Below are 111,891 nucleotides of genomic sequence, written 5' to 3'. Positions count from 1 at the left end.
GAAGGCACCTATTTCTGGGAGGGCAACCCGCGCTACGCGCAGGAAGACCAGACCAGCCATGACAAGATGTTCCGCGAGGCCGTGGGGGTCGATGCAAACGGTGCGTCGGTGTCGGACCCCAAGGACGTATCGACCTATGCCCATATGTTCGGCTGTTGGGAAACCCTGCACATCATCAAGGCCGGGATGGAAGCCGCCGATTACCAGGGGCCCGCAGACCGCGCGAAGCTGATCGAGGCGGTCGAGGCGATGACCGATATGCCCGAAGGCGATGCACACCCGCAGGGGCCAAAGCGCTTTAACGGCAAGACGCACCAGGTCTTTGGAGTGCAGTACATCTCGAAGGTCGAGGACGGCAAACTGGTCAAGGTGCACACGACTTCGATCGAGGATACGCTTTATCCCGATGAAGTCGATTACACGACCATGTCCTTTTAAGGGCCAGGCGCCGGGGTTTAACATCCCGGCGCAATATGCTGATATTTATGGATTTCGGACCTCACCTTCTACTTGCCATGCTGGAAGGCGCCGTTGGCGCTGCGGTGCTGGCCCTCACGGCGCTTGGCCTTAGCCTGGTGTTCGGCGTGATGCGCGTTGTGAACGTGGCACATGGCGAATTCTTCATGCTGGGGGCGGTGATCGCGTGGTTTGTCGCCACCTCCATCGGCGGACATCCGGCGGTAGGCTTTGTTGCCGCGCTGGCGCTGGCTCCGGTGATTGCCGGGCTGGTGGCGGTGCTGGTGGATCGTCTGATCCTGAAGCCGGTGAAATACGACCCCGAAGCGACCATCGTCGGCACCATCGGGGTGCTCTACATCCTGCAACAGACCGCGCTGATGACCTATGGCCCGGAGGCGCGGCCCGTTGAGCCACCCTTCAGCCACCGCATCGCGCTGCCCTGGTTCGAATGGGGCGAAAACGGCCTTGCCATGTTCTACCCCTGGGGGCTGAGCACCAACAGCTACAAGCTTTTTGTGATCGGGGCGGCGATCGCGATCCTGCTGGCGTTCTGGCTGATCATGACCCGCAGCAAGGCGGGGCTGATCATGCGCGCCACGCAGTTGGACCGCGAAACCGCACTGGCATTTGGCATCCCGGTGTCGCGGGTCTATTCCATTGTCTTTGGCCTTGGGGCCGGGCTGGCCGCCCTTGCCGCCGTGCTGATCGTGCCGATCCAGCAGGCGCATTACCTGATGGGCCATGACCCGCTGCTGCTGAGCTTTATCGTGGTGATCATCGGCGGGCTGGGATCGGTGCGCGGCACGGTGGTCGCGGCGGTGCTGATCGGCATGTCGGACGGCATCATCTCGGTCTTTCTCAGCCCGACACTGGCCAAGATCATCGCAACCTTGCTGGTGGCGCTGGTACTGGTGTTCCGCCCACAGGGCCTGTTCGGAAAGAAACCGGCATGAGCATCGGCACCCGTTCCACCCTGCTGCATCTGGGATTGATCGCGCTGCTGTTTGTGCTGGCCTTCGTGCTGCCCAGCTATCATCAGGGCAACCTTGCGCGGATCATGGTGCTGGCGACATACGCCATCGGCTATAACGTGCTGTTTGGCTATACCGGGCTGCTGAGCCTGGGGCACGCGATGTTCTTTGGCGCGGGCATGTACGGGCTGGGGCTGGCGATGCAATATGGCGGGCTGGGGGTGATCCCGGCCTTTGTGGTCGCGCTGATCTGCGCGGCTGTCCTGTCTGCGGTGGTTGCCATGCTGGCGCTGCGCACCATCGGGGTCGCCTTCATGATCGTGACGCTGATGTTTGCGCAGGCGGGCTATCTGACGGTGCTCTACTTCGGAGCCTGGACGCGTGGCGACGAGGGGTTTGTCATCGCCCAGTCGGCGCGCCAGATCGCGGGACTGGACCTGACGCAGCCGACAACGCGCTACCTTGCCGCCCTGGTGCTGTTTTCCGCCGCCTTGCTGATCACCGCGCGGATGATGCAGGTGAGCTTTGGCAGCGTGCTGATCGGCGTGCGCGAGAACGAGGAACGCACCCGGATGCTGGGCTATGACGTGTTCCGGCACAAGCTGGCGGCGGTCATCATCTCCGGCACCATCTCGGGGGCCGCAGGGGCGGGCTATGCGGTGCTGTTCGGCTATGTCGGGGCGACGTTCACTTCGGTCCAATATTCGATCTTTCCGCTGCTCTGGGTGCTGCTGGGCGGGGCGGGCACCACCATCGGGCCATTGGTCGGCACGCTCTTCATGTTCTATCTGATCGACTATTCCAGCGGGCTGACCAATGCCTATATGCTTATTGCGGGGGTGGTTCTGGTCCTGCTGACGCTGTTTGCGCGGCTGGGGCTGGTCGGTGAGATCCGCAAACGCTGGGTGGCGTGGCTGCCATGATCCTGCTTGAGACAAAGGGGCTGACGCGGATTTACGGCGGGCTGACTGCGGTCGACGGGGTCGATTTCGCCCTGCCGCAGGGCGAGGTCCACGCGCTGATCGGGCCAAACGGCGCGGGCAAAAGCACCTTTGTCGGCATGATTTCGGGCCGGATCCCCGCCAGCGCGGGCGAGGTCTGGTTTGACGGGCAGAATGTCACCGCGCTGGCCGCCCATGCGCGCATCCGGCGCGGCATGGCCTATACCTTCCAGATCACGGCGGTCTATGCGCGGCTCTCGCTTGCCGACAATCTTGCGCTGGCCCTGCGCAGCCGGGACCGGGCGGCGGCGCTGGCCGCCCTCGACCGGGTCGGATTGGCCGACCGCGCCGACCAGATGACCGGCGATCTGGCCTATGGCCACCAGCGGCTGCTGGAAATCGCCATGGGCGTGGCGCAGAAGCCCCGGCTGCTGATCCTGGATGAACCGACCCAGGGGTTGGCGGAAAGCGAGATTGAAGGCTTCAACGCCCTGATCCGCGAACTTGCCGGGGAAACCACCATCCTGTTGATCGAGCACAACATGAATGTGGTGATGGCGCTGGCGGACCGGATCACGGTGCTGGACATGGGCGCGATCCTGGCCTCCGGCACGCCGGTCGAAATCCACGCCAACCGCGCGGTGCAAGACGCCTACCTGGGGACCGGATGATGCTGAAGCTCGACCAGATATCCACCGGTTATGGCCCGATCCAGGTCCTGTTTGACTTCAGCCTTGAGGTCCGCGCCGGTGAGGTCCTGTGCCTGATGGGGCGCAATGGCGCGGGCAAATCCACGGCGATGAAGGCGATCATGGGCCTGCTGCCGCTGAGCGGCGGGGCCATCACATTGGAAGGCGCGTCGATCAGCACGCTGCCCGCACATGAGGTGCCGCGCCAGGGCATCGGATATATCCCGCAGGGCAGGCGGCTGTTCACTGAAATGACGGTGGCCGAGAATATCCAGATCGGGTTGATGACAAGGGGCCGCGGGGCCGAGACCCGCGAACGGGTGCTGGACATGTTCCCGCGCCTGCGCGAACGGCTGGACCAGCGGGCCGAAACCCTGTCGGGCGGTGAGCAGCAGATGCTGGCCACGGCACGCGCGCTCTGCCTGGAGCCGCAGGTGCTGTTGCTGGACGAGCCGACAGAGGGCTTGCAGCCGTCGATGATCCAGCTGATCCGCGAAACGGTGGAAAAGCTGCGCGCGGCGGGGGTGGCGATCATACTGGTGGAGCAGCGGATCGAAGCGGTGCTGTCGATTGCCGACCGGGTCGCCTTTATCGAGAATGGCCATGGCCGCGACGTGGTGGAAACCGACCTGCTGCGCGGTGACCGGCGGTTGTTCGAGAAATACGTGGGGGTGTAGAAGCCGGAATTTTCAAAAATTCCGGACCGTTTTCTTCAAAGAAAACGATGTGCAGCCAGGACCGCGACGTGGTGGACACCGGGTTGCTGCGTGGCGACTGGCCGGTGTTCGTGAAATAAGCGGGGTATAGAAGGCGGAATTTTCAAAAATTCCGAGCCGTTTTCTTCAAAGAAAACGATGTCTTGCAGCCTTTGTGACCGTTTGGGTCGAGATGCAGCATAGCGGCGACTGAAAGGTTAAACCAGTTTGGCCAGCAGCGCTTCGAACAAGGCCGCTTCCGCGGCGCTCAGGGGGGCTATGGTCTCGGCCCGTGCGGCCAGCGCCTGTGCCTCGGCGCGTTCGAACTGCGCCTTGCCTTCGGCGGTCAGCTCCACCAGCCGCAGCCGCTGATCGTTCAGGTCCGGCCGCGAGGTCACGAGGCCCTTTGCCTTCAGCCGCCCCACCACGCCCTTGATGGTGGCGCTGTCCATCGCAGTCTCCCGGCCCAGCCTGTTCTGCGACAGCGGGCCCTGTTCGAACAGCCGCGCCAGGGTGGCGAATTGCGTTGGCGTCAACCCATCCACATGGCGCGCAAAGATCGCCACATGCCGCTGGTTTGCCCGGCGCAGGTTGAATCCAACCTGTGTGGACAGTTGATAGGCCTGATCCGTGATCTCTGTTTCACCCATAGGGAAATTATTGACAGTTTGCGCGGGCTCCCGCAACATCTGCTTGTACACCAACAATCGGGACTGCCATGACCGATACCGCCCGCTATCACCGCCCGCACACTTTGGAAGGTGCCCTTGCCCTTCTGGCGCAGGGCGATTGCCGTATTGCGGCGGGCTGTACTGATCTGTTTCCGACAACCCGGCACAAGGCGCTTGGCGGGTCCATCCTGGACATCACCGGCATTCGCGACCTGCGTGGAATCACCTGGACAGATGCGGGCCTGCGAATCGGTGCGGTGACCACCTGGTCCGATCTGATCTGCGCCGATCTGCCGCCTGCCTGCGACGGGCTACGGCTGGCGGCGCGCGAGGTGGGCGCGAAGCAAATCCAGAACCGGGGCACGATTGCGGGCAATCTGTGCAATGCCTCGCCTGCGGCGGATGGGGTGCCGCCCTTGCTGACGCTGGATGCGGTGGTCGAGGTGGCCTCGGCCAGTGGCACTCGCCTCCTTGCGCTGGCCGATTTCATCACGGGGCCGCGCCAGACGGCACTTGGCCCGGGTGAAATGGTGACCGCCGTTCTGATCCCCGAGGCGGCGCTGGCAGGGCAGGGACATTTCCTGAAACTGGGCGCGCGGCATTACCTGGTGATTTCCATCGCGATGACCGCCACGCGGATCGTTGTGCGTGAGGGGGTCATCACCCATGTCGCACTGGCCGTCGGGTCCTGCGGGCCGGTCGCCACGCGCCTGCCAGAGGTGGAGGCGGCGCTGATCGGCAAACCATTGGACCCCGCATTGATCGCAGACCGCGATGTCGCCACCGCGCTGCGCCCGATGGACGACATGCGCGCCACCGCTGGCTATCGCAGCATCGGGGCCGCCGAACTGCTGCGCCGCACCCTGGCGGCGCTGCGACTGGAGGAACCGGCATGAATATCCACAGGACCAAGGGCCAGAAGATCACCCTGAACATCAGCGGCAAGCCCCGTACTGTCGATACCGCGCCGGGCCGCCGCCTGTCGGAAGTGCTGCGCGAGGACCTGAACCTGAAAAGCGTCAAGATCGGCTGTGATGCGGGCGATTGCGGGGCCTGCACGGTGTTGATCGACGGGCGACAGGAATGTGCCTGCCTTGTCCCCGCGATACAGGCCGATGGCCGCGTGGTCGAAACCCTGGAAACGGCGGAACCGGTGCTGCGGGCGCAGCTTCAGCAGGCGTTTCTTGCCAAGGGGGCCGCGCAATGTGGCATCTGCACGCCCGGTCTGATGATGGCGGCAATGGAATTGCTGCGCGAAACGCCCGCACCCGACGAGGCGCAGGTCGAGGATGCGCTTGCCGGGGTGCTGTGCCGTTGCACCGGCTATCGCAAGATCATCTCGGCGGTCATGGCTGCCACGACGCCTGCGCAGGTGCAGACCTCTCCGCTGGCAGGCGCTGCCGTGGGCCAAGCGATTCCCCGCCTCGACGGACAGCGCAAGGTGGACGGGACAGAGGTTTTTGGCGCGGATTATGCACCCGAGGGCGCGCTTTTGGTCCGCGCAGTGCGCAGCCCGCATTATCACGCGGCCTTTACGTTGGGCGACGCCGAAAGCTGGGCCGCGCAGAGGCCCGGCATCGCCTGCGTGATCACCGCCGCCGACATCAGGGGCGAGAACCGCTATGGCGTGATCCCGCCGCTGGCCGATCAGCCGGCCCTTGCCGAAAAGGTCGCCCGCTACCGGGGCGAGGCTGTGGCACTGGTGGTCGGCGCGGCAGAGGTGGTCGAACCGCTTGATCTGGACAGCTTTCCCGTGACCTGGTCGCCGCTGCCCCATGCCCTGACAGCGGAGGAAGGGGCCGCCGTGGATGCACCGCTGCTGCATGGCGACCGGCCTGAAAACACCCTGATCCGGGGCCGCGTGGCCTGTGGCACACCGGATGCCGCGCTGGCGGCGTCGGCCCATGTGGTGACGGGGCGGTTCGAAACATCCTATGTCGAACACGCCTATATCGAGCCCGAGGCCGGGGCGGCCTGGATGGAGGGCGATACGCTGGTGATACAGGCCTGCACCCAGGCCCCGGTGATGGATCTGGAAGATACGGCGCGGGTGCTGGGCCTGTCACATGACCGGCTGCGCATCATCCCTTCGGCGGCGGGGGGCGGGTTCGGTGCCAAGCTGGACGTAACTCTGCAACCGCTGCTGGGGCTGGCGGTGCTGAAAACCGGCAGGCCCTGCCGCATGGTGTTCAGCCGCACGGAATCCATGCAGGCCAGCACCAAACGCCATCCCGGCACGATGGAGGCGACCATCGGGGCCGATGCCGGGGGCCAGATCACCGGCATGACCTTTCACGGCGACTTCAACACCGGGGCCTATGCCAGCTGGGGTCCGACTGTGGCCGTGCGGGTGCCGGTCCATGCCTCCGGCCCCTACTTCACGCCGCATTACCGCGCCACCAGCCGCGCGGTGCATAGCCATGGTCCGACCTCGGGTGCCTTTCGCGGTTTTGGCGTGCCGCAGGCCGCCATCGCCCAGGAAATGCTTTATGACGAACTGGCACTGGCCTGCGGGATGGACCGTCTGGCCTTTCGGCTGCGCAATGCGCTGCGCGATGGGGACACGTCACCTTGCGGGCAGGTGATGCAATCCGTTGGGCTGGTGGAATGCCTTGAGGCACTGCAGCCACATTGGGAACAGGCGCAGCGCGAGGTCGCAGCGTTCAACGCCACCTCCGCGACGCGCAAACGCGGCATCGGGCTGGCCTCTTGCTGGTATGGCTGCGGCAATACGGGGTTGTCCAACCCCTCGACCATTCGCATTGGCATTACCCGCGACGGGCGGTTGAAGCTGCATCAGGGGGCCACGGACATCGGGCAGGGCTCGAACACCGTCATCACCCAGATTGCGGCGGATGCCATCGGCATCGCCATCGACGCCATCGACATCATCGGCCCGGACACCGCCCTGACGCCTGATTGTGGCAAGACCTCGGCCTCGCGCCAGACCTTCATCACCGGGCGTGCGGCTGTGGCGGCGGGGCATGCGCTGCGCGCCGCGATCCTGCGCCTGACCAATCTGGCCGGGGCAGACCGGATGACCCTGCACGAGGGCCGCTTGACCGTGACCCATGGCACACAGACCCGCGAGATCGGCCTGTCGGACATGGACCCGGACGCAAACGGCTATGTCATCGCTGCCGAGGAAACCTATGATCCGCATACCACCGGGCTGGATGCGGAGGGGCAGGGCACGCCCTATGCGCTTTATGGCTACGGCGCGCAGATGGCCGAGGTCGAGGTGGATATGGCCCTTGGCACCGTGAAAACCCGCCACATCGTTGCCGCCCACGACCTGGGCCGTGCCATCAACCCGCTGCTGGCCGAAGGCCAGATCGAGGGCGGCATCGCCCAGGGTCTTGGGCTGGCGCTGATGGAGGAATACCTGCCGGGGCAGACCGAGAACCTGCACAATTACCTGATCCCCACCATCGGGGACATGCCGCCCGTGACTTCGATCCTGATCGAAAAGCCGGACCCGGAGGGGCCGATGGGGGCCAAGGGGCTGGGCGAACATGTGCTGATCCCGACTGCACCCGCGATCCTGAATGCGATCCGCGATGCCTCGGGGGCGAAAATCACCAAAGTGCCGGCATTGCCCCATCGCGTGCTGGCCGCGATCAAGGCGTCACGCCAATGACCAAGCCAGAGAAGATCCGCTGCGATGCCTGCCCGGTCATGTGTTACATCGCCGAAGGCCGCGCCGGGGCCTGCGACCGCTATGCCAACGAGAACGGGCAGATCATCCGCTGCGATCCCCTGACCATCCTGGACCGGCGCATCGCCAAGGGCGACGCGGTCAAACCCTTTCTCGCCGCAGACTGGGACGGGGCATCGGCCTCGGGCGATGATGTGATTGTCTCTGCCATCGGGGCAGGGACCACATACCCCGATTACAAACCGGCCCCCTTCATCGTCAGCCGTGACATAGAGGGGGTGGATTTTGTCACCGTGGTGACGGAGGCGATCTTTTCCTATTGCGGGGTCAAGGTAAAGATCGACACGGATCGGCACCTGGGACCGGAGGCCGCAACCGTGCGCGCAAAGAGCGAGGCGGTGGGTCATGTGATGACCTCTGAATACGGCTCGCAAATGCTGTCTCTTGGCGGGGTCGATCACCTGACGGGCGGGGAAAAGGCCGAAGGGCGCGTGACCTGCGACACGCTGCTGCGCCTGTGCAACGGAGAGGCGGTTGAACTGACCATCGACGGCGGATCGCATGTGGTGGTGCAGGCAGGTGCGGCCCCCATCGTGGATGGCAAGCAGGAAAGCCGGATGCGGGTTGGCTGCGGCTCGGCCACCATCGGCATGTTCGCGGTGCAGTGGCAGGGGCTGGTGGACGAGGTGGTCGTGGTGGATGACCACATCACCGGAGTCGTGTCGGAACATCAGGCGGGCAAGGTGATCGACTGGCCCGAGACCGGGATCAAGATCAACGGCAGACGCTCCACGCCGGGGCGGTATTTCAAGGTGGCAGAACCGGGCATGGGCTGGGGCGGCACCGACATCGACGATCCGCTGCACATCCTCGGCCCCTGGCGCGCGGCCAAGGGCGCGCGGCCGGGGCTCAGCCTGCTGATGGTGTCGACCACCGGCGAACACGCGGCCTATTTCGTGTTGGATGACAATCTGGAACCGCAACCGCAGCCGATGCCCGCCGCGCTGCAACCCTCTGTCGATCTGATTGCGGAAAATTGCGAGCCTGCCCTTTGTACCGTGTTGTTCATGGGGGGCGCGGGCGGTTCGCTGCGCTCGGGCGTCACGCGCAACCCGATCCACCTGACCAATTCGGTGAAGCAGGACCGCACCCGCGTCACCATCGGCGGCGCGCCGACCTATCGCTGGCCGGGCGGCGGGATCACAGTGATGGTGGATGTCACCCAGGTGCCTGCGGGGGCCTTCGGCTATGTGCCGACACCGGCGCTGGTGGCCCCGCTGGAATTCACCGTGCGGCGCGCAGACTACGAGGCGCTTGGCGGGCATGGCGCGTCAGTGCGCGACCTTGAGGACGTGCTGGCACGGGGTGGTGAATACGGGCGCGCCTCGCGGGTGCTGGGGGACGGGGCGTGAGCACGGACCCACAGGCGCATATCCTGCCGGACGGGCGGCGGTTGCACCTGAACCATGGCCCCATCGACCTGATCATCGAGGTGCTCGGCGGCGATGCCACGGCCTGCTATGCAACGGCACAGGCGCGGTTTCAGACCCTGCTTTCGGGGCTGGTGGCGGAATTGCCTATTTTGCGCAGACCGATTGACCCGGGAACAAGGGTCAAGGACCCGGTTGCGCGGCGCATGGTGCAGGCGGTCCGGCCCTATGACGATACCTTTGTCACGCCGATGGCGGCGGTGGCGGGCTCGGTGGCGGACGAGGTTCTGGCGGCCATTCTTGCCCGCCACCCCGCCGAGAAGATCTATGTCAACAATGGCGGCGACGTGGCGTTTCACCTGGAATCGGGGCAGGACATTTCGGCAGAGGGGCCTGCCGGCGCGATCCGCATCACCGCCGAGGATACGTCACGCGGGCTTGCGACCTCCGGCTGGCGCGGGCGCAGCCATTCGCTGGGCATTGCCGATGCGGTCACCGTGGCCGCCAGAACCGCCGCCGCCGCAGATGTGGCCGCGACACTGATCGCCAATGCCGTGGATCTGCCGGATCACCCCGCAATCAGACGGGTCCCGGCCCGTGCGCTCAACCCCGACAGCGACCTTGGCGACAGGCTTGTCACCACCGATGTCGGCGCGCTGGACACGGCGGAAATCATCGCAGCCCTCGCGCGTGGACAGGCCCTGGCCGATAGCCTGTGCGCGCGCGGATTGATTCATCAGGCGGTGCTGTGCCTCGCGGGCCGGACCGCCCATGTCACCCATCCCCAAGGAGCCCTGAAAAATGCCTGACTTTCCCATCCGCAAGATGCAACTGATCCTGGAAGAGGTGCATCACGACGGCGGTCCGCTGCCCGAAACCCCGCGCAAGCTGGGTGCCATCGTCGCCTGCGTCAAGAACCCCTTTGCCGGGCGCTATGAGCCGGACTTGCAACCGGCCATGGAGGATCTTAAGCCCTTGGGGGCGGAGATGAGCGAACGCCTGATCGCAGCCCTTGGCGGCAAGGAGGGCATCGACGGCTATGGCAAGGGGGCCATCGTCGGCGAGAACGGCGAGTTGGAGCATGCCGCGCTTTGGCATGTGCCGGGCGGCTATGCCATGCGCGGGTTGCTGGGCCAGTCGAACGCCATTGTGCCGTCCTGCATGAAACGCGGTGGCGTGGGCAGCAGGCTGGACCTGCCGCTGGGCCATATCAACGCGGCCTATGTCCGCAGCCATTTCGACGGGATCGAGGTGGGCCTGCCCGACGGGCCACGCGCGGACGAGATTGTCTTTGCGCTTGGCATGTCCTGCGGCGGGCGGGTGCATTCGCGCATGGGCGGGCTGGAGGTCTGGCAGGTGACGGGTGATGACGGATTGCGGTAGCGGCTGAAAGGCGCGGTGCGCGGTTGGCAAGGGTCCGATGGGGCCGGATGCACCTGCGCCGGGCTAAACACCTGTCAAAGAAGACATGTCATTTTTGACATGTCTTCATGTGTCGGAGGGTTTTCCCGGCGCGCCATAAGGTGATGCCGCGAGACCGTCTGCCGTGCAGAGGGGCGACTACAAGAGAGGTCCACTTGCTGATAGAGGGCCACCCGTCTTCGATGGCGTCTCAGGCCTTCTTCTGACGCCCGAACCAGCCTTTCCTGACCGGCTCTTCCGATGCCGGTTCGACGGTTTCCGGGCCACCCAGAGCCTGCTGGAAGTTGGAAAAGAACTGATCGGCCATCTTCTTGGCAAAGCCGTCGATGATCCGGCTGCCCAATTGCGCCAGCTTGCCGCCCACCTTGGCATCCACTTCGTAATGCAGGATGGTCTGGTCACCCTGAGCCTCAAGACGCACCTGTGCGCCGCCCTTGGCAAACCCGGCCGCACCCCCCTTGCCTTCGCCGCTGATCGTCAGGCTTTCGGGGGCGGTCACCTTGCTGAGGTGGACAACCCCTTTGAACGTCGCCTTCACCGGCCCCACCTTTTGCACAACCGTGGCCTCAAAGCCCTGTTCGGCAGAGCCTGTCATCTCCTGGCAGCCGGGAACACATGCCATCAGCACATCGGAATCAAGAAGGGCCGCGAAAACACTGTCACGGTCGGCATCAATGGTCTTTTGATCGCTCAGGTTCATCTGGTATCTCCGTTGTTTCGCCGTGTTTTTCCCAAGCAGGTGAGGGCCGGGGCACCGCGCTGGCCTTGGCAGGAGTGTTAGGGCTGAACGCCCCGGTGCGGTATTGGACTTTGGTTGGAGGCAAGGGCCGCGCCCGCCGGATCGACGTGACGGGCGCCCCTGTCCTAGGCTCTGGACCCATTAATCTTACATGCTCAGCGGCGATTTCGCGCAATTTCAAGGGTTTGGGGCGTGCCGCCAATCCCCTCTCGTGACATTTGCCATGCAAATGCACTGCCGGGCAGTGGTAGGTTCTATTGGCAAGCGACCCAAGACGTTGAAATGAAGTGAAATCGCCGCCCGTCGCTCCGAAGGAGCGCCGTGTTATGCTGGCACGCCTTCGGCGTGACGGGTTTGACGGATTTTCCCGCAGCCCATTGCCCGGCAGGGCATTGCGCAGCAATGTCCCGAGAGGAGGCGTCACATCTGCTTGGAATAGAACCACTATTCCTGCGCAGATGTTCCTGGTCTGAGAAAAAATCTGGCAAACTGTGAATATAGAATTAATGGGTCCAGAGCCTAAGACCTTTTGGCTAGATACCTGACCGGGAAATGCTGCTAGCCTTTGACCATGACAGCAGATGAATTGCCGATGGCTGAAACCGTCACCTCCGAGACTTCAGGCAAATGGGCCCTGATCGTGGATGATCATCCGCTTTTCTGTGATGCGCTGGACCTGACGCTCAGGTCCGTCGCCGATTATACCGATATACGCACGACGCACTCGTTGTCTTCTGCGCTTGAGGAACTGGGGCGGGCTGGACCACCGGACCTTGTGCTGCTTGACCTCAACCTGCCGGATGTCAGCGGGCTGGACGGTTTGCTGCGGCTCAGGCGGCAGGTCAAGGATGCGCATGTGATCATCGTGACCTCGGTGACCGACAATGCCGTGATCAACGGGGCAATCGCGGCCGGGGCTTCGGGATTTGTGCCAAAGCACAGCAGCCGGGGCACCTTCAAGCAGGCGATCGACGTCATCCGCGCGGGCCAGGTCTTTACCCCCAGCGGCTTTGTCGCCGGTGAGGGCACAACGGAAGAGAACGTGAACCTGCGCCGGTTGGCGTCGCTGACCAATCAACAGGCCCGCATCCTTGAACTGATATGCGCGGGCAAGCTGAACAAGCAGATCGCCTTTGAGCTGTCGATCGCGGAAACCACCGTCAAGGCGCATGTGACCGCGATCATGCGCAAACTTGGCGTGCAGAACCGGACTCAGGCGGTTCTGGTCGCCCACGAAGCCCAATTCACATCCCAGTTGCCAAGTGAGGAAGAGCGCCGCTAGTCTGCTTTGAGGGAGGCTCGATTTGGCAATTCTGCAAGACTTTGAACCGCTGGCGGGGTCGCGGCATGCCTTGTGCCGGGGGCAGGTCGATGCGGGCCATCCCGACCCGATCACAGAGTTGAGCCGCGCCATGGGTGCCGCACCGCTGGCAGTGGTGGCGCTGTTCATCTCGCCCGCCGCCGATTTCGAAAAACTTGTGCGCGATGCAGATGCCGCCTTTGGGGGGGCCGACGTCATGGCCTGCACGACCGCCGGTGAAATCGGGGCGGGCGGCTATGCCGAGGGCACGATCATCGCCATCGGATTCCCGCGCGCGCATTTCGCCTCCACCTCGATCCTGATCGAGGATCTGGATGACCGGTCCTCTCAGGCTTTGCAGGACCGTATCGCCCTGGAACGCGTCGCATTGCAGGACGCACATCGCGACAAACGCCATGGCTTTGCCTTTCTGCTGGTGGACGGGCTGTCGCTGCGCGAGGACATGTTGAGCGTGGCCATCGCACCGGCGCTGCGCGACATGGCGCTGTTCGGCGGGTCGGCGGGGGATGGCGTGGATTTCGGGCATACCCGTGTGGCGCTGAATGGCCGTGCCTGCGAAAATGCCGCCGTGCTGACCCTGATCCAAAGCGCGTTGCAGGTGAAGGTTTTCAGCATCGACCACCTGGTCCCGACCGACAGGCAGATGGTTGTGACCGGCGCCGATCCGGCCCGGCGCATCGTCAAGTCGATCAACGCGGAACCCGCCGCGATGGAATACGCACGCCTTGTGGGCAAGGACCCCGAACAGTTGGACCAGTTCACCTTTGCCTCGCATCCGGTGGTGGTGCGCATTGGCGGCGACCATCACGTCCGGGCGATCCAGCAGGTCAAGGAGGGCGGCGAGCTGTTGTTCTTTTCCGCCATCGACGAGGGGATGGTGCTGACCCTGGCCGATCCTCTGGACATCGCCGATCACCTGCGGCGCAAGCTGGATGAACTGGCAGCTGCGGGCCAACTGACCGACATTGTCGGATGTGATTGCCTGTTGCGCCGGATCGAGGCGGAACAGAAGCAGACCACCCGCGCGGTGTCGTCTGTACTGTCCGAGCACCGGGTCATCGGCTTTTCCACCTATGGTGAGCAGATCGGCGCGCTGCATGTCAATCATACGATGACCGGCGTTGCGATCTATGCCCCCGAGGCGGATGCGGAGTGATCCGGTGTCGGTGATCAATCCCGCAGATTCGCTGGAGCGGCAGAACGAGAAACTGTTGCAGATCACCCAGGCATTGATGCGCCGGGTGGAACAGAAGAACGAGCAATCCGGCGTCGCCTATGCCCAGTTCGAACGCGCGGCACTGCTGGAGGTCCAGGTGCGTGAACGGACCATCGACCTGGAACGCACGCTTGACCTGCTGCAAGATTCAAATGCCCGGCTGGAGGTGGCCAACCGCGAAACCGCCATCGCGCGGGAAAACCTGACCGAAGCCATTGAAACCATCAGCGAAGGGTTTGCGCTGTTCGATCCCAATGACCGGCTGGCGCTGTTCAACAGCCGGTTCTGCCGCGATCTGCCCGATATTGAACCGCAGCTTTCCGAAGCGCTGTCGTTTGAGGCCTATGTCGGCCTGATTTCGGGCAGCAGATACCTGTCGCTGCCAGCGGGGGTGACGCCGCAGAAATGGGCGCAACTACGCACCCGACGGCACCGTGACGACCATGTCGTGTTCAACGTCAGCCTGATCCATGACCGCTGGTTGCAGGTCAGCGAACACCGGACCGCGCGCGGCGGCACCGTGATCCTGCAAACGGATGTGACCAATATCATCCGGCTTGAGCGCAAGGAACGCGAGAAACTGCGCGACGAACAGGCCCAGATCCTGCGCGCCACGCTGGATCACCTTGACCAGGGCGTTTGCATCTTTGACCGGCACCGCAAGCTGATCGGCTGGAACCGGCGCATGGATTACCTTCTGGACCTGCCGCCACAGGACGCGGACCTTGGCCGCAACTTTGTGGTTCTGCTGGAACGTCTCAACCGGCAACTGACCTTTCAGGACAGTTTCAACAGCCAGATGCTGATCGACTGGGCCGGGCAGGAAAGCGGCCGCAGCCCCATCGCCTTTGAGGTGACCGGCGACAACGACAAGGTGCTGAGCATCTTTGCGCAGGAGATGCCGGACCGGGGATTCGTGATCAGCTTTACCGATGTCACCGCCGAACGGGGTGCCGCGCGGGCGCTGTCCGAGATGAACGAGATGCTCGAACGCCGGGTGCAAAGCCGGACCCGGGCATTGGGGATCGCCCTTTCAGAAGCGGAAAGGGCCAACGCCTCCAAGTCCCGCTTTGTCGCGGCAGCCAGCCACGATCTGCTGCAACCCCTGTCGGCGGCCAAGCTCTTTGTCTCGGCTCTGTCCGAACAGATCGAGGCACCGGACCAGCGCGGGATCGTCGAAAAGGCGGAAACCGCGCTGGCCTCGGTCGAGCAGATCATCGAAGCGCTGCTGGACATCTCAAGGCTGGATGCAGAACGTCCGACCTTTGATATCCAGCCGGTGCAACTGGGCGCGATCATGGCCCCTTTGCGCGATGAGCTGACCCCGGTGGCGCAGGCCAAGGGGATCGACCTGCGTGTGGTCAATTGCGGGCTGTCGGTGCGCAGCGACCCCGGCTACTTGCGCCGGATCGTGCAGAACCTTGTCTCCAACGCGGTGCGCTATACTGAAACCGGCCGGGTGCTTGTGGGGGTGCGTCGGCGCGGCGGGATGGCCCAGCTTCAGGTCTGGGACACCGGGCCCGGCATTGCCGAGGAGGAACAGGAAGCGATCTTTCAGGAGTTCCAGCGCCTGTCGGCACATCAAAAGGAACATAGCCTGGGGTTGGGGCTGGCGATTGTGGAGCGGGCCTGCAAATCGCTGGGCCACGGGCTGCGGCTGACCTCGACACTGGGCCGGGGCAGCCTGTTCTGCGTGGATGTGCCGGTTGTCGAAGGGCGGCAGGACCCGATGTTGCTGGCCCGAGAGCGGCCTGAAACTCCGGATCTGGAACGCAAGGGCGACATCGTGTTTCTGGTGGAAAATGACGACAATCTTGCCAATGCGCTGGTCCTGATGATGGAGGGTTGGGGGGCAGAGGTGATCCATACCCGCACCGGCGAGGACGCGTTGAAACTGCTGGCGGACATCGACCTCAGACCCGACGCGCTGGTGCTGGATCATCAGCTTGGCGAGGGCATGTCGGGCCTGGATCTGCTGTGCCAAATCCGGGCATTGCATGGCGAGGTTCCGGCCCGGTTGATTTCGGCCGACCGGGGCAAGGAGCTGGAGCGCGCCTGCCGCGATTTTAACGTGAACTTGCTTCTTAAACCAATTGATAAAAATAAACTTTTTGCGTTTCTGAATGGTTAGGGCCCTGCCGCCATATATGCCGCTTGGCTGGTTTAATAAATGTTACCCTGTGCGTGGCCGTATTTCTGTGCCCTTCGATGAAAGCGGCCACTTCGCCCACGGGCCCGCGGCCTGATAACCGGCCGCGCCCACATTCGGTTCGGAGATGCTGCCGTTTCAGCGGTTTTCCTGTCGGGTTAAAGGGCTGTTCATGATCTGCGGTCATAGAAGAGGGGTGGCCCCGCCGGGGACGCGCGCAGGGTTTCGTTAACTTTCCAGCGGGAATTGGTCATGAGTTGTGTCTTTGTGGAAAATTTGCGGTGACGGCTGCACCGCCCTCCACGGGGATGGACCCTGCGCGCCTTCAACAGCGCAAAACTGTCGTGATTGTTGACGATTCACCCTTGTTACGGCGGTGGTTGCGCGTGGTGTTGGAGGGTAATCGCCGGCTGGTGGTCGTGGGCGAGGCCAGCGATGCGCAAGAGGCGCGCGCGGTGATCAAGGCGACGCGCCCGGACGTGATCACCCTTGATATTGAAATGCCGGGGATGAACGGGTTGGTCTTCCTGGAAAAACTGATGCGGCTCAATCCCTTGCCGGTCGTCGTGTTTTCCGGCGTGACGCGCGACAATTGCGAGACAACAGTACGGGCGCTGATGCTGGGGGCGGTGGATTGCCTGAAAAAACCCGAGAACGGGACCAACCAGCGCCTGCGCGACAACATCTCGCGGCGGGTCTTTTCCGCCGCCTGCAGCAGGCTTCAGTTGGCGCCGCGCCCCCGCGTCGCCAACGCCTCAGTCCCCGCTGTCCGGCATCAGGGCCATGAACCGATCCTGTTGATCGGGGCGTCGACGGGCGGCGTTGCAGCCCTTGACACGCTTCTTGGCGGGCTTGATCCTGCCGGCCCGCCGGTTGTGATCGTGCAGCACATGCCGGGTATCTATCTGGTCAGTTTCTCGCAACTTCTGGATCGCAGGTTCGATCAGGACGTGCTGCTTGCAAGGCCTGGCATGGTCCTGGCACCCGGCCAGATCGTGCTGGCTCCCGCCCTTGGTCAGCATACGGCGCTGGTACGCCGTCGCGGGCAATGGGAAACCCGGCTGCACGCCGATGAAGAAGGGGCCAAGCACTGCCCATCAATAGATCAATTGTTCCATTCGGCAGTCCCATACGCCCGCGACGTCATCGCGACGATCCTGACCGGCCTTGGCCAGGACGGCGCGCGTGGCCTCAAGGCCCTGCGCGATGCCGGTGCGACGACCTTTGGTCAGGACAAGGACAGCAGCACGGTCTACGGCATGCCCCGCGCTGCCTGGGATATCGGTGCCGTCGAACGCCAGTATCCTTTGGCAGAAATGCCCCAAGCCATCAATCAAGCGGCGGCAAAACACCGGGCACGATTGGTGAGGACAAGGCAATGACCGCGAAGACCACCGTAATCACCCAGGGTGAATACGCCGTTTCCGGTGATCCCAATGTTGTCATTTCGACCCTGCTGGGATCTTGTGTGGCTTGCTGCCTGCACGACCCATTGGCGGGTGTCGGCGGGATGAACCATATCCTGATCGCGGCAAATGCCCGGATGTCCACCCGTTTCGACCCTGAAGGGTTGAATGCGATGGAACTGGTGATCAACGACATGCTCAAGCTGGGGGCCCAGAAATCGCGCATGCAGGCAAAGCTTTTTGGCGGGGCAAAAATGGTGACGGGCTTGTCCGACATCGGCGGGGCGAATGCGGCTTTTGTTCTGGATTTCCTCGAAAGAGAGAATATTCCCTGCCTGTCCCAGTCCGTCGGCGGCGATGCCGCGCGGCATCTGATCTATCTGCCTGCACGCGGGATCGCCCGGCAAAAGACCAAACCTCGCGCCGCCGTCACCGAAGCCTTGCCCGCAGCGCCCAGCGCGCAGAGGGAGATCGAACTGTTCTGACTTGCGGCATGATGTTGCGTCCACCGCCCGATTTCGGGACAGCTTCCGGGACAGCGGCAGCAATGGGATATCAAAAGAGGTCCAACTCTCCGGACGACCGGGCCGGAAGAGGGGCGGTTCCCTGACTGCATCGCGCCTGAAACAACGCACGGGTATCCGCCAGCCGCAGCGCCTTGCAGGCCTCCGCGAGCCCCGTCCCCTCGATGGTGCTCACACCCGGCTGGCACCCCATTGCGGCTGTCAGCGCGGTCAGATCCTCCAGCGATTGCCGCAGGTAGTCGAGGCTTTGCAACTGGCCGATCACATACGTATCCTCGCGCGACAGATCAAGCCTGTCGCCGATGGCATGCTCTGCCCAGTTTACCATTTCGGCCAGCCCAGCCACATGCGACGAGACGCGCCGCAAGATGACCCCAAGGTCGGGTTCCCGCATTGATCCAGCCCCCATTATAGGCGTCCAACGACCTGTTCGATGCAATTGCGCAGGTCGTTGGGTTCAAAAGGCTTCTTCAGATAATTGTTCATGCCCAGCTTTTTGCCGTGGTCAATGATCTGCTGTTCGGCACGGCCCGTGATCAGGACAAAGCCGATGCCCTTTGTCTTGGGCGTGGCGCGCAGGTAATGCAGCAACTTCAGCCCATCCATTTCGGGCATGTTGTAATCCGAAATGACCAGGTGCACCGGCTTTGCTGTCAATGCCTGCAGGGCCTGCTTGCCATTTTCGGCGGTGAACACATTGCGCACCCCGAAGGAATCCAGCGCCTGCGTGATCAGGCCACGGCTGGTGGACATGTCGTCGACAACCATGATGTGGATTTGGTCGCGCAAGGCCATATTGGGGTATCCTCGTTGTTGTCAGATGACGCGCAGGGCGCGGGCGTTCTGTTGTCGGTTCAGAGTGGTCGATATGTCGTGGGCTCGCCCACGCGAAATCCAAATTTTTCCGGCTGCGCGATGCGTTCGGAATGACCAAGGAAAAGCACTCCATCCGGGCGCAGCAACTGATGCATTCGAGGCCAGAGTCTGCATTGTGTCTCAACATCGAAGTAGATGACGACGTTTCTGCAAAAGATCACATCGAACTGACTGCGCATCGGCCACTCCTTGAGCAGGTTCAAGGGGTTGTACCGTATCATCCCTTTGATCTCCGACTTTGCGGCATATCCGGATTCGCCGCCCGCACTTGCGGTATGCCGGGTGAAAAATCGCGCGCGCATCTCATCGGACACGCCGCTCATCAACCGGTCGGGGTACACCCCTTCGCGGGCGAAATTGATCACGCTGGCATCAATGTCGGTCGCAAGGATACGCAGGTCGAGCTTGTGCATGTCCGGCGCATGATCCAGCAAGGTCATGGCGATCGACAGCGGCTCCTGTCCGTTCGAGCAGCCAGCGGACCAGATGCGCAGACATCCCCCGGCGCGCAGGTCTGGCAGTCGCTTCGCAACCAGCTTGCCCAATGTGTCGAAATGGTGGCTTTCCCGAAAGAAATGCGAGACATTCGTGGTCAGGGCGGAAATCAGATGCGGATGTTCCTCTTGCCCGTTTTCCGACTGGATATAGGCACAATAGGCGGCAAAATCCGGCAGACCGAGGATTCGCAGCCGGTGGCGCAGGCGTGATTGGATCATTGTCGCCTTCTTGTCTGCCAGGGTCAGGCCGCTCTCCCGGTACGCAAGATCCGCGATGGCACGAAAGCTATCGGAATCCAGCGTTGACGAAGCCAGCCGGGTCGCACTCATGCGGCCAGACCTTCGCTGACGTTGATTGTCGCGGCAAGGTCAAGGATCCGGATCATCCGGTTGTCGATCAAGGTCAGCGCACTGACGACCCCGCCGCCACCGGCAGAACCGTCCGGCGGCGGTTGCAGATCGTCGGAGGTCAGCGCGATGATGTCAGATACCGCATCGACCAGCAGGCCGGTCATACACTCGTCTTGCTTAACCACGATGATCACGGCGCGATCGCTTTGGGCACGCGGCGGCAGGCCCAACCGCTCTGCGAGGTCCATCACCGGCAGGACCGTGCCGCGCAGGTTGATCACCCCTTTCATGTAATGCGGTGCCTGGGGCAGGGGCGTGGCGCGGGTCCAGCCCCGGATTTCACGCACCGACATGATATCAAGGGAATATTCCTGTTCGGCCAATTGGAAGGTCAGCAGTTCGATAGTGCTAGTCGGATTCTTTTCGGTCATGCTATGGCTCCTTCGGCGCGGGACTGGGACGCCATGGTCAGTTGCATGGACATGGCGTTGGAAATGATGTCGGATGGGTCGAGGATCAACGCGATCTGCCCGTCCCCGAGGATGGTTGCCGCGGCGATGCCAGGGGCGCGGTGGAAACTTTCGTCCAGGCCCTTGATGACCACCTGCCGCTGATCGACGATATTGTCGATCATCAGGGCTGCGGTGCTGCCGTCTTCCTGTCCGATCAGCAGCACAACGGCGCCGGTCATATCCTCAAGCGGCGCGCGGTAGCCCAATGCGCCACCGAGGTCGAGCAAGGGCACGAAGCCGCTGCGCACCCGCACGACGTTCCGGCCAGGGCGCAGCATCTGGACATCCCCGGCCTCCAGGGTGAGGGTTTCGACAACCACGTTCAGCGGCAGCACCAGGGTTTCATCCGCGACCTCGACCACCATGCCGTCGAGCACCGCAAGAGTGAGCGGCAGCGAGATCGAGAATGTCGTGCCCTCGCCGGGTTGGGAGGTGGTTGTAATACGCCCGCCAAGGGCCTGGATCGCGGTGCGGACTACATCCATGCCCACGCCGCGACCCGACAGGTCAGAAACCTTGTCTGCCGTGGAAAAGCCCGGCATGAACAGCAGGTTATCAATTTCCGTGTCGCTCAGCATCGCGTCAGCGGGGATCAACCCCTTGTCTATGGCAAGCTGCTGCACCTTGGGGCGATTGATTCCGGCACCATCGTCGGAAATCTCGATCACCACCCGGCCAGACCGATGTGCGGCAGACAGGTGTACCTGACCCTGTTCGGGTTTTCCGGCAGCGGCGCGGGCGGATTTGCTTTCCAGCCCGTGGTCCACGGCGTTGCGGATCATATGGGTCAGCGGATCGGCCAGCCGTTCGATCACGGTCTTGTCGACTTCGGTATCTTCGCCGTGAACAATCAGACGCACGTCCTTGTCCACCGCACCGGAGGATTCGCGGACAATGCGCGACATGCGCTGGAACAGCGACTTCACCGGCTGTGCCCGGATCATCATGACCGAATCCTGAATGTCGCGGGTCAGGCGCTGGAATTCCTCAAGCCCGTTCATCGCGTCGGAATGCGGCGAAAGTCCTGATTGTTCCAGGCTTTGGCTGAGCATCGCCTGGTTGATGACCAATTCGCCAACCAGGTTCACCAGCCGTTCGATCCTGTCGATATCGACACGCACGATGGTCTTGGCGGCTGGTGGGGCCTGCACGGCGGGTTTGGGCGGTGCCGACGCGGGTGTCACGGGAGGTTCCTTTGCTGGTTCCGGCACCGGTTCGGGCTCGGGCAGGCTGGCGGTCGCCTCTGGCACTTCTGCCACAGCAATGTCGGTCGTTTCCGGCGCGGCGGATTCCGCCGCAGCAACGACAGCCCCCGCCGTCTCCCCTGTCTCCATGTCCCCTTCGATCATGATTTGCGTCTCTGCGTCCCCTTCGCGCGTGATGTCCAGGCGGCATAACCCTTCGACAAACTCGAAGATGGAGGCGATCTCGGCCTCTTCCGCTTCGGTCTCAAGCGTGATGTCCCAGGTCAGATGTGGCACTTCCGGGACCAGTTGCCCGAGTTCAGGCACTTCCGAGGTGTCGCATGTCACGCGCATTTCGCCCAGCGCATGCAGGTTGCGCAGCAGTAATGCGGGCTCGTTGCCGGTCTCGAAAAGTTCGGCAGTCGGGGTGAACCGGATCAGGTAGCGCCGTGTCCCCGGTTCATCCAGACCGGGCAGGGGCGGCAAGGGCGGCAGATCGTCAAGGTCGGGCAGGTCCGATCCATCGCCACCGAGGTCAAGCGAGATGCCCATCGGACTGAAATCAATCTCTTCTTCCGGTGCCTCTTCGACCTCGCCATCTTCACCCAGGAAGGCGTTCAATGCGACAAGCAAGGCTTGTGTCTGCTCCTCCGGGGCGGGCAGGTTGTCGCGGCTGATCCGCACCAGGTCTGACAGATGATCCGCCGCCTGATAAAAGACCTTGAGCGCATCGGGCGTGACGGCCAGCCTTTCGGCGCGGACTTCATCCAGGACGGTTTCATAACGGTGCGCAAAGCGCACCAGAAACTCCAGGCCAAAGGCACCGGCACCGCCCTTGATCGAGTGGACCGCACGAAAGACGACATTGATGGTTTCGCTGTCGTCGGCACCATCGTCCATGATCTGGAGCCCATCCTGCAAGGCTTCCAGCAACTCCTCGCATTCGATGAAGAAGGAGGCGCGGATTTCGGCCATGGCATCATTCTGTTCACTCATGTCATGCCCCTTTCAGCTTGCGATCATGTGCAGGGCCTTGACCAGTTTCTCCGGGTCAAAGGGTTTCACGATCCAGCCGGTGGCCCCGGCGGCGCGGGCACGCTGTTTCAGCTCTGGCGCGGCTTCGGTCGTCAGCACCAGGATCGGGGTCGCGCGGTGCCTGTCCTGCCCGCGCACGGCGTCGATGAAGCCGAAACCATCCATGCGGGGCATGTTGATGTCGGTGATGATTGCATCGGGTTCGATGCCATCCAGCACTTCGACACCATGAATGCCGTCATCGGCGGTATGGACGGTGAACCCGGCGGGCAGCAGGGCCAGGCGGATCATGTCCCGCATTGTGCGGCTGTCGTCGACTGCAAGGATTTCCAGGCTCATTCTGGCGGCTCCGCGATGGTTTCGGGGGACATGCCCATGACGGTCATCTGTGCCAGCACCTTGTCCGGCACGTTGGCTAGATGCAGGGCCGCACCTGCCGTGCGGAAGGATTTGGCAGCGGAGATCAGAACCTGAAGGCAAAGCGCCCCCAATTGGGTTACCTCGGCCATATCGACCGTGACGTCCTGTCCGGCGCGGGCCATCAGGGCGCTGTGCAGCCCGGCGGCCTGCGTCACGGTCAACCGGCTTTCCGGGATCAACGGCTCAGCCATCGGGGGACCGGCCCTGCAAGGGGTGAGCAGACTTCATCACGCGACTCCAGTTCAGCTTTGTCAGCCCGGTGTAGCGTGCGGCGCGTTAATTCTGCGTTACCTTGATCGCCCGGCGCAGGATTTCCCGCAGACGCGCATGAAAAAGCCCCGTGGACGATGCCACGGGGCCATGGATTTCCTGGTTTTTCGATGGTCTGTCAGCGGCGGCGGCGTCCACCGACGCGCCCGGCGCGACCGCGCCCTTCATGGCCCGCTTTCGGCGCCTGTTTGTTGAATTCGATCCATGCGCCGCCATGCGGGTCGCGGTTGAACAGGAAATTCGCAGCCCGGATCGCTTCCATTTCCTTGCCCGGACGTGGCAGCGTGGAGCCCAGGCCGAAAAGCTGAACAAAGACTTCGTCATCCATGCCCTCCGGCAGGACCACACCGAGAGCCTCAAGTTCCGCCTTTTTCTCGGCGATCTTGGTCTGGTTCACGGGCAGCGCGACCGGGTTCATGATGGCCGAGGTCATGCCCGCACCCATCGCCATCGGCAGGAAAGCATTGTTGATGCCGTGCCGGTTCGGCAGCCCGAAAGAGATGTTGGAGGCACCGCAGGTGGTGTTCACGCCCAGCTCTTCGCGCAGGCGGCGCACCAGGGTGAAAACCTGATGACCGGCGGTTGCCATCGCACCGATCGGCATGACCAGCGGGTCAACCACGATGTCATGGGCCGGGATGCCGAAATCGGCGGCGCGTTCCACGATCTTCTTGGCCACGGCAAAGCGGACTTCGGGGTCTTCGGAAATGCCGGTATCGTCGTTGGAAATCGCCACCACGGGTACATTGTATTTCTTGACCAATGGCAGCACCAATTCAAGCCGCTCTTCCTCGCCGGTGACGGAGTTGAGCAGCGGGCGACCTTCGGCGGCTTTCAACCCGTTCTCCAGCGCGCCGGGCACAGAGCTGTCGATGCAGATCGGCAGATCGGACACCGCCTGCACCCGCGCGATCAGTTCCGGCATCAGTGTCGGTTCGACAAAGTTGTTGTCGGCATAGCGCGGATCTTCGGCCATCTTGTTGGAAAAGACAGCGCCCGAGTTCACATCGAGGATGTTGGCGCCTGCGTTGGTCTGGGCCACGGCATCCGCTTCGACGCGAGAGAAATCGCCGCGCTCCAGTTCTTCGGACAGGATCTTGCGGCCCGTGGGGTTGATCCGTTCGCCAATGACGCAAAACGGCTCTTCAAAGCCGATGATGGCGGTCTTGGTCTTGGATTCGACAACTGTACGGGTCATGAAATGGTCCTTTATTCGGCGTTTGCGGGAACGGCGGCAGCGCCCCCGTTCTGGATCGCCCAGTTGGCGTTGGTCTTGATGCCACCCAGCGGGAAGAAATGCACGTGGCTGATGTTGAAATCGGGGTTCTGTGCCTTGTGGCGGGCCAGTTCGGTTACAACATCGGTCGGCTCATAGGGCAGCAGCAGCTTGGTCACGTCCATCGCGCGCTTTTGCAGCACTTTCAGCGATGGGCCGACGCCGCAGGCGATGGCGAACTTGATCAGCGTCTGAAGCTTGGCCGGGCCCGCGATGCCGATGTGGATCGGCAGGGTGATGCCCGCCTGGCTCAGGCTGTCGGCCCATTCGATGATCGGCTGCGCCTCAAAGGCAAACTGCGTGGCGATGGCCATTTTCGCATCCGTGCGGGTCTGGAAGTCGTTTTTCCAGCGCAGCGCCTCGTCCACGCGCAGGCGGGTGCCGTCGGTGTCGATGTCGCGGTTGCCCTCGGGGTGGCCCGCGACATGCAGCCGCTCAAAGCCCGCCGCGTCGAACAGACCGGTTTCCATCAACTGCATGGAATCGCTGAAATCGCCGTGCGGCGTTGTTACACCACCGGCCAGCAGCAGCGCCTGTTTCACATCCGCTTCGCCCTGGTACATCGCGATCCAGTTGGCCAGAGTCGCGCGGTCCTTGATGATGCGCGCAGGGAAATGCGGCATCACCTTGTAGCCATCGGCGTTCAGGCGCGCGGCGGTCGCCACCATGTCCTCGATCGTCGTGCCCTCGATATGGGCGATGTAGACGCGGGTGCCCGCGGGCAGCAGATCGCGGAAATCCTCGACCTTCTCGGCGGTGCGCGGCATCACCTCGATGGAATAATCCTCCAGGAAGGCCTCCACTTCGGGGGTGCTGGCGGGTGCCTGGGGTGTTTCCTTGCGGCGGAAGTTCAGCAAAGACATGATGTTATCCTTGAACATGGGGCGGCCCTCAGGCCCAGCCGTCGTTGGCGATCAGCGCTTTGATCCGGTCCTTGTCGTATTCGGTGTCCAGGCGGGCGGCCTCTGCATCGGCCACGGCGTCGGGGTCTCCTTCAACCTCGTAAGGAACGGCTTTGCGCCACTCAGCGAGATAGGCATCGGTGTCTTCGGCCCCCACTTTCATGGCGGCGCGGTCGATGGCCTGCTCAAAGCGCTCCGGCAACTGGCGTTTGGAACCACGACGGCCCTTGCCGACGATCACCTGTGCGGGAATGTCGCGCCAATATACGATCGTGACGTCCGGCATGGTTGATTCCTCCGTTGCGCTTTGAGGCCTTCTATCGGCAGTCGCGTCTTTCCCGTCGCCGTTTTTCGACAATCGGGACCCCATCCGCGACTTGCACCTTGTAGCCTGCCGGTCCGCGCAGGGCGAGGGGGCGGGGCCTCATAATTTTCAACAAGGTTGTGAGGTCTGCCGCATGGCGCAGGACAGCGGGCAGGTGGAGTTCGCGCCGTGAATTGGGCAGGTCAGGGCGTCTCAGCCGATCAGATCGGTGTGAGCCAGAGGTCCGGCGTTGATCGCGAGACCGGACCCTGAGCGCGGCTTCGTCCAAGTGTGGCGACTTTTCCGAATGAATCTCCACTAAGCGAGCAGTTTTCATTCAGGTTCCAGATGCGAGACATCGGTTAGCCAGTTAAATTGGCAGATGAACATACTGGGACCAATGCGGCATACTTTTGACGCCGCCGCCCACGTGGATAGCGCCGGGAAGGTCATAGCCTGGCGGGAATTTTTCTGCATTGGGGTATCTAAAATATGTATCATGGATCAACGCATCACTTCGGATCAAGGGCCATACAAAGTCTGCCAAAAACGCCTGATCCCCAAACTTGTTGTCAAAGTACTTCGTCCCTCCGCCCAACAGCGCAGAAATGTTTGGAAGCACACCGGCAGTTCCGCCCCACATGCCAGCCAGAATAAGTTCGTGGTGGTAGATGTGATCGCGCATGACGTGGAACCGTTTTCCCGATTCAATCCACGCATTGACGGCCAGCAGTTCTTTGGCGTTCAGACGGGAGTCTGCATCTCGGCAGATGAAGATGTTTACGTTCGGATCATCAGATACGAGGAAACGCCACATCGGCCGAAATTTCTGATGCTCGGCCTTGTCCATCATCACGACCTGCGCGCCATAGGCCCGCAATGCATGGATTGCATCTTTGGGCACAGTGGCATCGCAATAAAAGCGCGGCGTCCAGCAAACATAGATGTGCTGTGCAATCTGTGCGTTCACAATGGCACCCGTAATATATTCTGGCCGATCCCCCCAAAGCGAAAAGGCAATGATATTGCGCGTGCGTTGCGACGGATCAAACGTCGCGCCACCGCTGTGCAGACGATGATTGCGGTGTGCGGATGCCTTGAAATCGGCCAATGCCTTGGTGTCCTTGAGGCGGATATTGTGATGGCCCTCTTGCTCTGCCTCTTGGACCCGCCCTGCGCGCCACAGAACGCCGATCAAGGTGTTGCGTACTTCGGTGTCGTCACGGAAATTCAGCGCCTTTCTAAGCGGCTGTATTGCGTCTTCCAACCGACCGGTGTTTTTCAAGAATGTGCCAAAGCTGGTCCAACCCTCAGCGTCTGTGTCGTTGACCGCAAGGTAGGCTTGGTAGGCGGCTTCAGCCTGTTCAACGGATCCCGCATCCCGCAGACTCATTGCAGCAAAAAGTCCTGCGCGTGAACGGGGTAACATTCTCGCTGCTTCGCCGTAGGCAGCTGCGGCGTCCGCAAATGCCTTTTTTTGGCGGAGCTTACGGCCTTTCGCCATCTTCAATGCATGTGGTGTGACGGTCTGCTTAGGCATTCGAGGTCCTCAACCGTGGCAATCACCAAAAAGAAGCATACATACTTATTGGTGTAAACGTATTTGCTTAAGTATGTAAGTTTGTGGCGGTGCAACTAAGCTCAAAATTGGCTAATTGAGGGCTTACGGACCAAAAGCACCTACTCATACCCCAAGTGTGGCTGCACTTTGGACGCGTGCGACCTTCCGGCAAGGGTCAGCAAATGAGTGCTCATTCCATTTAGCAAATGGTAGGCAGACAATTCCTGTGGAAGATGCTAACGCTACCTCGAACTGAGAGCCTTCATTCGGTTCTGAGGTTTGAAAGGCCGCTAAGTCCCGCTCACCGAACCTTAGAGACGTTCCTAAAACCCTGGTATTTGGAAGACTTGCAATCGTCTTCGTATGACGTTGCCACAAACCCCGTTCAAAACCAAAGTAGCTTCTGAACGTTTTAGCCTCGTCCACAAGCCCTAGCTGCCTTGCCGAAATACTGTAAAGTGGGCTCTCGTTGCACCTTCACTGCGGACCAGACGCATTGAGGCTTTAGCCCCTTTGCTGGAACGCGTCCGGACGCGGACCCCGCTGGCCCCGTCTGCGGGGCGAAGCCATGGATGGTCACCACGATCCCGCCGTCCTAAGATACCGGGATGAAGGATAAACCCCATGCCTATGTCCTGTGCAGCAACCCACGCAGCGGCACAACGCTGCTCTGCGACATGCTGGCGCAAACCGGTGTCGCGGGGCGGCCGGATTCGTTCTTTGGCGCGCAACACCTGTCTGACTGGAGCACCGACTGGGGCATTGCCGAGGCGGCAGACCCGGATGATCCGCATTTTACAGAAAAATATTTCGCCGCCATGCGCCGTGAAGGGCAGGGCGGCACGCCCCTCTTTGGCCTGCGGCTGATGGGGGTTGATCTGGGGGCGGCCTGCGCCTGGCTGGGCCGCAGGCACCCCGGCCTGCCCGATGATGCGGCCCGCTTTGCCGCCGCATTCGGTCCGGCCCGTTTCATCCATCTCAGCCGCGCGGACAAGCTGGCAGAGGCGGTGTCCTATCTCAGGGCCGAACAGAGCGGGCTCTGGCATGGCCGGCCGGACGGGAGCGCGCTGGAAGAACTGCCGCCCGCCGGGCCATCGGGCTATGATGCCGCAGCCTTGACGCGGCGCATCACCGAGTTGCGCGCGCTGGACGCGGCATGGCATGTCTGGTTCGAGGCCAATGACATTCAGCCGCTGCGGTTACGTTATGAAAGCCTGTCGGATGACCCGCAAAAGACGCTGGCACAGGTGCTGGAGTTTATCGGTCTTGACCCCGGTGTTGCCGCCAACGTGGCCCCCGGCACGCGCAAACTTGCAGATGCCACCAGCGCCGCATGGATGGCTCGATACAAGGCCGAAACTGGCCACGCGTGACTGCGTCGCAGCGTCCGGACCCCTGCAAGCCCTTGCGTAGGGACGGCGCAGGGACTAGCCTGTCATCAACTCGTTATACAAGGCGCGAACACCATGGCGCCACAGCGTCCCAAAGGTGCGGGCGCGCTCGACAAAGGAACACGACCGGCTCTGAGCCCCGCGCCAGTTACGCCCGGTTCGACCGAGCTTTATGCCGCGCTCGATCTGGGTACAAATAGCTGCCGCATGTTGATCGCCCAGCCCAAGGGCAGTGGTTTTCATGTGGTCGACAGCTTTTCCAAATCCGTCCAACTGGGCGCGGGTCTGGAGAAAACCGGGCGTTTGTCGCGCGGGTCGATGTCGCGCACCATTCAGGCCCTGCGTATCTGTCAGCAAAAACTGCGCCGCAACAAGGTCAGGCACATGCGTCTGGTCGCGACAGAGGCCTGCCGCCGGGCGCTGAACGGTGCCGATTTCATGAAGCGTATCCAGCGTGAGACCGGGTTGCGGCTGGACATCATCAAGCCCGAGGAAGAGGCGCGGCTGGCCGTGATTTCCTGCGCCCCGCTTGTCAACCGCAAGACGGAGAACCTGCTTGTGGTCGACATCGGCGGCGGATCGACCGAACTGGTCTGGATCGACATTTCCAAGGTGCCGCGCAGGGACCGCGCGCAATCCATCATGCGCCTGCACACCGGGTTCCAGCAGGCCGCATCCGACATCCCCGCCGCGCGGGTGGTGGACTGGATCAGCGTGCCGCTGGGCGTGGCCACCCTGCGCGACCAGTTCTCCGACGTGGAGGACGATGCGGCGCGTTTCGCCCTGATGAGCTGGTTCTTCGAGGAAAACCTGACCGATTTCACCCCCTATCAATCCGCCCAGCCGCAGGAGAATTTCCAGATCGTCGGCACATCGGGCACGGTCACCACTGTCGCGGCCAGCCATCTGGGATTGAAACGCTATGACCGGACCAAGGTGGACGGGCTGCGCATGACCTCCGATCAGATCGACCGGGTGATCCACTCCTACCTTGCCATGGGGCCGGGCGGACGGCGCGCCGATCCGCGCATCGGGCAGGACCGTTCTGCCCTGATCATGTCGGGTGCCGCGATCTTGCAGGCATTGATGCGCTGCTGGCCCACCGACCGGATGTCGGTCGCGGACAGGGGCCTGCGCGAAGGGCTGCTCTATGCCCAGATGAGCGCGGATGGCGTGCTGGAGGACGGCACCTACTGAAAACAATGAAGCATGATCCGCTTCAACCTTCCCAATCGGCGTGACGGCGACCCGACACGCCGCCCCGGCGGGCGGCATGTCGGGTCTGCGCAATCTGGGTCAGCTGCGCGAGATCAGCATTTCGGCAAAGCCGCCAAAAATCATGCGCTTCCCGTCGAAGGGCAATTCCATTTCAGGCTCATCCGACATCATCTTGGCCCAGCCCGCATCGCGGACTTCTTTCGAGGGCCAGGTGATCCAACCGGCGGTCACGACCTCTCCTTCTTCCAGCTTTACCGCCATCGGCAGGGAGGTCAGCTTGCCGTCGTTCACATCATCGCCCCAAAGGTCCACGACCTCACTGGCGCCGTAGCCAAGGATCATGGCGTGTGACGCCTTGAGGAACGCGTCGTAGTCCGTGCGTTTCTCGGCGGCGATAGGGGCGAGGAAAATATCATAATAGGCCATTGGATGCTCCGTTCCGAACGGTTATTTCCAAATAAAGACTGATATAACTCGAAAAAACAACTTCAAGCTGGCTGCGAATGACCAGGCGGGCGGAATGACGCGCAAGAAACCTTGGGACGATGGCTGCACGCGCCCATGCGCCGTAGATCATCGGCGGCCGCAGGGCACTGGTGATCGGGCGTGAACTGGTTGTAGGGTCCTTGCGGTCCTCTGGCATCAAGGCGTTGCTGGCCTCTGGTGAAAACCGCGCAAAGCCTTTATGGGTGGCGCGAAACTCGGATTGGTAGAATGGCAAAGACACCCACGGGCAAGAATTCCTCGGGTCGCGGACAGCGCGAACTGAAGGTCAAGGTCAAATCCGCACGCGGGCGCAAGCTCAGCTCAACCCGCTGGCTGCAACGGCAGTTGAATGACCCCTATGTGAAGCGGGCGCAGGCCGAAGGCTATCGTGGGCGCGCGGCCTACAAGATCATGGAACTAGACGACAAGTATCGTTTCCTGGTGCCCGGCGCACGTATCGTCGATCTGGGTGCGGCACCGGGCGGCTGGTGCCAGGTGGCGGTCAAGCGCAGCAACGTGCTGGGGGAACGGTCCGACAAACAGGTCGGAACAATCCTGGGCATTGACCTGCAAGAGATGGAACCGATTGCTGGCTGCGAATTGCATGTGCTTGATTTCATGGCGGATGACGCGGATTTGCAGGTCAAGGAATGGCTGGGTGGCAAGGCCGACGTGGTGATGTCGGACATGGCGGCCAGCAGTTCGGGGCACAAGCAGACCGACCATTTGCGGATCATCGCCCTGTGCGAGGCCGCGGCCTATTTCGCCTTTGACGTGCTGGAGGAGGGCGGCACTTTCGTCGCCAAGGTCTTGGCAGGCGGTGCCGAAGGCGACCTGCAGAAACTGCTCAAGCAGCGCTTTGCCAAGGTGGCCAACATCAAACCCCCGGCCAGCCGGTCCGACAGTTCGGAAAAATTTGTCGTGGCGACGGGGTTCAAGGGGCAGGTCTGATCGGTTTGCCCCCCGTTCGGCGGCCGGATGACGCGTCCTTGCCCGATGGCATTTACCCAAGATTAAGCAGTGCAGGCTAGCGTCCGCAGGGCTGGCCCGGTCGATCCGCATCGGGCGAATGATCAAGGATACCATCATGTTTCTACGTTCTGCCTGTCTTTCGCTGTCGATCCTGACGGGAACCCTTTGCCAAGCCGCCGAAGTGCCTCCGGCAATGGCCGATTACATCACCGGCGACCTGAAAAACTGGGTCAATGCACCCCGGATCGTCGCCGCCGTGCAAGAGCAGAACGCCCGCCATGCCGGGCTGACCGCCGCAGACATCAACGCGATGGATACCGTCTGGCGCGGGCAGGTCGGGGTCGCCGACGCGCCGGACATCGCCCCGGTGCTGAACAACCCGCTGTCAGATTTCCTGCGCGAGCACGTCGCCCTTGCCGGGGGGCGCATCACCGAAGCTTTCGTGATGGACAACCGCGGCCTGAACGTCGCGACAAGCGGCGTGACATCGGACTATTGGCAAGGCGATGAAGCCAAGTTTCAAAAGACGTTCGGCGCAGGTGCCGGTGCGGTCTTTGTTGATGACATCGAGTTGGACGAAAGCACACAGACCTATCAGGGGCAGGTGTCGTTTTCCATCACCGACCCCACGAGCGGCGAGGTGATCGGCGCGGTCACAATCGGTCTGGACGCCAGCGCCTTTTACTGAGAATGCCGCGCATATCGGTTAGGGTGCTTGTTTCCTCTGCCGGTGTCTGGATTTTCAGGGAGGCTATCGCCGCAGCCCTGAACCGGTCGGCGCTTGCGTCGTCCAGTTCCAGAATGCGGGGGCGGTTCTTGGCCTGCACAGCATCGCCCGCCCGCAACAATTGCCGGTGAAGGTCAAAAAGCCTGGCCCGTCCGGACGATATCTGATCATGAACCCTTGTCATGCCTGCGCCTTTGTTTCTGGCGCGATCATTGCAATGCGATAGGGCCTTTAGTTTGGCGCAGGCGCGGCAGTTTCGCGCTTTCATTGTGCGGGTCTGGTCCTCAAACCGAGAATTCCTGACCCGAATGGCAAGCGGTTGCGACCCTAACCGGACCTGCGGCGCGGTGTGGGTCAAAGTCGGTAGAGCGGACATTGCTGCCATCAAACATGAGCACCCAGGCCCGGAACAAGCCGAAGGCGCCGGGCCATCGCCCGCCCGTGCGTCGCACCAAAGGTGCGCCCTTGATCGTCGGCATGCCTTTGACATGACGGGTAGGCGATTTGGTGAGGCTGTCTGTATCGCCGATGGGATTCATCAAGGTTGAGAAAAAAAGCGGCATGAACCAAGGTCAGCATCGCCCAACCCAGGCAGGCGATGGCCCGGCTTCCGCTTCGCGTCACTCAGGCCTCTTCCCGGACCTCCGCTGCGGCAGCCATAAACGCCTGCATTGCACATTGCGCCGGTGCGTCGGGTCAGCGATCAGACACAAAAGTCGGTTTTGCCTGATACCTGACAGCCTGTCGTATCAATCTGACCAAATGGCGGAGAGACAGGGATTCGAACCCTGGGAAGGCTTGCACCCTCAACGGTTTTCGAGACCGCCCCGTTCGACCACTCCGGCACCTCTCCGCGGGGGTCTGGAGCGCCCGTTTAGTGGGCTTTGGGCCCGCAGGCAAGAGGGCATCTGCCGGTTGCCCGCCCACACGGGAATTTTCATTGCGGCGGCGGCCAGACAGCCTAAGTTCAGGGTAACCGAACGAAAGGACCGTCCCCATGCCCGCCGCGCTGCGCCTCCCGCTGATTGCCCTGACCACCACATTCGCGCTTGTCCTCGCGGCCATTGCCGCGCCCGCACAGGCCGCCGACCAGGCCAAGCTGCGCGAATATCTTGAGATCACCGGCTTTGACGTGGCGCTGGAGAGCATTCGCCTCTCGGCGGACAATGCACCCGCCATGCTGGGGATCGAGGCGGATGCCTTCGGCTCCGAATGGTCGCGGCTGGTGAACGAGGTCTTTGCAACCGACACCATGCAACTGATGGCGATGGACATCCTGGGCGAGACGCTCAGCGACGACCTGTTGACTCATGCCGCCGATTTCTATGCCTCCGACCTGGGCCAGCGACTGGTCGCGGTGGAAAATGACAGCCATATGGAGGAAGAGGACGGGCTGAAAACCGAAAGCGGTGCCGCGATCATGGAAGGATTGCGGCAAATCGACAGCCCCCGCATTGCGCTGCTGGAACGGCTGACACAGGCGACAGATGCCGATGGCGCATCGCTCAGGGCGATCCAGGAGGTGCAGGTGCGTTTCCTGATGGCCGCCGCCGGTGCCGGGGTGATCGAATTGCGGATGGACGAGGCCGACCTGCGCGAGGCCATGCGGAGCCAGGAGGACGAGATGCGCCAGTCCATCGCCGCCAACGCGCTGACCAATGCCGCCTATACCTATCAGGCCTTTTCCGACGGCGAGGTCGAAGCCTATGCCGAGGCACTGGAGGACGCCAGAATGCAAAAGGTCTATGCGCTGATGAACGCCGTGCAATATGAAATCATGGCCAACCGCTTTGAGGCCGTGGCCGCGCGACTGCCCGACATGCAGCCGAGCACGGATCTATGATGCGCCGCGCGTTTCTGCTTTGGCCGCTGCTTCTGGCGCTGGCGCTGCCTGCCCATGCGGATGCGCGCCTGTCGGTGCTGGTCGATGTGCTGCATCTGGACGAGGTTGCGCTGATCCTGCGGGATGAAGGGCTGGACAGCGCCGAGGACCTGAACACCGACATGCTGAACGGGCAGGGTGGCGCGGGGTGGCAGCTGCAGGTCGAGGCAATCTATGACCCCGCCCGCATCGTGGAGGCGGTGCGCGAGGCGCTGGGGCAGGAGCTGGAAGGCGAGGCCCTGGAACAGGCGATCGATTTCTTTGCCTCGGACCTTGGCGGCCAGATTGTTGCACTGGAAAATTCCGCGCGGGTGGCGATTCAGGCCCCGGATGTCGAGGCGGCGGCGCGCCTGCGCTTTGCCGAACTGTCAGAAACAGCTGACCCCCGGCTGGAGATGCTGCGCCGCTTTGTCGCCGATGGCGACATGGTGGAGCGGAACGTGGCCACCGCGTTGAACTCCAACTTCCAGTTCATGCGCGGCCTTGCCGACGGTAACGGGCTGGACATGACCGAGGATGAAATGCTGGCCGATGTCACCGGCGAGGCCGAAGTGATCCGCGAAGACACCGAAGGCTGGCTTTTTGGCTATCTGCTGATGGCCTATTCGCCGCTGACCGATGAACAATTGCAGGCCTATATCGACTTTGGCACCACCCCTGCGGGGCAGGCGGTAAACCGCGGTCTGTTCGACGGGTTCGGTGCGGCCTATGAGGATATTTCCTATGCGCTGGGACGCGCGGTGGCGCTGAACATGACGGCACAGGACCTTTGATGCTGGCGGGAAAAACCCGCTTGACTTGCAGCCCCGATCCACCGATAAGCCCGCATCCCGGCGAGGGTTCTCGCGTGGGATCTGTTTTAATGACGCCCCAAGGGCGCGCTGTTCGAGGTGGATGAGGCCGCAGGCCCATCCGAAACTCCCGGAACCGGGGACCACAGGACGCGGCAAAATGAAGGAAGACGCGATGTTTGCGGTCATCAAGACTGGCGGTAAGCAATATAAAGTAGCCTCTGGCGATATGCTTCGGGTGGAACGTATTGCGGCAAGTGCCGGTGAAACTGTTCAATTCAACGATGTTCTGATGCTGGGTGGCGACGCCCCCCAGGTTGGCGCGCCGCTGATCGAGGACGCAGCCGTTCAGGCCGAAGTCGTTGATCAGATCAAGGGCGAAAAGGTCATCCACTTCGTCAAGCGCCGCCGGAAGCACTCTTCCAAGCGCACCAAGGGACACCGCCAAAAGCTGACGCTGGTCAAGATCACCGAGATCATGGCCTCCGGCGCTGGCAAGTCCAAGGTGATGGCAGCGGTCGGCACCGGTTCTGTTTCGGCGGCAGCCGTGGCAGCGCTCTCCGGCAAATCGGCAGATGTGGCTGCAAAGCCTGCAAAAGCCAAGAAAGCCGAAGCGCCCGCCAAGGCGGCCAAGGACGAAGCACCTGCCAAGGCTGAAAAGCCTGCCAAGGCAGAGAAGAAAGCCGCGCCCAAGGCCAAGAAGGCCGAAGCGAAAGGCGACGACCTGACGCAGATTTCCGGCGTTGGCCCCGTGATCGTCGAAAAGCTGCACGGTGAGGGTATCACAACCTTCGCGCAGATCGCCGCATGGACAGAAGCGGACGTGGAAGCTATTGAAGAGAAACTGTCGTTCAAGGGTCGCGTCGGTCGTGAAGACTGGATCGCACAGGCCAAAGAACTGACCAAAGGCTAAGGAGAGACCAAATGGCACATAAAAAAGCAGGCGGTTCATCCCGTAACGGGCGCGACTCAGCTGGTCGTCGCCTTGGCGTCAAGAAATACGGCGGCGAAGCCGTCATTCCCGGCAACATCATCGTGCGTCAGCGCGGCACAAAGTTCTGGCCAGCGGCCGGCGTCGGCATGGGCAAGGATCACACGATCTTTGCAACCGTCGATGGTGCCGTGACCTTTCACAAAGGTCTGAAAAACCGCACGTTCATTTCGGTCCTGCCACGCGCCGAGGCCGCTGAATAAGCCGTACCCGCAAGGATTGAAAAATTTCAGGGATCGGCGGAAACGCCGGTCCCTTTTCTTTTGTCTTTGACCGCCATCCAGAAAGGAGCGGTGTCATGACCACATCACAGCGCCCCGTTCTGAGTGACGGCACAGTGCGGTTGCGGCCGCCCCGGCCGCAGGATGCCGCGGCCCGGCTGAAACTGGGCAATACGCCGGAAATCCACCACATGTTCGGGGCAGACCCTGAAAATGTGCCGAAAATCACCAAGGCGCACGCGGAAAAATGGCTCTATGCGCAAGAGGTTGAGCCGTTGGCATGGGTGATCGAACACAAGCGCCGGATGATCGGCGCGCTGCGTCTGCATTCGCCGGACACCCATGACCGCCGGGCCAGCCTTGCCATCGGCATTCTGGACCCGAAACTGCTGGGCAAGGGGCTGGGGCCCCGCGCAATCAAGCTGGTCCTGACCCATGCCTTTGGCGCGCTGGCGCTGCACCGGGTGTCGGTGCGGGTGCTGGCCTATAACACCCGCGCGATTGCCGCCTATCGCAAGGTCGGCTTTGTCGAGGAAGGCCGCGAGCGTCAGGCCGCTCGGGTGGGCGACACCTGGCATGATGACGTGATCATGGGGGCCCTTGCCCCCGATTTTGCCAAGAGCGAGGCGGCCTGATGTCTGTCGCCGTAACTTCCTTCGTCGTCTTTGCCGCCAGCCAGATCGGCACGCCGGGGCCTGCCAATATGGCGCTGATGGGCACCGGCGCGCGCTTTGGCTTTCGCGCGGCACTGCCTTTTGTGGCTGGCGTCGCACTGGGCAAGCAATTCGTGATCTGGCCTGTCGGCTTTGGCCTGATGGAATTGAGCGCCCGCGCGCCCTGGGTCTTTGAGGTGCTGAAATATGTCTCCGCCGCCTATATCATCTGGCTGGCATGGAAAATCGCCAACCTGCGGCTGGGGCAGGGGCGTGATATGGGCGCGCCGCCGGGCTTTGTCGCCGGGCTGATCGTGCATCCGCTGAACCCCAAGGCATGGGCGATGATTGTCAGCGGGTTCACCAGTTTTGTCGGACCTGGGACACCACCGCTTAATGCGACCTTGACCATTGCGGCCATACTGCTGGCGCTGCAGATCATCTTGCACCCGCTGTGGACCCTGGCGGGCGACCGGATTGCCAGAACACTGGCAGGCAGCCCTGCGGAACCCTATCTGATGTGGACATTGGCGGCGCTGACTGTTGCTTCTGTTCTCTTTGTGTTGCTCGCAAGCCGAGCTGTTTGAGTAGATGTTCGGAGGAGGAACATGACTGTGCAAATGGAACCCATCATCAACCAGCCCGTAATCGAAACGGCGCGGTTCGACCTGCGCCCGTTGCGCCGGTCGGACAAGGGGTTGATCGAGCTTTTCGCGGGCGACCCGCGCGTGGCCTTGACCACGACCACCATCCCGCATCCGCTTCCCCCCGGTGCGATTGACGCTTTCATCACGCGCTCCATGGCGGTCCCGCGGGTCGAGGATGTCTGGGTCATGGACGGTCTGAAAACCGGCGGTGCAGAGGTGATGGGGCTGATTTCGCTCACCCATCTGGACCGTGGCCAGTCCGAGGTCGGCTATTGGGTTGCACCCGCCTATTGGAACAGCCACCTGGCTTCCGAGGCGGTGCAGGCGCTGGTCGCGGCGAACCCGCAGGCCAATCAGGCGATGTTTGCATCTGTCTTTCACGACAACTCGGCATCGGCCAAGGTGCTGACCAACGCCGGATTTGTCTATCTCGGCGATGCTGAAACCTATTGTCTGGCACGCGATGCTGCCGTACCCACCTGGACCTATAGCCGCAAGCTGTAGCGACGTCCCGAAAGGCCCCGACATGAAATTTCTCGACCTGTGCAAAGTCTATATCCGTTCCGGCGCGGGCGGCGGCGGCTGCGTGTCTTTCCGGCGCGAGAAATATATCGAATACGGTGGCCCCGATGGCGGTGACGGCGGCGGCGGCGGCTCGGTCTGGGCCGAGGCGGTGGACGGGCTGAACACGCTGATCGACTTTCGTTATCAGCAGCATTTCTTTGCCAAGAACGGCCAGCCCGGCATGGGCAAGCAGCGCACCGGCAAGGATGGCGAGGACATCGTGCTGCGGGTGCCCGTCGGCACCGAAATTCTGGACGAAGATCAGGAAACCGTTCTGGTCGATATGACCGAACTGGGCCAGCGTGTCGAACTGGCGCGCGGCGGCAATGGCGGCTGGGGCAACCTGCATTTCAAATCGGCCACCAACCAGGCACCACGCCGGTCGAATCCGGGGCAGGACGGTGTCGAACGCACCCTATGGCTGCGGCTCAAGCTGATTGCGGACGTGGGCCTGCTGGGCCTGCCCAACGCGGGAAAATCGACCTTTCTGGCAGCCACCTCCAACGCGCGGCCCAAGATTGCGGATTACCCCTTTACCACCTTGCACCCCAATCTGGGAGTTGTGGGCGTGGACAACACCGAATTTGTCGTGGCCGACATTCCGGGGCTGATCGAAGGCGCCTCCGAAGGGCGGGGCCTGGGCGATCTGTTCCTGGGCCATGTCGAGCGCTGCGCGGTGCTGCTGCATCTGGTAGATGGCACTTCCGAGACCATTGCGGAGGATTACCAGACCATCATCACCGAACTTGAGGCCTATGGCGGCGACCTGGCGGACAAACCGCGTGTCACCGTGCTGAACAAGATTGATGCATTGGATGAAGAAGAGCGTGCAGAGGCCTGTAAAGAATTGGAAAAGGCAAGCGGCGGTGCCGTCATGCAGATGTCTGGTGTCGCCCGCGAAGGCGTGACAGAGGTGCTGCGCACCCTGCGGGGCCAGATCAACGACGACCGCCTGCGCCACAAACCTGTGGAAGACGTCGAACCATGGCAGCCCTGACCGCCGCAAAACGCATCGTGATCAAGATCGGCTCGGCCCTGTTGGTGGACCGGGCGACGGGCCTGCTGCGCGCTGAATGGCTCTTGGCTCTGGCCGAAGATGTGCGCTGGCTCAAGGGGTTGGGGGCCGATGTTGTTCTGGTTTCCTCGGGCTCAATCGCGCTTGGGCGGGGGGTGCTGGGCCTGCCAGCCACAACCCTGGCGCTGGAACAGGCGCAGGCGGCGGCGGCAGTGGGCCAGATCCGGCTTGCCCGTGCCTATGAGGAAGCCTTGCAGCCGCATGGCATCACAACGGCGCAAGTCCTTGTTACACTTGAGGATTCCGCTGACCGCAAGCGCTATCTGAACAGCCGCGCCACCATGGAAACCCTTCTGGGTCTGGGTGTTGTGCCGATCGTGAACGAAAACGACACGGTGGCCACCGATGAAATCCGCTTTGGCGACAATGACCGGCTGGCAGCCCAGATCGCCGTGACCGTCGGCGCGGACCAGTTGATTTTGCTGTCGGACGTTGATGGGTTCTATTCCGGAAACCCCGCCGATGATCCGCTGGCCACACGCTATGACACGATTGAACAGATCACCCCGGAGATCGAGGCGATGGCCGGGGATGCCGGGTCGGGCCTGTCGAAGGGCGGCATGAAGACCAAGCTGATGGCCGCACGAACAGCCACCTCGGCGGGATGCGCAATGGCCATCACCGAAGGGTCGGTGCAGCGCCCGCTGCAAGCCTTGCAGAACGGGGCGAATGCCACTTGGTTTACCGCCCACTCCGACCCGCAAGCGGCGCGCAAGCGCTGGATCGCGGCGATGAAACCGCGTGGCGCGGTTACGCTGGATGCGGGTGCGGTGGCGGCGATGGCGCGTGGCAAGTCGCTGTTGCCTGCGGGAATCACGGATGTGACCGGCAAATTCGAGCGGGGGGACAGCATCTCGATGCTGGATTCAAAAGGTCATAGCATCGGCACCGGGCTGACGCGCTATTCGGCGCTTGAGGCGGCGCTGATCAAGGGCCACCAGAGTGCGAAGATCGAGCAAATTCTCGGCTATCCCGGTCGGGCGGCTTTGATTCACCGTGATGATATGGCACTGTGATGGTGCATTACTTTAAGGTATGGGCATAGTACCATGAAAGATATGGAAACCATCTCTGAACTGATGGCCGATATCGGCAAACGGGCCAAGGCGGCAGCGGCGGAACTGGCCTCGGCATCGCCTGCGGCCAAGCAAAGCGCGCTGAATGCCGCGGCGGATGCCGTCTGGGCGGCGCGTGCGGAGATTCTGGCGGCAAATGCCAAGGATATGATCTATGGCCGGGACAAGGGCCTGTCCGATGCGATGATGGATCGCCTGATGCTGGATGAACCCCGTGTTCAGGGCATGGTGGACGGGCTGCGCAGCGTGGCGGCGCAGGACGACCCTGTCGGAGAGACGCTGGCGGAATGGGATCAGCCCTCTGGCCTGCATATCAAGCGGGTGCGGACCCCCCTGGGCGTGATCGGCGTGATCTATGAAAGCCGGCCCAACGTTACGGCGGATGCGGGCGCGCTGTGCCTCAAGGCAGGGAATGCGGTGATCCTGCGCGGCGGCTCGGAGGGTTTTCATTCTGCCCGTGCCATCCATGCCTGCCTGCAGGAAGGCCTGCGCGCTGCCGGATTGCCAGTGGATGCTGTGCAACTGGTGCCGACACGGGACCGCGCTGCGGTGTCCGAGATGTTGACCATGACCGACACCATCGACGTGATCGTGCCGCGTGGCGGCAAGGGGCTGGTGGGGCTGGTCCAGCGCGAGGCGCGTGTGCCTGTATTCTCTCATCTTGAAGGGATCGTGCACATCTATATCGACGCGGCGGCGGACCCGGAAAAGGCGTTGCGCATTGTCCTGAACGCCAAGACGCGGCGCACGGGCATCTGCGGTGCTGCCGAATGTCTGCTGATCCACCGCGATGTCGCCGACACCATCGGGCAGGGCATCATCCGCGCCCTTGTGGATGCCGGGGTGGAGATGCGCGTGGATGCGGCATTGGGCAAGATCGCAGGGACCACGCCCGCGCAGGAAGACGACTGGGGCCGCGAATACCTGGACATGATCATGGCCGCCCGCGTGGTGGCGGACGTGGACGAGGCGATCACCCATATCCGCACCTATGGGTCGAACCACACCGATTGCATCGTGACCGAGGATGCGGGCGCGGTTCAGACCTTCATGAACCGGCTTGATTCAGCGATCCTGATGCACAATGCCTCCACCCAGTTTGCGGATGGCGGCGAATTCGGCATGGGGGCCGAGATTGGCATCGCCACCGGCAAGATGCATGCGCGCGGCCCGGTGGGCGCGGCGCAGCTGACATCGTTCAAGTATATCGTCACCGGCGACGGGACGGTGCGCGCCTAACGTCTGGCCTTGACCATGAAACACTTGGTCGCTGCCTTCGCCTGCGGCGGGGCGCGAAAAGTGATGTGCGATGCCTCAGGCTAATGGCCGGACGCTTTAAAAACTGATGGTGAGTGTCGTGTCTGTCACCTGATGCGACACCTGCCGCCCCGTGTCGGCGGCAATCAGGGGCAGCAGCGCGAATTGCACATGTGAGGGCTGAAGGCCGTTGCGCGCGCTGCCCGATGCAAGCAATTTCCACAGCGCCGGATCAACCTTCAGCTTGTCGGCCAGCGCGGCAATCTGCCAGTTCTTCGCGTTCTGCGTGACCGTGATTTTCCCGCCATAGGGCAGGGCGCTTTCAAGGCAGAGGATGGCGAGAAAGGCCAATTTCACCTCAGCGCGGGCTTGCGACTGATCGGGTTGCCATTCCACCCTCAGCCGCCCCCCATCATAAAGGTCCCGCAGGATTGACCTGACTTCCGCAGGGCCCATCAACTGATCGCCCGCCGCGCCAAAGCTGACCCGGAAAAACCGTATCCGGGCAGAGGCATTGCCAACACTTTCCCCGATCAACGAGATTTCCGGCCCCGTTTTGGCGTTGCCGGCCATTTCAAGCAATTCCAGCCCGTTGTTGATTGCACCAATAGGCGATATCAGGTCATGACAGATGCGGCTGCCGATCATTGCAACAAGATCAAGCTGGGCGTCGGCCATCATGCGGACCTTTCAGAAAGGGGCGAAACCATGGACGACCTGAACGCCATTCTGACCCCCGGTATGCTGGTGACCCATCCCGACCGGCCCGATTGGGGGGTCGGACAGGTACAGAGCAATATCGGCGGCAAAGTGACCGTCAATTTCAGGGATGTGGGTAAAATTGTCATAGACAGCTTTCGGGTCGGGTTGATGCCGGTCTTTGATGACCCATGATCCTTTTCAAATGATTAACGCGGGAACTATTAAGAAAACCTGCAACCTTGAGGTGATGATGCGGCATTTCCAGCCAAGGCACAAGGATTGCGCTTGGCCTGCTCTTTGCCTATCAGACGGCCAAGGGTTCCTAACAGCGACGGCAGGCAGATGGCTCAGGCACATGCGGCGGATTTTTCGGTCAGTCTTGCGAAAACGCCTGCAGACCTGCATGCGGCGCAGCGCCTGCGGTATGATGTCTTTGTCACCGAACTGGGCGGCAGCGGCCCCCTTGTCGACCACGAACGCAAACTTGAGCGCGATCACCTGGACCCGTTTTTTGACCACCTACTGTTGACGGACATCCGGTCGGACGCGGTTGTGGGGGTCTATCGGTTGATGCGCGCGGAACGGGCGATCGAGGCCGGGGGGTTCTATTCGGCTGCGGAGTATGACCTGTCGCCCCTGTTAACTTCGGGCCGTAACCTGTTGGAATTAGGTCGCTCCTGTCTTCACCCTGACTATCGTGGCGGAGTTGGGATGCATGTGCTGTGGTCCGCGCTGGCGCGATACGTCAAACAGCACGGGGTGGAGATCCTGTTTGGCGTCGCCAGCTTTCACGGCACGGATATCGACCGGCTGGCCGCGCCGCTGAGCCTGCTGCACGAACGCCATCTTGCCCCGCCTGACCTGCGGGTGCGCGCGTTGGAGAAATCCTTTCAAAGCATGGGCCTGCTGGACGAAGCTCAACTGGATCGCAAAGCGGCGATGCGCCAGATCCCCAGTCTGATCAAGGCCTATCTGCGGCTGGGCGGCTGTGTGGGAGAAGGGGCATTTGTGGATCATGCCTTCAACACGGTCGATGTTTGTCTGATCATGGACACCACCCAGATCAACACGCGGCAGGCCCGTATCTATGGGGCCGCCGGCGCATGACCACAGCCTGGGACAGCGGTGTGCCGCCGGTCTATCCCCGGATCACCGTGCTGGGCTGGCTGCGCGTGGTCCTGCGGGCATTGGCCCTGATCGTGGTGGTTTTCGGCGGCTTGCTGATCAAGCTGCTCTTGCGGGCGGTAGAACGGCCGCTCTGCGGCGCGAACCGGCCGGTGACGCCTTATATGACCCAATGGGTCTGCCGCATTGCGCTGCGCATCATCGGGTTGCGTCACGAGGTTTCGGGCGTTCCGATGACAGGGCGCGGGGCAGTGGTTTGCAACCATGCGTCCTGGCTGGACATTTTTGTGCTGAACGCGGCCAAGCGGGCCTATTTTGTCTCGAAATCAGAGGTGGCGCGCTGGCCCGGTATCGGTTGGCTGGCGCGCGCCACCGGAACCGTTTTCATCGAGCGCGACCCGGCACGGGCACGCGAACAGACGGCCCTGTTTCAAAAGCGGTTGCTGGCAGGTCACAAGTTGCTGTTCTTCCCCGAGGGCACCAGCACAGATGGCAGGCAGGTGCTGCCGTTCAAGACCACGCTGTTCCAGAGTTTTTTCGCACCGGATCTGCGCGATCAGATCCAGGTACAGCCCGTCACCGTGGTGTATCATGCCCCTCACGGCACCGACGCGCGGTTTTACGGGTGGTGGGGTGACATGGATTTCGGGACACATCTGATCCACACGCTGGCACCGGCCAGACAGGGCAGGGTGCAGGTGGTGTTTCATCCCGCCCTGCGGGTCAGCGACATGCCGGATCGCAAGGCGCTGGCGCTGGCCTGTGAAAAGGCGGTGCGCGCTGGCCATCAGGCGCTTTTGGGACGCGGCTGATACCGCATCCCCCATGTCTTACTTGTGGGCGAAAGCTGCGTCCGGCACCGGTTCCATATTGCCCGACTGGCCCCAGTCCATCAAAAGGCATGCAGAGCCCTTGCGCTGGAAATAGGTGGCCTCGACCTCGTACCAGCCCGCCTGCGGCACCGCGACCGATGTCACGCCCGCGGATTCGCAGCCATGCACACCGTCAAAAAGCGCCACCTGCTGTCCGCCGATGCTGGCCTGCAAGCCGTCATTGCTGATGAATTCAACGTCATAGGTGCCGGGCGCGTCGAACTTGATATAACCGCTGATCGCGGCCAGTACCTTTTCCGCGCTGGTCGATGTCATCGTGTTGTCGCCCGGATCTGTGTCGAGATAGGAAAACCCGGCCAGTGGCGGCCCTGCCTTGGCCCGGTCCAGCTTGCCCTTTGCCTCGTCCAGCGACCGGACACTGTAATAGGCATAGTCAACGGCCAGCCCTTGTTTCAGGGACCCCGCCTCAGGTTGCGGAGACGCGGGCGTCAGGGTCAGCGTCTGGGCAAAGCCGGGTGCGGCGAGGGTGAGCAGTGCCAGCAGCGCGGTGGATTTCAACATTGGTTACGTCCCTTGTCTATTTGGCCTTGTCTATTTGGCCTTGTTATTTCGGCCTTGTGTTCTTGGCTTGAGTTTGCGGCAATGCGCATGGTCTGTCCATGGCGATGACAAACAGTTTATCCCTTGCACAGCGGGCGCTGCTGGCCTATAGCACGCCCACTTAATCCCGCAGTCGGGGTTGGGCCCTTGGGGGAGACATCCTCAAGCGTCCGCCGGTTGGCAGCATCTGCTGTCATACCCCCGACGAGGCTAAACCGGAAAGGTATAAAGACATGGCTCTTCCTGAGTTCTCCATGCGCCAATTGCTTGAAGCAGGCGTACACTTCGGCCACCAGACGCAGCGTTGGAACCCCCGCATGGGTCCGTTCATCTATGGCGCGCGCAACGGCATTCACATCATGGACCTGACGCAGACTGTTCCGATGCTGGACCAGGCGTTGCAGGCGATCCGCGATACCGTCGCCAAGGGCGGCAGCGTGTTGTTCGTGGGCACCAAGCGTCAGGCGCAGCAGCCCGTCGCAGAAGCGGCAGAAAAATGCGCGCAATATTACATGAACCACCGCTGGCTGGGCGGCACGCTGACCAACTGGCAGACCGTGTCCCAGTCGATCAACCGTCTGAAGTCCATCGACGAACAATCCGAACGTGGCTTTGAAGGTCTGACCAAGAAAGAGCGCCTGGGCATGGAACGCGACCAGGCCAAGCTGGAAGCCTCGCTTGGCGGTATCCGTGAAATGGGCGGTCGCCCTGACCTGATCTTTGTCATCGACGTCAAGAAAGAAGCGCTGGCGGTTGCCGAAGCCAACAAGCTGGGCATCCCGGTTGTGGCCGTGGTTGACACCAACTGCTCGCCCGACGGGATCGACTACATCATCCCCGGCAACGACGACGCGGCCCGTGCCATCTCGCTCTATTGCGATCTGGCATCGCGCGCGGCACTTGACGGCATGTCGGCCCAGCTGGGTGCGGCAGGCGTTGACCTGGGTGCCATGGAAGAAGCCCCGGTCGAAGAAGCGCTGGCCGAGGAAAGCACCGGTGTCGAGGTCGGCAATGCCTCCTCCGAGACCGTGTCGAACGACGCGATGGCCAAGGATGCGCCGCTGGATCTGGAATCCAAGCAGGAAACCGAAGCCAAGGCCGCTGAAAAAGCCGAAGGCTGAGCGTTGTCACGAGACTGACATACGCCTGACATATGGGGCAGGGGAAACCTGCCCCGATCGTTTGATTGAAATTAGGAGCACCCAAAGATGGCAATCACAGCATCTATGGTAAAAGAACTGCGCGACAGCACCGGCGCAGGCATGATGGACGCCAAGAGGGCGCTGACGGAGAACGACGGCGACATGGAAGCCGCCGTTGACTGGCTGCGCACCAAGGGTCTGGCGAAAGCCGCCAAGAAATCGGGCCGTACCGCCGCCGAAGGTCTGGTTGCGGTCAAGGTCGAGGGTGGCCATGGCGTCGCGGTCGAAGTGAACTCAGAAACCGATTTCGTCGGCAAGAACGCGGATTTCCAGAAAATGGTTGCAGGCATCGCCGATGTCGCTGTCGCTGTTGCTGTTTCCGATATTGATGCGCTGAAAGCGGCGGATATGGGCGGCAAATCCGTCGAGCAGACCGTGACAGACGCGGTTGCCGTGATCGGCGAGAACATGTCCGTGCGCCGCATGGCGACAGTGGATGGCGACACCGTGGTGTCCTATGTCCACAACGCGGCTGCCCCCGGTATGGGCAAGATCGGCGTTCTGGTCGCGATGACCGGCGGCGACGATGCATTCGGCAAGCAGGTTGCAATGCACATCGCGGCGGTGAACCCGGCGTCCCTGTCCGAAGACGATCTGGACCCGGCCGTGGTCGAGAAGGAAAAGCAGGTCCAGATGGACATCGCGCGCGAAAGCGGCAAGCCCGAGCAGGTCATCGAAAAAATGATCGTGGGCCGGATGAAAAAATACATGTCCGAAGTCACGCTGCTGAACCAATCCTTTGTCGTGAACCCCGATCTGACCGTGGGTGACGCGGCGAAAGAAGTTGGTGCCACCATCACCGGTTTCGTGCGTCTCGAAGTCGGCGAAGGCATCGAAGTGGTCAAGGAAGACTTTGCTGCCGAAGTGGCCAAGGCCGCCAAAGGCTAAGCGTCGCGTCGTCCGATGGACGGCAGGGCGACATCGAATTGAAAGGGGCGGTGCCGCAGGGTGCCGCCCTTTCTGTTTGGACCGATCTTGGCGGCGCTGCTGAGATGAAGCGGGCGGACCTTGAATATCAAGGCCCGCCCTACGCCCGATGACGGAACGCTCGGGGAGGAGCAGGGGCGTTATCACCCCGGACAGCCGGGCGGAAGAATACGCCCGACTGTAACCGGAACCTGCAAAGAGCCTTGTTATAACAAGGATTTACAGGCTTTGTCCCTGTGGTCAAACCGTTCGCCAGGAACACCGTTACTTTGGGTCAACTTCCCGCTTTGAGCCAGTCAGGGATTCCTTACCTTTTGAAGAGGTTTGTCCACAGGCCCTAAACAAGGGGAATATTTCACGCGACACGTCAGATTCGGCTGAATCTATGCGTCCAGCACGAACATCTGGTTCGAAAATGACGCCTTGAGCACCGCCTGTGCCGTGGTATCCACCGCCAGCGCCTCGCGCGCCAGTCTGAGGTGTTTTTCAACGGTGGCCGATGTCAGCCCCATGATCACCGCGATATCCTGCATCGTCTTGCCGTCACCCACCCATTCCAGCGCTTCGCGCTGACGCGGTGTCAGGGCGCGGCGCTGCGAGTGGTAGGGCAGGGTCAGGATTTTCAGATGCGCGATTTCGTTCATCAGCTTGATGTCATTGCCATGCAGGGCCCATAGGTCATCGACCTCGTCCTGCGACATGCCGGGCTTGGCCGTCAGGGCGATGGCCCCCTTGGACCGGGCAGAGATGGATTTGAAGCTGACGGTATATCCTGCGGTGACCTTCATGCGATGGTTGAAGTCGATCACGCGCGCCTCTGCCGGGGTCATGGCCCGTTCGCGTGCCATGTCATGCAGGACGGTCCAGCTGCAGGCGCCTTCGTGCTTGAGCGCCCAATGGACCATGGGCGCATGAAAATACAGGCCACCGCCAAGGAATTCGTCTGTATAGGCGCGGCTGTGGTTGGTCAGAATGACAAAGTCTTCCGGGTCACCCAGGGAGGTTGAGGTGCGGTAGCGGGTAAAGCCATAGATCAGCCGGTCAAACCCGTAGGTCGCCATCTTTGTGGTATGCAGATCCCAAAGCTCTTCCAGGCTGGGACAGCGGGCGACAGAATGAAGATACTCTCGTAAACTCATGATGTTGCATGCCTTTCTGAAAGCACATCCAGCGCCATCAGATAGCCCTTTGCGCCAAAGCCGCAGATCTGGCCGATGGCGACAGGGGCGATGTAGGAATGATGGCGAAAGGCCTCGCGGGCGTGAATATTGCTCAGGTGAACCTCCACAACCGGCAATTCGACAGAGGCGATGGCATCCATCAGCGCGACAGAGGTATGGGTATAGGCGCCGGCATTCAGCACGATGCCGCCATGAACGCCTTTGGCGGCGTGGATCGCGTCAATCAGCGCACCTTCATGGTTGCTTTGCACAAAGGACAGATCAAGCCCCAGCGCCGCAGCCGCATCGGTGCAGATCTTCTCGATGTCGGCCAGGGTCGTTGCGCCATAGACTTCCGGCTGGCGGGTGCCCAGCAGGTTCAGGTTCGGACCATTGAGGATCAGGACAGACGGCATATACAACCCCTTGATGAGATGTGCATTATTAACGACGGAAGGGCCGAAAAGTCCAGCAGTCAACACTGGGGCACATCAGGATGGGGTCGAACAGATATGTTCTGACGGTCCGCTAACGGTAGCCAGTTATCCTATAATCAGTATTATGTAAATAAAATCATCACCTGAGGCCAGCAAAACACCGCTTTGCCACCCTCAGGACGGTTGCCGCAGACACAGAATGACATTCAGCCCAATGCGTAGCCTGCGCCGCGTACGGTTCTGATCGGGTCTTGCCCGCCGTGGACCGTCAGCGCCTTGCGCAGTCGTGCGATGTGAACATCTACCGTGCGTGTGTCGACATAGATGTCGCGGCCCCAGACATGATCCAGCAATTGATCGCGGCTGAACACGCGGCCGGGTTTCTCCAGCAAGGTCACCAGCAGCCGGTATTCGGTTGGCCCCAGCTTCAGTTCCTTTTCCGCGCGGTTCACGCGATGCCGCTCCGGATCAAGGCGGATGTCGTCAAAGGTCAGTTCGGCACCGCTGGCCGCCGGCCGTGAGCGGCGCAGCTGGTTGCGGACGCGCGCCATCAGTTCGCGCAGCGCATAGGGTTTCACAACATAATCATCCGCACCGGTTTCAAGCCCGCGCACGGCGTCGACTTCTTCGGAGCGTGCCGACAGCATGATGATCGGGATATCGCGGGTCTCTTCGCGTGTCTTGAGCTGGCGGCAGACTTCGATTCCACTCATCAGCGGCATCATCCAATCAAGGATCACCAGATCGGGACGCGCCTCTGACACCATCAGCAGCGCTTCCTCGCCATTCTCTGCGCGGCGCACGGCAAAGCCTTCGCTTTCCAGATTATAGGCCAGGACCTCGCGCTGCGCCGGTTCGTCCTCGACCAGCAGGACCTGCGGTTGCGTTACAGACATCTTCAACCCTCTGCCGGCATTGATGTGTGGTCGGCCTTGGGCCGGTCCTCGTCGGGGTGCTGGCCGGTGACCAGATAGATCACCTGCTCGGCGATGGAGGTTACCAGATCGCCCATGCGCTCGACGTTTTTGGCGATGAAATGCAGGTGCATACAGGCGGTGATATTGCGCGGATCTTCCATCATGAAGGTCAGGAATTCGCGGAACAATGCGTTGTACATCTGGTCCACATCCTGGTCCCGCTCGATGATATCGGCGGCCAGTTCGGCGTCACGCTGGATATAGGCGTCCAGCGCGTCCTTGAGCATCGCCTCGACCGTGCGCGCCATGCGGCGGATGGCACCGGCGCTGTCGTTCACCGGGGCGATCTGCGACAGCACGCCGGTGCGTTTGGCCATGTTGTTTGCGTAGTCGCCGATCCGCTCAAGGTTTGCGCTGATCTTGATCACGCTCAGGATCAGGCGCAAGTCAATCGCGGTCGGTGCACGCAGGGCGATGACGCGGGCGGCGCTTTCGTTGATCATGATTTCAAGGTTGTCGATCACCTTGTCCCCTGCCCTGACCTTCTCGGCCAGTTCCTCGTCCCGGCTTTCAAGGGACAAGGCACCGTTGCGGATGGCATCCTCGACCAATCCGCCCATCTTCATGATCTGGGCCTGAACCGCCTCCAGATCGCGATCAAATGCTGATGCAATGTGTTGATCTTGCATGATATTATCCAATCCGGCCTGTGATGTAGCTTTCGGTGCGCGGGTCTTCGGGGGTGGTGAAGATCTTGTCTGTGTCGCCAAACTCCACCAGGTTGCCCAGGTGGAAAAAGGCGGTCTTCTGGCTGACGCGGGCAGCCTGCTGCATGGAGTGGGTGACGATCACAACCGAATAGTTCTGGCGCAATTCGTCGATCAATTCCTCGACCTGTGCTGTCGCAATCGGGTCCAGCGCGGAACAGGGTTCATCCATCAGCAGCACTTCGGGCTCTGTCGCCACGGCGCGGGCGATACACAACCGCTGCTGCTGGCCACCGGAAAGGCCGGTGCCGGGCGCATCGAGCCGGTCCTTGACCTCATTCCAGATCGCACCGCGCCGCAGCGCGCGTTCCACGATGTCATCCAGATCGGCCTTGTTGCGGGCCAAGCCGTGGATGCGCGGCCCGTAAGCCACATTGTCATAGATCGACTTGGGGAACGGGTTTGGTTTCTGGAACACCATGCCGACCTTGGCGCGCAGCTGGACCGGGTCCACCTTGCGGTCATAGATGTCCTCACCGTCGATCCGGATGTCCCCGACCACGCGGCAGATGTCGATGGTGTCGTTCATCCGGTTGATGCAGCGCAGGAAAGTCGACTTGCCACAGCCCGACGGCCCGATGAAGGCGGTGACGGTCTTGTCCTCGATCTCGACATTCACGTCCTTGATGGCATGGGTGTCGCCATAATAGACCTGAACGTCACGGGCCGCGATTTTGATGTTCTTTGTGGCCACTTCATTCTCCGCAATATGATTGTCTTTCATCGGTCTGTCTCCTTACCAGCGGCGCTCGAAACGGCGGCGCAGGATGATGGCGATGATGTTCATGGTCAGCAGGAATATCAAAAGAATGATGATCCCGCCCCATGCTTTCTCGTAGAAGCTGGCATCCGCGCGGGCGGCCCAGGTGTAGATCTGCGCAGGCATGGCCGAGTTCGGTTCGGTGAAACCGGCCAGCACGCCGTCGGGATAGCCCCGCGCGACAAAGCCCACCATGCCGATCAGCAGCAAGGGTGCGGTTTCACCCAGCGCCTGTGCCAGACCGATGATCGTCCCGGTCAGGATGCCCGGCATTGCCAGCGGCAGGACGTGGTGGAACACCGCCTGCATCTTGGAGGCACCCACGCCCAGTGCGGCATCCCGGATCGAGGGCGGCACGGATTTCAGCGAGGCGCGTGTCGAGATGATGATTGTGGGCAGTGTCATCAGTGTCAACACCAGGCCGCCCACCAGCGGCGCGGACTGGGGCAGATGCATGAACTGGATAAAGACCGCCAGTCCAAGGATACCAAAGACGATGGAGGGCACCGCCGCGAGGTTCGAGATATTGACCTCGATCAGGTCGGTGAAGCGATTCTGCGGCGCGAATTCCTCAAGATAGATGGAAGCCGCGACGCCGATCGGCAGCGACAGCGCCAGCACCACCAGCATCATGAAGAACGAGCCGACAACCGAGGCACCGATGCCCGCGCCGCCGGGGTTGTCCACACCCGAATCCGCCCCGGTGATGAAGTTCCAGTTGAACGCGCGGGTGATGATACCGGCGTCGACCAGCGCGTCGATCAGATCAAGGTCGGAGCCTTGCAAAAAACGGCTGTCTTGCAGCGCGTCCCGTGTCACGCGTCCGGTCAGATACCCATCGACCCGCGACGCGGCGGCCAGCTTGAAGGCCACCGGGCTGCCCAGATCCTGTTCGTTCGCGCGGTAATGTTCGCGCAGGGTGCCGCCGGGCTTGCCCAGCAGGCGCTGGATGGCATCTGCGTCAAAAGCCACCTCGATGCCGCGCGCGTCCAGCGCGGTGCGGATTTCCTCGATCAGCAGCCCCTCATAGGCTTTGGTCTTGAACAACTCGCCCTCGGCGGCGGTGTATTGTTCTTCGGTCAGGGTGAATTCCACGTCCACAACCGTCTGGGTAAAGGCCGGCGCGCCGGAGCGGATGATCGAAACCGCCAGGACCACCAGAAAGAACAGGCCGATCAGGATGGCGGTCATGCCATAGGCCCGGAACCGTTTTTCTGCCGCGTTGCGTTTGCGGGTGCGCGCGTCCTGCACCAGCAGGGATTTTCCGCGCGGTTTGGGTGCAGCGCCGCTGCTGAGGCTTGCATCAGACATCAGTCATATTGCTCCCGGTACTTGCGCACGATGTAGAGCGCGAAAACATTGAGGGCGAGGGTGATGACAAAGAGCGTCATCCCCAGCGCAAAGGCCACCAGCGCTTCGGGGCTGGCGAAATCGGCATCCCCGGTCAGCTGGCTGACGATCTTGGCGGTGACGGTGGTCATCGCGTCGAAAGGGTTCAGGGACAAGCGTGCGGCGGCCCCTGCCCCCAGCACCACAATCATGGTTTCGCCAATGGCGCGTGAGGCGGCCAGCAGGATGGCACCGACAATGCCGGGCAAGGCGGCAGGCAGGACCACCTGGCGAATGGTTTCCGATTTGGTGGCCCCCAGGCCATATGATCCGTCGCGCATCGCCTGCGGCACCGCGTTGATGATGTCGTCGGACAGGGAACTGACAAAGGGGATCAGCATGATGCCCATGACCAGACCGGCGGTGATCACCGCCGTCCCCGCCTGCATGATGCCCAGCCCGTCGCGGCCAAACACCGAGACCAGCAGCGGACCAACCGTCAGCAGCGCGAAAAGCCCGTAGACGATGGTGGGAATGCCGGCCAGCACTTCCAGCAGCGGTTTGGCGACAGCGCGCACACCGTTGCTGGCATATTCCGACAGGTAGACCGCCGCGAACAACCCGATGGGAATCGCCACCGCCAGCGCCACAACCGAGATATAGAAGGTGCCCCAGAGCAGCGGCAGCACGCCCAGGTCGGAACTGCCCCCCCTGCCCGAAAAGCTGGGTGCCCAGTTGGTGCCGAAAAAGAAATCGCTGGCGGGGTAAAGGCGGAAGAATTCGATGGTGTTGAAGACCAGCGACAGCACGATGCCCAGCGTGGTCAGGATCGCGATGGAGGCGGCACCGATCAGCAACATCTTCACAGCCGTTTCAACCACGTTGCGCGCCCGGAAATCGGCCTGGGCACCGCGCAGGCCCCAAAGCGCGCCCAGCAAGGCGAGGACGATGACGGCACCGCTCATCAACAGGTTGCCGCGCTGGGTCTGCTGCCGGTAACTTTGCGCGGCGTTCAGAATGGGCCGGGTGATCTGCGATGTGACGATGGCACCTGCATCTTGCAGGCGGCTGGTGACCTCGTCGGGGTCGGCCTGCGGATCGTTGGCAAGATCCGCGTGCATGGTGCCCTGGGCCACGGCCCGGTTCAGACCGTCCGCCGCGCGGCGCACCTCTGACAGGACAAGCCCGCGCGATGAGTTTTCATCAATGGCGCTGTCCGGGATCAGGGCAGAGACAGAGTTGTTGACGATCATCGGCTGCACCAGCAGCCAGACCAGCATCAAAAGAAGGGCGGGAACGGCGGCTTTGATCGCCACATTGCCCCCGTAATAGGAGGGCAGCGAATGCATGTGACGCCGGTCACCGCCCGCACTTTGCATCACCCGCGCCAGCCCGAGGTAATATCCGGCGATGGCGATGCCCGAAACGATGAGAAAGAGCCAGAGTATCGGCATGTCGTGCCCCGCCTGTCGGTGGAATTTCTTTATCGAAACTGCGCGGGGGCGGCATCGGGCCGCCCCCGGCTGTGAAGGGTCAGAGGCCCGATCAGGAGCCGGAGCCCATGGTCGCCTCTTCATTGACCGACTTTTGCGTGTCGGACAGCTGGGGGTCGGACACCAGGCCATAGTTGGCCAGCGGACCGGAGGGACCCGCCAGTTCGTCAGAGATGAAAAACTGTGCGTATTCTTTCAGACCGGGGATCACGCCAATGTGTGCTTTCTTGACATAGAAGAACAGCGGGCGGGACACCGGGTATTCACCCGAAGCGATGGTTTCGGTCGAGGGGGCAACATCGCCCATGGTCGCGACTTTCAGCTTGTCCTGGTTGTTCTCGTAGAACGCCAGACCAAACACGCCGATGCCATTGGTGTTGGCGTCGATACGGGCCAGGGTTTCGGTGTAATCGCCGTCGATGTCCACGGATTTGCCGTCCTGACGCACGTCAAGGCAGGCGTCTTCGGCGTCGTCTTCGCTCATGCCGCCATCCAGCATGGCCTGCATCGCGCCGGTGTCTTCACAGCCCTTCAGCAGCACTTTGTCTTCAAAGACTTCGCGTGTGCCGTGCTTGGTGCCGGGGATGAACATTGCGATTTCCGCATCCGGCAGGTCGCTGTTGAACTCGGCCCAGCTGTTGTAGCTGTTGTCGACGATTGCGCCGCCTTTCAGAACCTTCGCGCCGATGGCGTTAAAGATGTCGGCAGGCTGGAACGCATCATATGCCGGGCCGCTGATCTGCGACGCAAACACGATGCCGTCATAGCCGATGCGCACTTCCATGATCTCGGTGACACCATTCTCGGCGCAGGCCTTGATTTCCTTTTCGCGGATCGCGCGGGAGGCGTTGGCCACGTCGATGGTGTTTTCGCCCACACCTTCACAGAACCGCTTCAGACCGGCAGAGGAACCGCCCGATTCGATGACCGGTGTCGGGAAGTCGGTGTTTTCGCCAAAGGCTTCGGCAACAATGGAAGCATAGGGCAGCACGGTGGAAGAACCCGCAACCTGTACGTTGTCACGCGCGGCGGCAGCCGAGGCGGAAAGTGCGGCGATCGCCAGTGCGGATGTGGTGAGTTTTGTCAGTGACATGATGTCTCCTGTTTTCATACATTCTACGATCTCCCCCATGGGTGATCTCCCGGCCCGTTTAGGTGGCGCGCTTATACCTTTTGTGACGGTTTTGTTACGGTTTTATGACAGGGTGAGAATTGTGCAAAACAAGTGGTATTTTGACGTTCAATCGTCGCTCACCACTACATCTCGGGGCAGGATCACGCAGAATGATGCGCCCTGCCCGACGTCGGAGGTGATTTTCAGCCGCCCCCGGTGCCGGTTGAGAATATGTTTCACAATCGCCAGACCCAGCCCGGTGCCGCCCAATGCCCGGCTGCGGTGGCTGTCGGCGCGGTAGAACCGCTCGGTCAGCCGGGGAATGTGATGTGAGGGGATGCCCGGCCCATGATCACTGACAGTGATGCGCACCGATGGCCCGCGCAATGCCGGGTCGCGCAGACTGGTTTCTGCTGTGATCTCCACGGGTCGGTCATCGCCCCCGTATTTGATCGCGTTCTCGATCAGGTTGGTAAAGACCTGCAACATCTGGTCCGCATCCCCCAGAATCGGGATCGGCTCGGCCCCGAAGTCGGGGCGCAGGGTCACGCCTGCCTCAACCGCCAGCGGGTTGAGGTTGCGCAGCGCCGTTTGCAGCACCTCGGCAAGGTTGATCTGTGTGGTCGGGCGCACACGTTCCTCTGCCTCCACCCGGCTGAGCGACAGAAGATCGCCCACCAGACGGTTCATGCGCCCGGCTTCGGTCTGCATGATCCCCAGAAACCGGTCGCGCGCGGCGGCATCGTCCCGCGCCGGGCCGCTCAGCGTCTCGATGAACCCCATCAGCGAGGTCAGCGGTGTGCGCAATTCGTGGCTGACGTTGGCCACGAAGTCGCGCCGCATCTGCCCCGCCTGTGCCTGTGGGGTAATGTCCTGAAAGCTGACCATCAGCAGCCCGGCACCCTGCACCGGATTCAGCGTGACGTCATAGGTCACGTCCTTGCCCGCCTCGTCGATCAGGAATTGCGCGTGCCGCCCCTGCCCGTCCTCGATGCACCGCTCCACCGCATCCACCAGCAGGGGCTGGCGCAGCACGGTCACGAAATGGCGGCCCACCGTATGGGCCCCGACCAGCGCCTTGGCCGCCGGGTTCACCGCTGCGATCCGCTCTGCCCGGTCGATGACCAGCGTCGGCAATGGCAGGGCGGCGATCAGGTCAGGCAGCAGCGGCGCTTCGGTCATCGCGTCAGAGCGCTGTCAGGTCTTTGGCAAAGCGGGCCGCGTTTTCGGCGTAATGCCGTGCGCTTGCGGTCAGCATCGCGATGGCCTTGTCGTCCAACTGCCGCACCACCTTGCCGGGGGCACCCATGACCAGCGATCCGTCGGGTATCTCCTTGCCTTCGGTGATCAGCGCACCCGCCCCGATCAGGCAGTTGCGCCCGATCCTTGCACCATTGAGGATCGTGGCCCCCATGCCGATCAGCGTATTGTCCGCGATGGTGCAGCCGTGCAGCATGACCTTGTGACCAATGGTGCAATTCTCGCCGATGGTCAGCGGATAGCCCATGTCGGTGTGGAACACGCAGTTTTCCTGCACATTCGATCCCCGGCCCACATGGATCACCTCATTGTCGCCGCGCAGGGTGGAACAGAACCAGACCGAGCTTTCGTCCTCCAGCACCACCTTGCCGATGATATTCGCGTCCGGTGCCACCCAGGCATTGCCGTGGACTTTGGGGGTCTTGTCGCCAAGTGCATAGAGCGTCATGTCAGATCCTCGAATTCGGTTTGAAGTTTGCGCACATGGTCCAGCAACCGGGGCTGCTGGGCCACCCTCATGCGTTCCGCACGAATGATGGTCTTCAGCTTTTCTTCGGTTTCCGTCAGGTCGTCGTTCACGATCACATAATCGTAGCCGTCCCAATGGCTGATCTCGTCCCAGCTTTTCCGCATCCGCTTGGTGATGGTCTCGGCGGTGTCCTGGCCCCGGCTGATCAACCGGCGGCGCAGTTCCAGAATGGAGGGTGGCAGGATGAAAATGGACAGCGTGTGCGAGCCAAGCGCAGATTTCTGAATTTGCTGGGCCCCTTGCCAGTCGATGTCGAAAAGCACGTCCCGACCCGCCTCGATGGCTTCCTGAACAGGCCCCCGGGGAGAGCCGTAGTTGTTTCCAAAGACATGGGCGTGCTCCAGCAACTCGCCCTCCTTTACCCATTTTCGAAAGCTCTCTTCCGAGACAAAGAAGTAATCCTTGCCTTCGACTTCGCCCTCGCGCGCGATGCGGGTGGTTGCGGAAACAGAGAACTTCAGCGAGGCATCCCAATCCATCAATCGGCGCGCAAGAGTGGATTTGCCCGCGCCAGAGGGCGAGCTGAGAATAACAAGAAGGCCGCGCCTTTCCGGCTGTTGGGTCATGGTTTACTCCACATTCTGTACCTGTTCACGCATCTGGTCGATCACGGCCTTCAGCGACAGCCCGACGCGGGTCAGCTCGGTGTTCTGCGCCTTGGCGCAGAGGGTATTGGTTTCGCGGTTGAATTCCTGCATCAGGAAATCCAGCTTGCGCCCCACCGGCCCGCCCTCGGACAGCAATGCGCGTGCTGCCGCGATATGCGCGCCCAGCCGGTCGATTTCTTCGGTGATGTCGGATTTGACCGCGATCAGCGCCAGTTCCTGGGCCAGACGGTCCTCATCCATCCCATCGGCATTTTCCAGGATGCGGGCCAGGTTCTGCCGCAGGGTCTGCGCCATCTCGCCCTTGCGCGCCTCGGCCAGCCTTGCCGCGGCAGCGGTCAGGGTTTCCACCTCGGTCAGCTGGTTTTCCAGCACCCTGGCGAGGGCGGCCCCCTCGCTCGCGCGCATGGCGGCAAAATCGGCCAGCACCTTGTCCACATCCGCCAGCAGCGCCGCGCAAAGCTGCGAAGTATCATCCTGCATCACGGCCTGTTCAAGCACACCGCGCATGGTCACGATGTCGGTGGCCTTTGAAGGGGCCAGCGATATGCCTGCATCCATCGCCCGCGCTTCGATCCGGTGCAGTGCGTCCAGCACGGTTTCAAGCTGGGCGTCGTTGACTGCCAACCGGCCTGCCCCTTCTTCGCGGGTGACGCGCAGGTTGCAGGTGATGTTGCCCCTTGCCGCCACCGCGCCGAGTTTCTTGCGCAGCCCTGTCTCCAGCCCCTCGATCCAGTCCGGCACCCGCAGCCGCAGGTCCAGCCCCTTGCCGTTCACCGCGCGAATCTCCCAGCCCCAGGAATAGGGCGCATCAGTGCCTGTGCGTGTCGCAAAACCGGTCATCGAATGGATCATGTAAGGCGGCCCCTGGCGCTTGAGTTCCACACCGGGATAGGTCGAAACAGCCCGGCGGGGCAAGCCCATCCGGCGCGGTGTTAACCAATGCTTAAGATTTTTCCCCGCTGCCTGCCTGTTCACGCTAATTAGAATAGAGTTGAACGCACACCTCGTGACGCCGTCATGAAACAGGGTGCGACTGGCCCTGTCCTCCCTGTGAACCCGGCCGATTGAGTAAAGGTGGTGTTACATGGACAAGTCAGACCAAAAAACGCAGAATGTTGTTGAAATGTCAGACCATCATCCAGATTCCGGTTATGCCGCCATTGCGCAGGTCGAAGCCTATTGGGAAGCTCTGCGCGGAGCGCGCGTTGTGCCAAAGCGGTCCGAGATTGATCCACGCGGGATCGAGGGCGCGCTTGAAAATGCCTTTATCGTGGAACGGGTCGCGCCCGGCATCGCGCGGTTGCGCATCGCGGGCAGCCACCTGAATGACCTGATGGGCATGGAAGTGCGCGGCATGCCGTTGACGGCCATGTTCAACCCCAACGCGCGGCAATTGATCTCTGAAACCATAGAAGAGGTGTTTCAGGCCCCCGGCACGGGCCGGTTTCGCCTGACGTCCTCGGGGTCGGAAGGCAGGCCGGAGGGTGAGGCACGGATGATCCTGCTGCCGCTGAAAAGCGATCTGGGCGATGTCAGCCGCCTGTTGGGATGCCTGGTGTTCAAGGGCCAGATCGGATTGGCCCCCCGGCGCTTTGACGTGCTGGACCGGGAATTCACATTTCTGATGCCCGGCACGGATGCCACGCCGATCCCCGATCCGGAGCAAGACACGCCAGCCAAACCGCAAGGCGTTCCGGGCTTTGCGGCCCCCGTTCCGCCTTACATGACGCCAGCTCCGGCGCGGGTCAGACCAACGGACAAGCGCCCGCCCTACCTGCGGCTGGTCAAGTCCGATGACTGACGGCTTGTTACGGTTTTCTCATCGCCCAGAATTGTCATCGTCCCGTGTCGAATGCCCCGTTTCGAATGCCCCGTGTCGAATGCCATGTGACAACAATTCGAACCCGCGTATTTTCTGAATCAACGTGGCAACCCGTGCCGAGCATTCCCCGCCCAAACGCCAGGCCTTTCCGACCAAGACCGGACAGTCGCCGCGCCCGGCCTAAAACATGAATCACTTGTTTGCTGCCTTCGCCTGCGGCGGGGCGCGAAAAGTGATGTGCGATGCCTCAGGTTAAAGGCCGGACGCTTTATGTAACACAAAAGCTGGTTTTGCGTTGCATCTGACACCCTGAACGACAAACGCCGCAGACCATTGGCCAGCGGCGTTTGCGTTACATAGCGCGGCCTTGTGGCCACAGCGCTCAGAGTACGGCGGATTCGGACTGTGAAACCCGTCGCGCCGACAGTTCCTCTGCCACCAGAAACGCCAGTTCCAGCGATTGGCTGGCGTTCAGTCGCGGATCGCAGGCGGTGTGATAGCGGTCGCTCAAATCCTCGTCGCTGACCGCACGCACGCCGCCGGTGCATTCCGTGACATCCTGGCCGGTCATCTCGAAATGCACGCCACCGGGAACGGTGCCTTCTGCCCCATGCACGTCAAAGAATTCGCGCACCTCGCGCAGGACCGAGTCGAAGGGCCGCGTCTTGTAGCCCGAAGACGATTTGATGGTGTTGCCATGCATCGGGTCGCAGGTCCAAAGCACCTTTGCGCCCTCCTGTTCCGCCGCGCGGATCAGCTTTGGCAGGTGGTCGCCCACCGACCCGGCCCCGAAACGCGCGATCAGGGTCAGGCGACCGGCCTCGTTTTCGGGGTTCAGCGTGGCCATCAGCTTTTTCAGGTCATCCGTGGTCATGCTTGGCCCGCACTTCAGGCCGATCGGGTTCTGCACCCCGCGTGCGAATTCCACATGCGCACCGTCGGGCTGACGCGTGCGGTCTCCGATCCAGATCATGTGACCCGAGCCTGCCAGCCACTTGCCGGTCAGGCTGTCCTGACGACACAGCGCCTCTTCGTATTCCAGCAACAGCGATTCGTGGCTTGTATAATACTCAACCGTTTGCAGGGTATGCGCGGTGTCCGCCGTGACGCCCGCCGCCGACATGAAATCGAGCGTGTCGGAAATGCGGTTGGCGATTTCGCGGTATTTCGCCGCCTTTTCCCCATCGGTGAAGCCCAGCGTCCAGCCGTGAACCTGGTGGACATCCGCATAACCCCCGGTCGAAAAAGCCCGGATCAGGTTCAGCGTCGCTGCCGCCTGAGTGTAGGCGCGCAGCATTTTCTCGGGGTTGGGTATCCGCGCCTCGGGGGTGAACTCCAACTCGTTGATGATATCGCCCCGGTAGCTGGGCAATTCCACACCATCCACCGTTTCGGAAGGTGCCGAACGCGGTTTGGCAAACTGCCCCGCCATGCGGCCCACCTTCACCACCGGCACTTTGGCACCATAGGTCAGTACCACGGCCATCTGCAGCATCACCTTGAAAGTGTCGCGGATGGCGTCGGAACTGAATTGCTCAAAGCTCTCGGCGCAATCGCCCCCCTGCAGGAGAAAGGCTTCGCCCCGGCTGGCCGCGCCCAGATGTTTCTTGAGCCGCTTTGCCTCACCGCCAAAGACCAGCAATGGATAGCGCGCAAGCTGTGCCTCGACCGCATTCAACGCGGCCTGATCGGGATAATCGGGCATCTGGATTCGCGGTTTGCTGCGCCAGCTTGATTTGCTCCATTGGGTCATGTCATCTCTCCGGTCCCGCGCGCTGTTTGTCAGCGCTATCAAAGACCTTTTCTATACAAAAGGACGTGCGCGGTGGCCAGAACCCAATTTCGACCTCTTGACCAAGATCGAATCCCGTGACCTAAGGTTGCGGCAGATTGTGTCGCTAATGTAACGTCACGTCACAAGAGCCGCGCCTACCAACAAGGAAAAGGACGCCTGCGATGTCTCAACAGCGCCCGGCCACCCGCATACCGCCAGACACCGAAAAGCCACGGCGTTTTGTATTTGTGCTGCTGGACCAGTTCAGCCTGCTGTGTTTCTCCACGGCTATCGAATGTCTGCGCATCGCCAACCGCATGGGCGAGCGGCAGTTGTACTCCTGGATCACGATTGGTGAGGGCGGCGAAAGCGCCAGTTGCTCTGCGGGGACCGTGTTCCAGCTTGATGCCGATCTCGATGAAATGGCCCGCGACGACACCATCCTGGTGTGCAGCGGGATGGACGTACAGGATGCGACCACCAAGAAGGTGCTCAGCTGGCTGCGTCGCGAGGCCCGCAAGGGGCTGACCGTGGGCGGGCTCTGTACCGGGGCCTTTACCCTGGCCAAGGCTGGCCTGCTGGATGGCAAACGCGCGACAATACATTGGGAAAACCAGGACAGCTTTGCCGAAGAGTTCGAAGAGGTGCAATTGACCAAATCGGTCTTTGTGGTCGACGGCAACCGGCTGACGACCGCGGGCGGGACCTCTTCCATTGACCTGATGCTGAAGCTGATCGCGGACGACCAGGGCGAAGACCTGGCCAATGCGGTGGCCGACCAGCTGATCTATTCCTCGATCCGCACCGACCAGGACACCCAGCGGCTCAGCGTGCCGACCCGCATCGGGGTGCGCCATCCAAAGCTCAGCCAGGTCATCCAGATGATGGAGAGCAACATCGAAGAGCCGATCAGCCCGTCCGTGCTGGCCCGCGATGTCGGCATGTCCACAAGGCAGCTTGAGCGGCTGTTCCGGCGCTACCTGAACCGCAGCCCGAAGCGCTATTACATGGAGTTGCGCCTGCAAAAGGCGCGCAACCTGCTGATGCAGACCGACATGAGCGTGATCAACGTGGCGCTGGCCTGTGGCTTTGCCTCACCGTCGCATTTCTCGAAATGCTACCGGGCGCATTACGACACGACCCCCTACCGCGAACGCGGCAGCCACGCCGCGCGCCTGTCGATCTGACCCGGCAAGGCCCGCAAAAGAACGCCCTCCTTTCGCTTCCTTATACCTGAAGTACCCACCCGCAGCGCGCCAAATGCGCTGCGGGTGGCGCTCAACGTGACAGAGGCCCCCGGGCCCCGCTCAATCAGAACCGATCCATGATCGGCTTGCTGCTGGAATTCAGCAAAAAGGTGATGACCGCCAGATCATCCTCGCGCTGATGCAGCATGGCATAGAAGAACGCATAGCTGGTGCCGGTCCAGTAAATCCGGCCCTCCTGCCGGACGCCGCCGCCCAGGTCGAGTTCCTTGAACACCGAAACGTTGCGGAAATCGCGCGGCCAGGCACCTTCCATCTGGCGCTGGTTCGCCGCCAGCTCCTCAGGCGTGAACTCATCACGCCCGCCCAGCCGCTGGATCAGCGGAATGAAATCGCGACGCATCACATGGCGGTCGACAAAATCCGCATAGGCCTCGTAGTCGGGGAAAAGACTGTCGCTTTCCTGTGCCTGGGCGGCAGTGGACAGGCAGGCAATCAGGCTCAGCAAAATGGCAAATAGACGCATCGTGGCTCTCACTTTGTGGGTGTCATCCGGTAAACCGTACCCTCGCCCACAGAAATAAACCAGATCGCGCCGTCGGGCCCCTCCACGATGTCGCGCACCCGCGAAGTCTGTGGCCCCTTGATCTGCGCCACCTCTTGCAGCGGATCGCCGCTGAGCCGGGATATATAGTCGAACTTGAGCGCTCCGACAAAGATGTCGCCGCGCAGATCCGCGTCCAGCGCGCCGGAATAGACCATGAGGCCAGACGGCGCGATTGACGGGTCCCAGTAATGCGCGGGCTGTTCCATGCCGGGCTTTGCGGTGCCTTCACCGATCTTGGCCCCGGAATAATGCCGCCCATAGGAAATGACCGGCCAGCCATAATTGGCCCCTTTGCGCACTTCGTTGACCTCGTCGCCGCCCTGCGCGCCGTGTTCGGACACCCAAAGGGTCCCTTCAAGGTCGAGCCCGGCCCCCTGCGGGTTGCGGTGACCGTAAGACCAGATTTCAGGCAAGGCCCCCGCCTGCCCCACAAAGGGATTGTCATCAGGCACGCTGCCATCGCGGTTGATGCGAATGACAGAGCCGTTGTGACGGCTCAGATCCTGTGCCGCCGGGCGGTCACCCCGCTCACCGATGGTCATGAACAACTTGCCATCCGTGGCCTCGACGACGCGGCTGCCAAAGTGACGGCCGCCCCGGCTGCCCGGTTTCATGGCAAAAAGCTCGGTCACGCCTTCCAGCCTTTGCCCGTCATCCGAAAGCCGGGCAGAAGCCAGCGCCGTGCCGCTGCCGCTGCCCTGCTTTTTGGCATAGGTCAGAAACAGCATCCGCGATTGATTGAAATCGCGGGCAAGCGTGATGTCCAGCAGCCCGCCCTGCCCGCCGGTTTCAACCTCCGGCACACCTGCAACCTCGCTGCGGGTGCCGTCGCGTTGCAACAGCAGTCTGCCGTCCTTTTCGGTGATCAGGATGCCGCCATCCGGCATCGGCGCCACTGCCCAGGGGGTGTCCAGATCAGTTACCACGGGTTGAAACGACCAATTTTCCTGCGCTGCGGCAGACATAGGCAAGAGCGCCCCGAAAATCGCCAGATGCAGGAAATTGGTAAAGTTTTTCGGAATCGGCATGGCAAAACTCCTGTTCAGACACTCATTTTCAGAAAATGTAACTTTCGTGACAGGAAATTCCACCACGGCCCGATCAATTCCGCTTGTTTCGCGTTATTACACTGAGGAAAAACTCCTTTTCTTTTCGCAAGCCTTTGCCTACGTTTCTCGCGAACATCATGTTCCAATAGGGAGAAACCTCATGAAAAAGATGCTCTTGGCCTCAACGGCTGCGGCACTCGTGGCAACATCGGCCTTTGCCGACGCACATGCGAAAGAAGTGAAACTCGGCATTGAATTCGGCTTTACCGGCCCGATTGAATCGCTGACCGGTCCGATGGCCGCCGGTGCCGAACTGGCGATGAAGGAAGTGACCGACAGCGGCATGCTGCTGGATGGCGCGACTGTAACCAGCACGCGCGCGGATTCAGGCTGTATCGACAATGGCCTGGCCGTGTCCGGCGGCGAACGTCTGATCGCCGAAGGGATCAACGGGCTGATCGGCGCGGATTGCTCCGGTGTGACCGGCGCGGTGCTGCAGAACGTTGCGATCCCAAATGGCATGGTCATGATCTCGCCCTCCGCGACATCGCCCGGCCTGACCACCATGGAAGACAACGGATTGTTCTTCCGCACCTCCCCGTCCGACGCCCGCGAAGGCGAAGTGATGGCGGAAATCCTGCAGGAGCGTGGCGTCAAATCCATCGCCCTGACCTATACCAACAACGACTATGGCAAGGGTCTGGCGGATGCGATCGAGTCTTCGTTCAAGGCGCTTGGTGGCGAAGTAACCATCGTGGCCGCCCATGAGGACGGCAAAGCGGATTACTCCGCTGAAGTCGGCGCGCTGGCCTCTGCCGGTGGCGACCTGCTGGTTGTTGCGGGTTACCTTGACCAGGGTGGCGCAGGCATCATCAAATCCGCACTGGACGCGGGCGCATGGGACACCTTCGGTCTGCCCGGCGGCATGATCGGGGAGAACCTGCCCAAGACCATCGGCCCGGATCTGGACGGCTCTTACGGCCAGATCGCCGGTTCGCAGGGCAACGGGATCGAGGCTTTCACCAAGATGGCGGCAGACGCCGGTTTTGACGGCACCTCGCCCTACACCCCAGAATCCTATGATGCGGCGGCGCTGTTCCTGCTGGCCATGCAGGCCGCCAATTCGACGGACCCGGCAGACTACAAGGAAAAAATCCTTGAGGTCGCCAACGCCCCCGGCACCGAAATCTTCCCCGGTGAACTGGGCAAGGCGCTGGAACTGATCAAGAACGGCGAAGATATCGACTATGTCGGTGCCTCTGCGGTCGAACTGATCGGACCCGGTGAATCCGCCGGTACATACCGCATGATCGAAGTCAAAGACGGCGTGAACGAGACCATCGGCTACAAGTAAGGCGCAACAGCCTTGCCTGGGAAACAGGTACAGCCCGGCGCATCTGCCGGGCTGTATCCAAGATACAAGCGCCCGAAACAGGGCCGGATAAGTGCCCGAAACGGGCCGACATGGGGATGGATTTATGATCGTCGTTGACGACATACATAAGCACTTTGGTGGGTTTCACGCTGTGGACGGGGCAAGCCTGACCATCGACGCAGGTTCCATCACCGGGCTGATCGGCCCGAACGGGGCCGGAAAAACAACTCTTTTCAATGTGATCGCAGGCGTTCTTAAACCGACCTCCGGCAGGGTTCACATGGATGGTGAAGACATCACAGGTCTGCCGCCGCATACGCTGTTCCACAAGGGATTGCTGCGCACCTTCCAGATTGCCCATGAATTTCATTCCATGACCTGCCGCGAAAACCTGATGATGGTGCCCGGTGGCCAAAGCGGTGAAACCCTGTGGAACACCTGGTTCGGGACCAAACGCATCGCGAACGAGGAACGCGCGCTCAAGGCCAAGGCGGATGAGGTGCTTGAATTCCTGACCATCGAACATCTGGCCGAACAGAAGGCGGGCCAGATCTCGGGTGGGCAAAAAAAGCTGCTGGAACTGGGCCGCACCATGATGGTGGATGCCAAGATCGTGTTTCTGGACGAAGTGGGGGCCGGGGTGAACCGGACCCTGCTGAACACCATCGGCGACGCGATCTTGCGCCTGAACAAGGAACGCAACTACACCTTCGTAGTCATCGAACATGACATGGATTTCATCGGTCGCCTCTGCGATCCGGTGATCTGCATGGCAGAGGGCCATGTGCTGGCGCAGGGCACGCTGGACGAGATCAAGGCCAATGAACAGGTGATCGAGGCCTATCTGGGGACCGGATTGAAGAACAAGGACAAGGTGGGGGCATGATGCCGCGCGCGCTGGCATGGGCATTGGGCACGGCGCTGGTGGCCCTGCCCCAGACAGCTGCGGCCTGTGCGCAGCTCAGCCGGGATGTCTGGATGTGCGACCGCGGCACGCCCTGGGAAACCGCAACATGGGATCAATACGGCGACGGGGCGACCCTGTTGCTGGATAACTACGTGCTTGATTTTACACAAGAATGGCCGGGCCATGAAATAACTGACAGCGCGGCGACGCTCGAAGAGCTTTACACCACCTACGCCGAATGGGTTGCCGCCGATGCCGAAGTCCCTTCCGAGGTTCTGATCGCTGACAAGCTGACCCTCCCGGATGCCACCGTCCTGCGCCACCTTCAGCGCGATGTCTGGGAGGGGGAGCCCTATCTGCAGGCCGTGATGCTGTCGCAGGTGGGCGCGGGGCGCATCATGCTATGGCTACAGGCGCCGAACGAAACATCCGTCGAACAACTCGATACGGCATCGCGCGACCTCGTGGGGCTGCTGCGGGACAATTGCGCAGATGCCCTGTCCTGCGCCGACGATTACGCGCCGCCGCAAGCGGCCAGCAAGGAATGAGACTGGTATGAGCGATCCTTACGGTGACCGTGGCAACAAGGACGTGTCGATTGCCAACCCCAAGGGGCAAGGCAGCTTGATCCCGCGGCACAAGGGGCAATCCCACGCCGCCCCCGGTGGCCCCTTCCTGATCGGGGACGGGATGACGGCGGGCTACGGCAATGGTCCCGACATCCTGCACGATTGCACCATTGCGGTGGATCGCGGCGAAATCGCGGTGATCGTCGGCCCCAATGGTGCGGGCAAATCCACGGGCATGAAGGCAGTCTTTGGCATGCTGGACATGCGCAAGGGCCATGTGCGGCTGGACGGCGAGGACATCACCGATCTGTCGCCGCAGGACCGGGTGGCCAAGGGCATGGGTTTTGTTCCGCAGACCTCGAACATCTTTACCTCGATGACGGTCGAGGAGAACCTGGAGATGGGGGCCTTTATCCGCACCGACGATTTCAGGGATACGATGGCGCAGGTCTATGACCTGTTCCCGATCCTGAAGGAAAAGCGCAAGCAGCCCGCGGGCGAACTGTCGGGCGGCCAGCGCCAGCAGGTTGCGGTGGGCCGGGCGCTGATGACGCAGCCCAAGGTGTTGATGCTGGACGAACCCACCGCCGGGGTCAGCCCCATCGTGATGGATGAACTTTTTGACCGCATCATCGAGGTTGCTCGCACCGGCATCCCGATCCTGATGGTCGAACAAAACGCACGCCAAGCCCTTGAGATTGCGGACAAAGGCTATGTTCTGGTGCAAGGCGCGAATGCCTATACCGGCACCGGCAAGGAACTTCTGGCCGATCCGGAAGTCCGCAAATCGTTCCTGGGGGGCTGAGGTCATGGATCTTCTCAACGCACTGATTGCATTCCTGAATTACGTCTTTGTCCCCGGTGTGGCCTATGGCAGCCAGTTGGCGCTTGGCGCGCTGGGGGTTACGCTGGTCTACGGCATCCTGCGGTTCTCCAACTTTGCGCATGGCGACACGATGGCCATGGGGGCGATGTCGGCAGTCTTGCTGACGTGGCTGTTCCAGAGTTGGGGCATCAGCCTGGGCCCGCTGCCCACCGCGCTGCTGGCCCTGCCCTTTGCCATTGGCCTGACCATCCTTCTGCTGCTAGGCACCGACAGGGTGGTCTATCGCTTTTACCGCGAGAAAAAGGCGAAACCGGTGATCCTGGTGATCGTGTCGCTGGGGGTCACCTTTATCTACAATGGCGTTACGCGGTTCATCATCGGGGCGGATGACCAGAATTTCCTGGATGGAGAGCGGTTCATCATCTCGGCGCGCGAATTCAAGACCGCCACCGGGCTTGAGGAAGGACTGTCGTTCAAGACCACCCAGGGCATCACCATCATCACCGCGATCATCGTGGTTGCCGTCTTGTTCTGGTTCCTGAACCGCACCCGCGCGGGCAAGTCGATGCGCGCCTATTCCGACAATGAGGATCTGGCGCTGCTGTCGGGCATCAACCCGGAGCGGGTGGTGATGATCACCTGGATGATTGTTGCAGGTCTGGCGACAATCGCAGGTGTTCTTTACGGATTGGACAAATCGTTCAAACCCTTCACCTACTTCCAGCTTCTGCTGCCGATCTTTGCCAGCGCCATTGTGGGCGGGCTTGGCAATCCGCTGGGGGCCATTGCGGGCGGTTTCGTGATCGCCTTTTCCGAGGTGACGATCACCTATGCCTGGAAAAAAATCCTGGTCTACATGATGCCCGAGAGCCTGGAGCCTTCGGGCCTCGTTCAACTGCTCAGCACGGATTATAAATTCGCTGTCAGCTTCGTGATCCTGCTGATCGTGCTGCTGTTCAAACCCACCGGACTTTTCAAGGGGCAGTCGGTATGAATGCGACACTGAAAAACACCGTTCTTTTCGGGATCATCGCCCTGCTGATCATTTACGTGGGCCTTGCGCAAAGCTGGAACTCGGCCCTGCTGATCATCGCCATGGGGCTGATTTCATCAATCATGGCGCTGGGGGTGAACCTGCAATGGGGGTTCGCGGGGCTGTTCAATGTCGGGATCATGGGGTTTGTGGCCCTGGGCGGGCTGGCGGCGGTGCTGGTTGGCATGCCCCCGACCGAGGGGGCCTTTGCCGCCGGTGGCTTTGGGGTGGTCGGCGCGCTGGTGCTGGGCGCGCTGACGATCTTTGCCACGATCCTGGTGATGCGCCGGATGGCGCCGGGCTGGCGCCGCAACCTGGTGGTGATTGCCATTCTCGTGGCGGGTTTCTTCCTGTTCCGGGGGCTGCTGGACCCGTCTGTGGAGCGGATCGAGGCGATCAACCCCGCTGAAACCGGCTATCTGGGCGGACTTGGCCTGCCGGTGCTGCTGGCCTGGCCGGTTGGCGGGCTGTTTGCCGCCATGGCCGCCTGGATCATCGGCAAGACGGCGCTGGGGCTGCGGTCGGATTATCTGGCCATTGCCACGCTGGGCATCGCGGAAATCATCATCGCCGTGCTCAAGAACGAGGACTGGCTGACGCGGGGGGTCAAGAACGTGATCGGCGTGCCGCGCCCGGTTCCCTACGAAATCGACCTGCAGAACACCCCGGCCTTTGTCGAACGCGCGGCGGGCTTTGGCTTTAACGCCGTGGAGGCTTCGACGCTGTGGGTGAAGGTGCTGTATATCGGGCTGTTCGCCATTGTGCTGATCTTGCTGATGTGGATGTCGCAACGCGCGCTGCATTCCCCCTGGGGCCGGATGCTGCGCGCGATCCGCGACAATGAAGTCGCGGCAGAGGCGATGGGCAAGGATGTGACCGCGCGCCATTTGCAGGTGTTCATCCTGGGCTCTGCGATCTGCGGCATTGCGGGCGCGATGATGACCACGATGGACAGCCAGCTGACACCGGGCACCTATCAGCCGCTGCGCTTTACTTTCCTGATCTGGGTGATGGTGATTGTCGGGGGATCAGGCAACAACTTTGGGGCCGTGCTGGGCGGGTTCCTGATCTGGTTCCTGTGGGTGCAGGTTGAACCGATGGGGTTCTGGCTGATGAACCTGATCACATCGGGCATGGATCTGAATTCCCCCCTGCGGGCGCATTTGCTGGAAAGCGCATCGCATATGCGGTTGCTGACCATGGGGCTGGTGCTGCTGCTGGTGCTGCGGTTTTCCCCGCGCGGGTTGATACCGGAGAGATAGGCCCGCCGGGGCTGGGCCCCGGAGTTTTTGAAAACTCCGGATCGGACTTTTTGAAAAGTCCGGGTGGTGCGTTGCCCGCGTACCGGGCCTTTGCAAAACTCGGATGGTTCAACATTCGCCCACCGGAGTTTTTGAAAACTCCGGATCGGACTTTTTGAAAAGTCCGGGCGGTGCGTTGCCCGCGTACCAGACCTTTGCAAAACCCGGATGGTGCAATATTCGCCCATCGGAGTTTTTGAAAACTCCAGACCGGACTTTTTGAAAAGTCCGGGCTGGCGCGCAGTGAATGCGTACTCTCGGGCTCTGGCCGGCGGGGCTACCGGCCTTTGAACAACCCGCCCAGGATGCCGCGCACGATGCGGCGGCCTGTTGTGCCCTTGAGTTCCTTGATGAAGACACTGCCAACCGCGCCTCCGACCTCGCGCGACCAGCTCTTGCCCTGCCCGCGCGAGGTTGATCGGTTGACCCCCTTTCCCGCATAGCGCCGTGCATTATTGAACTCGCGCAAGGCGGGGGTTTCGGCCTCCTCTGCCTGCTCTTCGGCTTTGGCGGCCTCGGCGGCGGCCTTGTCAGCACGCGCGCGCAGGATCTCAAAGGCGCTTTCACGGTCGAGCCTGGTGTCGTATTTGCCCGCCATCGGAGATGATTTCATCAGCGTCGCACGCTCAGCAGGGTCAATCGGGCCAAGCTGTGACGACGGCGGCCGGATCAGCGTGCGTTCCACGATCCCCGGCACGCCTTTCTTTTGCAGCATGGAGGTCACCGCCTCGCCCACGCCGACCTCGCGGATCGCCTCTTCGGTACTGAAGGCGGGATTGTCGCGGTAGGTCTGGGCGGCCAGACGCAGGTCTTTCTGGTCTTTCGCGGTAAAGGCACGCAGGGCATGCTGAACGCGGTTGCCGAGCTGGCCAAGGATGTCCTCGGGCACGTCTGCCGGGTTCTGGGTGATGAAGTAGACCCCAACCCCTTTGGAGCGGATCAACCGCGCCACCTGTTCGACCTTGTCCACCAACGCCTTTGGCGCGTCATCGAACAGCAGATGCGCCTCGTCGAAAAAGAACACCAGTTTCGGCTTGTCGGGGTCGCCGACCTCGGGCAGCTCCTCGAACAGTTCGGAAAGCAGCCACAGCAGGAAGGTGGCATAGAGTTTCGGCGCCCCCATCAGTTTGTCGGCAGCCAGGATGTTGATCATCCCGCGCCCGTCCTGATTGGTGCGCATCATGTCTTCCAGCGCCAGCGCCGGTTCACCAAAGAGGTCCGCCGCGCCCTGATTTTCCAGCACCAGCAACCGGCGCTGGATCGTGCCGACCGAGGCTGTGGAGACATTGCCATAGCGCAGGCTGAGGTCGCGGGCGTTCTCGCCGATCCAGACCAGAAGGGCTTGCAGGTCCTTGAGGTCCAGCAGCGGCAGACCGTCCTCGTCCGCCACCCGGAAGGCGATGTTCAGGATGCCTTCCTGCGCCTCGCTCAGCCCCAGAAGCTGCGACAGCAACAGCGGTCCCATCTCCGATACCGTGGTGCGGACAGGATGGCCCTGTTCGCCGTACAGGTCCCAGAATGTGACCGGAAAGGCATCGTAGCTGTAGCTGTCGAACCCGATCTTTTCCGCGCGGCTGGTAAAGGCATCGTGCAGCTTGTGCGCGGCAGAGCCGGAATGCGCCAGCCCCGACAGATCACCTTTGACGTCCGACAGGAAGACCGGCACGCCCTGTGCCGAGAACCCTTCGGCCAGAATTTGCAGTGTCACGGTCTTGCCCGTCCCGGTGGCCCCCGCGATCAGCCCGTGGCGGTTGGCGTAGCCAATGTTAAGGAATTGCGGGGTGGCATATGCCGCGCCGCCGCCGCCGATAAAGATGTCTTGTGTCACGTAGTGCCCCTTGTGACCGCAGCAGCCGGACCGCCGCGGGCGAAATTTCATCAGCAATGAGCATACAATCTTAACCCTCATGCGCCATAGTCTTCTTGCCCTGATCATTTGTCCTTTTGGTCACGGGCATCCTCCCTGTCAGACTGGCCGCGCCTTTGGGTGCGGCCCTTTTTGCCTTCTGTTTATGTCAATGCGGGGCGGCAAATATTTGCCGTTTTCCTGTTGACCCGCGAGCGGCGCTTTCGTAACGTCACAGCAATAAGTCGGCCCAGTCCGACGGGGAGAGAACTAAGGTGAAAAGAGGATGCCATGCGTCCTCTTTTTGCGTTTCGGGGGGGCACGCCGCATGCCGTGCCAGATCAGCGGGAAATTGCGTGCGTGGCATCACTTTTCCTTGGCTGCCCGCTGACATTGTTTTTGCTTCGTGGTAGAGCGCAGTAACGCAACAATCGTGGATTTGACATGAGTAGATTTCTGACTGCCCTGCCCGTCGCCCTGGCCCTGGCCTGCGCGGCCCCTGCAGCGCTATTTGCACAGACAACCGAGACACCCCCCGCCACCGAGCAAGAGGCTGCGCCCGAGACTGGTGCTGCACCCAAGATCGAGGATCAACTGAGCCTTGGCGAAAATGCCGATGGCACGCCGGAGATCGGCAAACCCTATACCAAGGAAGTTGTCGGTTCCTGGGAAATGCGTTGCATCAGAGGTGAAGATGGCAGCGAACCCTGCCAGATGTACCAGCTTCTGGATGACGGCCAGGGTGCGCCCGTCGCCGAGTTCTCGCTGTTCCGCCTGCCCGAGGGTGGCAAGGCCGCAGCCGGGGCGACCATTGTCGTGCCGCTGGAAACTGCCCTGCCCCAGCAATTGACCATCTCGGTGGATGGCGGCAAGGCACGGCGCTACCCTTACGCCTTCTGCAACCCGGTAGGGTGCTATGTGCGGCTGGGCCTGACCGCTGACGACGTCGCCACTTTCAAGCGCGGCAAGGAAGCGGTCATCACCATCGTACCGGCCCTGGCCCCCGATCAGCAGGTCAAGCTGAACCTGTCGCTGGACGGCTTCACCGCGAGCTATGATAAATCTTCGGTCATCGACCAGTAAGGCGTCACCGCCCTGGAAAGAGATTGGAAGAGGGCTGCCGGAAGGCGGCCCTTTTTCTTGCCCAAAGGAATGAAAACATGAAGATCAGACAAGCGGACATTTCGGACGTCGGACAAATGAGCGATTTCCTGACCCGGTTGCGCGAAATGGGCAAGCGCCGCAACCCCAGCGATCCGCCGTTCGTCCGGCGCAATTACATTGAGGACCCCGACAGCATCCGCTGCTCTGTGGCGGAGGATGCAGATGGCACGGTCCTGGGGTTCCAGTCGCTGAAACGGGCGGTCGAGGGGAATATCTATGATGTCACCCCCGGCTGGGGCATCATCGGCACCCACATCCGGCCCGAGGCTGCGCGTCGCGGCGTGGGCCGGGCCCTGTTCAACGCCACGCTGGAGGCCGCAAGGGCCGCGGGGCTGCAACATATCGACGCCAGCATCGCCGCCGACAACCCGGAAGGGCTGGCATATTACCAGGCCATGGGGTTCGAGACCTACCGCACACCGGACGGGCTGATCTGCAAACGATATTCGCTGTAAGTCCCGGCCTTCTGGTCCTGCCGGTTCAGACCTTGCGCAGGGCCAGCACCGCGTTCATGCCGCCAAAGGCAAAGGCATTGGACAGGGCCACGCTGACCTTTGCCTCCCGCGCCGTGTTCGGCACCACATCCAGCGCGCATTCCGGGTCGGGTTCTTCATAGCCGATGGTGGGGGCAATGACCCCGTCCCGCAGGGCCATGATGCAGGCCAGCAATTCCACCGCACCCGTGCCGCCGATCAGGTGACCGTGCATCGACTTGGTGGAGGATATCATCAGATTGTCCGCATGGGGGCCGAAGGTATCGGCCACCGCCGCGCATTCGGTCTTGTCATTGGCCGCCGTGCCGGTGCCATGCGCGTTGATATAGCCGACCTCGTCGCGGTTGATCCGGCCATCCTCCAGCGCGCCCGCAATCGCGCGGGCAGCGCCCGCCTTGGACGGCATCACGATATCGCTCGCATCCGACGTCATGGCAAAGCCGATGACCTCGCAGAGGATTTCGGCACCGCGTTTGCGGGCATGTTCCATTTCCTCAAAGACAAAGATGCCCGCACCTTCGCCCTGCACCATGCCATTGCGATTGGCGGAGAACGGGCGGCAGGCGTCGCGGCTCATGACGCGCAACCCCTCCCAGGCTTTGACCCCGCCAAAGCACAGCATTGATTCCGACCCGCCGGTGATCATTGCCGGGGACATGCCCGAACGCACCATGGCAAAGGCTTGCGCCATCGCGTGATTGGAGGAGGCACAGGCGGTTGAGACGGTAAAGGACGGCCCCTTGAGGTTCCATTCCATGCTGACATGGGAGGCTGCGGCATTGTTCATCAGCTTGGGCACGACAAAGGGGTGGACCCGGTTCTTGCCCTCTTCATAGACGGCGCGGTAATTGTCGTCCCAGGTCGACACGCCGCCGCCTGCCGTGCCCAGCACGACACCTGCCCTGGCAGACAATTCGCCCGAAAACGTCAGCCCGGATTGTTCGATGGCCTCGCGTGCGGCGGCCAGGGTGAACAGGGTGAAGCGGTCATAAAGCGAAATCTGCTGCCGGTTATAGCGGCCTTCGGCGTCAAAGCCGCGCACCTGACCGCCGATCTGGATTTGCAGGCGCTCGACGTCGCGAAAGGACAATGGGCCGATGCCGCAAACCCCTTCGCGCATCGCGGCCAGGGTGTCGGGCACATTATGCCCCAGGGCGTTGATGGTCCCGGCCCCGGTGATGACGACACGTTTCATGCCACCCTAGCCCTGTTCCGCCTTGAGCCGTTCGATGCCTGCGATGATCGTGGCCACGGATGAGATGTCAAAATCCGATGCGCCGGGATCGTTGGCGTTGAAGGGGATGGAGATGTCGAAGGCTTCCTCGATGGCGAAAATGCTCTCCACCAGACCCATACTGTCTATGCCAAGATCTTCGGGCGTGCTCTCCAGTGTCACATCCTGCGGTTCCAGCATGGCCTGTTCGGCGATGATGGCGATGACCTGATCCTTGATGCTCATGACGTATTTCCCATCCATTGTACGGGGATGCTTTCGGGCCTGTGGACATTCATCTGTCACCACCCGTTTCAGTCCAAAATTGCTCAATTCCAGGCAAGAAAGCACAGGAATAGCCTGCTATTTCAAGCTCTCTTAACGCAGAAATGTGTAATTTTGGCGAAACCCTTGCAGGGCGCGGCCGATTTTGTCTCTGCCATCCCGGATTTTTGCTTCCAATGATCACACTGCTGCACTCAAATCAAAGCGCAGAAGGTAAAAATCCGTCTCGCGCGGGTGGCGGAAGATGAATGTCCACAGGCCCTACAGCGTCCCGCCTTTAACCTGATACACTCCGTATCGCCGATGTCCCGAGAGCGCGAAGCGCGGCAGGGTATCGGCGATTCAAGTTTAAGGCGGGGCGCTTTAGCCATCCTGAGATGGTTTGGAAACCACCTTTCGCAAGGCTGCGACGTCGCGCAGCAGCCGGGGCAAGCGGCGCAGCGCCTTGTAGATTTCCATCTGGTTTTCCATCTGCGTGGCGGGATAGCCCAGCATCGTACGGCCTGCGGGCACATTTGACAGCGCCTTGGTCGCGGCCCCCAGGATCACCCGATCGCCGATAAAAATGTTGTCGCTGACGCCCGATTGTCCGCCCAGCACCACATTGTTGCCAATCACCGATGATCCGGCGATTCCCACCTGGGCGCAGATCAGCGTGTCATTGCCCACAACAACGTTGTGGCCAATCTGGATCTGGCTGTCCAGCTTGGTGCCATTGCCGATTTTCGTGTCGCGGATGGTGCCGCTGTCCACGGTGGTGTTCATGCCGATTTCAACATCGTCGCCGATGGTGACAGCCCCCAGCGAATGGATGCGCGCCCAGGCCTGCGGCTTGGCATCGCCCTGATCGCCCAGGGTCTTGCGGGCGTTTTCGACCGCACTTGGTTCAGGGGTCACAAAGGAAAACCCATCGCCGCCGATCCGTACGCCCGGCTGGGCGATGAAACGCGCGCCGATCCGGACCCTTGCGCCGATGCTGACCTGTTCGCGCAGAAAGCACTCAGGCCCCAGCGTGGCGTCCTGGCCGATAAAACACTGCGGCCCGATCACGCTGCCCGCACCAATCCGCACGCCTGCGCCGATCACCGCCAGCGGGCCGACGCTGACCCCCTCGCCCAGTTCGGCACTGTCGTCGATGATGGCGGCGGGATGAATGCCCGGGGCAAAGCCCTGCCCCTGATCCAGCATCCGCGTCAGGCCCGACATGGCAAAGCGAGGCCGGTCCGGCAGGATGGCGGCGGCAAGCCCCAGAGATTGCCAGTCCGCGCCGGGCCAGAGCATGGCGGCACGGGCCTGCCCCTGCGCCAGCATTTCCGCGTATTTCGGGGTGGAGGCCATGGCCAGATCATCAGGCCCCGCGCTGGCAGGTTCCGCCGCGCGGGTGATGACCAGATCCAGATCACCTTCGGCCCGCGCGCCGATGCTGTCGGCTATTTCCCTGACCGTATGGCCCATGCGTTCACCCCCTGCGTGATGCAGGGCCAGAGTTAACCCTGAACACCGCCCAAGACCACCCCCGCATTGGCAAGCGCATTCCAGATCTTGGCGTCCCGGCCATAGATGTCGGCCCGGTACTCTGTATGGCCACGCGCATTGGTCACCGCGGTACGGTAGATGATGTGCACCGGCACCGGCTGGTCCAGCTTGACCTTGGTTTCCGCGCCGGTCCGAAGCACGCGCTGGAATTCACCTTTGGGATCGTCCGACTGGCGCGCCAGCAGCGCATAGGCAAAATCGAACGGGTCCTGCAGGCGGATGCAGCCATGGCTGAAGGCACGCACATCTCGGGCAAACAGGCTCTTGGCCGGGGTGTCATGCAGGTAGATGTTGTGCTTGTTGGGGAACATGAACTTTACCAGACCCAGCGCGTTTGAATTGCTTGGCGGCTGACGCATGGAATAGGGAAAATTCCGCGCGGTGTAGCGCGAGAAGTTGACCGCGCCGCGGTTCACCCTGCGGCCCCGGCTGTCGGTGATGATGATATGGCTTGCCGCATTCGGATTGCGCCGCAATGCCGGCAGGTATTCGTTGGTCACGATGGAGCGCGGGACATACCAGCTCGGGTTCACCACCATATGCTCCATCACATCCGAGAATTCTGGCGTGGGGCGATCCCCGCGATTGGCGCCGACGACCGACCGGGTCTGGAATGTCACAACACCATCGTCGATGATCTTGGCGGTGAAGTCGGGCAGGTTCACCAGGATGTGACGCTTGCCGCGCTCGGTGTTGAACCAGCGTTCCCGCTCAAGCGCCACCAGCACGGATTGCAGACGGGTCTCCACATCCACGTTGATCTGCTTGAGGGTTTCGCCCCCGGCAACGCCATCGTCGTTCAGCCCATGGTCGATCTGGAACTGTTTGACCGCGTCGGACATGGATTGATCAAAGGTCCGCCCATTGCTGCGTTCAAGGTAGTCCATCGCGATCAACCGGTTGCGCAGGGCGATGACCGCTGGCCCGGTCGCTCCGCGTTCCAGCTTGCTGGCCGCAACTTGCGGCCCCCAGCCGCCCTGTGCCAGCAATTGTTCCATCACCACCTTTTCCTTGAGCAGCGCATTGTATTCCATGCTGCGCGGCGGCAGCGCGCGGAAGAATGCGGCAGGTTTGGAGGTGGCGATCCCCGACAGATAGGCACCCCGGTCGCGATAGGGGATCTCGCGGACGATCCGGCTGTCGATCCGCTTGGGGTTCAGAACGCCGGTCTGGATGTCCCGGGCATAGGTCAGGAACACCTTGCTCATCTCGACTTCGGCAAGGCCGCGGTCACGGGGGCTGCGCACGGTGCTGAGCCTGGCCAGAAGGCCGGCGGGATCATAACGGGCAACCGGCAGACCGTGCGAGCCGGCGGATTTGATCGCGCGCATCAGTTCGGCGCGACGGGCCCGGCTGGCATCATCCGCAGCCGTCCATATCGGCGCATATGAGGTGTTGCGGTAAAATTCCGCGATATCGGCATCCTCCGCCGCGGCCTCTGCAACGGCCTGTTTGAATGCGGTGACCTGCGCCTGCGCTGGCCTGGCAACCGAGAAACCGGCGATGACAATCGAAAATGTCGCCAACAGCAGCGCCCGGCGGCTGCCTGTAAAATAACCCTTCATGAAAACCCCCTTGAAAATACGAACATACAGCAGATTCAGTTTTCAGGGTTGGCCGGGGAACTGTCCATTCACATTTGCAACAGGTGGTGAATCTGCCGCCGATATGATGCGAAAAAGGCACCGGCCATCAGGGCCACCATCCCGCAATAATCAAAAAATGCGCAAAATTTCGCCTAAAGTTGCCGATAGCGGGAACCCTATGGATTCAGCCCTTGGTAATGAAAATTCACTATGCAATAACGATGTTGCATCTGGGGAAGAGATGAACGGCCCATGTAACATCATGGCCACAGGCAGAGACGACGGGACAGAGATCATGACAGGCATTAGCTCTTCGGGTATGACCCGGCGCGCCCTACTCGGCGCATTCGCAGCAACTGCGGTAGCATCAGCACCAACATATTCGAATGCGGCAGGTTTCCTGCGCGGCGGCGGGGATATCCGGCGCATTCGCATGTATTCCGGGCGCACCGGTGAACGCATCGACATGATCTACTGGATCGAAGGTGAATACATCAAGGATGCGGTTCAGGAGGTCACCTATTTCATGCGTGACTGGCGCAACGATCTGGTCAAGAACATCGACCTGCGCACCGTCGACATCATGGCGGCATCGCACAACCTGCTGGATGTGAACGAACCCTATATGCTGCTGTCGGGCTACCGCAGCCCGCAAACCAACGCGATGCTGCGCTCACGCTCACGCGGTGTGGCAAAGAATTCCCTGCACCTGCGCGGCCAGGCTGCCGATTTGCGGCTTGCCTCGCGGTCGGTCAACCAGATGGCCAAGGCGGCGATGGCCTGTCACGGTGGCGGCGTCGGGCGCTACTCCGGCTCCAACTTCGTGCATATGGATTGCGGTCAGGTCCGCAGCTGGGGCGGCTGAACCGACGACAGGCCCCTTCCCGTCTCATCTGCAAAGCGCCCCCTTGGGGCGCTTTTTGCTTTTGGCATGTAGCAATTATTCGCATCTTGCATTTACAGGTGCCGCCCTGTCCTGATCCGGCGTCAGGATGTACCCCGTAAGGTTCGCGTAAGGTTGCGCTGGTCAATACCGCTGCAAGCAACAAAGCGGACAATTCCAGATGACCCTGACCACCTTACCGGACTCTTTGCGCAACACATGGGCAAAGCGCCCGGAGACCACGCCCCTCGGGCTGAGCCTTGTCACCGCGATCTTTGTCTTTGCAGTGCATAATGCGACCTTCTGGCGGATCGGTTCGGATGTCTTTGACGGCCACGGGCTGTCCTTTGCGGGTTTCATCGCGGCGGTCTTCTGCCTCGCAATCGCGGTTCAAAGCGTGTTTTCCTTTCCCTATGTGGTCAAACCGTTTCTCGCATTTGTCCTGATCCTGGGGGCGGTGACCTCCTATTACATGGACCGGCTGGGGGTCATCATCGACCGGGACATGATCCAGAATGTCATGGTGACCACGATCACGGAATCAAAACACCTGATCACCCTTGGTTTTGTCACCCATGTCGTTCTGACCGGAATCCTGCCCGCGCTGGCGCTGCTGTTTGTTCGGATCAAACGGCAAGGCCTGCTGCGGACAATCGCAACGCCCGTCCTCAGCCTTGTCCTGATGCTGGCGCTGACCGCCGGTTTCCTGATGGCAGATCTGAAATCCTATGCCGCTGTCTTTCGCGAACGCAAGGACCTGATGAGCAGCTTCCAGCCCTTCGCCCCGATGGTGGGTGCGATCCGCTATGTACGGATGGTGTCGGGCACCGCCCATGTCGAAGTGCAGCCGATCGGCGGGGACGCACATCGCGGGCCGTCCTACGGGGCCGGTCGCAAACCGATGCTGACCATCGTGGTGGCGGGCGAAACTGCACGGTCGCAGAATTTTGGCCTGAACGGCTATGTCAGGGATACCACCCCGATGCTGGCGCAGCGGGACGTGATCAGCTTTGACAATGTCTCCTCCTGCGGGACCGCAACTGCGGTTTCCCTGCCCTGCATGTTCTCCATGTTCACACGCGAAGACTACTCATATGAAAAAGCTGTCTCACATCAAAACGTGCTGGATGTGCTGGGCCATGCAGGGCTGCATGTCGCATGGTGGGACAACAATACCGGCGACAAGGGGCTGGCCAACCGGCTGGAGAGCCGCAGCTTTACCAACGTCGAAGATGCGGAATTCTGCGCTGCGGGTGAATGCATGGATGGGATATTCATGCAGGCGCTCAAGGATTATGCCGAAACGATCACCGAAGACACCGTTCTGGTGCTGCACCAGATCGGCAGTCATGGCCCCACATATTACCTGCGGTATCCGGAAGCCTTCGAGCGGTTCAAACCAGCCTGCCGCACGGCTGAATTCAAGGAATGCAGCACGGCGGAAATCACCAACGCCTATGACAATACCATCGCCTATACCGATGACATCCTTGCCCACACCATTGACCTGCTGGCGGCGGAATCGAACCTGACGACGGCCCTGCTCTATGTCTCCGACCATGGTGAATCCTTGGGCGAATCTGGCCTTTACCTGCACGGATCGCCTTATTTCATGGCCCCCGCCTATCAAACGACAGTGCCCATGGTCCTGTGGATGTCAGAGGGGTTCAAGGCACAGTTCGGGCTGGATGAAACCTGTGTTTCGCAACAGGCGGGTAACGCGCTGTCACATGACAACCTGTTCCATTCCCTGCTTGGGATGCTGGACATCTCGACAGATGTGCGTGACCCGGCACTCGATATCTTCGCAGCCTGCCGGACCGGCCTGAAAGTTGCACAGAAATGACTGTCTCTCCCGCCTCCCCACCGCGCGCGAAACCGCCCCGCGTCACCGGCCTGGCGCATCTTTGGGCGGCAGCGGGCTATTCGGTTGGCGGGCTTCGCAGGCTCTGGCAAGAGACAGCGTTCCGGCATATTGTGATTGCTCTGCTTTTGGGATTCGGGCTTTTGGCCATCGCTGGGGCCGAAACGATGGATTACGCAGTTCTGCTTATTCTGTTTTTCTGCCTGGTCGCCGTCGAGGCGCTTAACACGGCGGTCGAATGCATTGTCGATCATCTTGCCCCCGACTGGGCCGCGTTTGCGCGCGATGCCAAGGATCTGGGGTCACTGGCGACGATGTGTCTGCTCTGTGCCAACGGCGTTTTCCTGGGCGCGGTCTTGCTGCGTTCCTTCGTTGGAGAGTGAGAGATAACCGATGAACATGCTCAAGATCGTGGCCGTGCCGATGCACCGGGAAGGCCGGAAATTCGTGGCAGTCTTTGCCGCGGTCACACTGGTGCTGGGCCTTGTCTGGCAGCCGTTGTTCTGGCTCGGCGTCGGGGCAACCATCTGGTGTTATTACTTTTTCCGTGACCCGGTGCGCGTGGTGCCGCAGCAAGAGGGGCTGGTGATATCGCCAGCCGATGGCGTTGTGTCCCTGATCGAGGACGTGGTGCCCAGTGCCGATCTGGCGCTGGGGTCCGAACCGCTGACGCGGGTGTCGATATTCATGAACGTGTTCAACTGCCATGTGAACCGCGCGCCCGTGGCCGGTGAGGTGACCAATATCGTCTACCGCCATGGCAAGTTCCTGAATGCTTCGCTGGACAAGGCAAGCGAAGACAACGAACGCAATTCCCTGACCATCCAGACCCCCGACGGCGCGCTGATCGGTGTTGTGCAGATTGCCGGCCTGGTGGCGCGGCGCATCGTCTGTTTCGTCAAGGAGGGCGACAGGCTTGGCACCGGCCACCGGTTTGGCCTGATCCGATTTGGCAGTCGGCTGGATGTCTATCTGCCGCAGGGCGTGCAGCCGCTGGTCGCCGTTGGCCAGACCGCTGTTGCAGGCGAAACCATTCTGGCGGATCTCAAGGGCAGCGCTGCCGCGCGCATCGGGATTGCCGAGTGACGCAACGCAACCGGATCAAGCTGCGCCACGTCGTGCCTAGCATCGTCACCGTGTTTGCGATCTGCGCGGGCATGACGGCCATTCGCATGACGCTTGAAGGGCGGCTTGAGACCGGTTTGGCCTTTGTCCTGCTGGCGGTTTTCCTGGACGCGGCGGATGGCAAGCTGGCGCGTTTTCTCGACAGTGCCAGCCCCTTTGGTGCGGAACTGGACACGCTGGCAGATTTTTTCAATTTCGGCATCGTGCCGGGGGTGCTGATCTATCACACCCTCTATCTGGGCACCCCACTGGCGAGCCTGGGCTGGTTGTCGATTCTGGTGCTGGCGGTCTGTTGCGCGCTTCGACTGGCGCGGTTCAACCTGTCGATGCGCGGCCCCAAGGTCGCGCTGAAGACTGACAGCTATTTTGTGGGCATCCCCGCCCCGGCGCTGGCCTGTCTGGCGCTGATGCCGGTTTTCATGGAACTTTACGGATGGCAGAACACCGATCTGCCGGTGCTGCGGTCAGGCTATATCATCTGCATCGGTTTGCTGGCCATCAGCACCGTGCCGACCTTCTCGATCAAACACGCCACGATCCACCGCGCCCATCTGCCGTTTGTGATGGTGGCGGCGGTTGTTCTGGTGGTGTGCCTGTTGGTCTATCCCTGGCCCACCCTGATCGTGGCAGATTGCGCCTATCTGCTGTCGCTGCCGTTTTCCTACAAGGCGCACAAGAAGCACAACAAGGCGTCGCCGGAACATGCGTATTCTGCTGATTGAAGACGAAGCGGCGCTGGCAGGCCCGTTGGTGGAACACCTGGCTGCCGACCGGCATCTTGTGGAATGGTTCGACACCCTTGCCGATGCGGAAAGTGCGGAGCGCGCCAGTCCCTTCGATGTCATCCTGCTCGACCTGCATCTGCCGGACGGTGACGGGCTGGAGTTTCTGAAATCCCTGCGCGACCGGCGGGTCCACACCCCGGTGCTGATCCTGACCGCGCGGGACAAGGTTTCCGACCGGATCAAGGGGTTGAACCTTGGGGCTGATGATTACGTGATCAAGCCCTTTGATCTGGACGAGGTCAAGGCCCGCATCCACACCGTCTGCCGCCGGGGCGAGGATAAGCTGGCGCAGATCACCGCAATTGGGGATCTGTCGATCAGTCTGGCCGATCACAGCGTTATGCGCGCGGATGTCCCGGTGCGGCTGACGACACGGGAATGGCAGGTCCTTGAAACACTGGTGCGGCGCAAACCGGCCGTGGTGCCGCGCGAAAGCCTTGAGGCCGCGCTCTATGCCTTTGGCGAAGAGGTCGAAAGCAACGCGCTGGAGGCGCATATCAGCCGGTTGCGCGCCAAGCTGGGCAAGGACCTTATCGTGACCCATCGCGGTCTTGGCTATGCGCTATGTCCCTGATCCCGCCGCGTCATAGCCTGCTGCGCAGCCTTCTGACGGCACTGGCGCTGCCCGGCATCGTTGCGGTTCTGATCGGCTGCGTCATCGTCTACAGCCTTGTAAAAGAGGAATACGACGAACTGCTGGACCTGTCGCTGTCAAACAAGGCACAGTTGTTGCTACAGATCAGGGAGTTGTCAGGGGCACAGGCCAATGCCAGCTTTGAGGAAACCGGCCTTGCCCCGGAGGAACGGGTCCGCTTCTGGTTTCTGGATGCCGATGGTGCGGTGACCGACAGGTCCGCGCTGGCCGAACCCCTTGCCTTTTCCATGGCCGACCTGCCACCGAACCGGATCACCAGCCTGAACGGCTTCCGGGTGATCCTGCTTGCATCTGACGTGGTGCCGGGGCTGCGCATCGTTGTGGCGGAGCCGCTGGTTGAGCGCAACGAGGCGCTTTTCGATGTCATGTCGGCGGTGGTGCTGGGCTTTTTCCTGCTGGGCGGCCTGTCTTATGCCGCGGCCTATCTCTCGGTGCGGCGCTCTGCCGGTATGGTCACGGCGCTGAGTGCGGATATCGCCCGCAAAAACGAACACGATCTGTCGCCCATCAACCGCAAGAATGCCTTTGCGGAGATTGAACCGGCCGTCGACACGCTGGACATGCTGATGGCGCGGCTCGACACCGCGTTGGAGGCAGAGCGCGCCTTTGCAACAAATGCGGCACATGAACTGCGCACCCCGGTTGCGATTGCGATGGCCCAAGCGCAGCGCCTGAAGGCCATGGCACAGGACCCGGCCCTGGTCGCGCGGGCGTCGGAAATCGAGACCGGATTGAAACGGCTGGTCCGGCTGATCGAGCGGCTGTTGCAGATGTCGCGGGCGCAATCCGGTCTGGGGCTGAATGCCCCGGTCACAGACATTGCCCCGGTCATCGACATGCTGTTGCGCGAATTGCGTGGCGGGATGGCACAGCAGGACACCCTGGTTTTGCACCCGACCACCGCACCCTGGCCCTGCCGCCTGGACCCCGATGCCCTGGGGATCATCCTGAACAACCTGTTCGACAATGCGCTGAAACACGGGTCCGGCCCTGTCACGGTCAATGCCGCCACACCGGGGCAGATCGAGGTTTCCAATGAGTGCGACCTGCTCAGCGCGCAAGAGGTCGACAAGATCAAGCGCCGCTTTGGCCGCCGCGCGCCCACGACAGAGGGTTTCGGGCTGGGTCTGAGCATCGTTCAGGAATTGTGCAGCCAGTCGGGTTGCGGGTTTGATTTCCGCTCTCCCCGGCCTGGGTCGGAACGCGGCGTGAGCGTCACAGTGACCTTCCCACCCCGGCAATCCCCGACTTGAGGTCACAGGCAGGCCTATTGATCCGAGATGGACACCACATGGTCCCCGTCGATACCGCCCATCGAATGGAACAGCCCGCTGGTGTTGTTGACGCCGAATTTGCGCAGCAGTTTGGCCCGGTACACCTCAACCGTCCGGTGTGAGATTTCGAGGTTGATGGCGATTTCCTTGCTGGTCAGCCCTTCCGACAGATAGCTCAGGATCTCGCGCTCGCGCCGTGTCAGCGGGAAATAGGGCCGCTCCGCGCTCAGGTCGGCAAAACTCCAGACGGCGCGGGCCAATGGGTCGTCGGGGGTGAACGAATGGCCCCGCACCCGGCACCAGAACAAGGTCCCGTCCCGGCGCGCCATGATACGTTCATCCCAGTAGCGGTTGGTCTCGCGCAATTGTCTGACACCCCGGTCGCGGATGTTCACGAATTCCGCATCCGTCGGATAAAGGATCGCAAACACCTGATTTGCCAGATCCTCGGGGGCATAGCCGAACATCTCGCCAAAGGCGATGTTGCACTGGCGGATCACCCGGTCCTCTGTCACCACCAGACCTACCGGCGCATAGGCAAAGGCAAGATCGGCAAAACGGCCCTGCTCATAGCTATCGTCAATAGGTATTTCCACGATCTTGCCCCGGTTCCGGTTATCCTGAATGCTGTAAAATACGTAAACGACGGGTCGGGATCGCACAACAGCGACCGCCGCCGATATGGGAGGATACCATGAAGACATTTACGCGGTTCGCCGCCACCATTGCCACGTCTGTCGCCCTGGCTGGCGCAGTCTGGGCGCAGGAAGGTCCGATCAAGATTGCCCTGATCCACGGCCTGTCCGGTTCCAGTTTCGAAGCCTTTTCCAAACAGGCCCAGACCGGGTTCGAGCTGGGTCTCGAATATGCCACCAAGGGCACCAACGAGGTCAAGGGCCGCCCGATCGAGGTCATCATCAAGGACACGCAGTTCAAGCCCGACGTGGCCCGCGCCGTGCTGGCCGAAGCCTACGGCGATGACGAGGTGCTCCTGGCAGTTGGTGCCACATCCTCGGGCGTGACGCAGGCGATGCTGCCGATTGCCGAGGAATACGAAAAGATCCTGATCGTCGAACCCGCCGTTGCCGACAGCCTGACCGGGCCGGACAGCAACCGCTATGTGTTCAAGACCTCGCGGAACTCTTCGATGGACATGCAGGCGCAGGCGCTGGCGCTGAAACCCGACGAGAACCTGTTTGTCGCAACCCTGGCCGAAGATTATGCCTTTGGCCGTGACGGGATCACCGCGTTCAAGGCGGCCCTTGACGGATCGGGTGCCACTGTCGTGACCGAAGAATACGTGCCCCAGGGCACTGCCGACTTCACCGCCGCGACCGAACGGATGTTCAACGCGCTGAAGGACAAGGAAGGCCGCAAGGTCATTCTGGTCTATGTCGCCGGTGGCGGCGACGCGCCGGGCAAGATCCAGGCGCTGGACCCCGACCGCTATGGCATCGAAATTTCGATGGGCGGGCATATCCTGCCGGTGCTGCCGACCTACAAGCGGTTCCCCGGTCTGGAAGGCGCGGTCTACTACTACTACGAGGCTTACGACAACGACGTGAACAAGTGGCTGGTCGATACCCATCAGGAACGCTTTGACGGGCCGCCGGATTTCTTCACTGCCGGGGGCATGGCCGCCGCGCTGGCCGTGGTCAAGGCGCTGGAAACCGCTGAAAGCTACGAGACCGAAGACATGATCACAGCGATGGAAGGCATGTCCTGGGACACGCCCAAGGGCGAGATGACCTTCCGCCCCGAAGACCATCAGGCGCTGCAATCCATGGTGCACTTCAAGATCCGCGTTGATGACGATGTGGCATGGGCGATCCCCGATCTTGTGCGCATCATCGAAGCGGACGAGATGGATATTCCCATCGGCCGCGACAACAGCCAGTAACGTCCAGACCTTAACGGCAGATACCGGCCCGCCCGATGCGGCGGGCCGGACTTAGCCAAGGATTGCCCCCTGATGCCTTCCCCGTCCCTGTCCACCCGTGACCTGACGATCCGTTTCGGCGGCCATGTCGCGGTCAACACCGTCACCTGCGATTTCCATCCGGGCGAGACCACCGTGATCGTGGGCCCCAACGGCGCGGGCAAGACCACCTATTTCAACCTGATTTCAGGCCAGTTGACCGCCAGCGCCGGCAAGGTCGAGAAATCGGGTGAGGATATCACCCGGCTTTCCCCGTCTTCGCGCGCCCGGCGCGGCATCGGTCGTGCCTTTCAGCTGACCAATCTGTTTCCGCAGCTCAGCGTGCTGGAAAACATCCGCCTTGCGGTTCAGGCCCGTGCGGGTGCGGGTTGGGGCCTGTTGCGCCCTGCCCCGTCGCGCCGTGACCTGATCGACAGCGCCGAGCATTATCTGGCCGCCGCGCAGCTGACCAACCGCGCGGCGATGCCTGCCGCCAGCCTGCCCCACGGCGATCAACGCAAGCTTGAGGTCGCGCTGCTGATGGCGATGGAGCCCGATATCTACATGTTCGATGAACCCACCGCCGGCATGTCGCTGGATCAGGCCCCCGCCGTGCTGGAATTGATTGCAAAGATCAAATCCGACCCGACCAAGACGGTGCTGCTGGTGGAACACAAGATGGACGTGGTCCGCGCGCTCGCGGACCGGATCATCGTGTTGCACAACGGCGAACTCCTGGCCGATGGCGCACCGGGCGAGGTGATGGACAGCAAGATCGTGCGCGATGTCTACCTTGGCACCGCAACGGAGGAGACCGCATGACCCTGCTGTCCCTGCAAAACATGAAGACGCAGATCGGGCAGTACCATGTGCTGCATGACATTTCCTTTGAGGTGCCGCAGGGCGGCGTTTTTGTCCTGCTGGGCCGCAATGGCGCGGGCAAGACGACGACGCTGCGCTCCATCATGGGGCTATGGCAACCGCAACCGGGGTCCGTCACCTTCAAGGGCAAGGACATATCCACCTTGGCCACTGCCGACATTGCCCGGCTGGGCATCGCCTATGTGCCCGAAAACATGGGTATTTTCGGCGGTTTGACGGTCGAGGAAAATCTGGTGCTTGCCACCGCGAAGGGGCGTTTCGACCAGACCCGCCTGCGCCGCATCTACACGCTGTTCCCCGCGCTCGAACAATTCTGGACGAAACAGGCCTGGTCCCTGTCAGGCGGGCAGAAACAGATGCTGGCCGTCGCCCGCGCCATCATAGAGCCGCGCGACCTGATCCTGATCGACGAGCCGACCAAGGGGCTGGCCCCCTCCATCGTTGCGGCCATGGGCGAAGCCTTTCGCGAGATTGCGCAGGATACAACGATCCTGCTGGTCGAACAGAATTTCAACTTTGCTCGCAGCCTGGGCCGCGACATGGCCGTGATTGACGATGGCCGCGTCGTGCATCGCGGCACCATGGCCGATTTCGCCGCCGACACCGACCTGCAGGGTCAATTACTGGGGCTTTCCGCATGATGAACAGAGTTTCCGAGACGCTGGGCCGGTTGGGCGGCGTGAACCTTTTGCCGCTGGCGCTGGCCGCCGTCGCCTTTGTGCTGATCGGCGCACCGTCCTCCTGGGTGACGCTGACGGTGGCGGGGCTGTCGATGGGCATGATGGTGTTCCTGATGGCTTCCGGCCTGTCGCTGGTCTTTGGCCTGATGGACGTGCTGAACTTCGGCCATTCCGCCTTTGTCAGCTTTGGCGCCTTTGTCGCGGCCACGGTGCTGGCGGCGCTGTCCACCTGGCTGGACGGGGGCTGGATGCTGGCCTCCGCCGCGCTGGCACTGGCGCTGCTGGCGGCCATCGCCTTTGGCCTTGCCGCGGGGTTGTTCTTTGAGACGGTCATCATCCGCCCCGTCTACCGCGATCACCTGCGCCAGATCCTGATCACCATGGGCGCGCTGATCGTCAGTGAACAGATCATCCTCGCGGTCTGGGGCGGCACCCCCGTCAGCGTGCCGCGCCCCTCGTTTCTGGAAGGGGCCTGGATCATCGGTGACGTCAGCATGGAGATCTACCGCCTGTTTGCCATGGGCCTTGGTGCTGTGGTCTTTGTCGGGCTGATGGTTCTGCTGAATCGCACCCGCATCGGCCTGCTGATCCGGGCGGGCGTCGAAAACCGCGAAATGGTCGAGGCGCTGGGGTTCAAGATCAACCGCCTGTTCATCGGTGTCTTCATGCTGGGCAGCGCGCTTGCCGCCCTGGGCGGTGCGATGTGGGCGGGCTACGAGACGCTGATCACCCCGGCACTGGGCGGCGAGATGATGATCGTTGTCTTCATCGTCGTGATCATCGGCGGGCTTGGCTCCATCGAAGGCACGTTGCTGGGCGCGATCATCGTGGGGCTGACCGCCAATTACATCGGCTATCTGGCCCCGAAACTGGCACTGGCATCGAACATGATCCTGATGATGGCGATCCTGATGTGGCGGCCCAGCGGGCTGCGCCCGGCGGTCAAGTGAGGGACAAGACATGAAACCCACCTATGGCACAATCGCCGTCAAATCCGCGATGCTGGTAATCGCCGCCCTGCTGCTGTTCGCGCCCTTCCTGTTCCAGGACATCCGCGCACTGGAAGTCGCGGCGCGCATCTGCATCTTCATTGTGCTGGTGGCCAGCTATGATCTGCTGATCGGCTATACCGGGATTGTCAGCTTTGCCCATACGATGTTCTTCGGCTTTGGCGCCTATGGGTCGGCCATCGCTCTGAAACAGATGGGACCGGGCTGGGATTCCGTGGCGCTTGGCACGGTTGCAGGCGTCGCCCTGTCACTGGTCGTCGCCACCGCAATCGGGCTGATCAGCCTGCGGGTCAAGGCGATCTTCTTTGCCATGATCACCCTGGCTGCGGCCTCGGTCGTGCTGGTGCTGGCCTCGCAACTCAGCCAGCTTACCGGGGGGGAGGACGGCATCACCTACCGCGCCCCTGACCTGTTCAAGACCGCGACCAAACTGGCGGTGGATGGCGACGGCAAGGTGCTGCGCTGGTTCGGGGTGAAACTGAACGGGAAACTCGCCGCCTATTACTTTGTCTTTGCCACATCGCTGGTGCTGTTCCTGATAATGCTGCGGATCACGGTTTCTCCGCTGGGCACGGTGCTGAAGGCAATCCGCGAGAACGAGGCCCGCGCCGAAGCCATCGGATACCGTGTTGTCGCCTACCGCACCTTCGTCTTCTGCCTGTCGGCGGTTGTGGCCTCGCTGGCCGGATCGGTCTATGCAGTCTGGCTGAAATACACCGGGCCGGACACCGCCCTGTCCTTTGCGATCATGATCGACATCCTGCTGATGGTGGTGATTGGCGGCATGGGCACCATGTGGGGCGCGGTGATCGGGGCGACGCTGATGGTCATGGCGCAATACTACCTGCGTGACCTGATGGGGGCCGCGTCGGAAGCGACCGCCGCCATTCCGCTGCTGCCCGAGCTTCTGGCCCCCGACCGCTGGCTGTTCTGGCTGGGCATCATCTTTATCCTGCTTGTCTATTTCTTTCCTAAGGGCATCGCAGGCACCCTGATGGCACGGGGACAGCGGGCATGACCACGCCCCGCTTCGGCTTTGTGCCGGTGATGGATCACGAGATCCACGTCACCGAATGGGGCGACCCCGGCAATCCGGCGCTGATCATGATGCACGGGCTGGCCCGGACAGGCCGCGACTTTGACGAACTTGCCGCTGCCATGTCCGACAGCTTTCATGTGCTTTGCCCCGATATGATTGGGCGGGGCCTGTCCAGCTGGGCCTCCGCGCCGGAAGCGGAATATTCGATCGAGTATTTTGCCGGCATCACCTGCGACCTGATGGACCACTACGGGATAGAGCGCGCGGACTGGCTCGGCACCTCCATGGGCGGGCAGATCGGCATCTACCTCGCCTCGGGCAAGGATGCGGGGCGGATCGGCAGGCTGATCATCAACGATATAGGCCCCGAAGTGCCTGATGCCGCGCTGGAGCGGATCATGTCCTATGTCGGTGCCCCGCCGCATTTTTCCGGCTACAGTCAGGCCGAGACCTGGTTGCGCAGCGCCTATGCCCCGTTCGGCCCGGCAGATGACAGCTACTGGCACCGGATGGCACGTACCTCATTGCGGCGGCGGTCGGACGGGCGGCTGACCCTGCACTACGATCCCGCGATCCTGCGGCAGTTCACGCACTCCCCCCATGAAATGACCGCCTGGGACCGCTGGGCGCGGATCTCTGTGCCCACCCATGTCTTTGGCGGTGCACGGTCGGACCTGATGACGCCCGGCATACTGGACCGGATGCGCCACAGCGGCCCGAAACCGGCGGTCACCCTGCTGCAGGACTGCGGCCATGCGCCATCCCTCTCCCGCCCGCAGGACATCGAAGCGTTTCGGGATGTGTTGGGGGGGATGGGTGTCGCATGCAATGCAAAAGCGACGTGAAATTGAGGCATTTCTGAACCTGGTCGGTTGGTATCTCCGACCCGGAACCGTATCTTCAATGAGGGAGGCGAGAGCGGCTGTTGTGTGGGTCTACCACTGTCGCGATGGCGAGGTGCCAGCTTCCACAAGCACCTGCCCGGCGCAAGCCGGGCATCGCCCGACCTCCCGTCGCACCAGAGGTGCGCCGACTTGAATAGGCACGCCTTTGGCGTGAAGGGAGGGCGATTTTGCAACCTTTGCTATCACGTGACCCGGCCTGCGGGTTGCGACGCTACCCGCCATTCGCTACGCCAGACGCGAATTTCCACCAAAGCGCCCCGCTTTACACTTGAATCGTTAAAGGTGGAACGCTGCAAGCGCCACTTGGTTAAGTCGGCTCAGCAATCTGGCACAAAAGCCGGTCATGCTTGAATTCCGACAACGGGAGGAGCAAGACGCAGCCATTGCTATTTGCGGGAATCTGGGAAAATGCGCCTGCATGGGACGTAGGGGGCATATGGCGGAGAGACAGGGATTCGAACCCTGGAGACGGTCTCCCGCCTACACACTTTCCAGGCGTGCGCCTTCGACCACTCGGCCACCTCTCCGTGAGGGGCGGTTTAACGTGGGGGGCACCTGGGGTGCAAGAGGGAAAATGGGCCTATCTTGCACCCTGCCCTCAGCTTTCGAGATGCAGATGGATGCGGCGGCTCTGGCGGCCCTGCTTTTCGATCCGGCCCAGCCGCAGCGCGCCGATCTCTCCGGTGCGGGCCACATGGGTGCCGCCGCAGGGTTGCACGTCAATCGGGCTGTCCGGGTCGCCGATCCGCACCAGCCTGATCTGCGTTGCGCCGCGTGGCGGCTGCACCGCCATCGTCCTGACCAGATGCGGGTGCGCGTCCAGTTCGGCCCCGGTGATCCAGCCATCGGTGATTTTCGCATCCTGGCTGACAAATGCGTTCAGCGCCGTGGTGATGGCGTCGCGGTCCTGGGTCATGTCCGGCATGTCAAAGTCGATCCGCCCCTGGCTTACCGAGATCTGCCCGCCCGTCACCGGATAGGGGATCACCGCCGTCAGCAGGTGCAGCGCCGTGTGCAGGCGCATGTGGCGATGGCGGCGATCCCAGTCCAGCGCCTGGGTCACATGGGCACCCAGCGGCGGCAGGGCCATCGCCTCGGAGGGGACCAGGATGATGTCATCGCCCTGCCCCCTGATCGCGGTTGCCACGGGCATGTGCTGGCCGTCCCAGTTCAGCCAGCCGCTGTCGCCCGGCTGGCCGCCGCCCGTGGGATAGAAAACCGACCGGTCGAGGATGATCCCGCCCTCGTCGGTCAGCGTCTTGACCACGGCGGGCGCATCGCGCCGGTAAGGATCGTCCAGAAAAAGAGGCTGCGTCATGCGGTTGTATCGTCCGGCTTGTCCTTGGCGGCGGTTGGGTCCGGTTCCTTTGCGCCATCCCTGGTATTTTCCGCGCCCTTGCGGGGCGACAGCACTTCGGGATTGCGCAGCCAGAGATCACGCTGGGCAAAGGGTATCTCGATCCCCTCCTTGGCAAAGCGTTCCGCAATCTGGTGGTTGATCTCATTCTTGACCACCATCATCCAGTTCACATCGCGCAGGAAACACCTGATCTCGAATTCCAGCGCATCGGCCCCGAAGTTCAGGAACAGCACATTGGGCGCGGGCGTGCCCAGGACCATCGGCTGCGCCTCTGCGATTTCGCGCAGCAGCGTGTCGATCCTGCGGGTGTCGGTGCCATAGGCCACACCGACAGGCACGATCAGCCGTCCCACGGTGTTGCCCCGTGTGTAGTTGGTGACCGTGCCCGACACCAGATCGGCATTCGGCACGATGACATCGGTCTTGTCAAAGGTCTCGATCCGGGTGGACCGCACGGAGATGTCGCGGACATACCCCATCTGGCCGCCCACTTCGATCCAGTCGCCTTCGGAAATCGGGCGTTCGATCAGCAGGATGATGCCGGAGACAAAGTTCGACACGATGTTCTGCAACCCGAAACCGATGCCCACGGAAAGCGCGCCCGCGACAATGGCCAGCGAACTGAGGTCGATCCCCGCCCCGGTGATGGCGGCCAGTGCGGCAAGGAAGATACCGACATATCCCAGCCCCGAGATAATGGCGTTCTGCCCCCCGATGTCGATCTTGGTTTTCGGCAGGACATTGCTGCGCAATGCCGATTGCACCAGCCGGGTAAGCGCATAGCCGATGGCAAAGATCACCGCGAAGGTCAGGAAATCGGTCGGGGAAATACGGCTGTCGCCCACCGCAAAACCGCGCCCGACGGCCTGCCAGAGTTCGGTCAGGTCGGTGACCCGCGCGCCCCAGACAAGCGCCAGCACCGGCAGGACCAGCAGCAGCAGGATCATGCCGAATAGCACCGGCATCAGCGCATCGCGGGCCGCCTCGCCCTGCCCGGTCAGCGCACCGTAAAGCTCTGCCAGGAACCGTTGCAGCACCATCACCAGCCCCAGCAGGACCAGCGTCATGATAAAGGGTGGCATCAGCGCATCGACGGCCTTGAAATAACCGGCGGCCAGCAGGACGGGCGACAACGCACCAATCACCACAGCCCCGATGCCCAGGCCCCGCACCACACGTCCGAATGTGCTGGCGCGGGCCTCTGTCAGGGGATCATCCGTCGCGGCGGAAGGTTCGACATAGCCGCGCAGCAGGACACCGATGCGGTACAGCATGAGGCTGGAGACCACCAGCCAGGGAAAGACCAGCACCGAACGCGATACTGCCGCGCTGTCGCTGGTGTCGAGGACCTGCCCGATCAACTCGGTGATGACGATCATCACCGTGATCATGCTCACGTGAAACCGGGCTTCCTTGCGCTTGTCCTGCGACAGCAGCAGAAGCGCCTCGTCATCATCGCGTGAGAATACCCGTTCAGAGACCCAGCGCACCGCCAGCATGATCCCGCCCAGAAAGCTGATCACCAGCAGGATGTTCTCGCCCTTGGGGCCAAGGACGTCTGAGGATATGACCGCGAGGGCAAGGGCAACAAGGCCCGAGGCCGGCAGGAAGATGCGCAGCAACGAGACCATGAAGCGCCAGATGCCAAAGCCGCGCGCGCCGTATTTCTGCAAGGACCGCACGATCATGCTCGCCCAGAACCGGCCCCGCAGGATCAGGACCAGCCCCAGCGCCGACAGCAGGACCACCACCGGCAGGTTTTCCCGCAAGGAGGACCAGGTGCGCGCATTGGCTGAATTCGGCGTCTCGTTGCGCAGTGCCGTCAGTGCGGTGGTGAGATCGACAAGCGCCGGTTGCCAATGGGCCGGGTTCAGCGGCGACGGGGTCACGGTCAGCAATTGCCGCGTCTGGCGTTCGCGCAGGATCGTATCAATCTGCCCTACCAGGCTGTTGGCACGGACAAATTCCGTCTCGGCGCGCTGGACCGGCACCAGAAGGCCGCTCAGTTCATCGTTCAGCGCTTTGCGTTGTGCTGCAACGTCCGGCGGTTCGGCATCTGCGGTTGCGTCGTCGGGAACAGGCCCAAGCGCCGCGATCTGTTCGCGCAGGGTCTTGATCCGGGCCGCATTGATGTTGCGCGCGTCGTCGAATTCACCGCGAAACTCGGCGATCCTGCCGCGCATTGCCTCCAGTGTTTCGTCTGTCCCGTGATTCTGGTCGATCGCGCTTTCGGCTTCCCGTGCCAACGTTTCCCATCTGTCAAAGTTGGGAACGGCCGCTTCAAAGGTGGTATCCTGCGCAGTGGCTGCACCGGCAGCCAGACACAGGACAATCGCCAGCCGCGTGAAAAGCCGGGCAAACCGGACCATCACAGTTCCTCGAACACACCCGGAATGGATGCCGGCGCCTGGTCAAGCCAGTCCGGAGTCGGAAGGCCTTTTTCCCTCAGGAATTCGGGGTTGAAGAGCTTGGACTGATACCGCGTGCCAAAGTCGCAGAGGACCGTCACGATGGTATGGCCCGGCCCCATTTCCTTTGCCATGTGCATGGCCCCTGCCACGTTCACCCCGCTGGAGCCGCCAAGGCACAAGCCCTCTTCGGCCAGCAGATCAAAGACCACCGGCAGCGCCTCCGCGTCGGGGATGCGGTAAACCATGTCAGGGGTGAACCCTTCGAGGTTGGCCGTGACACGGCCCTGCCCGATGCCTTCGGTGATGGAATCGCCGCCCGGATCCTCACCTGTGTAGATCTTGGTCATGCCGGAACCGTCCGGATCGGCAAGCGCGACTTTCACGCCCTTGGGCTGCAAGGCCATGGCGATCCCGGCCAGCGTACCGCCTGTGCCGATGGCGCAGACAAAGCCATCGACTTTGCCCTCGGTCTGGGACCAGATCTCGGGGCCCGTCCCCTCGATATGGGCCTGACGGTTGGCGACGTTGTCAAACTGGTTGGCCCAGATCACACCCTCATTGCTGTCGCGCGCCATTTTCTTGGCAAGGCGTTCGGAATAGCGGATGTAGTTGTTGGAATTGCTATAGGGCGCGGCAGGCACCAGCACCAGTTCGGCCCCGGCAAGGCGCAGCATGTCCTTCTTTTCCTGGCTCTGGGTCTCGGGCATGACGATGACGGTCTTGAACCCCATCGCCGCACCAACCAGTGCAAGGCCAATGCCGGTATTTCCGGCGGTGCCTTCGACAATGGTGCCGCCCGGTTTCAGCTCGCCCCGCGCGATGGCGTCACGGATGATATACAGTGCCGCACGGTCCTTGACCGACTGGCCGGGGTTCATGAATTCGGCCTTGCCGTAGATGTCACATCCGGTTTCCTCACTGGCCTTGCGCAGTTTGATAAGCGGTGTGTTCCCGATGGCCTGTGCCAGATCAGATGCAACGTGCATGGATGCCCCCAAAGGTTATGTCGCCTCCGGTGTATCCCCCGTGCATGACAACCTCAAGCGGTCCCTGTGCCGCGCCAGCCAGAAGGCCGCGAGGCCAAGCGGTGCATTGGCGGCACCAAAGCCCTCGACCAGCGCCATCAGATCGTCGAAGGACAGGATATGGGCGCGGATGTCCTCACCCTCTTCGGGCAGCCCGCCAATGCCTTCGGCGGCATCGGGCAGATCGGCGATGCCAAGGAAAATATAGTAAAATTCGGTGGAATTGCCGGGGCTGGCATAGACTTCGGCAATCGGTTCGATGGCTTTCAGGGTCAGGCCCGCCTCCTCCTGCGCCTCGCGTATCGCCGCCGCGCGCGGGGTTTCGCCGGGGTCGATATGGCCTGCGATGGGTTCCAGCTGCCAGACGGTCCTGTCACCGCGCGCCAGCGGCCCCATGCGCATCTGTTCGACCAGCAAGACCCGGTCGCGCAGCGGATCATAGGGCAGCAGGATCGCGGCATCCGCGGCGATGAACACCGCGCGGTCCTCTACCGGTGACATGCTGCCGTCGAAACGCTCGAACCGGACCTTCATGTCATCCAGCGCAAAGAAATGGGCATAGGACCGCTGGCGCGCCTCGATCACGGTCTTGCCGGACTTGGTCAGCGCCCCGTGGCGTGACGTGGCGGCATTCAGCCGCGACTGGGCACGTTTGCGGATCATCGGGAACATCGCGGCGACCTGATCGCGGCTGCGGCTGCCGAAATATCCCATCACCTCGCGCGCCGCTTCGCAGCTCAGCGCCGCCCAGTCCGCTTCCCATTCTGTCAGGGACCAGGGGCCAAACGGCGTCCAGCGGTCAGCTTCGGGCAGGTAGACTTCCGCAGTCTGCCCGTCCGCCAGCACCATCTCGACCAGATCATAGGCGAAACTGCCTTCGTAGAAATTCAGCCGCGCGATATCCGCATCGGTCAGCCCGCGCAGGATGACCCCTTCTGCGGCCCCTTCCGTGCAGGGTTTGATCAGCGGGAAAGGCCCCTCCGTCACCGCAAAGGCCGCGTATCCGGGCAGGAATGCCCGATGCAGATCCAGCTTGTCGGCGGGGTGATCCAGAACAATCTCAAGCAGGGGCTTGTGGCGCAGGCTTCCGTAGAAGAACAGGTTTCTCACGCTGTCATTTCCAGTGTCTGCTGGCATATTCCGTCAGCAAGCCGCAGATGACCCCGCCCACGACAAGGGTCACGCCGATCTGGACCGTCGCGATGATCACCACAAATTCCGCGCCGATCTGAAACACCGCCACGATCGCCTCAAAGGCGTCGTCATAGCGGTTGCGCATGGCCAGACGCACCATCTCGTTGATGGCCTGCACGCCAACCCCCCAAAGCATCAGCACAAAAACACCCGTCAGCCCGTTGTTGATCGCCGCCGTGGTGCCGCGGCCCGCACGGGACCCCATCACCAGCCAGCCGCAGGCCAGCCCAAGAAAGATGTTCACCGGAATGAAATTCCCGAAATCGGTGCTTTCGGGCATCAGCGGCATCACCATGCCAGAGATCACGTAGGCCAGGACCGCCAGCGAAGCGGCGGCGACAAGTCTTGCGGCGGTCGGCATTTTGGTCCCTTCAGATCAACCCGGTCGCCTGATCGTAATCTGCGTCACATCACAATTGCCACTGTCAAATGTCGCAGCGCAGGATGTGAGGTAAAAATTCCACATTCTGCGGAACCGCTCGTCAAAGCCCATGGCCCTGATCTGATCCCACTTGTCATTGAAGGTTTCATGCCAGCGCCGCAGCGTGATGTCGTAGCTTTTGCCGAATTCAACGGATTTGTCGACGATCAGACCCGCCTTTTCCACCTGCTCGCGCAGGATCGTCGGGCTGGGCAGCATACCGCCGGGAAAGATGTATTTCTGGATGAAATCCACACCGCGTTTGTAGACCGGCCAACGGCGGTGATCGACGGTGATGATCTGAAGCGTTGCCGCCTTGCCGGGTTTCAGCCGGTCGCGGACGGTCTGGAAATAGACCGGCCAGTATTTCTCGCCCACCGCTTCGAACATCTCGATACTGGCGATGCCGTCGTAATGGCCACGCTCATCGCGGTAGTCTTGCAACTTGAAGTCCACGAGGTTGGAAAGACCAGCCTTTTCAATGCGTTCAATCGCATACTTGAACTGCTCTTCACTGATGGTCAGCCCGGTAACCCGCAGGCCCCGCTCCTTGGCCGCATATTCGGCGAAACCGCCCCAGCCACAGCCGATCTCAAGCACATGGTCGCCGGGTTTGACCCCCATCTGATCCACCATGCTCTTGTATTTCTCGGTCTGCGCGGCCTCAAGCGAGGCCTGCGCGCCATCCTCGAACAGGGCCGAGGAATATGTCATCGTATCATCCAGCCAGAGCGCGTAGAATTCATTGCCCAGATCATAGTGATAGCTGATATTCCTGCGCGCCTGACCCTTGTGGTTGCGTTGCAGCCAGAACCGGAACTTTTCAAAGGCACGCACCAGCCCCTGCCCGGGAAACCCGTCATAGACGTTCTCGTTGCCCGCATGCACCAGGTCCATGAAAGCCTGCAAATCGGGCGTGGACCAGTCCCCGTCTAGGTAGGCATCGCAGAACCCCAGGTCGCCCTCGCGGATCAGGCGGGCGAACAGGTCATCGCTGTGGATGTGCAGTTCGGCCACCGGGCCGGGGTTCGCCCCCTCGGCCCGAAACACCCGGCCGTCGGCGAGGTGAAAATCGCAACGACCGTTCTGTATCTGCCGGGCCATGTCAAAAACATGGGAGAAATATCGCGGCAGGCCGGTTTGACCTTCGGTACTGGTATGGATCATGTCCACTCCATCTGATGCGCCATCCGATTTTAGCCGGAGTGGCGGGATTAACAATTGTTAAAAGTCTCGGTTCTCATAGGCTTGCAAGGCACGCGCCCGCCCGTCAGCGGCGCTGACGATGGGGTCGGGGTAATCGTCGTCTGGCGAGAGCCCCCAGTGGCGCGGCATCGCGTCAAAGAACTTCAGCGCATCCTCATGCGGTCTGGCCCGCCCTTCGGCGATCCAGCGGCTGGCATAGGCGCGGTCCTTGTCAAATTTGTCGAGCTGTGTCTCGGGATTGAAAACCCGGAAATAGGGGGTCGCGTCGGGGCCGGAACCCGCCGACCACTGCCAGCCCATCGCGTTGCTGGCCGGGTCCCAGTCGATCAGGCAGTCCTCGAACCAGTCCAGCCCGATGCGCCAATGGGTCAGCAGATGTTTCGTCAGGTAGCTGGCCACGATCATCCGGCCCCGGTTGTGCATCCGCCCCGTTACGTAAAGCTCGCGCATCGCGGCATCGACAAAAGGGATGCCGGTGCGCCCCTTCTTCCAGGCCCAGACCTCGGCGGCGCGCGCGTCCTCCTGCCAGGGAAAGGCATCCCAATCCGCGCGCCAGTTGTCGGTCAGGATGCGCGGGGTGTGATGCATCAGGTGATAGGCAAACTCGCGCCAGACCAGTTCCTTGAGGAAGGTTTCGGCACCCCGCTTGCCCTCCTCGCGCGCCCGCAGCCCCGCGTGCCAGCATTGGTGCGGGCTGATTTCCCCAAGCGACAGGTTTTCGGACAGGTTTGAGGTGCCATCCTCGCCGGGAATGTCGCGGCTGTCGTCGTAACCCTCCACGATCCGGGCCATGAAAGCACCCAACCGCGATTGCGCCGCCGTTTCGCCCAGCCGGACAAAGGGGCGCACAACATCCGCACCGCGATTCATCGCGGCCCCCATCCGCCATTCCGTCAGATCGTCACTGTCCGGCCAACTGTCCGGCGCGCGGATGCGGGAGGGTGCGGTAAGCGGCGCATCCACATCCCTGTGCTTCACGTTGTTCCAGAACGGTGTAAAAACCTTGTAGCAGTCACTCTGCTGTGTCTCGACCGTCCAGGGTTCAAACATCAGGTGCCCGCCGAAGGACCGCGCGTCGATTTCGCGCTCCTTGAGGGTCTGTTTGATCCTGCTGTCCCGCGCCACGCTTTCGGGGTCATACAGCCGCGACCAATAGACCGCCCCGGCCCCGGTCTGGTCGATCAGCCGGGTCAGCGCCGCCAGCGCGTCGGCATCCCGGCGCAGGATCAACCGGCTGCCCTTGTCCTTCAGCGTCTCGGCCAGATGCGCCACGCCCAGGCCCAGCCGCCATTTCGGCGCGGCCCCCAGCCCTTCCGACAGGCTGTCATGGATGAACACGGGGATCACCGGCCGCCCGCTGTCGCAGGCAGCAACAAGGGCTGCATGGTCGCTCAGCCGCAGGTCGCGGCGGAACCACATCAGGATCGGTGTATTGTCGTGCATCTCGCCTGTCTTTGCCAATCTCTCTGGGTGAGAGTTAGGTCAGACACGGGCGAGGCAAGGCTTTGGTTTCACAAAACCGCATCAAGAGCGGTCAAAAGCTGGTCGATCTCCCCGGCAGAGGTGTAATGGGTAAAGCTGAGCCGCAGCACACCCTTTGCCGGGTCGACGCCCATGGCCCCCAGCGCGCGGCCCGCGTAGAAATCGCCGCCCCCCGCCATGATGCCATGCTGCGCCAGATCAACCGCGACCTCCTCACCGGGGCGGTTCAGGGCCAGGGCAACCGTCGGCGCGCGGTTCCGGGCCGTGTCCGGGCCGATCAGCCGCACCGAATTGCGGCTTTTCACCGCGTCCAGCAGTGGCTGCAAAAGGGCCGTTTCATGGGCGCGCATCAGATCATGCACAGCCCCGGCGCGCGCCACAGGTGACGCATCACCGCCGATGTGGTGGCGATAGGCGTCATCGACATAATCCGCCATCCCGGCGCAGGCCGCGATCTGCGCGTGGTCCGGCCCGGCCGGTGTGAAGCGTTTGTAAAGCGTGTCGCCGTTGAAGACATGCCCCTGGTTCGGCAGCAACGCCCCCAACGCGCGGCGGACCACCATCAAGCCCTGATGCGGGCCAAAGGTCTTGTAGGCCGAGAACAGGTAGATGTCCGGCCCCAGCGCCCCCACATCGACAAAGCCATGCGGCGCATAGGACACGCCGTCAACGCAGACAAAGGCACCGGCGGCATGGGCCAGCGCGGTGATCTCCACCACCGGATTGACCTGCCCCACCACATTGGAGCAATGCGGAAAGCAGACCAGCCGCACCTTGTCATCCAGCAGGTTCTCCAGGTCATCCGGGTTCAACTGGCCGGTTTCCGGGTCGATGCACCATTCGCGCAGCTCGATCCCCCGGTCCGCCAGCCTGCGCCAGGGCCCGGTATTCGCCTCGTGATCCTGATTGGTGACAATGATCGCCTCACCCGGCTCCAGCAGTTGGCCAAAGGCCTGCGCCAGTACATACGTATTCTGCGTGGTCGAAGGGCCAAAGCTCAGCTCGTCGGTTTCCACCCCAAGCATCGCGGCAAGCCGCTGGCGCGCCTCGTCCATCTCTGCCCCGGCCAACTGACTGGCGGGATAGGGCGCATAGGGCTGCACCTTGCGCTGGGTGTAATAGCGGGTCAGCCGGTCGATCACGGGCTGGCAGGTATAGGACCCCCCGGCATTTTCAAAAAAGGCCTGCCCCTGCAACGATGGTTCGGCAAAGGCGGGAAACTGCGCGCGCACCCAGGCGGTATCAAGATCTGTCATGGGCAAAGGGTTCGCCGCAGCCGCGCCCAAGGTCAAGGCAAAAGAAAAAGGGCACCCCCATCGGGATGCCCTTGTCTTGTCGCTGTGGTTGCGTTCAGCGCGTTTCGGCGCGTTCACTTTGCAGGCCACGGAAGATGCAGTAGCACATCAACAGCAGCACAACCGTGAACAACAGCCCGGTCGAGATCACCATGGACTGCAACGCGGCCAACCCGCCGCCCAGCAGCAGGGCAATCGCAACCGCACCTTCAAAGATGCACCAGAACACCCGCTGCGGCAGCGGCGCGTCGATCTTGCCGCCTGCGGTGATCGTGTCGATCACCAGGCTGCCCGAATCCGACGAGGTCACGAAGAACACGATCACAAGCACGATACCGATGAAGGAGGTGATCGACGCCAGCGGCAGTTGATCCAGCATCTTGAACAGCTGCAACGGAAGCTCCGCATCCTGTGCCCCAGTGTAGGCATCGGTCAGCACCTGGCTGATTGCGGTGCCGCCAAAGATCGACATCCAGACCACACAGACCATGGAGGGGATCAGCAGCACGCAGATGACGAATTCACGTACCGTGCGGCCCCGGCTGACGCGGGCGATGAACATGCCCACGAAAGGCGACCAACTGATCCACCAAGCCCAGTAGAACGCTGTCCAGCCTTGCGAGTAATTGACGTCTGCGCGCCCGAACGGGTTCGACAGGGCCGGCAGATACTCGACATAGGCTTTCAGGCTGTCCCAGAAGAACGCCAGCAGGAATGCCGTCGGCCCCACGATCAGGGTGAACAACGCCAGCAGACCGGCAAGACCCATGTTGATCTCGGACAGGACCTTGACCCCACCGTCAAGGCCGCGCACGACCGATACCAGCGCAATAGCGGTGATCACGGTAATCAGCACGACCTCTGTGGTCTTGGAGATTGGAATGCCGAACAACTCATTCAGACCGGCATTCGCCTGTGTCGCGCCAAAGCCCAGCGATGTGGCCAGGCCGAACAGGGTCGCGAAAACGGCAATGATGTCGATCACGTGACCGGGCCAGCCCCAGATGCGTTCGCCCAGCAAGGGGTAAAAGGCCGAGCGAATGGTCAGCGGCAGACCCTTGTTATAGGTGAACAGCGCCAGCGCCAGCGCCACCGTGGCATAGATCGCCCAGGGGTGCAGCGCCCAGTGATAGATCGTGGCGGCCATGCCCAGACGGACGGAACCGGGCTCATCACCCGTGGCGGCCCCCAGCGGGGCCCAGTCCGTGCGCAGCCCGTTTTCGCCAACAGCCGTCTCTCCGAAGGCGGTAGAGAAGTGCGTCAGCGGTTCGGACACGCCGTAAAACATCAGCCCGATGCCCATGCCTGCCGCGAACAGCATCGCGAACCAGCCCATATAGGTATAGTCCGGTGCCGCATCCGCGCCGCCCAACCGGACGGAGCCGAAGGGTGTCACGATCAGCAGGAGTGCAAAGACGACCACCAGGTCGGCGGCCCCGATCAGGAACCAGTCGAAATTCTTGGTGGTAAAGCCGAACATCCAGGAAAATGCCGCGGAGGCCTGTTCCGGCAATGCCAGCGTGTAGAACACGAACGCGACAATCGCGACCGCCGAAATGGCAAATACCGGATTGTGAATGTCGAACCCGAATTTACCAATTGACCCGTCGATATTGTCCTGGCCAATTTCGTATTGCGTGTCGATCACATCCGACACACCTTCTGGTTCGGGTATGCCTTGATTTGTGGTTTCATCAACCATCACTGTCCCCTTGTTTCTGTTCTGTGTGAACCGGGATGACTAACAGGTGGCAACCTGAGCGCAACCCGGTTTGGGTCGGAGGGCCCGATAGATCACCGGCCCCCCCGGTTGATTTGAAAGGCTTATTCCGCCGGGCGCGCATCGACCAACTTGGAATATGTCACCATGCCGGACACCTCCCGTTTGCCGTCATTATAGATTGTCTTGATCAGCGAAATCGCCATCAGGACCACCACCAGCGAGAACGGCAGCGCGGCCCCCCAACCTGCCCAGAGGAGCACACCCAAGATCACAACCAGACCAATGATGATCTTGGCCGTGATTGTCACGTCGATGCTGAAACCGCGATAAAAACCGCTGTCTGCGGTCTTGGTCGGCAGTTTCATCAGTGGAGGTCCAAGCGCCATACGAATTGTCCCTGTCTTATTGTTATGCATCAAAGCCTATGGCCCGATCCATCGAACACAAAGAAAAAGGAAACGTTTTCTATCAATGGCTTACCGGAAACCTCTTTAACCCGGGCGCTGTGTTTGCATTAAATTTGAGCAAAATCGCAGGCGCGCAGCCCGTGTCACGGGCCGCCGTTGCCGCCCGTCCTGACGCATTTGAAATCAATTAGGTCGGTATCGCCCGCCGATTCGGCAGGAAAATCAGGCGATTCCCTCAACCTATGGCGGCTGCGATCTTCTCGGCGTGGCCCTTGATCACATCCATGTCGCCCATCGTGCCGGGGGGCCGCATCGGCAGGCCCTCGTGCCGGGGATGGATGTGAAAATGCAGGTGGAACACCTCCTGCCCGCCTGCCGCCTCGCTGAACTGCTGCAGGGTGATGCCATCGGCGTCAAACGCCGTCTTTGCGGCATTTGCCACCTTGCTGACCGTTGCCATACAGGCCGCCAGCTGCGCCGGTGTCGCATCCAGAATATTGCGGCAGGCCGTCTTCGGGATCACCAGGCAATGGCCGTCGGTGCGTGGCATGATGTCCATGAAACACAAGGTTTCGTCGTCCTCATAGACCTTGAAGCTGGGAATTTCGCCGCGCAGGATCTTGGCAAAGATATTCTGGTCGTCATAGGCGGTCATCGGGCTCTCCTGAACTGGTTCGGCCCGTTGTAAGACGATCCTGCGCCGCCGTCACCCCTTGCGAAGCTTCCGCGCCGCCGCCCGCAACAGGCTGCGCGCATAGCGCTTGTGAAACGGTGTCAGAATGCGCACGATCCGGGGCAACTCGCGGCCCGGCGGTGCCATCACGGCAGACCCGAAAAGCAGCCGGGTGTCACCAGCCTCACCGGGGGCCACAGCCAGCCAGGAACAGGTGCCGCCCCGCAGGTCGCAGAGCAGGATCTGCCCTTCCTCCCGCGCCTCCACCCGCCAGATCGCGAAACCTTGCGCACCTGCGGCCAGTGCTGCAACCTCGGTATCCGCAATCCGGCGGCGCAACCCCACCGACAGCACCAGCCGCTCCAGACGGAACAGCCAGGTGGTATAAAAACGGGTGATGAACTGCGCCAAATCGACCCGACCGGAAACCGCAACCTCATAGCAATCGGTGTAGTTCGCCCCCTGCCCCACATGGCGCGACAGGAAGGCATTCTGTGGCACGGCCACGGCGCGCGGGGTCATGCGTTCACATCAACCACAACCCGGCCCTTGACCTGTCCCTTGAGGATATCCGCGCCCAGCCCGGGCAGATCACCCAGCGTGGCCGGTTGCACCATCGCCTCCAGCTTGTCCATCGGCAGGTCCGATGCGATCCGTTCCCAGGCGCGCAGGCGGTTCTGATAGGGTTGCAGCACACTGTCGATGCCCAGCAGGTTCACCCCCCGCAGCAGGAAGGGAATGACCGTGGCAGGCAGTGCCGCGCCCCCGGCAAGCCCGACGGCGGCAACCGAGGCACCATATTCCATCTGGCCCAGCACCCGCGCCAGCATGGCACCGCCCACGGCATCCACACAGCCGCCCCATGTCTCGCCTTCCAGCGGGCGTTTGGTGGTCTCGTTGATCTCCTCGCGGGCGACAATCTGGCTGGCACCCAGGCTCTTGAGGTAATCCGCAGTCTCGGGCCGCCCGGTGACAGCAGCCACCTGATGGCCAAGGTTGGCCAGAATCGCGGTCGCGACCGACCCCACGCCGCCTGCGGCCCCGGTCACCAGCACCGGGCCTTTCTTGATGCCGTGATCCTCCAGCGCCATCACCGCCAGCATTGCGGTGAAACCGGCAGTGCCCACGGCCATCGCCTGACGCGTATCCAGCCCCTTGGGCAGCGGCACCAGCCAATCGGCCCTGACCCGCGCCTTTTGGGCATAGCCGCCCCAATGCGCCTCACCCACGCGCCAGCCGGTCAGCACCACCTTGTCGCCGGGCTTGTAGCGGTCGTCATCCGATGCCTCGACCGTCCCGGCAAAGTCGATGCCCGGCACATGCGGATAGTTCCGCACCAGCCCGCCGCCCGGCCCGATGCACAACCCGTCCTTGTAGTTCACCGTCGAATATTCCACCGCCACGGTCACATCGCCATGGGGCAGATCGTCCACGCCAATCTGCTCCACCGCCGCCGATGTCTTGCCCTCGTCGTCCTTGTTCACGATCAACGCGTTGAACATCTCTCATCCTTTCCGGGCGCTCCGCCCATTTCCTGGCCCATCTCTTTTTGGCCTTCAAATATTCCCGGGGTCCGGGGCAGCGCCCCGGTGCCACCGATGTCTCCGCGCCAAAGCCAGAAACCCTCGCGCAGGATCGCCTCCTGCATTCCATTCGGTCGCCGCCTCTGCAAGGGATGCCATCAGGCATCCTCTGGCATAAAGGCAAGATCGCTCACCGGGGCCGCGTGGCCGCCCGCCGTCAGCATGGCATGAACCTGACCCCGGTGGTGGGTCTGGTGGTTGAACAGATGCACAATGCAAAGGGCCCTGGGCTTTGACATTTCGGATTTGGTCAGCCCCGAATACCAGGTCAGATCGCCCAGCAGGTCGATGTTCGAGAGGGTCTCGGACCAGATGCGGATACGCCCGTCCATGCGGAACCTTTCCGCCTGCCAGACGCCGATTGTCTCGGTGCAGGTGGTGGACTGATCGCCGCCCACCTTCGGCTTGGCCACATCATCGCAAAACCGGCTCATCCACATGGTATCCCCCCAAAGCAGATGGTTCAGCGTGCCCCTGATGGTGCCGAAAAATGCGCCGTGATCGTGGTCGAGCGCCGCATCGTCCATGTCCTTGACGATCTCCATGATCTGGCGGTTCTGCCACGCGTTGTAGCGGGCCATGATCTGAACGAAGCCCGCGTCGATCATGGTTTGGGGCCTTTCCAGTCAATCGGCGTGATATCCGCCGATTTGCCGTCAAAATCCCAGACCCGCCCGTAATCGCGCACCTTTGAGCGAAGCCCCTGCGCCACCAGCACATCCGGACCCATCCAGTATTTGGAGTTCGACACCATCACGGGGTGTTCCGTGTCCTTGCCGCCGATCAGTTCGATCTCACCCTGAATCTTGCGCCCCACGGTGATCTTGCGGCGCCCGCCGTCCTTTTCGATGATGACCTTTTCGCGTTCGGCCCCCAGAATTTCGGCCACGAGAAAGTGAAAGACACCCGTCGTGCCCCCCGCCGCGCCCGAGAATATCTTGAGCAACCCGTTATAGGCTTTGTCGGATGCGCTTTCGTCAATATAGACGGCAACCTTCCAGCCACCTTCTGCCATCCGGCCCGGAATATCGACCAGAAGGGCCGCGGTGATGCCATCCAATGGCTCGCCTTCGTAGTGACCTGAATCAATGGAAACCCCGAACCATGTCTGGCAATAGCCTTCGGTCGGTGCGTGTTTGCCCAGGCTGACCACACAAGGGCAGAACACCGTGCAGGAGCAGTTCATGAACAACTCTCCCTTCAGGGCCCAGTCCGTTGGCGTCATCTTGCGACGGCCCGGATTGGGCATCCGGCTGTCGATGCGTTGCGAAATCGGCAGGCGGTCTGCCTCCGGTTTTCTGGTGACGGCCATCTTATCCTCCGTGAAAGGGTATCATTGTCAGGGGCCAGCCCGCCACGACGCCCGCGCCGCAGATCAGGGCCACCCCCATCGGTTTGGTGACACGATGTCCGATTTGCGGCAGCTTTTCCAGCACCATGAACAGTGTCGCCAGCCCCATCCAGGCCAGGTTCATCACCCCGCCGGCAAAGCCCAGCAGCATGAAGCCCCAACAGCATCCGACGCAAAAGGCCCCCAGCCCCAGCCCCATGCGCAGCCCGCCCGCAAAGCCGGTCCGCCAATGGCCCAGGAAATACATCATCGGGGAATGGCAGACGCCGTGGCAGATTTCCTTGGTCCGCGTGAACTGGAACAGCCCCACGGCCAGCAAGAGCGCGGCGGCAAACCAGCGCGACCGCGCGATGCCCAGCATGTCGATCACCCCGCCGAACAGCAGCGCCAGCTGCACCCCCGCGATGACGGCGGCAAAGGCCAGCCAGACCGCGAAATAGCCCAGCAGCACGCCCATCCAACCCGCGCGCGTGCCGTCAGCGCTGACCATCAGGTCCTCGTAGCTGCGCAGGGTCGGCACCATCGTGGGCAGCATCATCGCCGCCATCATCGCCCCCCACATCACGAACAATGGTCCAAAGCTGGCCATCGGCATGTACATGTCCATGCGCGGATCCATGCCCCGCATCATCTCGCCCATCTGACCGGGACGGCCCAGCAGGTCGAGGTCCATGTCCATCGCCATGACATACATCAGCGCCCAGGCCGCCAGCACCAGCCCGAAAAAGGCCAGCCATAGAGTTGAGCGCAGGACAGGATTCATTATTCCCCCATTTATCGTCAAACCGAGTCAGGTTCTTGCCAATTTAATGTCAGACATTTACAAACGGGGCAAATCCTAATTGTCAGACATATGAAGATAGACCCTTCCAGCCCCGCCGACCTGTCGGTGCAGATCGCCGCTGCCATCCGCGACGCCATCGTCAGCGGGCAGTTGATCGTGGATCAGCGCCTGCCGTCGGAGGCCGAGCTTTGCGCGCAGTTCGACGTGGGCCGCACCACGGTCCGCGAGGCGCTGAAACGGCTGGCTGCGCAATCGCTGATCCGGACCCAGCGCGGTGCAACGGGCGGCGCATTCGTGAACCGGCTCAGCTTTGAAGAAGCCTACAGCCAGCAGATCACCACCTCGACGTTGCTGTTGTCGATGAACGCCGTGAGCTTCGAGACCGCCTGCGAGGCGCGCTATGCGCTGGAGCGTGCCTGCGCGCCGCTGTCCGCCATCCGCCGCAGTGCCGACCATCTGGCCACGATGCGCGCCGAAATCCACCGGCAGGGCCAGCCGGGCCTGACCGACGAGGCGTTTTGCGCCTCGGATGTGGCGTTTCACCGGGCTCTGGTCGATGGCGCGGGCAATCCGGTGATGTCCTATCAACTGGCGGGCGCGGTCGAGGCGATGCAGCCGCTGATGAACATGATCACCTTTACCGCACGGTCGCGCGAAAGGATCATCGCCTTGCACAGCCGCATTGCGGACGCGCTTGAAGCCCAAACTGCGCCCGAGACCGAAGCGGCCTTGTCGGAGTTGGAAGGCTATACCCTGACCCTGGGCCGGGACGTGATGGCGCGGCGGGCGCAGGCGCGCGCCGCACCGTGAGCCTTCAGTTCCTGTCGAAGGTGATCGACTGTTCGAAACTGCCCCATTTCGAGGTGGTCACGCCATTGGCCGACGATCCGGCATAGGCATCCAGCCCTTTCAGCCTGATTGCCGTCACACTGCCGCCCGCCGCATCCACGGCCCCCGCATGTCGCGCGGCGGTGCAGATGTCGCTGTCGGCGGTGTAGGGCCCGCTGCCCCAGACCGACTTGCTGACCGGCGCGTTCTCGGCACAGACGCAGATCAGGCTTTCGGCATCCGCTGGCATCGTCGTGCAGGCCCCTTGCAGGGTGGTCACGCTGCTGGCGGCTGCCGCGACCTCGAAGCTTTGCCCGTAAGACCCCCAGCGGCTGCTGGTCACACCGTTCTGAGCGGAGCCTTCATAGGCATCCTGGCCCGGTGCCGCCGTCACGTTGATCTTGCCGCCCGTGGCCGGGATCGCACCGGCATGAACTGCCGCGCGGCAAACGTCGCTGTCGCCGGTATAGGGCCCGCTGCCCCAGACCGAACCGCCGCCATCGCTGCCTTCCGGGCAGGCGCAGGTATAGGGGGCAGCATCGGCTGAGAACCCGGTGCAGGCCAGTACCGGCTCATTCGATGGCACCGCCTGCCCCGCCAATTGCGCCTGCATCACGTCGAAACTGGACTGAAACAGGCCCCAGCGTTTGGTGGAGATACCGTTGGCCTCTGACGCTTCATAAGATTTCTGACCGGGCCGCCCGGCGATCGCCAGCACGCCGCCATCCTCGCCGATCACCCCGGCGTGCCGGGCGGCGGTGCAGACGTCGGAGTGCCCCGAATAGGGTCCGCTGCCCCAGACAAAGCGTTTGAATGTCGAGGCTTTGCAGGTGCAAAGCTGCACCGTGCCATCCTCGATCCCGCGCCCCTTGCCGCAGGCGGGGGCGCTGTCAATCTCGGCCTGGGTGAATACGGTGGCCTGTTGGGCCTGCAAGGGCGCGGTGAGGCCCGTCAGGGCCGTGGCGAGGGCAAGAACGATCAAACGCATGGGCAAATTCCTTTTGCTGAATGACCAAAATCTAGCCAGCGAAGCCTGTTCTGCCAAGAAATTTCGCGCAGGCCTGGATCAAACGTTGATCTGCTCGGGCGGATGTTCAAGCAAATCGCGCAGCCGTTCCATTGCCGCCTCAAAGCTTTGCAGCGACACGCCCGCGTTGATCGCCATGCGGATCGCATGCGGCGCATTGGCGTCGCGGGCGGCAAATTCCTCGGCCGCGCGGACCTGCACACCGACCTTTTCCGCAGCCTGGCAGAACGCGCTGGCGCGCCAGCCCTGCGGCAGGATCATCCAGACAAAAGGTACATCGCGCCGCCAGTGCAGATCAAAGCCGCCCAGAGAGTTCACCGCCACTTTCACATAGCGTTCGACCCCCTCGCGCGAGGCGTTCATGATGGCGGGCAACTCGGGATGGCTGAGCAGTTTGGCGGTCAGGTCGATGATCGGCGTCGCCAGACCGAAAAAGCTGTGCTCGGACGTGCGGTGCAGCGCCCCGGCCAGCCCCCTGGGGGGTACAATACAACCGATGCGCAGCGCGGGCGTAATGGATTTGGACAGCGATGTGACGTACCAGCCGCGTTCCGGGGCCAACTGGCGATAGCCTTCGCCCTCTGCCCGGCCCATGCGGTAACAATCGTCCTCAAGGATCTGAAGATCGTATTTGCGCGCCACTGCAACAATGGCGGCACGCCGGTCCATCGGGGTAAAGCCGCAGGTGGGGCTGTGAACCTCGGGCGAGGTACAAAGCACCTGCGCCTCCGGATGGCGTTCGGCGGCGGCTGCAAGCGCTTCGGGAATGATCCCCTGGGCGTCAATCTCGATCGGCACGACATCGGCGCGCAGTGCCTCGGCGGCGCGGCGGAAACCGGGATAGGCCAGCGCCTCGACAAAGATAACGGGGCGGCGGCCCTGCAACACGGTCTGAAACATCAGCATCACGGCATTCTGCCCGCCAAGGCTGAGCACGATGTCGCTCTCCTCCACCGCGCCGATGGGGGTGCCCTGCAACCACTGGACCATCGCCAGACGCGCCGCCAGCGCGCTGCGCCGCGACGGGTAATGCATCACGCCGGAGGGTGGGTTTTCTGCAACTTCGATCAGCAGCCGTCGGATCAGTTCCGCCTGCCCGCCGTTGGGCAGATGCGGCGAATAAAGGTTGACCTGATCGGTGTCGCCCCCGGTGTTGTGGGGCACCGGATCAATCTCGATCAGGTTGAGCGGCCGCCCCACCATCTTGGGGGCCGCCACGAAAGTCCCGCGCCCGACTTCGGCCCGCAAGGTGCCGTCATCTGTCAGGATGTTATAGGCGCGCGCCACGGTGCCTGGGGTAATGCCCAGCTTCCAGGCCAGATCCCTGACCGGCGGCAACTTGTCATCGACCTGCAACGCCTTTGCCGCGATGCGGTCGCGGATCATTGTAACAACCGCTTTGTACTTGGGGCCCGCGCCGGAAAGCCCTTCTATTGTCCAAATTGTATCCATTACAATGTTTCCCTAGCGTCTCTGTACGGCTTTTTGTATCAAGTTATTGTAGCAATCTGCTATATTGTGTCAATACAATTATTCTGGAAGGAGTTTCCCATGACACACGCAAAACCGATGACACCCGACGCGCTGAGCATCCTGGCGCAACCCGGCACGCCGATTGTGGCGCAGCTGGCGGTTGCCTTCGCGGTCTGCGTGACGAAATGGGCCACCCGCCGCCGTACACGACTCGCCCTTTCGCGGCTTGAGTCCTGGCAGTTGAGCGACGTGGGACTGACACCCGAGCAAGCCGATACCGAGGCTTCTCGCGTGTTCTGGCGGGTTTGACTTCCCTGTGGGATCTGCCAGACCTCTTCACTGGGCCGGAGCAATCCGGCCCATTTTTCGTTTCCGGTGCAAAAGTGACTGGCGATCAGACCGCCATCTTGCGGGGCGGGATCGCATAGGTCAGTGACGCCCGCGCCACCGGCGCATCCTGGCCCACCGAATACAGCATCACATCCGTAACCGACAGCTGTTTGCCCAGTTTCAGCAACCGCGCCCTGGCGACCAGATCAACGCCCGCCTGCGGCTTGCGCATGAAATCAATGGAACAATTCGTGGTCACCGCCAGGGCCTGCGGCCCGATCATCGCCAGCGTGACCAGATAGGCCGCAACATCCGCCAGCGCAAACATGGAAGGGCCTGATATGGTGCCACCCGGCCGCAGGTGACGGTCGGAAGTGAGCAAACGCATGGTGATCTCGCCGTCGCCCACTGCGTCGATGGCGAAATCATCAGCGACCTGCGCAAAGACTTCCTTCATGAAGCTGGTCAATTGCTCTGCGGTCATGACGGCGGGCATACTTGTCCTCTCCTGCT

General features: G+C 61.9%; 117 protein-coding genes and 2 tRNA genes (1 of these 119 only partly in view). 60 read left to right on the top strand and 59 right to left on the bottom strand.

The annotated features are described in order from the left end of the window. The 5 genes in view from A8B82_RS18535 to A8B82_RS18515 are tightly spaced (at most 47 nt apart) and all read left to right on the top strand, a layout consistent with a single transcriptional unit that may run on beyond the window. Positions 1–438: the end of an ABC transporter substrate-binding protein gene (locus A8B82_RS18535; protein ID WP_067295758.1), read on the top strand. It extends 843 nt beyond the left edge of the window; 438 of the gene's 1,281 nt are visible here — the last part of the coding sequence; its start codon lies off the left edge, out of view; its stop codon occupies positions 436–438. A 47-nt stretch (positions 439–485) separates the two neighbouring features. Continuing rightward, positions 486–1,412 carry a branched-chain amino acid ABC transporter permease gene (locus A8B82_RS18530; RefSeq protein WP_067295879.1) on the top strand — a complete coding sequence of 309 codons (927 nt, stop codon included), beginning with the start codon at positions 486–488 and terminating at the stop codon, positions 1,410–1,412. Further along, a complete protein-coding gene (locus A8B82_RS18525) occupies positions 1,409–2,353 on the top strand; it encodes a branched-chain amino acid ABC transporter permease (RefSeq protein WP_067295756.1) in 945 nt (314 codons plus the stop codon). Before A8B82_RS18530 ends, A8B82_RS18525 begins: the two co-directional genes overlap by 4 nt. Continuing rightward, positions 2,350–3,042, top strand: coding sequence for an ABC transporter ATP-binding protein (locus A8B82_RS18520; RefSeq protein ID WP_067295753.1), 693 nt, complete (start codon positions 2,350–2,352; stop codon positions 3,040–3,042). The genes A8B82_RS18525 and A8B82_RS18520 overlap by 4 nt, the downstream gene beginning before the upstream one ends. Continuing rightward, the gene (locus tag A8B82_RS18515; protein WP_067295876.1) at positions 3,042–3,737 is read left to right on the top strand and encodes an ABC transporter ATP-binding protein; all 696 of its coding nucleotides are present in this window, start codon (positions 3,042–3,044) and stop codon (positions 3,735–3,737) included. Before A8B82_RS18520 ends, A8B82_RS18515 begins: the two co-directional genes overlap by 1 nt. Positions 3,738–3,973: 236 nt before the next feature. Here the strand turns inward: A8B82_RS18515 and A8B82_RS18510 are convergent, their stop codons facing one another. Next, positions 3,974–4,405 carry a MarR family winged helix-turn-helix transcriptional regulator gene (locus A8B82_RS18510; RefSeq protein WP_067295751.1) on the bottom strand — a complete coding sequence of 144 codons (432 nt, stop codon included), beginning with the start codon at positions 4,403–4,405 and terminating at the stop codon, positions 3,974–3,976. A 68-nt stretch (positions 4,406–4,473) separates the two neighbouring features. Between A8B82_RS18510 and A8B82_RS18505 the strand changes: the two genes are divergently transcribed. From A8B82_RS18505 to A8B82_RS18485, 5 genes are read left to right on the top strand one after another with little or no spacing between them, the layout of a single operon-like run. Continuing rightward, on the top strand, positions 4,474–5,322 hold the full coding sequence (locus A8B82_RS18505) for an FAD binding domain-containing protein (RefSeq protein ID WP_067295749.1): 849 nt from the start codon (positions 4,474–4,476) through the stop codon (positions 5,320–5,322). Continuing rightward, positions 5,319–8,066 (top strand): molybdopterin-dependent oxidoreductase, encoded by a 2,748-nt coding sequence (locus A8B82_RS18500; RefSeq protein WP_067295747.1) that lies wholly within the window; start codon positions 5,319–5,321, stop codon positions 8,064–8,066. Before A8B82_RS18505 ends, A8B82_RS18500 begins: the two co-directional genes overlap by 4 nt. Further along, positions 8,063–9,496: a 6-hydroxynicotinate reductase gene (locus A8B82_RS18495; RefSeq protein ID WP_067295745.1), complete on the top strand. Its 1,434-nt coding sequence runs from the start codon at positions 8,063–8,065 to the stop codon at positions 9,494–9,496. The genes A8B82_RS18500 and A8B82_RS18495 overlap by 4 nt, the downstream gene beginning before the upstream one ends. Beyond that, the gene (locus A8B82_RS18490) at positions 9,493–10,323 is read left to right on the top strand and encodes a UPF0280 family protein (RefSeq protein WP_067295743.1); all 831 of its coding nucleotides are present in this window, start codon (positions 9,493–9,495) and stop codon (positions 10,321–10,323) included. Before A8B82_RS18495 ends, A8B82_RS18490 begins: the two co-directional genes overlap by 4 nt. Further along, complete coding sequence (locus A8B82_RS18485; protein ID WP_067295741.1) at positions 10,316–10,897, top strand: amino acid synthesis family protein; 582 nt, start codon at positions 10,316–10,318, stop codon at positions 10,895–10,897. The genes A8B82_RS18490 and A8B82_RS18485 overlap by 8 nt, the downstream gene beginning before the upstream one ends. Positions 10,898–11,126: 229 nt before the next feature. Here the strand turns inward: A8B82_RS18485 and A8B82_RS18480 are convergent, their stop codons facing one another. Then, the gene (locus tag A8B82_RS18480; RefSeq protein ID WP_067295740.1) at positions 11,127–11,636 is read right to left on the bottom strand and encodes a CoxG family protein; all 510 of its coding nucleotides are present in this window, start codon (positions 11,634–11,636) and stop codon (positions 11,127–11,129) included. Between the two features lie 631 nt (positions 11,637–12,267). On the opposite strand from A8B82_RS18480, the gene A8B82_RS18475 reads away from it, so the two are divergent. The 5 genes from A8B82_RS18475 to A8B82_RS18455 all read left to right on the top strand — a co-directional run bounded on the left by A8B82_RS18475 (position 12,268) and on the right by A8B82_RS18455 (position 18,252). Beyond that, positions 12,268–12,957: a response regulator gene (locus A8B82_RS18475; protein ID WP_067295737.1), complete on the top strand. Its 690-nt coding sequence runs from the start codon at positions 12,268–12,270 to the stop codon at positions 12,955–12,957. A gap of 22 nt (positions 12,958–12,979) precedes the next feature. Continuing rightward, positions 12,980–14,152: an FIST N-terminal domain-containing protein gene (locus A8B82_RS18470; protein ID WP_235604729.1), complete on the top strand. Its 1,173-nt coding sequence runs from the start codon at positions 12,980–12,982 to the stop codon at positions 14,150–14,152. Next, positions 14,142–16,343 carry a PAS domain-containing hybrid sensor histidine kinase/response regulator gene (locus A8B82_RS18465; RefSeq protein ID WP_201120847.1) on the top strand — a complete coding sequence of 734 codons (2,202 nt, stop codon included), beginning with the start codon at positions 14,142–14,144 and terminating at the stop codon, positions 16,341–16,343. Before A8B82_RS18470 ends, A8B82_RS18465 begins: the two co-directional genes overlap by 11 nt. 362 nt (positions 16,344–16,705) lie before the next feature. Continuing rightward, positions 16,706–17,743, top strand: a complete 1,038-nt coding sequence (gene cheB / locus A8B82_RS18460) for a chemotaxis-specific protein-glutamate methyltransferase CheB (protein WP_235604728.1) — start codon at positions 16,706–16,708, stop codon at positions 17,741–17,743. Further along, positions 17,740–18,252 carry a chemotaxis protein CheD gene (locus A8B82_RS18455; RefSeq protein WP_067295733.1) on the top strand — a complete coding sequence of 171 codons (513 nt, stop codon included), beginning with the start codon at positions 17,740–17,742 and terminating at the stop codon, positions 18,250–18,252. The genes cheB and A8B82_RS18455 overlap by 4 nt, the downstream gene beginning before the upstream one ends. A gap of 70 nt (positions 18,253–18,322) precedes the next feature. Here the strand turns inward: A8B82_RS18455 and A8B82_RS18450 are convergent, their stop codons facing one another. The 11 genes from A8B82_RS18450 to A8B82_RS18400 form a co-directional block, all read right to left on the bottom strand. Continuing rightward, on the bottom strand, positions 18,323–18,685 hold the full coding sequence (locus A8B82_RS18450) for a hypothetical protein (RefSeq protein WP_067295730.1): 363 nt from the start codon (positions 18,683–18,685) through the stop codon (positions 18,323–18,325). A gap of 14 nt (positions 18,686–18,699) precedes the next feature. After that, complete coding sequence (locus A8B82_RS18445) at positions 18,700–19,086, bottom strand: response regulator (protein WP_067295727.1); 387 nt, start codon at positions 19,084–19,086, stop codon at positions 18,700–18,702. A 59-nt stretch (positions 19,087–19,145) separates the two neighbouring features. Next, a complete protein-coding gene (locus tag A8B82_RS18440) occupies positions 19,146–19,994 on the bottom strand; it encodes a CheR family methyltransferase (protein ID WP_067295726.1) in 849 nt (282 codons plus the stop codon). Beyond that, positions 19,991–20,446: a chemotaxis protein CheW gene (locus tag A8B82_RS18435; protein WP_067295723.1), complete on the bottom strand. Its 456-nt coding sequence runs from the start codon at positions 20,444–20,446 to the stop codon at positions 19,991–19,993. Before A8B82_RS18435 ends, A8B82_RS18440 begins: the two co-directional genes overlap by 4 nt. Then, positions 20,443–22,707 (bottom strand): chemotaxis protein CheA, encoded by a 2,265-nt coding sequence (locus tag A8B82_RS18430; protein WP_067295721.1) that lies wholly within the window; start codon positions 22,705–22,707, stop codon positions 20,443–20,445. Before A8B82_RS18430 ends, A8B82_RS18435 begins: the two co-directional genes overlap by 4 nt. Positions 22,708–22,719: 12 nt before the next feature. Next, on the bottom strand, positions 22,720–23,085 hold the full coding sequence (locus tag A8B82_RS18425) for a response regulator (protein ID WP_067295719.1): 366 nt from the start codon (positions 23,083–23,085) through the stop codon (positions 22,720–22,722). Beyond that, positions 23,082–23,357 carry an STAS domain-containing protein gene (locus A8B82_RS18420; protein ID WP_067295717.1) on the bottom strand — a complete coding sequence of 92 codons (276 nt, stop codon included), beginning with the start codon at positions 23,355–23,357 and terminating at the stop codon, positions 23,082–23,084. The genes A8B82_RS18425 and A8B82_RS18420 overlap by 4 nt, the downstream gene beginning before the upstream one ends. Positions 23,358–23,554: 197 nt before the next feature. Further along, complete coding sequence (locus A8B82_RS18415) at positions 23,555–24,634, bottom strand: methyltetrahydrofolate cobalamin methyltransferase (protein ID WP_067295714.1); 1,080 nt, start codon at positions 24,632–24,634, stop codon at positions 23,555–23,557. Between the two features lie 11 nt (positions 24,635–24,645). Beyond that, on the bottom strand, positions 24,646–25,575 hold the full coding sequence (locus tag A8B82_RS18410) for a 5,10-methylenetetrahydrofolate reductase (protein WP_067295868.1): 930 nt from the start codon (positions 25,573–25,575) through the stop codon (positions 24,646–24,648). Between the two features lie 28 nt (positions 25,576–25,603). Beyond that, positions 25,604–25,900 (bottom strand): virulence factor, encoded by a 297-nt coding sequence (locus A8B82_RS18405; RefSeq protein ID WP_067295711.1) that lies wholly within the window; start codon positions 25,898–25,900, stop codon positions 25,604–25,606. A 388-nt stretch (positions 25,901–26,288) separates the two neighbouring features. Further along, entirely contained in the window at positions 26,289–27,458 is a 1,170-nt protein-coding gene (locus tag A8B82_RS18400; protein ID WP_067295709.1) for a tetratricopeptide repeat protein, read from the bottom strand. Between the two features lie 629 nt (positions 27,459–28,087). Here A8B82_RS18400 and A8B82_RS18395 point away from each other — a divergent pair. Next, positions 28,088–28,852: a Stf0 family sulfotransferase gene (locus A8B82_RS18395; protein WP_067295708.1), complete on the top strand. Its 765-nt coding sequence runs from the start codon at positions 28,088–28,090 to the stop codon at positions 28,850–28,852. A 93-nt stretch (positions 28,853–28,945) separates the two neighbouring features. After that, positions 28,946–30,067, top strand: coding sequence for a Ppx/GppA phosphatase family protein (locus tag A8B82_RS18390; protein WP_067295705.1), 1,122 nt, complete (start codon positions 28,946–28,948; stop codon positions 30,065–30,067). 99 nt (positions 30,068–30,166) lie between these two features. Here the strand turns inward: A8B82_RS18390 and A8B82_RS18385 are convergent, their stop codons facing one another. Both A8B82_RS18385 and A8B82_RS24015 read right to left on the bottom strand, forming a co-directional pair. Next, positions 30,167–30,514, bottom strand: coding sequence for a DUF1428 domain-containing protein (locus A8B82_RS18385; RefSeq protein ID WP_067295704.1), 348 nt, complete (start codon positions 30,512–30,514; stop codon positions 30,167–30,169). Further along, the gene (locus A8B82_RS24015; protein WP_161489471.1) at positions 30,501–30,815 is read right to left on the bottom strand and encodes a hypothetical protein; all 315 of its coding nucleotides are present in this window, start codon (positions 30,813–30,815) and stop codon (positions 30,501–30,503) included. Before A8B82_RS24015 ends, A8B82_RS18385 begins: the two co-directional genes overlap by 14 nt. On the opposite strand from A8B82_RS24015, the gene A8B82_RS18380 reads away from it, so the two are divergent. Then, positions 30,803–31,525 (top strand): RlmE family RNA methyltransferase, encoded by a 723-nt coding sequence (locus tag A8B82_RS18380; protein WP_067295702.1) that lies wholly within the window; start codon positions 30,803–30,805, stop codon positions 31,523–31,525. The two genes, A8B82_RS24015 and A8B82_RS18380, sit on opposite strands and share 13 nt — an antisense overlap. 136 nt (positions 31,526–31,661) lie before the next feature. Further along, a complete protein-coding gene (locus A8B82_RS18375; RefSeq protein WP_067295865.1) occupies positions 31,662–32,234 on the top strand; it encodes a cache domain-containing protein in 573 nt (190 codons plus the stop codon). Positions 32,235–33,036: 802 nt separating this feature from the next. Here the strand turns inward: A8B82_RS18375 and A8B82_RS18365 are convergent. Then, positions 33,037–33,126, bottom strand: a tRNA-Ser gene (locus A8B82_RS18365). Between the two features lie 144 nt (positions 33,127–33,270). Between A8B82_RS18365 and A8B82_RS18360 the strand changes: the two genes are divergently transcribed. The 10 genes from A8B82_RS18360 to A8B82_RS18315 all read left to right on the top strand — a co-directional run bounded on the left by A8B82_RS18360 (position 33,271) and on the right by A8B82_RS18315 (position 41,412). Further along, entirely contained in the window at positions 33,271–34,116 is an 846-nt protein-coding gene (locus tag A8B82_RS18360) for a DUF2059 domain-containing protein (RefSeq protein ID WP_067295698.1), read from the top strand. Then, positions 34,116–34,928 carry a DUF2059 domain-containing protein gene (locus tag A8B82_RS18355; protein WP_067295695.1) on the top strand — a complete coding sequence of 271 codons (813 nt, stop codon included), beginning with the start codon at positions 34,116–34,118 and terminating at the stop codon, positions 34,926–34,928. Before A8B82_RS18360 ends, A8B82_RS18355 begins: the two co-directional genes overlap by 1 nt. A gap of 193 nt (positions 34,929–35,121) precedes the next feature. Continuing rightward, on the top strand, positions 35,122–35,859 hold the full coding sequence (locus A8B82_RS18350) for a 50S ribosomal protein L21 (protein ID WP_067295862.1): 738 nt from the start codon (positions 35,122–35,124) through the stop codon (positions 35,857–35,859). An 11-nt stretch (positions 35,860–35,870) separates the two neighbouring features. After that, positions 35,871–36,140, top strand: a complete 270-nt coding sequence (gene rpmA / locus A8B82_RS18345) for a 50S ribosomal protein L27 (protein ID WP_067295692.1) — start codon at positions 35,871–35,873, stop codon at positions 36,138–36,140. A 95-nt stretch (positions 36,141–36,235) separates the two neighbouring features. Then, a complete protein-coding gene (locus tag A8B82_RS18340) occupies positions 36,236–36,793 on the top strand; it encodes a GNAT family N-acetyltransferase (RefSeq protein ID WP_067295689.1) in 558 nt (185 codons plus the stop codon). Then, positions 36,793–37,398, top strand: a complete 606-nt coding sequence (locus A8B82_RS18335; protein WP_067295687.1) for a LysE family translocator — start codon at positions 36,793–36,795, stop codon at positions 37,396–37,398. Before A8B82_RS18340 ends, A8B82_RS18335 begins: the two co-directional genes overlap by 1 nt. Before the next feature lie 27 nt (positions 37,399–37,425). Further along, a complete protein-coding gene (locus A8B82_RS18330) occupies positions 37,426–37,962 on the top strand; it encodes a GNAT family N-acetyltransferase (protein WP_067295861.1) in 537 nt (178 codons plus the stop codon). Between the two features lie 22 nt (positions 37,963–37,984). Then, the gene (obgE, locus tag A8B82_RS18325) at positions 37,985–39,019 is read left to right on the top strand and encodes a GTPase ObgE (protein WP_067295684.1); all 1,035 of its coding nucleotides are present in this window, start codon (positions 37,985–37,987) and stop codon (positions 39,017–39,019) included. After that, complete coding sequence (proB, locus tag A8B82_RS18320; RefSeq protein WP_067295681.1) at positions 39,007–40,113, top strand: glutamate 5-kinase; 1,107 nt, start codon at positions 39,007–39,009, stop codon at positions 40,111–40,113. The genes obgE and proB overlap by 13 nt, the downstream gene beginning before the upstream one ends. 33 nt (positions 40,114–40,146) lie before the next feature. Beyond that, a complete protein-coding gene (locus A8B82_RS18315) occupies positions 40,147–41,412 on the top strand; it encodes a glutamate-5-semialdehyde dehydrogenase (protein ID WP_067295680.1) in 1,266 nt (421 codons plus the stop codon). A gap of 96 nt (positions 41,413–41,508) precedes the next feature. Here A8B82_RS18315 and A8B82_RS18310 read toward each other — a convergent pair whose 3' ends face one another. Then, positions 41,509–42,108 carry a histidine phosphotransferase family protein gene (locus A8B82_RS18310; RefSeq protein WP_067295677.1) on the bottom strand — a complete coding sequence of 200 codons (600 nt, stop codon included), beginning with the start codon at positions 42,106–42,108 and terminating at the stop codon, positions 41,509–41,511. Between the two features lie 30 nt (positions 42,109–42,138). On the opposite strand from A8B82_RS18310, the gene A8B82_RS18305 reads away from it, so the two are divergent. The 3 genes from A8B82_RS18305 to A8B82_RS18295 all read left to right on the top strand — a co-directional run bounded on the left by A8B82_RS18305 (position 42,139) and on the right by A8B82_RS18295 (position 44,069). Further along, positions 42,139–42,324, top strand: a complete 186-nt coding sequence (locus A8B82_RS18305) for a DUF3553 domain-containing protein (protein ID WP_067295675.1) — start codon at positions 42,139–42,141, stop codon at positions 42,322–42,324. 150 nt (positions 42,325–42,474) lie between these two features. Next, complete coding sequence (locus A8B82_RS18300) at positions 42,475–43,239, top strand: GNAT family N-acetyltransferase (RefSeq protein ID WP_067295672.1); 765 nt, start codon at positions 42,475–42,477, stop codon at positions 43,237–43,239. Further along, the gene (locus tag A8B82_RS18295) at positions 43,236–44,069 is read left to right on the top strand and encodes a lysophospholipid acyltransferase family protein (RefSeq protein WP_067295669.1); all 834 of its coding nucleotides are present in this window, start codon (positions 43,236–43,238) and stop codon (positions 44,067–44,069) included. Before A8B82_RS18300 ends, A8B82_RS18295 begins: the two co-directional genes overlap by 4 nt. 18 nt (positions 44,070–44,087) lie before the next feature. Here the strand turns inward: A8B82_RS18295 and A8B82_RS18290 are convergent, their stop codons facing one another. Then, positions 44,088–44,651: a PA14 domain-containing protein gene (locus A8B82_RS18290; RefSeq protein ID WP_067295668.1), complete on the bottom strand. Its 564-nt coding sequence runs from the start codon at positions 44,649–44,651 to the stop codon at positions 44,088–44,090. A gap of 272 nt (positions 44,652–44,923) precedes the next feature. Here A8B82_RS18290 and rpsB point away from each other — a divergent pair, with 272 nt between their 5' ends. Continuing rightward, complete coding sequence (gene rpsB / locus A8B82_RS18285; protein WP_067295665.1) at positions 44,924–45,811, top strand: 30S ribosomal protein S2; 888 nt, start codon at positions 44,924–44,926, stop codon at positions 45,809–45,811. A gap of 87 nt (positions 45,812–45,898) precedes the next feature. Continuing rightward, positions 45,899–46,780: a translation elongation factor Ts gene (gene tsf, locus A8B82_RS18280; RefSeq protein WP_067295664.1), complete on the top strand. Its 882-nt coding sequence runs from the start codon at positions 45,899–45,901 to the stop codon at positions 46,778–46,780. 422 nt (positions 46,781–47,202) lie between these two features. On the opposite strand, the gene A8B82_RS18275 is transcribed toward tsf, so the two are convergent. From A8B82_RS18275 to A8B82_RS18220, 12 genes are all read right to left on the bottom strand, one after another. Continuing rightward, positions 47,203–47,958 (bottom strand): helix-turn-helix transcriptional regulator, encoded by a 756-nt coding sequence (locus tag A8B82_RS18275; protein WP_067295661.1) that lies wholly within the window; start codon positions 47,956–47,958, stop codon positions 47,203–47,205. After that, positions 47,955–48,395: a type II 3-dehydroquinate dehydratase gene (aroQ, locus tag A8B82_RS18270; RefSeq protein WP_067295659.1), complete on the bottom strand. Its 441-nt coding sequence runs from the start codon at positions 48,393–48,395 to the stop codon at positions 47,955–47,957. The genes A8B82_RS18275 and aroQ overlap by 4 nt, the downstream gene beginning before the upstream one ends. Positions 48,396–48,622: 227 nt before the next feature. Then, the gene (phoB, locus tag A8B82_RS18265) at positions 48,623–49,312 is read right to left on the bottom strand and encodes a phosphate regulon transcriptional regulator PhoB (RefSeq protein ID WP_067295656.1); all 690 of its coding nucleotides are present in this window, start codon (positions 49,310–49,312) and stop codon (positions 48,623–48,625) included. Positions 49,313–49,314: 2 nt separating this feature from the next. After that, on the bottom strand, positions 49,315–50,022 hold the full coding sequence (phoU, locus tag A8B82_RS18260; protein ID WP_067295653.1) for a phosphate signaling complex protein PhoU: 708 nt from the start codon (positions 50,020–50,022) through the stop codon (positions 49,315–49,317). 4 nt (positions 50,023–50,026) lie between these two features. Further along, the gene (pstB, locus tag A8B82_RS18255; protein ID WP_067295650.1) at positions 50,027–50,824 is read right to left on the bottom strand and encodes a phosphate ABC transporter ATP-binding protein PstB; all 798 of its coding nucleotides are present in this window, start codon (positions 50,822–50,824) and stop codon (positions 50,027–50,029) included. Between the two features lie 12 nt (positions 50,825–50,836). After that, on the bottom strand, positions 50,837–52,171 hold the full coding sequence (gene pstA / locus A8B82_RS18250) for a phosphate ABC transporter permease PstA (protein WP_067295648.1): 1,335 nt from the start codon (positions 52,169–52,171) through the stop codon (positions 50,837–50,839). Further along, a complete protein-coding gene (gene pstC, locus A8B82_RS18245; protein ID WP_067295646.1) occupies positions 52,171–53,643 on the bottom strand; it encodes a phosphate ABC transporter permease subunit PstC in 1,473 nt (490 codons plus the stop codon). The genes pstA and pstC overlap by 1 nt, the downstream gene beginning before the upstream one ends. Positions 53,644–53,734: 91 nt before the next feature. Further along, positions 53,735–54,775, bottom strand: coding sequence for a substrate-binding domain-containing protein (locus A8B82_RS18240; protein ID WP_067295643.1), 1,041 nt, complete (start codon positions 54,773–54,775; stop codon positions 53,735–53,737). A gap of 147 nt (positions 54,776–54,922) precedes the next feature. Then, positions 54,923–55,978 (bottom strand): sensor histidine kinase, encoded by a 1,056-nt coding sequence (locus A8B82_RS18235; RefSeq protein WP_067295640.1) that lies wholly within the window; start codon positions 55,976–55,978, stop codon positions 54,923–54,925. Between the two features lie 4 nt (positions 55,979–55,982). Beyond that, on the bottom strand, positions 55,983–56,504 hold the full coding sequence (locus A8B82_RS18230; protein ID WP_067295638.1) for a gamma carbonic anhydrase family protein: 522 nt from the start codon (positions 56,502–56,504) through the stop codon (positions 55,983–55,985). Further along, positions 56,501–57,151 carry a guanylate kinase gene (gmk, locus tag A8B82_RS18225; protein ID WP_067295635.1) on the bottom strand — a complete coding sequence of 217 codons (651 nt, stop codon included), beginning with the start codon at positions 57,149–57,151 and terminating at the stop codon, positions 56,501–56,503. Before gmk ends, A8B82_RS18230 begins: the two co-directional genes overlap by 4 nt. 3 nt (positions 57,152–57,154) lie before the next feature. After that, positions 57,155–58,033 (bottom strand): YicC/YloC family endoribonuclease, encoded by an 879-nt coding sequence (locus A8B82_RS18220; protein ID WP_235604733.1) that lies wholly within the window; start codon positions 58,031–58,033, stop codon positions 57,155–57,157. 244 nt (positions 58,034–58,277) lie between these two features. Here A8B82_RS18220 and A8B82_RS18215 point away from each other — a divergent pair, with 244 nt between their 5' ends. Continuing rightward, positions 58,278–58,994: a PAS domain-containing protein gene (locus A8B82_RS18215; RefSeq protein WP_067295632.1), complete on the top strand. Its 717-nt coding sequence runs from the start codon at positions 58,278–58,280 to the stop codon at positions 58,992–58,994. A 403-nt stretch (positions 58,995–59,397) separates the two neighbouring features. On the opposite strand, the gene A8B82_RS18210 is transcribed toward A8B82_RS18215, so the two are convergent. Further along, a complete protein-coding gene (locus tag A8B82_RS18210; protein ID WP_067295629.1) occupies positions 59,398–60,768 on the bottom strand; it encodes a class II 3-deoxy-7-phosphoheptulonate synthase in 1,371 nt (456 codons plus the stop codon). A 203-nt stretch (positions 60,769–60,971) separates the two neighbouring features. Here A8B82_RS18210 and A8B82_RS18205 point away from each other — a divergent pair, with 203 nt between their 5' ends. Then, the gene (locus tag A8B82_RS18205; protein ID WP_067295627.1) at positions 60,972–61,976 is read left to right on the top strand and encodes a GlxA family transcriptional regulator; all 1,005 of its coding nucleotides are present in this window, start codon (positions 60,972–60,974) and stop codon (positions 61,974–61,976) included. Positions 61,977–62,100: 124 nt separating this feature from the next. Here the strand turns inward: A8B82_RS18205 and A8B82_RS18200 are convergent, their stop codons facing one another. Both A8B82_RS18200 and A8B82_RS18195 read right to left on the bottom strand, forming a co-directional pair. Then, entirely contained in the window at positions 62,101–62,520 is a 420-nt protein-coding gene (locus tag A8B82_RS18200; protein ID WP_067295624.1) for a hypothetical protein, read from the bottom strand. 8 nt (positions 62,521–62,528) lie between these two features. Then, on the bottom strand, positions 62,529–63,566 hold the full coding sequence (locus A8B82_RS18195; RefSeq protein WP_067295856.1) for a PQQ-dependent sugar dehydrogenase: 1,038 nt from the start codon (positions 63,564–63,566) through the stop codon (positions 62,529–62,531). A 244-nt stretch (positions 63,567–63,810) separates the two neighbouring features. Between A8B82_RS18195 and A8B82_RS18190 the strand changes: the two genes are divergently transcribed. The 6 genes from A8B82_RS18190 to A8B82_RS18165 all read left to right on the top strand — a co-directional run bounded on the left by A8B82_RS18190 (position 63,811) and on the right by A8B82_RS18165 (position 69,622). Further along, on the top strand, positions 63,811–65,004 hold the full coding sequence (locus tag A8B82_RS18190) for an ABC transporter substrate-binding protein (RefSeq protein ID WP_067295621.1): 1,194 nt from the start codon (positions 63,811–63,813) through the stop codon (positions 65,002–65,004). Between the two features lie 124 nt (positions 65,005–65,128). Continuing rightward, on the top strand, positions 65,129–65,911 hold the full coding sequence (locus tag A8B82_RS18185; RefSeq protein ID WP_067295619.1) for an ABC transporter ATP-binding protein: 783 nt from the start codon (positions 65,129–65,131) through the stop codon (positions 65,909–65,911). Next, the gene (locus tag A8B82_RS18180; protein ID WP_235604727.1) at positions 65,908–66,480 is read left to right on the top strand and encodes a hypothetical protein; all 573 of its coding nucleotides are present in this window, start codon (positions 65,908–65,910) and stop codon (positions 66,478–66,480) included. Before A8B82_RS18185 ends, A8B82_RS18180 begins: the two co-directional genes overlap by 4 nt. 7 nt (positions 66,481–66,487) lie before the next feature. Continuing rightward, the gene (locus tag A8B82_RS18175; protein WP_082899361.1) at positions 66,488–67,306 is read left to right on the top strand and encodes an ABC transporter ATP-binding protein; all 819 of its coding nucleotides are present in this window, start codon (positions 66,488–66,490) and stop codon (positions 67,304–67,306) included. A gap of 4 nt (positions 67,307–67,310) precedes the next feature. Then, positions 67,311–68,321, top strand: a complete 1,011-nt coding sequence (locus A8B82_RS18170; protein WP_067295616.1) for a branched-chain amino acid ABC transporter permease — start codon at positions 67,311–67,313, stop codon at positions 68,319–68,321. Then, positions 68,318–69,622 (top strand): branched-chain amino acid ABC transporter permease, encoded by a 1,305-nt coding sequence (locus A8B82_RS18165; protein ID WP_067295613.1) that lies wholly within the window; start codon positions 68,318–68,320, stop codon positions 69,620–69,622. The genes A8B82_RS18170 and A8B82_RS18165 overlap by 4 nt, the downstream gene beginning before the upstream one ends. A 316-nt stretch (positions 69,623–69,938) precedes the next feature. Here the strand turns inward: A8B82_RS18165 and A8B82_RS18160 are convergent, their stop codons facing one another. Continuing rightward, entirely contained in the window at positions 69,939–71,489 is a 1,551-nt protein-coding gene (locus A8B82_RS18160; RefSeq protein ID WP_067295848.1) for a helicase HerA-like domain-containing protein, read from the bottom strand. A gap of 462 nt (positions 71,490–71,951) precedes the next feature. Here A8B82_RS18160 and A8B82_RS18155 point away from each other — a divergent pair, with 462 nt between their 5' ends. Together A8B82_RS18155 and A8B82_RS18150 are read left to right on the top strand one after the other, a co-directional pair. Further along, on the top strand, positions 71,952–72,590 hold the full coding sequence (locus A8B82_RS18155; protein ID WP_067295610.1) for an invasion associated locus B family protein: 639 nt from the start codon (positions 71,952–71,954) through the stop codon (positions 72,588–72,590). Between the two features lie 77 nt (positions 72,591–72,667). Then, entirely contained in the window at positions 72,668–73,126 is a 459-nt protein-coding gene (locus A8B82_RS18150) for a GNAT family N-acetyltransferase (protein ID WP_067295608.1), read from the top strand. 25 nt (positions 73,127–73,151) lie between these two features. Here the strand turns inward: A8B82_RS18150 and A8B82_RS18145 are convergent, their stop codons facing one another. The 4 genes from A8B82_RS18145 to A8B82_RS18130 form a co-directional block, all read right to left on the bottom strand. Continuing rightward, on the bottom strand, positions 73,152–74,360 hold the full coding sequence (locus A8B82_RS18145) for a beta-ketoacyl-[acyl-carrier-protein] synthase family protein (protein ID WP_067295605.1): 1,209 nt from the start codon (positions 74,358–74,360) through the stop codon (positions 73,152–73,154). 6 nt (positions 74,361–74,366) lie between these two features. Further along, entirely contained in the window at positions 74,367–74,624 is a 258-nt protein-coding gene (locus tag A8B82_RS18140; RefSeq protein WP_067295603.1) for an acyl carrier protein, read from the bottom strand. Positions 74,625–75,026: 402 nt separating this feature from the next. Further along, complete coding sequence (gene lpxD / locus A8B82_RS18135) at positions 75,027–76,118, bottom strand: UDP-3-O-(3-hydroxymyristoyl)glucosamine N-acyltransferase (protein WP_067295600.1); 1,092 nt, start codon at positions 76,116–76,118, stop codon at positions 75,027–75,029. A 32-nt stretch (positions 76,119–76,150) separates the two neighbouring features. After that, positions 76,151–77,764 carry a L,D-transpeptidase family protein gene (locus tag A8B82_RS18130; RefSeq protein ID WP_067295597.1) on the bottom strand — a complete coding sequence of 538 codons (1,614 nt, stop codon included), beginning with the start codon at positions 77,762–77,764 and terminating at the stop codon, positions 76,151–76,153. Between the two features lie 316 nt (positions 77,765–78,080). Here A8B82_RS18130 and A8B82_RS18125 point away from each other — a divergent pair, with 316 nt between their 5' ends. From A8B82_RS18125 to A8B82_RS18095, 7 genes are all read left to right on the top strand, one after another. Further along, positions 78,081–78,650 carry a YcbK family protein gene (locus A8B82_RS18125; protein ID WP_067295846.1) on the top strand — a complete coding sequence of 190 codons (570 nt, stop codon included), beginning with the start codon at positions 78,081–78,083 and terminating at the stop codon, positions 78,648–78,650. A 199-nt stretch (positions 78,651–78,849) separates the two neighbouring features. Beyond that, on the top strand, positions 78,850–80,514 hold the full coding sequence (locus tag A8B82_RS18120; RefSeq protein ID WP_082899360.1) for a phosphoethanolamine transferase: 1,665 nt from the start codon (positions 78,850–78,852) through the stop codon (positions 80,512–80,514). After that, a complete protein-coding gene (locus tag A8B82_RS18115; protein ID WP_067295594.1) occupies positions 80,511–80,915 on the top strand; it encodes a diacylglycerol kinase in 405 nt (134 codons plus the stop codon). Before A8B82_RS18120 ends, A8B82_RS18115 begins: the two co-directional genes overlap by 4 nt. Positions 80,916–80,925: 10 nt before the next feature. After that, a complete protein-coding gene (locus A8B82_RS18110) occupies positions 80,926–81,618 on the top strand; it encodes a phosphatidylserine decarboxylase (protein WP_067295591.1) in 693 nt (230 codons plus the stop codon). Beyond that, positions 81,615–82,379, top strand: coding sequence for a CDP-alcohol phosphatidyltransferase family protein (locus A8B82_RS18105; protein ID WP_067295588.1), 765 nt, complete (start codon positions 81,615–81,617; stop codon positions 82,377–82,379). The genes A8B82_RS18110 and A8B82_RS18105 overlap by 4 nt, the downstream gene beginning before the upstream one ends. Next, positions 82,360–83,016 (top strand): response regulator transcription factor, encoded by a 657-nt coding sequence (locus A8B82_RS18100; protein WP_067295586.1) that lies wholly within the window; start codon positions 82,360–82,362, stop codon positions 83,014–83,016. The genes A8B82_RS18105 and A8B82_RS18100 overlap by 20 nt, the downstream gene beginning before the upstream one ends. After that, complete coding sequence (locus A8B82_RS18095) at positions 83,007–84,350, top strand: sensor histidine kinase (protein ID WP_067295583.1); 1,344 nt, start codon at positions 83,007–83,009, stop codon at positions 84,348–84,350. Before A8B82_RS18100 ends, A8B82_RS18095 begins: the two co-directional genes overlap by 10 nt. Before the next feature lie 14 nt (positions 84,351–84,364). On the opposite strand, the gene A8B82_RS18090 is transcribed toward A8B82_RS18095, so the two are convergent. Next, complete coding sequence (locus A8B82_RS18090; protein ID WP_067295581.1) at positions 84,365–84,967, bottom strand: helix-turn-helix transcriptional regulator; 603 nt, start codon at positions 84,965–84,967, stop codon at positions 84,365–84,367. A gap of 98 nt (positions 84,968–85,065) precedes the next feature. Between A8B82_RS18090 and A8B82_RS18085 the strand changes: the two genes are divergently transcribed. From A8B82_RS18085 to A8B82_RS18060, 6 genes are all read left to right on the top strand, one after another. Then, a complete protein-coding gene (locus tag A8B82_RS18085; protein ID WP_067295579.1) occupies positions 85,066–86,271 on the top strand; it encodes a substrate-binding domain-containing protein in 1,206 nt (401 codons plus the stop codon). A 72-nt stretch (positions 86,272–86,343) separates the two neighbouring features. Next, positions 86,344–87,111: an ABC transporter ATP-binding protein gene (locus A8B82_RS18080; RefSeq protein ID WP_067295576.1), complete on the top strand. Its 768-nt coding sequence runs from the start codon at positions 86,344–86,346 to the stop codon at positions 87,109–87,111. Continuing rightward, positions 87,108–87,812, top strand: a complete 705-nt coding sequence (locus tag A8B82_RS18075; protein WP_067295574.1) for an ABC transporter ATP-binding protein — start codon at positions 87,108–87,110, stop codon at positions 87,810–87,812. Before A8B82_RS18080 ends, A8B82_RS18075 begins: the two co-directional genes overlap by 4 nt. Beyond that, entirely contained in the window at positions 87,812–88,801 is a 990-nt protein-coding gene (locus tag A8B82_RS18070) for a branched-chain amino acid ABC transporter permease (RefSeq protein WP_067295842.1), read from the top strand. Before A8B82_RS18075 ends, A8B82_RS18070 begins: the two co-directional genes overlap by 1 nt. Before the next feature lie 10 nt (positions 88,802–88,811). Then, positions 88,812–89,879: a branched-chain amino acid ABC transporter permease gene (locus A8B82_RS18065; protein ID WP_067295572.1), complete on the top strand. Its 1,068-nt coding sequence runs from the start codon at positions 88,812–88,814 to the stop codon at positions 89,877–89,879. Beyond that, positions 89,876–90,745 carry an alpha/beta fold hydrolase gene (locus A8B82_RS18060; protein ID WP_067295570.1) on the top strand — a complete coding sequence of 290 codons (870 nt, stop codon included), beginning with the start codon at positions 89,876–89,878 and terminating at the stop codon, positions 90,743–90,745. Before A8B82_RS18065 ends, A8B82_RS18060 begins: the two co-directional genes overlap by 4 nt. Positions 90,746–91,242: 497 nt before the next feature. Here A8B82_RS18060 and A8B82_RS18055 read toward each other — a convergent pair. The 11 genes from A8B82_RS18055 to A8B82_RS18005 form a co-directional block, all read right to left on the bottom strand. Further along, positions 91,243–91,332 (bottom strand) — tRNA-Ser (locus A8B82_RS18055). 71 nt (positions 91,333–91,403) lie between these two features. Then, entirely contained in the window at positions 91,404–92,123 is a 720-nt protein-coding gene (locus A8B82_RS18050) for an alanyl-tRNA editing protein (protein WP_067295569.1), read from the bottom strand. Next, positions 92,120–94,534, bottom strand: a complete 2,415-nt coding sequence (locus A8B82_RS18045) for a DUF3772 domain-containing protein (protein ID WP_067295566.1) — start codon at positions 94,532–94,534, stop codon at positions 92,120–92,122. Before A8B82_RS18045 ends, A8B82_RS18050 begins: the two co-directional genes overlap by 4 nt. Next, positions 94,534–95,562, bottom strand: coding sequence for a cysteine synthase A (locus tag A8B82_RS18040; RefSeq protein WP_067295563.1), 1,029 nt, complete (start codon positions 95,560–95,562; stop codon positions 94,534–94,536). The genes A8B82_RS18045 and A8B82_RS18040 overlap by 1 nt, the downstream gene beginning before the upstream one ends. A 15-nt stretch (positions 95,563–95,577) precedes the next feature. Continuing rightward, positions 95,578–96,711: an NUDIX domain-containing protein gene (locus tag A8B82_RS18035; protein ID WP_067295561.1), complete on the bottom strand. Its 1,134-nt coding sequence runs from the start codon at positions 96,709–96,711 to the stop codon at positions 95,578–95,580. A 4-nt stretch (positions 96,712–96,715) separates the two neighbouring features. Beyond that, positions 96,716–97,156 carry a TrgA family protein gene (locus A8B82_RS18030; RefSeq protein WP_067295558.1) on the bottom strand — a complete coding sequence of 147 codons (441 nt, stop codon included), beginning with the start codon at positions 97,154–97,156 and terminating at the stop codon, positions 96,716–96,718. Positions 97,157–97,171: 15 nt separating this feature from the next. Beyond that, on the bottom strand, positions 97,172–98,383 hold the full coding sequence (locus tag A8B82_RS18025) for an SAM-dependent methyltransferase (protein WP_067295557.1): 1,212 nt from the start codon (positions 98,381–98,383) through the stop codon (positions 97,172–97,174). Positions 98,384–98,440: 57 nt separating this feature from the next. Further along, positions 98,441–99,865 (bottom strand): cryptochrome/photolyase family protein, encoded by a 1,425-nt coding sequence (locus A8B82_RS18020; RefSeq protein ID WP_067295554.1) that lies wholly within the window; start codon positions 99,863–99,865, stop codon positions 98,441–98,443. A 68-nt stretch (positions 99,866–99,933) separates the two neighbouring features. After that, positions 99,934–101,160: an aminotransferase class V-fold PLP-dependent enzyme gene (locus A8B82_RS18015; RefSeq protein ID WP_067295839.1), complete on the bottom strand. Its 1,227-nt coding sequence runs from the start codon at positions 101,158–101,160 to the stop codon at positions 99,934–99,936. A gap of 94 nt (positions 101,161–101,254) precedes the next feature. After that, positions 101,255–102,901 carry a BCCT family transporter gene (locus A8B82_RS18010; protein WP_067295551.1) on the bottom strand — a complete coding sequence of 549 codons (1,647 nt, stop codon included), beginning with the start codon at positions 102,899–102,901 and terminating at the stop codon, positions 101,255–101,257. Between the two features lie 122 nt (positions 102,902–103,023). Continuing rightward, entirely contained in the window at positions 103,024–103,287 is a 264-nt protein-coding gene (locus A8B82_RS18005; protein ID WP_162493224.1) for a hypothetical protein, read from the bottom strand. A 59-nt stretch (positions 103,288–103,346) separates the two neighbouring features. Between A8B82_RS18005 and A8B82_RS24225 the strand changes: the two genes are divergently transcribed. Then, positions 103,347–103,520, top strand: coding sequence for a hypothetical protein (locus A8B82_RS24225; protein WP_161489470.1), 174 nt, complete (start codon positions 103,347–103,349; stop codon positions 103,518–103,520). A gap of 44 nt (positions 103,521–103,564) precedes the next feature. Here A8B82_RS24225 and A8B82_RS18000 read toward each other — a convergent pair whose 3' ends face one another. The 6 genes from A8B82_RS18000 to A8B82_RS17975 all read right to left on the bottom strand — a co-directional run bounded on the left by A8B82_RS18000 (position 103,565) and on the right by A8B82_RS17975 (position 107,699). Continuing rightward, a complete protein-coding gene (locus A8B82_RS18000; protein WP_067295547.1) occupies positions 103,565–103,984 on the bottom strand; it encodes an HIT family protein in 420 nt (139 codons plus the stop codon). A gap of 51 nt (positions 103,985–104,035) precedes the next feature. Beyond that, on the bottom strand, positions 104,036–104,524 hold the full coding sequence (locus A8B82_RS17995; protein WP_067295545.1) for a hypothetical protein: 489 nt from the start codon (positions 104,522–104,524) through the stop codon (positions 104,036–104,038). Continuing rightward, the gene (gene acuI, locus A8B82_RS17990; protein ID WP_067295542.1) at positions 104,521–105,504 is read right to left on the bottom strand and encodes an acryloyl-CoA reductase; all 984 of its coding nucleotides are present in this window, start codon (positions 105,502–105,504) and stop codon (positions 104,521–104,523) included. The genes A8B82_RS17995 and acuI overlap by 4 nt, the downstream gene beginning before the upstream one ends. A gap of 179 nt (positions 105,505–105,683) precedes the next feature. Next, on the bottom strand, positions 105,684–106,193 hold the full coding sequence (locus A8B82_RS17985; RefSeq protein WP_067295541.1) for a DinB family protein: 510 nt from the start codon (positions 106,191–106,193) through the stop codon (positions 105,684–105,686). Further along, the gene (locus A8B82_RS17980) at positions 106,190–106,897 is read right to left on the bottom strand and encodes a DUF1326 domain-containing protein (RefSeq protein WP_067295538.1); all 708 of its coding nucleotides are present in this window, start codon (positions 106,895–106,897) and stop codon (positions 106,190–106,192) included. Before A8B82_RS17980 ends, A8B82_RS17985 begins: the two co-directional genes overlap by 4 nt. A gap of 1 nt (position 106,898) precedes the next feature. Beyond that, positions 106,899–107,699, bottom strand: a complete 801-nt coding sequence (locus tag A8B82_RS17975; RefSeq protein WP_067295537.1) for a DUF2182 domain-containing protein — start codon at positions 107,697–107,699, stop codon at positions 106,899–106,901. A gap of 90 nt (positions 107,700–107,789) precedes the next feature. On the opposite strand from A8B82_RS17975, the gene A8B82_RS17970 reads away from it, so the two are divergent. Then, positions 107,790–108,530, top strand: coding sequence for a FadR/GntR family transcriptional regulator (locus A8B82_RS17970; RefSeq protein ID WP_067295534.1), 741 nt, complete (start codon positions 107,790–107,792; stop codon positions 108,528–108,530). 4 nt (positions 108,531–108,534) lie between these two features. On the opposite strand, the gene A8B82_RS17965 is transcribed toward A8B82_RS17970, so the two are convergent. After that, positions 108,535–109,536, bottom strand: a complete 1,002-nt coding sequence (locus A8B82_RS17965; protein ID WP_067295533.1) for an LCCL domain-containing protein — start codon at positions 109,534–109,536, stop codon at positions 108,535–108,537. A gap of 78 nt (positions 109,537–109,614) precedes the next feature. Further along, positions 109,615–111,027 carry an aminotransferase-like domain-containing protein gene (locus tag A8B82_RS17960; protein ID WP_067295530.1) on the bottom strand — a complete coding sequence of 471 codons (1,413 nt, stop codon included), beginning with the start codon at positions 111,025–111,027 and terminating at the stop codon, positions 109,615–109,617. A 99-nt stretch (positions 111,028–111,126) separates the two neighbouring features. Here A8B82_RS17960 and A8B82_RS17955 point away from each other — a divergent pair, with 99 nt between their 5' ends. Beyond that, a complete protein-coding gene (locus A8B82_RS17955; RefSeq protein ID WP_067295528.1) occupies positions 111,127–111,357 on the top strand; it encodes a DUF1127 domain-containing protein in 231 nt (76 codons plus the stop codon). Between the two features lie 85 nt (positions 111,358–111,442). On the opposite strand, the gene A8B82_RS17950 is transcribed toward A8B82_RS17955, so the two are convergent. Further along, complete coding sequence (locus tag A8B82_RS17950; RefSeq protein ID WP_067295526.1) at positions 111,443–111,874, bottom strand: PaaI family thioesterase; 432 nt, start codon at positions 111,872–111,874, stop codon at positions 111,443–111,445. Positions 111,875–111,891: the final 17 nt, after the last annotated feature.

Source organism: Sulfitobacter sp. EhC04 (assembly GCF_001650875.1).
GTDB lineage: Bacteria > Pseudomonadota > Alphaproteobacteria > Rhodobacterales > Rhodobacteraceae > Sulfitobacter.
The sequence above is the reverse complement of the archived record's forward strand: the minus strand, read 5'-3'. Positions and strand labels throughout refer to the sequence as shown.

Coding starts and splice junctions, on each gene's coding strand:
- A8B82_RS18530 (WP_067295879.1), top strand. CDS start 486: ATGGATTTCGGACCTCACCTTCTACTTGCCATGCTGGAAGGCGCCGTT.
- A8B82_RS18525 (WP_067295756.1), top strand. CDS start 1,409: ATGAGCATCGGCACCCGTTCCACCCTGCTGCATCTGGGATTGATCGCG.
- A8B82_RS18520 (WP_067295753.1), top strand. CDS start 2,350: ATGATCCTGCTTGAGACAAAGGGGCTGACGCGGATTTACGGCGGGCTG.
- A8B82_RS18515 (WP_067295876.1), top strand. CDS start 3,042: ATGCTGAAGCTCGACCAGATATCCACCGGTTATGGCCCGATCCAGGTC.
- A8B82_RS18510 (WP_067295751.1), bottom strand. CDS start 4,405: ATGGGTGAAACAGAGATCACGGATCAGGCCTATCAACTGTCCACACAG.
- A8B82_RS18505 (WP_067295749.1), top strand. CDS start 4,474: ATGACCGATACCGCCCGCTATCACCGCCCGCACACTTTGGAAGGTGCC.
- A8B82_RS18500 (WP_067295747.1), top strand. CDS start 5,319: ATGAATATCCACAGGACCAAGGGCCAGAAGATCACCCTGAACATCAGC.
- A8B82_RS18495 (WP_067295745.1), top strand. CDS start 8,063: ATGACCAAGCCAGAGAAGATCCGCTGCGATGCCTGCCCGGTCATGTGT.
- A8B82_RS18485 (WP_067295741.1), top strand. CDS start 10,316: ATGCCTGACTTTCCCATCCGCAAGATGCAACTGATCCTGGAAGAGGTG.
- A8B82_RS18480 (WP_067295740.1), bottom strand. CDS start 11,636: ATGAACCTGAGCGATCAAAAGACCATTGATGCCGACCGTGACAGTGTT.
- A8B82_RS18475 (WP_067295737.1), top strand. CDS start 12,268: ATGGCTGAAACCGTCACCTCCGAGACTTCAGGCAAATGGGCCCTGATC.
- A8B82_RS18465 (WP_201120847.1), top strand. CDS start 14,142: ATGCGGAGTGATCCGGTGTCGGTGATCAATCCCGCAGATTCGCTGGAG.
- A8B82_RS18455 (WP_067295733.1), top strand. CDS start 17,740: ATGACCGCGAAGACCACCGTAATCACCCAGGGTGAATACGCCGTTTCC.
- A8B82_RS18450 (WP_067295730.1), bottom strand. CDS start 18,685: ATGCGGGAACCCGACCTTGGGGTCATCTTGCGGCGCGTCTCGTCGCAT.
- A8B82_RS18445 (WP_067295727.1), bottom strand. CDS start 19,086: ATGGCCTTGCGCGACCAAATCCACATCATGGTTGTCGACGACATGTCC.
- A8B82_RS18440 (WP_067295726.1), bottom strand. CDS start 19,994: ATGAGTGCGACCCGGCTGGCTTCGTCAACGCTGGATTCCGATAGCTTT.
- A8B82_RS18435 (WP_067295723.1), bottom strand. CDS start 20,446: ATGACCGAAAAGAATCCGACTAGCACTATCGAACTGCTGACCTTCCAA.
- A8B82_RS18430 (WP_067295721.1), bottom strand. CDS start 22,707: ATGAGTGAACAGAATGATGCCATGGCCGAAATCCGCGCCTCCTTCTTC.
- A8B82_RS18425 (WP_067295719.1), bottom strand. CDS start 23,085: ATGAGCCTGGAAATCCTTGCAGTCGACGACAGCCGCACAATGCGGGAC.
- A8B82_RS18420 (WP_067295717.1), bottom strand. CDS start 23,357: ATGGCTGAGCCGTTGATCCCGGAAAGCCGGTTGACCGTGACGCAGGCC.
- A8B82_RS18415 (WP_067295714.1), bottom strand. CDS start 24,634: ATGACCCGTACAGTTGTCGAATCCAAGACCAAGACCGCCATCATCGGC.
- A8B82_RS18410 (WP_067295868.1), bottom strand. CDS start 25,575: ATGTCTTTGCTGAACTTCCGCCGCAAGGAAACACCCCAGGCACCCGCC.
- A8B82_RS18405 (WP_067295711.1), bottom strand. CDS start 25,900: ATGCCGGACGTCACGATCGTATATTGGCGCGACATTCCCGCACAGGTG.
- A8B82_RS18400 (WP_067295709.1), bottom strand. CDS start 27,458: ATGCCTAAGCAGACCGTCACACCACATGCATTGAAGATGGCGAAAGGC.
- A8B82_RS18395 (WP_067295708.1), top strand. CDS start 28,088: ATGAAGGATAAACCCCATGCCTATGTCCTGTGCAGCAACCCACGCAGC.
- A8B82_RS18390 (WP_067295705.1), top strand. CDS start 28,946: ATGGCGCCACAGCGTCCCAAAGGTGCGGGCGCGCTCGACAAAGGAACA.
- A8B82_RS18385 (WP_067295704.1), bottom strand. CDS start 30,514: ATGGCCTATTATGATATTTTCCTCGCCCCTATCGCCGCCGAGAAACGC.
- A8B82_RS18380 (WP_067295702.1), top strand. CDS start 30,803: ATGGCAAAGACACCCACGGGCAAGAATTCCTCGGGTCGCGGACAGCGC.
- A8B82_RS18375 (WP_067295865.1), top strand. CDS start 31,662: ATGTTTCTACGTTCTGCCTGTCTTTCGCTGTCGATCCTGACGGGAACC.
- A8B82_RS18360 (WP_067295698.1), top strand. CDS start 33,271: ATGCCCGCCGCGCTGCGCCTCCCGCTGATTGCCCTGACCACCACATTC.
- A8B82_RS18355 (WP_067295695.1), top strand. CDS start 34,116: ATGCGCCGCGCGTTTCTGCTTTGGCCGCTGCTTCTGGCGCTGGCGCTG.
- A8B82_RS18350 (WP_067295862.1), top strand. CDS start 35,122: ATGTTTGCGGTCATCAAGACTGGCGGTAAGCAATATAAAGTAGCCTCT.
- rpmA (WP_067295692.1), top strand. CDS start 35,871: ATGGCACATAAAAAAGCAGGCGGTTCATCCCGTAACGGGCGCGACTCA.
- A8B82_RS18340 (WP_067295689.1), top strand. CDS start 36,236: ATGACCACATCACAGCGCCCCGTTCTGAGTGACGGCACAGTGCGGTTG.
- A8B82_RS18335 (WP_067295687.1), top strand. CDS start 36,793: ATGTCTGTCGCCGTAACTTCCTTCGTCGTCTTTGCCGCCAGCCAGATC.
- obgE (WP_067295684.1), top strand. CDS start 37,985: ATGAAATTTCTCGACCTGTGCAAAGTCTATATCCGTTCCGGCGCGGGC.
- proB (WP_067295681.1), top strand. CDS start 39,007: ATGGCAGCCCTGACCGCCGCAAAACGCATCGTGATCAAGATCGGCTCG.
- A8B82_RS18315 (WP_067295680.1), top strand. CDS start 40,147: ATGAAAGATATGGAAACCATCTCTGAACTGATGGCCGATATCGGCAAA.
- A8B82_RS18310 (WP_067295677.1), bottom strand. CDS start 42,108: ATGGCCGACGCCCAGCTTGATCTTGTTGCAATGATCGGCAGCCGCATC.
- A8B82_RS18305 (WP_067295675.1), top strand. CDS start 42,139: ATGGACGACCTGAACGCCATTCTGACCCCCGGTATGCTGGTGACCCAT.
- A8B82_RS18300 (WP_067295672.1), top strand. CDS start 42,475: ATGGCTCAGGCACATGCGGCGGATTTTTCGGTCAGTCTTGCGAAAACG.
- A8B82_RS18295 (WP_067295669.1), top strand. CDS start 43,236: ATGACCACAGCCTGGGACAGCGGTGTGCCGCCGGTCTATCCCCGGATC.
- A8B82_RS18290 (WP_067295668.1), bottom strand. CDS start 44,651: ATGTTGAAATCCACCGCGCTGCTGGCACTGCTCACCCTCGCCGCACCC.
- rpsB (WP_067295665.1), top strand. CDS start 44,924: ATGGCTCTTCCTGAGTTCTCCATGCGCCAATTGCTTGAAGCAGGCGTA.
- tsf (WP_067295664.1), top strand. CDS start 45,899: ATGGCAATCACAGCATCTATGGTAAAAGAACTGCGCGACAGCACCGGC.
- A8B82_RS18275 (WP_067295661.1), bottom strand. CDS start 47,958: ATGAGTTTACGAGAGTATCTTCATTCTGTCGCCCGCTGTCCCAGCCTG.
- aroQ (WP_067295659.1), bottom strand. CDS start 48,395: ATGCCGTCTGTCCTGATCCTCAATGGTCCGAACCTGAACCTGCTGGGC.
- phoB (WP_067295656.1), bottom strand. CDS start 49,312: ATGTCTGTAACGCAACCGCAGGTCCTGCTGGTCGAGGACGAACCGGCG.
- phoU (WP_067295653.1), bottom strand. CDS start 50,022: ATGCAAGATCAACACATTGCATCAGCATTTGATCGCGATCTGGAGGCG.
- pstB (WP_067295650.1), bottom strand. CDS start 50,824: ATGAAAGACAATCATATTGCGGAGAATGAAGTGGCCACAAAGAACATC.
- pstA (WP_067295648.1), bottom strand. CDS start 52,171: ATGTCTGATGCAAGCCTCAGCAGCGGCGCTGCACCCAAACCGCGCGGA.
- pstC (WP_067295646.1), bottom strand. CDS start 53,643: ATGCCGATACTCTGGCTCTTTCTCATCGTTTCGGGCATCGCCATCGCC.
- A8B82_RS18240 (WP_067295643.1), bottom strand. CDS start 54,775: ATGTCACTGACAAAACTCACCACATCCGCACTGGCGATCGCCGCACTT.
- A8B82_RS18235 (WP_067295640.1), bottom strand. CDS start 55,978: ATGACCGAAGCGCCGCTGCTGCCTGACCTGATCGCCGCCCTGCCATTG.
- A8B82_RS18230 (WP_067295638.1), bottom strand. CDS start 56,504: ATGACGCTCTATGCACTTGGCGACAAGACCCCCAAAGTCCACGGCAAT.
- gmk (WP_067295635.1), bottom strand. CDS start 57,151: ATGACCCAACAGCCGGAAAGGCGCGGCCTTCTTGTTATTCTCAGCTCG.
- A8B82_RS18220 (WP_235604733.1), bottom strand. CDS start 58,033: ATGACCGGTTTTGCGACACGCACAGGCACTGATGCGCCCTATTCCTGG.
- A8B82_RS18215 (WP_067295632.1), top strand. CDS start 58,278: ATGGACAAGTCAGACCAAAAAACGCAGAATGTTGTTGAAATGTCAGAC.
- A8B82_RS18210 (WP_067295629.1), bottom strand. CDS start 60,768: ATGACCCAATGGAGCAAATCAAGCTGGCGCAGCAAACCGCGAATCCAG.
- A8B82_RS18205 (WP_067295627.1), top strand. CDS start 60,972: ATGTCTCAACAGCGCCCGGCCACCCGCATACCGCCAGACACCGAAAAG.
- A8B82_RS18200 (WP_067295624.1), bottom strand. CDS start 62,520: ATGCGTCTATTTGCCATTTTGCTGAGCCTGATTGCCTGCCTGTCCACT.
- A8B82_RS18195 (WP_067295856.1), bottom strand. CDS start 63,566: ATGTCTGCCGCAGCGCAGGAAAATTGGTCGTTTCAACCCGTGGTAACT.
- A8B82_RS18190 (WP_067295621.1), top strand. CDS start 63,811: ATGAAAAAGATGCTCTTGGCCTCAACGGCTGCGGCACTCGTGGCAACA.
- A8B82_RS18185 (WP_067295619.1), top strand. CDS start 65,129: ATGATCGTCGTTGACGACATACATAAGCACTTTGGTGGGTTTCACGCT.
- A8B82_RS18180 (WP_235604727.1), top strand. CDS start 65,908: ATGATGCCGCGCGCGCTGGCATGGGCATTGGGCACGGCGCTGGTGGCC.
- A8B82_RS18175 (WP_082899361.1), top strand. CDS start 66,488: ATGAGCGATCCTTACGGTGACCGTGGCAACAAGGACGTGTCGATTGCC.
- A8B82_RS18170 (WP_067295616.1), top strand. CDS start 67,311: ATGGATCTTCTCAACGCACTGATTGCATTCCTGAATTACGTCTTTGTC.
- A8B82_RS18165 (WP_067295613.1), top strand. CDS start 68,318: ATGAATGCGACACTGAAAAACACCGTTCTTTTCGGGATCATCGCCCTG.
- A8B82_RS18155 (WP_067295610.1), top strand. CDS start 71,952: ATGAGTAGATTTCTGACTGCCCTGCCCGTCGCCCTGGCCCTGGCCTGC.
- A8B82_RS18150 (WP_067295608.1), top strand. CDS start 72,668: ATGAAGATCAGACAAGCGGACATTTCGGACGTCGGACAAATGAGCGAT.
- A8B82_RS18145 (WP_067295605.1), bottom strand. CDS start 74,360: ATGAAACGTGTCGTCATCACCGGGGCCGGGACCATCAACGCCCTGGGG.
- A8B82_RS18140 (WP_067295603.1), bottom strand. CDS start 74,624: ATGAGCATCAAGGATCAGGTCATCGCCATCATCGCCGAACAGGCCATG.
- lpxD (WP_067295600.1), bottom strand. CDS start 76,118: ATGGGCCATACGGTCAGGGAAATAGCCGACAGCATCGGCGCGCGGGCC.
- A8B82_RS18130 (WP_067295597.1), bottom strand. CDS start 77,764: ATGAAGGGTTATTTTACAGGCAGCCGCCGGGCGCTGCTGTTGGCGACA.
- A8B82_RS18125 (WP_067295846.1), top strand. CDS start 78,081: ATGACAGGCATTAGCTCTTCGGGTATGACCCGGCGCGCCCTACTCGGC.
- A8B82_RS18120 (WP_082899360.1), top strand. CDS start 78,850: ATGACCCTGACCACCTTACCGGACTCTTTGCGCAACACATGGGCAAAG.
- A8B82_RS18115 (WP_067295594.1), top strand. CDS start 80,511: ATGACTGTCTCTCCCGCCTCCCCACCGCGCGCGAAACCGCCCCGCGTC.
- A8B82_RS18110 (WP_067295591.1), top strand. CDS start 80,926: ATGAACATGCTCAAGATCGTGGCCGTGCCGATGCACCGGGAAGGCCGG.
- A8B82_RS18100 (WP_067295586.1), top strand. CDS start 82,360: ATGCGTATTCTGCTGATTGAAGACGAAGCGGCGCTGGCAGGCCCGTTG.
- A8B82_RS18095 (WP_067295583.1), top strand. CDS start 83,007: ATGTCCCTGATCCCGCCGCGTCATAGCCTGCTGCGCAGCCTTCTGACG.
- A8B82_RS18085 (WP_067295579.1), top strand. CDS start 85,066: ATGAAGACATTTACGCGGTTCGCCGCCACCATTGCCACGTCTGTCGCC.
- A8B82_RS18080 (WP_067295576.1), top strand. CDS start 86,344: ATGCCTTCCCCGTCCCTGTCCACCCGTGACCTGACGATCCGTTTCGGC.
- A8B82_RS18075 (WP_067295574.1), top strand. CDS start 87,108: ATGACCCTGCTGTCCCTGCAAAACATGAAGACGCAGATCGGGCAGTAC.
- A8B82_RS18070 (WP_067295842.1), top strand. CDS start 87,812: ATGAACAGAGTTTCCGAGACGCTGGGCCGGTTGGGCGGCGTGAACCTT.
- A8B82_RS18065 (WP_067295572.1), top strand. CDS start 88,812: ATGAAACCCACCTATGGCACAATCGCCGTCAAATCCGCGATGCTGGTA.
- A8B82_RS18060 (WP_067295570.1), top strand. CDS start 89,876: ATGACCACGCCCCGCTTCGGCTTTGTGCCGGTGATGGATCACGAGATC.
- A8B82_RS18050 (WP_067295569.1), bottom strand. CDS start 92,123: ATGACGCAGCCTCTTTTTCTGGACGATCCTTACCGGCGCGATGCGCCC.
- A8B82_RS18045 (WP_067295566.1), bottom strand. CDS start 94,534: ATGGTCCGGTTTGCCCGGCTTTTCACGCGGCTGGCGATTGTCCTGTGT.
- A8B82_RS18040 (WP_067295563.1), bottom strand. CDS start 95,562: ATGCACGTTGCATCTGATCTGGCACAGGCCATCGGGAACACACCGCTT.
- A8B82_RS18030 (WP_067295558.1), bottom strand. CDS start 97,156: ATGCCGACCGCCGCAAGACTTGTCGCCGCCGCTTCGCTGGCGGTCCTG.
- A8B82_RS18025 (WP_067295557.1), bottom strand. CDS start 98,383: ATGATCCATACCAGTACCGAAGGTCAAACCGGCCTGCCGCGATATTTC.
- A8B82_RS18020 (WP_067295554.1), bottom strand. CDS start 99,865: ATGCACGACAATACACCGATCCTGATGTGGTTCCGCCGCGACCTGCGG.
- A8B82_RS18015 (WP_067295839.1), bottom strand. CDS start 101,160: ATGACAGATCTTGATACCGCCTGGGTGCGCGCGCAGTTTCCCGCCTTT.
- A8B82_RS18010 (WP_067295551.1), bottom strand. CDS start 102,901: ATGGTTGATGAAACCACAAATCAAGGCATACCCGAACCAGAAGGTGTG.
- A8B82_RS18005 (WP_162493224.1), bottom strand. CDS start 103,287: ATGAAACTGCCGACCAAGACCGCAGACAGCGGTTTTTATCGCGGTTTC.
- A8B82_RS24225 (WP_161489470.1), top strand. CDS start 103,347: ATGGCCCGATCCATCGAACACAAAGAAAAAGGAAACGTTTTCTATCAA.
- A8B82_RS18000 (WP_067295547.1), bottom strand. CDS start 103,984: ATGACCGCCTATGACGACCAGAATATCTTTGCCAAGATCCTGCGCGGC.
- A8B82_RS17995 (WP_067295545.1), bottom strand. CDS start 104,524: ATGACCCCGCGCGCCGTGGCCGTGCCACAGAATGCCTTCCTGTCGCGC.
- acuI (WP_067295542.1), bottom strand. CDS start 105,504: ATGTTCAACGCGTTGATCGTGAACAAGGACGACGAGGGCAAGACATCG.
- A8B82_RS17985 (WP_067295541.1), bottom strand. CDS start 106,193: ATGATCGACGCGGGCTTCGTTCAGATCATGGCCCGCTACAACGCGTGG.
- A8B82_RS17980 (WP_067295538.1), bottom strand. CDS start 106,897: ATGGCCGTCACCAGAAAACCGGAGGCAGACCGCCTGCCGATTTCGCAA.
- A8B82_RS17975 (WP_067295537.1), bottom strand. CDS start 107,699: ATGAATCCTGTCCTGCGCTCAACTCTATGGCTGGCCTTTTTCGGGCTG.
- A8B82_RS17970 (WP_067295534.1), top strand. CDS start 107,790: ATGAAGATAGACCCTTCCAGCCCCGCCGACCTGTCGGTGCAGATCGCC.
- A8B82_RS17965 (WP_067295533.1), bottom strand. CDS start 109,536: ATGCGTTTGATCGTTCTTGCCCTCGCCACGGCCCTGACGGGCCTCACC.
- A8B82_RS17960 (WP_067295530.1), bottom strand. CDS start 111,027: ATGGATACAATTTGGACAATAGAAGGGCTTTCCGGCGCGGGCCCCAAG.
- A8B82_RS17955 (WP_067295528.1), top strand. CDS start 111,127: ATGACACACGCAAAACCGATGACACCCGACGCGCTGAGCATCCTGGCG.
- A8B82_RS17950 (WP_067295526.1), bottom strand. CDS start 111,874: ATGCCCGCCGTCATGACCGCAGAGCAATTGACCAGCTTCATGAAGGAA.